General features: G+C 40.9%; 85 protein-coding genes and 3 pseudogenes. 58 read left to right on the top strand and 30 right to left on the bottom strand.

All coding sequences use genetic code 11. The features are described 5' to 3' along the window. Positions 1–12: 12 nt before the first annotated feature. Together FNW02_RS15750 and FNW02_RS15745 are read right to left on the bottom strand one after the other, a co-directional pair. Positions 13–426: a hypothetical protein gene (locus FNW02_RS15750; protein WP_225225673.1), complete on the bottom strand. Its 414-nt coding sequence runs from the start codon at positions 424–426 to the stop codon at positions 13–15. Positions 427–1,282: 856 nt separating this feature from the next. Further along, positions 1,283–1,723: a hypothetical protein gene (locus FNW02_RS15745; protein WP_191758461.1), complete on the bottom strand. Its 441-nt coding sequence runs from the start codon at positions 1,721–1,723 to the stop codon at positions 1,283–1,285. Between the two features lie 491 nt (positions 1,724–2,214). Here FNW02_RS15745 and FNW02_RS15740 point away from each other — a divergent pair, with 491 nt between their 5' ends. The 3 genes from FNW02_RS15740 (at position 2,215) to FNW02_RS15730 (ending at position 3,466) form a co-directional block, all read left to right on the top strand. Beyond that, entirely contained in the window at positions 2,215–2,619 is a 405-nt protein-coding gene (locus FNW02_RS15740; RefSeq protein ID WP_191758460.1) for a hypothetical protein, read from the top strand. A gap of 24 nt (positions 2,620–2,643) precedes the next feature. Then, complete coding sequence (locus FNW02_RS15735) at positions 2,644–3,012, top strand: hypothetical protein (RefSeq protein WP_191758459.1); 369 nt, start codon at positions 2,644–2,646, stop codon at positions 3,010–3,012. A 133-nt stretch (positions 3,013–3,145) separates the two neighbouring features. Next, complete coding sequence (locus FNW02_RS15730; RefSeq protein ID WP_191758458.1) at positions 3,146–3,466, top strand: hypothetical protein; 321 nt, start codon at positions 3,146–3,148, stop codon at positions 3,464–3,466. A gap of 75 nt (positions 3,467–3,541) precedes the next feature. Here FNW02_RS15730 and FNW02_RS15725 read toward each other — a convergent pair whose 3' ends face one another. The 3 genes from FNW02_RS15725 to FNW02_RS15715 form a co-directional block, all read right to left on the bottom strand. Continuing rightward, on the bottom strand, positions 3,542–3,865 hold the full coding sequence (locus tag FNW02_RS15725; protein ID WP_162395007.1) for a DUF2103 domain-containing protein: 324 nt from the start codon (positions 3,863–3,865) through the stop codon (positions 3,542–3,544). Between the two features lie 5 nt (positions 3,866–3,870). Next, the gene (gene clpS, locus FNW02_RS15720; RefSeq protein WP_191758457.1) at positions 3,871–4,197 is read right to left on the bottom strand and encodes an ATP-dependent Clp protease adapter ClpS; all 327 of its coding nucleotides are present in this window, start codon (positions 4,195–4,197) and stop codon (positions 3,871–3,873) included. Positions 4,198–4,528: 331 nt separating this feature from the next. Next, positions 4,529–6,577: an FAD-dependent oxidoreductase gene (locus tag FNW02_RS15715; protein WP_191758456.1), complete on the bottom strand. Its 2,049-nt coding sequence runs from the start codon at positions 6,575–6,577 to the stop codon at positions 4,529–4,531. A 605-nt stretch (positions 6,578–7,182) separates the two neighbouring features. Between FNW02_RS15715 and FNW02_RS39580 the strand changes: the two genes are divergently transcribed. From FNW02_RS39580 to FNW02_RS39915, 4 genes and pseudogenes are all read left to right on the top strand, one after another. Beyond that, complete coding sequence (locus tag FNW02_RS39580) at positions 7,183–7,314, top strand: restriction endonuclease subunit S domain-containing protein (protein WP_263627773.1); 132 nt, start codon at positions 7,183–7,185, stop codon at positions 7,312–7,314. A 502-nt stretch (positions 7,315–7,816) separates the two neighbouring features. Further along, positions 7,817–7,933, top strand: a complete 117-nt coding sequence (locus FNW02_RS38680; protein WP_225225672.1) for a helix-turn-helix transcriptional regulator — start codon at positions 7,817–7,819, stop codon at positions 7,931–7,933. 85 nt (positions 7,934–8,018) lie between these two features. Continuing rightward, entirely contained in the window at positions 8,019–8,831 is an 813-nt protein-coding gene (locus tag FNW02_RS15700) for an RNA-guided endonuclease InsQ/TnpB family protein (protein WP_225225671.1), read from the top strand. A gap of 177 nt (positions 8,832–9,008) precedes the next feature. Next, a pseudogene (locus FNW02_RS39915) lies at positions 9,009–9,092 on the top strand (RNA-guided endonuclease TnpB family protein); the annotation flags it as partial. Between the two features lie 12 nt (positions 9,093–9,104). Here the strand turns inward: FNW02_RS39915 and FNW02_RS15695 are convergent. Continuing rightward, the gene (locus FNW02_RS15695; RefSeq protein ID WP_191758474.1) at positions 9,105–9,323 is read right to left on the bottom strand and encodes a hypothetical protein; all 219 of its coding nucleotides are present in this window, start codon (positions 9,321–9,323) and stop codon (positions 9,105–9,107) included. A 27-nt stretch (positions 9,324–9,350) separates the two neighbouring features. Between FNW02_RS15695 and FNW02_RS15690 the strand changes: the two genes are divergently transcribed. Next, complete coding sequence (locus FNW02_RS15690) at positions 9,351–9,629, top strand: hypothetical protein (protein WP_191758455.1); 279 nt, start codon at positions 9,351–9,353, stop codon at positions 9,627–9,629. Between the two features lie 268 nt (positions 9,630–9,897). Then, positions 9,898–12,147: a tetratricopeptide repeat protein gene (locus FNW02_RS15685; RefSeq protein WP_191758454.1), complete on the top strand. Its 2,250-nt coding sequence runs from the start codon at positions 9,898–9,900 to the stop codon at positions 12,145–12,147. A 249-nt stretch (positions 12,148–12,396) separates the two neighbouring features. Here the strand turns inward: FNW02_RS15685 and FNW02_RS15680 are convergent. Continuing rightward, a pseudogene (locus tag FNW02_RS15680) lies at positions 12,397–12,516 on the bottom strand (hypothetical protein); the annotation flags it as partial. A gap of 55 nt (positions 12,517–12,571) precedes the next feature. Between FNW02_RS15680 and FNW02_RS15675 the strand changes: the two are divergent. The 4 genes from FNW02_RS15675 (at position 12,572) to FNW02_RS15660 (ending at position 15,350) form a co-directional block, all read left to right on the top strand. Beyond that, the gene (locus FNW02_RS15675; protein WP_191758453.1) at positions 12,572–14,290 is read left to right on the top strand and encodes a ShlB/FhaC/HecB family hemolysin secretion/activation protein; all 1,719 of its coding nucleotides are present in this window, start codon (positions 12,572–12,574) and stop codon (positions 14,288–14,290) included. A 78-nt stretch (positions 14,291–14,368) separates the two neighbouring features. Beyond that, positions 14,369–14,644 (top strand): hypothetical protein, encoded by a 276-nt coding sequence (locus FNW02_RS15670; protein WP_191758452.1) that lies wholly within the window; start codon positions 14,369–14,371, stop codon positions 14,642–14,644. Between the two features lie 71 nt (positions 14,645–14,715). Further along, entirely contained in the window at positions 14,716–14,988 is a 273-nt protein-coding gene (locus FNW02_RS15665; protein WP_191758451.1) for a hypothetical protein, read from the top strand. Beyond that, positions 14,985–15,350 (top strand): clan AA aspartic protease, encoded by a 366-nt coding sequence (locus tag FNW02_RS15660; protein WP_191758450.1) that lies wholly within the window; start codon positions 14,985–14,987, stop codon positions 15,348–15,350. Before FNW02_RS15665 ends, FNW02_RS15660 begins: the two co-directional genes overlap by 4 nt. Before the next feature lie 42 nt (positions 15,351–15,392). Here FNW02_RS15660 and FNW02_RS15655 read toward each other — a convergent pair whose 3' ends face one another. Next, positions 15,393–18,593, bottom strand: a complete 3,201-nt coding sequence (locus FNW02_RS15655; RefSeq protein ID WP_191758449.1) for a beta strand repeat-containing protein — start codon at positions 18,591–18,593, stop codon at positions 15,393–15,395. Between the two features lie 274 nt (positions 18,594–18,867). Here FNW02_RS15655 and FNW02_RS15650 point away from each other — a divergent pair, with 274 nt between their 5' ends. The 4 genes from FNW02_RS15650 (at position 18,868) to FNW02_RS15635 (ending at position 23,681) form a co-directional block, all read left to right on the top strand. After that, positions 18,868–19,242: a hypothetical protein gene (locus tag FNW02_RS15650; RefSeq protein WP_191758448.1), complete on the top strand. Its 375-nt coding sequence runs from the start codon at positions 18,868–18,870 to the stop codon at positions 19,240–19,242. Positions 19,243–19,327: 85 nt separating this feature from the next. Then, a complete protein-coding gene (locus FNW02_RS15645) occupies positions 19,328–19,627 on the top strand; it encodes a hypothetical protein (RefSeq protein WP_191758447.1) in 300 nt (99 codons plus the stop codon). 509 nt (positions 19,628–20,136) lie between these two features. Further along, the gene (locus FNW02_RS15640; protein WP_191758446.1) at positions 20,137–20,442 is read left to right on the top strand and encodes a hypothetical protein; all 306 of its coding nucleotides are present in this window, start codon (positions 20,137–20,139) and stop codon (positions 20,440–20,442) included. 530 nt (positions 20,443–20,972) lie between these two features. Beyond that, positions 20,973–23,681: a CHAT domain-containing protein gene (locus FNW02_RS15635; RefSeq protein WP_191758445.1), complete on the top strand. Its 2,709-nt coding sequence runs from the start codon at positions 20,973–20,975 to the stop codon at positions 23,679–23,681. A gap of 37 nt (positions 23,682–23,718) precedes the next feature. Here the strand turns inward: FNW02_RS15635 and FNW02_RS15630 are convergent, their stop codons facing one another. From FNW02_RS15630 to FNW02_RS15615, 4 genes are all read right to left on the bottom strand, one after another. Continuing rightward, positions 23,719–24,480 carry a DUF928 domain-containing protein gene (locus FNW02_RS15630; RefSeq protein WP_191758444.1) on the bottom strand — a complete coding sequence of 254 codons (762 nt, stop codon included), beginning with the start codon at positions 24,478–24,480 and terminating at the stop codon, positions 23,719–23,721. Between the two features lie 39 nt (positions 24,481–24,519). After that, positions 24,520–26,484, bottom strand: coding sequence for a sensor histidine kinase (locus FNW02_RS15625; RefSeq protein WP_191758443.1), 1,965 nt, complete (start codon positions 26,482–26,484; stop codon positions 24,520–24,522). 13 nt (positions 26,485–26,497) lie between these two features. Next, entirely contained in the window at positions 26,498–27,253 is a 756-nt protein-coding gene (locus FNW02_RS15620; RefSeq protein ID WP_431356814.1) for a DNA-binding response regulator, read from the bottom strand. An 846-nt stretch (positions 27,254–28,099) separates the two neighbouring features. Next, positions 28,100–29,719 (bottom strand): 2-isopropylmalate synthase, encoded by a 1,620-nt coding sequence (locus FNW02_RS15615; RefSeq protein ID WP_191758442.1) that lies wholly within the window; start codon positions 29,717–29,719, stop codon positions 28,100–28,102. Between the two features lie 80 nt (positions 29,720–29,799). On the opposite strand from FNW02_RS15615, the gene FNW02_RS15610 reads away from it, so the two are divergent. Together FNW02_RS15610 and FNW02_RS15605 are read left to right on the top strand one after the other, a co-directional pair. Next, on the top strand, positions 29,800–30,480 hold the full coding sequence (locus FNW02_RS15610) for a GntR family transcriptional regulator (protein WP_191758441.1): 681 nt from the start codon (positions 29,800–29,802) through the stop codon (positions 30,478–30,480). 89 nt (positions 30,481–30,569) lie between these two features. Then, complete coding sequence (locus FNW02_RS15605) at positions 30,570–31,007, top strand: (2Fe-2S) ferredoxin domain-containing protein (RefSeq protein ID WP_191758440.1); 438 nt, start codon at positions 30,570–30,572, stop codon at positions 31,005–31,007. Between the two features lie 340 nt (positions 31,008–31,347). Here FNW02_RS15605 and FNW02_RS40140 read toward each other — a convergent pair. The 3 genes and pseudogenes from FNW02_RS40140 to FNW02_RS15595 form a co-directional block, all read right to left on the bottom strand. Beyond that, positions 31,348–31,578: pseudogene (locus FNW02_RS40140) on the bottom strand (serine/threonine-protein kinase PknK); the annotation flags it as partial. 47 nt (positions 31,579–31,625) lie between these two features. Next, a complete protein-coding gene (locus tag FNW02_RS15600; protein ID WP_225225670.1) occupies positions 31,626–31,841 on the bottom strand; it encodes a hypothetical protein in 216 nt (71 codons plus the stop codon). Between the two features lie 170 nt (positions 31,842–32,011). Then, entirely contained in the window at positions 32,012–32,548 is a 537-nt protein-coding gene (locus FNW02_RS15595; protein ID WP_191758439.1) for a nucleotidyltransferase family protein, read from the bottom strand. 186 nt (positions 32,549–32,734) lie between these two features. Between FNW02_RS15595 and FNW02_RS15590 the strand changes: the two genes are divergently transcribed. Both FNW02_RS15590 and cobO read left to right on the top strand, forming a co-directional pair. Further along, positions 32,735–34,003 carry a plasmid pRiA4b ORF-3 family protein gene (locus tag FNW02_RS15590; protein ID WP_191758438.1) on the top strand — a complete coding sequence of 423 codons (1,269 nt, stop codon included), beginning with the start codon at positions 32,735–32,737 and terminating at the stop codon, positions 34,001–34,003. Positions 34,004–34,309: 306 nt separating this feature from the next. Then, complete coding sequence (gene cobO, locus FNW02_RS15585) at positions 34,310–34,996, top strand: cob(I)yrinic acid a,c-diamide adenosyltransferase (RefSeq protein WP_191758437.1); 687 nt, start codon at positions 34,310–34,312, stop codon at positions 34,994–34,996. An 85-nt stretch (positions 34,997–35,081) separates the two neighbouring features. Here cobO and FNW02_RS15580 read toward each other — a convergent pair whose 3' ends face one another. From FNW02_RS15580 to FNW02_RS15565, 4 genes are all read right to left on the bottom strand, one after another. Continuing rightward, positions 35,082–35,915, bottom strand: a complete 834-nt coding sequence (locus tag FNW02_RS15580; protein ID WP_191758436.1) for a hypothetical protein — start codon at positions 35,913–35,915, stop codon at positions 35,082–35,084. A gap of 591 nt (positions 35,916–36,506) precedes the next feature. Further along, positions 36,507–37,490: an RNA polymerase sigma factor, RpoD/SigA family gene (locus tag FNW02_RS15575; protein ID WP_191758435.1), complete on the bottom strand. Its 984-nt coding sequence runs from the start codon at positions 37,488–37,490 to the stop codon at positions 36,507–36,509. Between the two features lie 647 nt (positions 37,491–38,137). Next, entirely contained in the window at positions 38,138–39,868 is a 1,731-nt protein-coding gene (locus FNW02_RS15570) for a helicase HerA domain-containing protein (protein ID WP_191758472.1), read from the bottom strand. A gap of 80 nt (positions 39,869–39,948) precedes the next feature. Beyond that, complete coding sequence (locus FNW02_RS15565; protein ID WP_191758434.1) at positions 39,949–40,743, bottom strand: glutathione S-transferase family protein; 795 nt, start codon at positions 40,741–40,743, stop codon at positions 39,949–39,951. Positions 40,744–41,945: 1,202 nt separating this feature from the next. Between FNW02_RS15565 and FNW02_RS15560 the strand changes: the two genes are divergently transcribed. The 9 genes from FNW02_RS15560 (at position 41,946) to FNW02_RS15520 (ending at position 58,427) form a co-directional block, all read left to right on the top strand. After that, a complete protein-coding gene (locus tag FNW02_RS15560) occupies positions 41,946–42,785 on the top strand; it encodes a fasciclin domain-containing protein (protein ID WP_191758433.1) in 840 nt (279 codons plus the stop codon). A gap of 784 nt (positions 42,786–43,569) precedes the next feature. Next, positions 43,570–43,998, top strand: coding sequence for a hypothetical protein (locus tag FNW02_RS15555; RefSeq protein WP_191758432.1), 429 nt, complete (start codon positions 43,570–43,572; stop codon positions 43,996–43,998). Positions 43,999–44,151: 153 nt separating this feature from the next. Beyond that, positions 44,152–44,385: a DUF3134 domain-containing protein gene (locus FNW02_RS15550; protein WP_191758431.1), complete on the top strand. Its 234-nt coding sequence runs from the start codon at positions 44,152–44,154 to the stop codon at positions 44,383–44,385. A 396-nt stretch (positions 44,386–44,781) separates the two neighbouring features. Further along, the gene (locus FNW02_RS15545) at positions 44,782–45,957 is read left to right on the top strand and encodes a homospermidine biosynthesis protein (protein ID WP_191758430.1); all 1,176 of its coding nucleotides are present in this window, start codon (positions 44,782–44,784) and stop codon (positions 45,955–45,957) included. An 862-nt stretch (positions 45,958–46,819) separates the two neighbouring features. Next, a complete protein-coding gene (locus tag FNW02_RS15540) occupies positions 46,820–49,366 on the top strand; it encodes a beta strand repeat-containing protein (RefSeq protein WP_191758429.1) in 2,547 nt (848 codons plus the stop codon). A 57-nt stretch (positions 49,367–49,423) separates the two neighbouring features. Next, entirely contained in the window at positions 49,424–49,987 is a 564-nt protein-coding gene (locus FNW02_RS15535) for a DUF11 domain-containing protein (RefSeq protein WP_191758428.1), read from the top strand. A gap of 116 nt (positions 49,988–50,103) precedes the next feature. After that, positions 50,104–51,654, top strand: a complete 1,551-nt coding sequence (locus FNW02_RS15530) for a hypothetical protein (RefSeq protein WP_431356813.1) — start codon at positions 50,104–50,106, stop codon at positions 51,652–51,654. Between the two features lie 218 nt (positions 51,655–51,872). After that, positions 51,873–55,562 (top strand): TonB-dependent receptor, encoded by a 3,690-nt coding sequence (locus FNW02_RS15525; RefSeq protein WP_191758470.1) that lies wholly within the window; start codon positions 51,873–51,875, stop codon positions 55,560–55,562. 75 nt (positions 55,563–55,637) lie between these two features. Then, a complete protein-coding gene (locus FNW02_RS15520; RefSeq protein ID WP_191758427.1) occupies positions 55,638–58,427 on the top strand; it encodes an isopeptide-forming domain-containing fimbrial protein in 2,790 nt (929 codons plus the stop codon). Between the two features lie 2 nt (positions 58,428–58,429). Here FNW02_RS15520 and FNW02_RS15515 read toward each other — a convergent pair whose 3' ends face one another. Then, entirely contained in the window at positions 58,430–58,690 is a 261-nt protein-coding gene (locus tag FNW02_RS15515) for a MoaD/ThiS family protein (protein WP_191758426.1), read from the bottom strand. 384 nt (positions 58,691–59,074) lie between these two features. On the opposite strand from FNW02_RS15515, the gene FNW02_RS15510 reads away from it, so the two are divergent. Further along, entirely contained in the window at positions 59,075–61,474 is a 2,400-nt protein-coding gene (locus tag FNW02_RS15510) for a bifunctional serine/threonine-protein kinase/ABC transporter substrate-binding protein (RefSeq protein ID WP_191758425.1), read from the top strand. Here the strand turns inward: FNW02_RS15510 and FNW02_RS15505 are convergent. Next, on the bottom strand, positions 61,439–63,358 hold the full coding sequence (locus FNW02_RS15505) for a heavy metal translocating P-type ATPase (protein WP_191758424.1): 1,920 nt from the start codon (positions 63,356–63,358) through the stop codon (positions 61,439–61,441). The two genes, FNW02_RS15510 and FNW02_RS15505, sit on opposite strands and share 36 nt — an antisense overlap. 388 nt (positions 63,359–63,746) lie before the next feature. Between FNW02_RS15505 and FNW02_RS15500 the strand changes: the two genes are divergently transcribed. The 4 genes from FNW02_RS15500 (at position 63,747) to FNW02_RS15485 (ending at position 70,671) form a co-directional block, all read left to right on the top strand. Further along, the gene (locus FNW02_RS15500) at positions 63,747–64,862 is read left to right on the top strand and encodes an AAA family ATPase (RefSeq protein WP_191758423.1); all 1,116 of its coding nucleotides are present in this window, start codon (positions 63,747–63,749) and stop codon (positions 64,860–64,862) included. After that, entirely contained in the window at positions 64,849–65,394 is a 546-nt protein-coding gene (locus FNW02_RS15495) for a hypothetical protein (RefSeq protein WP_191758422.1), read from the top strand. The genes FNW02_RS15500 and FNW02_RS15495 overlap by 14 nt, the downstream gene beginning before the upstream one ends. Before the next feature lie 3 nt (positions 65,395–65,397). Beyond that, on the top strand, positions 65,398–66,525 hold the full coding sequence (locus tag FNW02_RS15490) for a precorrin-8X methylmutase (protein WP_191758421.1): 1,128 nt from the start codon (positions 65,398–65,400) through the stop codon (positions 66,523–66,525). A gap of 771 nt (positions 66,526–67,296) precedes the next feature. Next, positions 67,297–70,671, top strand: coding sequence for a DUF4912 domain-containing protein (locus tag FNW02_RS15485; RefSeq protein ID WP_191758420.1), 3,375 nt, complete (start codon positions 67,297–67,299; stop codon positions 70,669–70,671). Between the two features lie 78 nt (positions 70,672–70,749). Here the strand turns inward: FNW02_RS15485 and FNW02_RS15480 are convergent, their stop codons facing one another. Next, complete coding sequence (locus FNW02_RS15480) at positions 70,750–70,932, bottom strand: hypothetical protein (protein WP_191758419.1); 183 nt, start codon at positions 70,930–70,932, stop codon at positions 70,750–70,752. A 163-nt stretch (positions 70,933–71,095) separates the two neighbouring features. Between FNW02_RS15480 and FNW02_RS15475 the strand changes: the two genes are divergently transcribed. The 5 genes from FNW02_RS15475 (at position 71,096) to FNW02_RS15455 (ending at position 82,418) form a co-directional block, all read left to right on the top strand. Then, on the top strand, positions 71,096–71,320 hold the full coding sequence (locus FNW02_RS15475; RefSeq protein ID WP_191758418.1) for a hypothetical protein: 225 nt from the start codon (positions 71,096–71,098) through the stop codon (positions 71,318–71,320). A 337-nt stretch (positions 71,321–71,657) separates the two neighbouring features. Next, positions 71,658–72,875, top strand: a complete 1,218-nt coding sequence (locus FNW02_RS15470; RefSeq protein WP_225225669.1) for an acetoacetate decarboxylase family protein — start codon at positions 71,658–71,660, stop codon at positions 72,873–72,875. A 210-nt stretch (positions 72,876–73,085) separates the two neighbouring features. Beyond that, positions 73,086–75,407 (top strand): NAD(P)-binding protein, encoded by a 2,322-nt coding sequence (locus tag FNW02_RS15465; protein ID WP_191758416.1) that lies wholly within the window; start codon positions 73,086–73,088, stop codon positions 75,405–75,407. A gap of 196 nt (positions 75,408–75,603) precedes the next feature. Further along, a complete protein-coding gene (locus tag FNW02_RS15460; RefSeq protein WP_191758415.1) occupies positions 75,604–80,955 on the top strand; it encodes a trifunctional serine/threonine-protein kinase/ATP-binding protein/sensor histidine kinase in 5,352 nt (1,783 codons plus the stop codon). 449 nt (positions 80,956–81,404) lie between these two features. Beyond that, entirely contained in the window at positions 81,405–82,418 is a 1,014-nt protein-coding gene (locus FNW02_RS15455; protein WP_191758414.1) for a sensor domain-containing diguanylate cyclase, read from the top strand. Positions 82,419–82,443: 25 nt separating this feature from the next. Here the strand turns inward: FNW02_RS15455 and FNW02_RS15450 are convergent, their stop codons facing one another. Beyond that, the gene (locus tag FNW02_RS15450; RefSeq protein ID WP_191758413.1) at positions 82,444–83,025 is read right to left on the bottom strand and encodes a TetR/AcrR family transcriptional regulator; all 582 of its coding nucleotides are present in this window, start codon (positions 83,023–83,025) and stop codon (positions 82,444–82,446) included. 102 nt (positions 83,026–83,127) lie between these two features. Between FNW02_RS15450 and FNW02_RS15445 the strand changes: the two genes are divergently transcribed. From FNW02_RS15445 to FNW02_RS15410, 8 genes are all read left to right on the top strand, one after another. Next, entirely contained in the window at positions 83,128–84,492 is a 1,365-nt protein-coding gene (locus FNW02_RS15445; RefSeq protein WP_191758412.1) for a cytochrome P450, read from the top strand. Between the two features lie 116 nt (positions 84,493–84,608). Continuing rightward, a complete protein-coding gene (locus FNW02_RS15440; RefSeq protein ID WP_191758469.1) occupies positions 84,609–85,340 on the top strand; it encodes a hypothetical protein in 732 nt (243 codons plus the stop codon). 147 nt (positions 85,341–85,487) lie between these two features. Continuing rightward, positions 85,488–85,820, top strand: coding sequence for an ArsR/SmtB family transcription factor (locus FNW02_RS15435; RefSeq protein ID WP_191758411.1), 333 nt, complete (start codon positions 85,488–85,490; stop codon positions 85,818–85,820). Next, on the top strand, positions 85,808–86,392 hold the full coding sequence (locus FNW02_RS15430) for an SRPBCC family protein (RefSeq protein WP_191758410.1): 585 nt from the start codon (positions 85,808–85,810) through the stop codon (positions 86,390–86,392). The genes FNW02_RS15435 and FNW02_RS15430 overlap by 13 nt, the downstream gene beginning before the upstream one ends. Next, positions 86,379–87,236, top strand: coding sequence for a nucleotidyltransferase domain-containing protein (locus FNW02_RS15425; RefSeq protein WP_191758409.1), 858 nt, complete (start codon positions 86,379–86,381; stop codon positions 87,234–87,236). The genes FNW02_RS15430 and FNW02_RS15425 overlap by 14 nt, the downstream gene beginning before the upstream one ends. Positions 87,237–87,273: 37 nt before the next feature. After that, positions 87,274–87,615: a cupin domain-containing protein gene (locus FNW02_RS15420; RefSeq protein ID WP_191758408.1), complete on the top strand. Its 342-nt coding sequence runs from the start codon at positions 87,274–87,276 to the stop codon at positions 87,613–87,615. A gap of 169 nt (positions 87,616–87,784) precedes the next feature. Then, positions 87,785–88,420, top strand: a complete 636-nt coding sequence (clpP, locus tag FNW02_RS15415) for an ATP-dependent Clp endopeptidase proteolytic subunit ClpP (RefSeq protein WP_191758407.1) — start codon at positions 87,785–87,787, stop codon at positions 88,418–88,420. A gap of 58 nt (positions 88,421–88,478) precedes the next feature. Further along, on the top strand, positions 88,479–89,504 hold the full coding sequence (locus FNW02_RS15410) for an NAD-dependent epimerase/dehydratase family protein (protein WP_191758406.1): 1,026 nt from the start codon (positions 88,479–88,481) through the stop codon (positions 89,502–89,504). 540 nt (positions 89,505–90,044) lie between these two features. Here FNW02_RS15410 and FNW02_RS15405 read toward each other — a convergent pair. After that, a complete protein-coding gene (locus tag FNW02_RS15405; RefSeq protein WP_225225679.1) occupies positions 90,045–91,067 on the bottom strand; it encodes a spore photoproduct lyase family protein in 1,023 nt (340 codons plus the stop codon). Positions 91,068–91,755: 688 nt separating this feature from the next. On the opposite strand from FNW02_RS15405, the gene FNW02_RS15400 reads away from it, so the two are divergent. Beyond that, positions 91,756–91,965, top strand: coding sequence for a hypothetical protein (locus FNW02_RS15400; protein WP_191758404.1), 210 nt, complete (start codon positions 91,756–91,758; stop codon positions 91,963–91,965). 268 nt (positions 91,966–92,233) lie between these two features. After that, positions 92,234–92,425: a hypothetical protein gene (locus FNW02_RS15395; protein WP_191758403.1), complete on the top strand. Its 192-nt coding sequence runs from the start codon at positions 92,234–92,236 to the stop codon at positions 92,423–92,425. A gap of 497 nt (positions 92,426–92,922) precedes the next feature. Here FNW02_RS15395 and FNW02_RS15390 read toward each other — a convergent pair whose 3' ends face one another. From FNW02_RS15390 to FNW02_RS15370, 5 genes are all read right to left on the bottom strand, one after another. Beyond that, positions 92,923–94,230, bottom strand: a complete 1,308-nt coding sequence (locus FNW02_RS15390; protein ID WP_191758402.1) for a CO2 hydration protein — start codon at positions 94,228–94,230, stop codon at positions 92,923–92,925. Positions 94,231–94,382: 152 nt separating this feature from the next. After that, a complete protein-coding gene (locus tag FNW02_RS15385) occupies positions 94,383–95,879 on the bottom strand; it encodes an NADH-quinone oxidoreductase subunit M (RefSeq protein ID WP_191758401.1) in 1,497 nt (498 codons plus the stop codon). A 190-nt stretch (positions 95,880–96,069) separates the two neighbouring features. Further along, complete coding sequence (locus FNW02_RS15380; protein WP_191758400.1) at positions 96,070–96,783, bottom strand: carbonic anhydrase; 714 nt, start codon at positions 96,781–96,783, stop codon at positions 96,070–96,072. A gap of 69 nt (positions 96,784–96,852) precedes the next feature. Further along, positions 96,853–98,712: an NAD(P)H-quinone oxidoreductase subunit F gene (locus tag FNW02_RS15375; protein WP_191758399.1), complete on the bottom strand. Its 1,860-nt coding sequence runs from the start codon at positions 98,710–98,712 to the stop codon at positions 96,853–96,855. Between the two features lie 348 nt (positions 98,713–99,060). Then, positions 99,061–99,246 carry a hypothetical protein gene (locus FNW02_RS15370; RefSeq protein ID WP_191758398.1) on the bottom strand — a complete coding sequence of 62 codons (186 nt, stop codon included), beginning with the start codon at positions 99,244–99,246 and terminating at the stop codon, positions 99,061–99,063. A 443-nt stretch (positions 99,247–99,689) separates the two neighbouring features. Between FNW02_RS15370 and FNW02_RS15365 the strand changes: the two genes are divergently transcribed. After that, entirely contained in the window at positions 99,690–99,866 is a 177-nt protein-coding gene (locus tag FNW02_RS15365; RefSeq protein ID WP_191758397.1) for an antitoxin family protein, read from the top strand. A gap of 127 nt (positions 99,867–99,993) precedes the next feature. Here the strand turns inward: FNW02_RS15365 and FNW02_RS15360 are convergent, their stop codons facing one another. Beyond that, positions 99,994–100,221 carry a hypothetical protein gene (locus tag FNW02_RS15360; RefSeq protein ID WP_191758396.1) on the bottom strand — a complete coding sequence of 76 codons (228 nt, stop codon included), beginning with the start codon at positions 100,219–100,221 and terminating at the stop codon, positions 99,994–99,996. A 78-nt stretch (positions 100,222–100,299) separates the two neighbouring features. Between FNW02_RS15360 and FNW02_RS15355 the strand changes: the two genes are divergently transcribed. The 7 genes from FNW02_RS15355 to rpsU all read left to right on the top strand — a co-directional run bounded on the left by FNW02_RS15355 (position 100,300) and on the right by rpsU (position 106,803). Further along, positions 100,300–102,390: a pentapeptide repeat-containing protein gene (locus FNW02_RS15355; RefSeq protein WP_191758395.1), complete on the top strand. Its 2,091-nt coding sequence runs from the start codon at positions 100,300–100,302 to the stop codon at positions 102,388–102,390. A gap of 41 nt (positions 102,391–102,431) precedes the next feature. After that, positions 102,432–103,512 (top strand): PCRF domain-containing protein gene (locus FNW02_RS15350; RefSeq protein WP_191758468.1). Its coding sequence is split into 2 segments (ribosomal slippage): positions 102,432–102,503 and positions 102,505–103,512, totalling 1,080 coding nucleotides; the frame shifts between segments, so codons are not numbered across the junction. 302 nt (positions 103,513–103,814) lie between these two features. Further along, positions 103,815–104,937 (top strand): peptide chain release factor 2 gene (gene prfB / locus FNW02_RS15345; protein WP_191758394.1). Its coding sequence is split into 2 segments (ribosomal slippage): positions 103,815–103,886 and positions 103,888–104,937, totalling 1,122 coding nucleotides; the frame shifts between segments, so codons are not numbered across the junction. A gap of 146 nt (positions 104,938–105,083) precedes the next feature. Further along, positions 105,084–105,239 carry a DUF3285 domain-containing protein gene (locus FNW02_RS15340; RefSeq protein ID WP_191758467.1) on the top strand — a complete coding sequence of 52 codons (156 nt, stop codon included), beginning with the start codon at positions 105,084–105,086 and terminating at the stop codon, positions 105,237–105,239. Positions 105,240–105,277: 38 nt separating this feature from the next. After that, positions 105,278–105,805 carry an rRNA maturation RNase YbeY gene (gene ybeY / locus FNW02_RS15335; RefSeq protein ID WP_191758466.1) on the top strand — a complete coding sequence of 176 codons (528 nt, stop codon included), beginning with the start codon at positions 105,278–105,280 and terminating at the stop codon, positions 105,803–105,805. Positions 105,806–105,957: 152 nt separating this feature from the next. Next, entirely contained in the window at positions 105,958–106,413 is a 456-nt protein-coding gene (locus FNW02_RS15330) for a diacylglycerol kinase family protein (protein ID WP_191758393.1), read from the top strand. 201 nt (positions 106,414–106,614) lie between these two features. Further along, entirely contained in the window at positions 106,615–106,803 is a 189-nt protein-coding gene (gene rpsU, locus FNW02_RS15325) for a 30S ribosomal protein S21 (RefSeq protein WP_162398579.1), read from the top strand. Positions 106,804–107,080: the final 277 nt, after the last annotated feature.

Here is a 107,080-nt window from a genome sequence, read left to right as displayed (position 1 = left end):
CCCCAGCCCCCCCTACCCCTCCTCTCCCCCTGCTCTCTTCAGCAATGCCCCATTTACAGAAGCAGCCTGGGCAGAGCGTCTTAAATTGCCCGTCGCGCGTCGGCTATTCTTACGGCGTCGCACACCACCTGCCATCTCGTATTCCTGACTGGTTTTACCATATCGGCTGCCAACTCCCATTAACATCTTTTCTGACATTGCTAGCACAACCTGTTCTGCGTTTCTTACGTCATCTGTGAGTCTGTCGATGGAGGATAAAGCAGTATTGTAGGCAGCAAGCTTAGACCGCAAATCGTTAATATTGGCGGTGTAGGCTTCTACATTTACTCCTTGGCCAAAGTCGAGTTCTACGTTAAGGGATTGCAAGCTTTCAATACGCCGCTCAGCTCGTTCTAAAACGCTGGAATTTCTTTTACGACGCGCCATGATACATTCCTGTTACTAGGTTGCTAATACTGTTTTATACAGGAATATCTTTGATTGACCTGAGAAAAATCTAGCAAATAAGTTGCGATCGCATCTCAAAAAGATTAGTTAATTTTACTTAGATAATTTTTCAATTATCCTATTCAATGCATACATAATCTCAATGCAACGATTGCTGCAATGATTTAAGCGATACTTATAAATGAAATAGCATTTGTTGCAAAGTATGAAGCGTTTGCTGCAATTAATTATACCTAAGTTGCCAACGCTTAAGCATTACTTATACATGAAATAGCATTTGTTGCAAAGTATGAAGCATTTGCTGTAATTAATTATAGCTGAATTGCAAACGCTTAAGCATTACTTATACATAATGCAGCATTAGCTGCAAACGTTTAAATTTTGACAACTAGCGTTTGAATTTGAGCAGTCACTATTTAGTTGCTAGTTGGTGATGATTAGTTTGATAAAATTCAATGTGAAACGATTTTGTAGAGTATTCTGGTAAACATGACACTGCGATCGCTATTACCATTCAAGGTCAGAATCTCATAAGCGATCGCACTGTATTGTAGATGGCGAGCTTAGACCGCAGGTTATTAATTGTGTTAGCTTAGGCTTCGGCTGAAATTGTTAAAAAATAGGTGAATTGCGTTATGCAATTGCCCAGGAACATACGCCAGAAGCAAAGATCTTAATTACTAAAATGTATCAAAATAACTAATTGCTTATCTCGGAATTTTGTCTACTATAGTGTGCTAGTGTTCTATAAAAGAAGGTTTGCTTCTGGGTAATCCAAGATAGGACAGTTAAATTGAGCGTTGCTCACAGTTTAAAATTTGTCATGATGTCACACTCAATTGCTCTTGCAGCCTTCAAATAACACAGTCAAAATTTTCTCAAGATCCTGCTTCAGTAGAGGTTCTTGATTGTATTGCGAATTCGTAATCTTTGTCATTTTTCCGTCGATGTAAGTCTTCTCCACTTTTGTTAATTTTATATCTTTATCCCAACTTGCAATCTGATAATAGATAGCTGCTTTAGTTTGACCAGTATTTTTCTTATCAAAAATGCTCAAATGAAGGTATTCAATTCCATCAGGAACGGTTAAATTGATATGTGCTGTTCCATCTGTGCCAAGATCTAATCCTTCCAAAATTATCCCACTCCTTGCGTCAGCAATTTTTAAATCATCAATTTTAATTATTTTTAGGTTGTTTAGATTTTCATCCATGTACTCCTTTGTCCATCTAATTTTCTCAACCTTTTGATAAGCAGAAATATTAACCTTTGGCATACTTTTCTCCTAAAAAACACTTTTCTTGATAGTGAACGTATCGTTGTCACGGTGGGTAAATAAAAACGCATAGGGGAAAAGGTTAAAGGGAAAAGGGGTAAACAAGTCGTCCACAATTCCACGCTTGTTTTACCTCCCACATAATAGAAGGATTATTTCGGCAAAAAAGCAGGCGTTAGCGCGTAGCGGGACGTTCGCCCAAGCGTCTGGTAGAGAAGTTCGGTTTTTACCTTTTCCCCCGCCCCTTATCCCCAGAGGGGGCCCCACCTTCCCCTTTCCCCCTGAGCCTTCTTGATGAATAGATTGCAATTGAATTGCAATTGAATAGTCTGTTGTACAGTATTTGACCTCAATCTGAATTTAACTACGAAAGTTCAGAAAGATCAAACAAATATTTACAGTTTTTTAATATCAATTCCCCAAAGCTTTTGCTAGGTAGGATTTCAAGAGATTATTTAAGACAAAAGTTTTCGTATTTTGCCTCCAGCCAAATGTATCTACCCAAGCATTCACGTAAAAGAGGTGTGGTCTTAAGTTCCTACGGTTTACAAAAGCTTAAGACTGCAAAATCTCAGGCAGAAATTCGAGAAAACGCAAGTAAACGTTATACCCTAGCAGCCTTAAACTTCCGCACTGAACTAACTCCAAATACGTTGATGAAAGTATTGGCTGGTGATGTGGGAGTGGATAAACACACCCTTAGTCGCTGCTTTAAGGCATTTAATCTGGTGCTGGAGCGGGAAGACTATGAACAGCAAGCAGAGAATCAGACAGCCGTCATTACGAGCAACTTGTTACCTATTTCTGTTTCTCCAAGCCAAAATTCTCTAGCAGCAGGTGCAGGACAATTCAAAAAGCAAAATTATGTTGACTGGAGTAAAGCCCCCGATGTCTAGGCTTTTTATGGGCACTCTTCAGAATTGCTGAAGCTGAGGCAATGGATTCTGGAAAACTGCTGCCGCTTGGTTGCACTCTGCGGCATGGGTGGAATTGGTAAAACTTGGCTTTCTGTTAAGCTGGCAGAGCAGATTAAGGATGAGTTTAAGTTTGTGATTTGGCGTAGTCTCCGCTACGCTCCCCCAATTCATCTTTTCTTGGCACAACTGATTCAATTCCTATCACAACAATCAGGCTTAAGTTTGGCAGAAACTTTCAGCGAGCAGCACAACTTATCGAGCTTTTGCGAGCATCCTGCTGTCTGTTGTCGTTGGATAACTAGTTACGAAAAGCCAATGAGTGCCATCAGATGTTACAGTCATTTGTTCTTAGTTTTCACTAATGACAAATGACAAGTCTATATCTTTGTTGCAATTGTTTACATAGGTTGCACTGTTCTATTGCAGTTTGTAAATAGTTTTTGGATCTGTAAGGAATATTCCTTTAGACTGAATTTCAATATAAAAAATCTTGGGATCAACACAAATGCATTCGGTAAACTTATTTTGTCACGAAGTTGCTGTTGCTGTTTCTTTTGTAGCTTGTATTGTTGGGTTAATGTTACTGTGTAACAACAAGCAGCAAAAAGATGATGTAGAAGAAACAGAGCTAATTTTGTTTAGAATGAGCTTTGCTTACTGGCTAGTTTACTGTGTTGCTTTTGGCGTTGAAAAGCTAGTTTTACCTGACTGGGAAACTGTAATCACGACTTTAAAAATAACTACTGCTTTGTCCTATTTTTTAACTTTTTCTTGCATCCTCAGTCTGCCACTACACAAATTCGCAGTACATCGTGTTGAGGAATAGTAATTAGTTATTGGTTGACTGTTGACTGTTGACTGTTGACTGTCAACGGTGTGGGTATGCCTTTTTATAAGATAACTAAATTTTCATGGCGATCGCGATCGCGGTTTCGAGTTGATCCTGAGCCAGGGGTGTAAGAATAAACACTTCTTGCACGGTTTTACCTTGTCGGGCGATAGCTTTATAGCCTCCGCGAATCGGTACAGATACGCGGAGTTGCATTTTAGGACAATGACCTCTTACCCGTCCAATGACTCCTGGCGTGACGGTTTGAATGCCATCTTGTTGACACAGACGTTCTAAAATTGGGATCAGACCTGAAATGTGAGTCGAGTGATTCCAAACTAGTCTGCCAACTTTTTGAGAAGCCGCTCGGAGGGATTTAGCAGTAGGTTTGCCCATGATAATTAAGCTGCTTCCAAAGGTGCCATTGTTAGACCAGCTCGACGTAACTGTTGGTGGTACAGTTCCGCAGCTTCTTGAGGCCCAACCCAGACGATTGCCTGACCTTCAAAGTGTACCTGATTAGTTAGATCCCAGGCGCGATCGCCACTCATCCCTGGAATATACTTCATCAAACATTCAGACACGTGTTGAAATGTATTAAAGTCATCGTTTAATACAATCACCTTGTAATTCGGATAAGTTTTACGGGTAACTTGATTAGACCGTTCAGGAGCTACAGTTGGTGCTGTGGCCATCCCGTAAAAAGCTGCTGAAAGTGTCGTAACCATAGAACAATATAGTCAATAGGGTTTTACAAAACTACACTATAAGTAACTAGTTTAGTTCATTGTCTGGGGACTGGGGACTGGGGACTGGGGACTGGGGATTGGGGATTGGGGAACTCGGGGCCCCCTCTGGGGATAAGGGGCAATGGGGATTGGGGACTGGGGATTGGGGATTGGGGATTAGGGATTGGGGATTAGGGACTGGGGATTAGGATTAAAAATTAGGAAAGAGTTTTCTCTACACCCAGTCATCAGTCATCAGTTATCAGTCATCAGTCATCAGTCATCAGTCATCAATCCCCAATCCCCAGTCCCCAGTCCCCAGTCCCAGCGCCTACCGCCAATTATCCCAGTTTTCGTTAAAAATAGACGTATCGGGGAAAGCAGTGGGATTGCCATTTTGCTTCAACAGCCGTTTGAGGGCTTCTAGTTGTGGTTCTGATTTGGGTAAATCATCCACTAGTTGGTAAGGTGCAACGGCATTTTTGATAGCAAAAGCTGCAACAGTTCCCGCAGCTGCGCCAGCAGACCATTCAAAGGAGTGTACACGATAAGCAGCAGCGGCGATGTGGCTGGTAGCAATGCTTTTACCTCCGACGAGCAAATTATCAATTTTTTGGGGAATCATCGCCCTTAAAGCAATTTGGAAGGGATAAGCTTGTCCAGCACCGCGTCGTTCACCTGGACGTTCTATGTTACCAGGTGCTTCTGGTGGGCTGTTCACCATGCAAGGATGGAAATCTATGGCGTAATGACCAATACCTACAGAATCGGGGAAGATAGTAGAACGAGTCCGCCGCATTGCTTTATCTGGTGAAACTCTACCCTCAATTACTGATACTGCTTCCAAACCGGAAAGTGCTGCTCTTAATCTGCGATACATATCTGCTGGTAGAGTCTTACGGTAATACTCGTCATTGTAGTCACGGCGAGAAATATCAATTTCCCAGATACCAAAGCCGCCTGGTTGTCCCCAGCTAGGGCGTCCAATAACGCGGCGTCCTTCTCGCATGTAGGGATATTTCGATAAACCATGCGCTGTCCCCATTGGGGAATTTATACCTGTTAACAGTTTATTATTCGTTCGTGGCTGCTTGACTCCATTGCCTAGTTGGGAATCTGTTGTTCCAGCGTAGAGCCAATAAAAGAATGAAAGAGCGTTTTCCTCAGCTTTGCGGAGGCTTTCTGTCCGCAGTCCCCCCATCCATCCCCCTGGCTTTAACTGTCCAGTGCCTTGCAACTGTTGGCGAGTGTAAACTAGGTTATCTCTGGCGGTTCCTGGGCGGTAGTCGTTACCCCAAGTCCAGTTTTGCATGGAGATGTCTCCCGGCGTCGGAGCAGTAAACTTGACACCACCGAATGTTGCGGGTTTTCCTTTCCTAGGACTCCAAATCCGACGGTAGGTAAAAACTAAATCAAAGTTTGCCAGTCGTGTTAATTCATAGCTGAAATATGGTGAATATTGTAAATAGAATGGGGGCATTTTCTGCTGTTGCGGTTCCTTGGTTGCCTCCATTGCAAAGGTGTAGGTAAAACCCTGAGTACAATAAGGATCGTTTGTGGTGCTGGAAGAGGAAGGTTCTAGGTAGGAACGAGCATCAATACCTAATCGGTAGGGGACATCAGCCAGGGCGATAATTTCCCCGGTTTCGCTGGCGTCTACGACATACCATTTAGGGGCATTGGTTTTTGATTGCTGGGGAATGAAGCTGATAATAGTTTTGTTAAACCGAGACGAGTTTTGGTAACGATATGCATCTCCAATGCTTTGAGATAAAGTAAGGGTGTTGAGAGGTGGTGAACCTTTTACTGGTTGATGTTGGATTGCGATCGCACTATTAATTATTTTGCCATTAGTACTAATATCCAGATCCTTTATTACCGTATTTGGAAACCATTGCAACTTACCTCTGCCCCGCTTTTCAGCATCTTTGAGCATCTGATTGAGAATATTGTGAGCATCGCGGGGAAGAAAGCAAGAGTCACTTACCCAACAGTCGCCGGGGTTAAGTTCTCCGTATTTGCGCTCAATCCGGTTTCGCAATTCCAGATAGCCGCGAGAATAGAATTGGCGAGCTCGCTGGGTTGGCCGTTCGTCTAATGCAGATGTCCCTTGAGCAGAAATTTGTCCACCTAGCCAGTCGGTAATTTCCGTTAGGCAAACCGTTCGTCCCGCTAGTAACCCTTCGTAAGCCGTCGCCACGCCAGATAGTCCACCACCCACAACTAAAATCTCACAATTAACGCTTTTGTCTGGGGTTCTGGGTGCAGCGTTTGCACGAGCAGCAAAGATAAAAGCAAAATAAGGTGCAATTAAAGTAGATATTAAGCTGAGACTAATCAGCGATGTCTGATGATAAGCTACTTTGTGTCTACGCTTCATGGTTAGAGAAATTCCTCAAATCCTGTGTCACCTTGTAGACGGTAGCATTCGCTAAATGTTCATCTCAAGGTTATTTTGGGCAATTGCGGCTGAATATACGTCATATACGCGAAAAATTAGCAACTGTCAAGCTGAAGTGGATGAGGCTAGAAACGCACACTAGAGGGACTGGTGTGCCAACTTTAAATCGTAACTTATAGGACTTACGCACTGAAGGCTGAAACCTAGACCCCCCCTAGCCCACGCCAGTCGCTCATGGAGAGCCACCCCAAGGCGGAGGTTGCCGACGCTCGTTCGCGTAGCGTGTCGCAAACAAGACTCGCTCTCAGCGTTGGCGAAGCCTCTCGAAGAGAAGCCATGCCGCAGGCTTTACGGCATGGCTTCGCTTAAGGCGAAGCCTCTCGTTCACGAAGTGTCTCCGATAGGAGAAGAAAAGGCTTTACGCTGCGCTATCCGTTGTGGGGAGTGGCGGGGAAACCCCCTTGGCGCAGCCTCAAAGTAGAGAAGACCGCGCTGGCTCCCCTTCAAAAGGGGGGAATTCATAAAGCCCCCTTTTGAAGGGGGTTGGGGGATCTAAGTGCGTAAGTTCTGACTTAGTTCATGTTGTGCCTGTTCTAGTGCCTCCATTGGAAGCACAACGCCGCATGGCTGCGATTCTTGATAAGGCTGATGGTGTTTGCCAAAAGCGCAAAGAAGCGATCATACTCACAGAAGAATTACTGCGATCATCTTGGTAAAATTATCATCTTCGCCCGGACTCAAAAACACGCTGAGTTTATTGTCTAACGCTTCGATACAAACTATCCCCACTATAAAGGTAAGTTTGCCCAGGTCATCCACAGCGAAATCTCTCACAACCAAAGCCTATTAGATGAATTTTCCCCAGTCAACAAGGAAGGAACTATTGTTGTTTCTGTAGATATGCTGGACACAGGAGTAGATGTTCTTGAAGTGGTGAACTTGGTATTTTTCAAACCTGTGTTGCTATAATCTGGGGCGCTTGCCAAATACCTGAAGCGATCGTAATTTTTATTGATTTCTAATAAAATGAATTCCAAATACAAAACCCGGCTCTCCGTGGAAAGTTAGCCGAGTTCTGTTTTAACCAATACCAAGTTTTGGATAGAGAAGCGGTTAGTTTTCGAGGCAAGCCGCTTTCTCTATTACTATTAAATCAAGTTGGCTTGTAGTAATAACTTGTAGTAGTATTTTGTGTAGATGACTTCAGGTGAAAACTTTATGACGCTAAGAGAGTCTCTAGGACTCACTCAAAGACAAGTAGCAGAGGCAGTAGGCGTTACTGATCAAACTGTTTCCAATTGGAGCGCTGAGTTCATGCTCCGCGACTTACCTTAAGACAAACTATCAGGCTTTGCAAAATCACAAGATCCACAGTTGAAGATTTGGCTGATTTATTTGAACCAGAAAAAGATTAATAAAAATGCGTCTAGCCTACCAGTACCGTTTACGCCCTACATCGCAACAGATAGCCAGGTTTGAAAACTGGCTAGATTTGTGTCGCCGTCAATATAACTACAGACTGGCAGAACGGTTTAACTGGTGGGAGAAAAACCGTTGTGATGTTGACAGATTTTCTATTATTTCTTGCAGTATTGCACCGCTAAAAAATCGGCCAGATTATTACAGTCAAAAGCGAGATTTAACCAACACTAAAACCTTATTTCTTGAATATAAAGAACTGCCTTCCCACACCCTACAAGATGTAATTGCAAGGGTTGAAAAGACGTTTGACAGATGGCTAAAGGGAGATATCAAGGGTTTTAAATCAGGTTGTCCACGATTCAAAGGCGCATTTCGTTACCGTTCATTGGCATTTCCTGACCCAATCAAACCGGAACACGTTCAGGGTAAGTTTATTCAGTTGCTCAAAATTGGCAAGGTGAAAATGATTTTGCACCGTCCCATCCCTGACGGATTCAAAATTAAAACAGCGACGATTACCTGTAAGGCTGACGGTTGGTATATCAGCCTTAGCCTGGAAGATGTAACTGTGCCTAGTCTCACGTCCGACATTATCCCCGTGCCTGATAACACTGTGGGCATTGACATGGGGTTAAAATCATTCTTGGTAACGAGTGACAACCAAGAAGTAGAAATCCCGCAACATTACCGTCAAGCCGAGAAGCAATTGAAGCGGTTGCAGCGTCAGTTATCCCGCAAGAAGAAGGGATCAAATCGTCGTCAAAAATCTATTAAACGTGTTGCAAAAACTCATTTAAAAGTTGCCAATTAACGTAAAGATTTTCACTAGAAAACTGCCTTATGGTTACTAACTAAAGCCAAGGTTATTGCTCATGAAAACTTAAATATCAAGGGACTTGCTAAGTCTATGCTTGCCAAGTCCATAACCGATGCTGGATGAGGTCAATTTCTACAAATTCTGAACACCAAGGCTGCAAGTGCTGGGTGTTTGGTCGTAGCAGTAAATCCCAACGGCACAAGCCAAGAGTGTTCTAATTGTGGCGCGACAGTTCCAAAAACACTGGCTGATAGGTGGCACAACTGCTTATGTGGTGCAAGCTACTGCTGTGACCACAACGCGGCGCGAAATATAAAATACAGGGTAAGTCCAGTGCTGCGAGAGGGTTTCCCTCCGTAGGCAACTGGCGCACCCGAAGGGCGGCGGGGCATCCCGTCCTTCAAAGCTCAGGAAATGTCCGACGGATTGCCAGGAGTCACTGAGAAGCCCTCGCCGTCCCAGAGGGCGGCGCGGAGAGTATGTCACGCTAAATACAAAGCCTCAGGATAACCATTGCCCTTGTTTATTCGCAGCTTGTTGCGAGGAGAATCCCCGCAAATAGTCACTCAAGCATTCCACAAAGCACAACAGGAGTTTGATGCCTACATTCAACAACAAGGTGAACAAGTCGGCAAGGTGGAGTGGATGGTAGCCGAAATTCAGCGATTTGATAGGTTAATTACTGAGTATCAAGATTCTCAAAACCCATCAGAGCGAATGGTGGCGCGAGTGGCTCAAGAAGACAAAATCCACATCCAGCAACAGCTAATGCAGATTCAAGTGGCGGCGTGAAAACTTTTTGCTATCTTCATAAGACACTGGTTTACGTAGCGTGCCGGAGGCATACCGCCTTCTGGTGCGTCGGCTTTGCCAACGCCTTGGCCTCGTAGAGTGTACGTAAGTCCGATGAATTTACAAAACCAACACCTGTGAGGGCTGGGTAGCTAAGTTTTTGATTAGTGAATCGATACCCCTAGCAATATCTCACAACTTAATTTTGTTATAGATTGTAGAGAGGCAAGCCGCTTCCAAAGCTGACCAACAGATGGGGATGGTTGTTATGAAGAATAAAAATCAAACTGTTTTCGCTTTAGTGTTGAAAGGCGCTATTGTCTTTTCGCCTTTGCTACTGTCCGCTGGTATTGTCAGTGGACAACCTGCACCCACCCCCTCCCCAGCACTGACGCCTGCTCCAGTTCTATCAAATCAAGAGCGGGAAGAATTGGCACGGCTGCGAGCCGAAAAGCGACTACAACAGCAAGTCCAATCTGATTTTAATCGCGCTTTTAGCCGTACAACCATCCTGCTCAATGTGTGGCTAGTTATATTAAGTTTATTTCCAGTTGCAGCAATTGCTTTATTTTGGTTGTTACGACGGGTGGCAATCCGTGAAATTGCTGATAGAGCAATGAAACAGCTACAGGGAATGGAAAAATTACAAACTCAACTCATTACTGTTAAGCAAGACGCTGAAAATATTATTCAAGAAGCTAAAAATATAACTCACGAATTAGAGCAGGAAGCCGGGGTTTTACAACAAAAAATAAAAAGCGAAGAAGGTAATTTATATTCACTTACCTCTGAGCTAGACCAAGCTAAAGTACAGTTGTTAGCTAAATTAGAAACGGAAATCAAACAATCTCAACAAAATATCCAAACTTTAGAATCAGAATTTGCTTCTGGTTTATCTAAATTAGAGTTAAATGCTCAACAAAATAGAGATATAGCCCTGGATAATCTAGGTAAATTAGCATCTACTCTGGCTGAAGAATTGTCTAATTTAAAGTTGGGGGTACAACAACAGCAAGAATTAGTTGTTGCTGATTTAGAAGAATCAAGGTCTGAGTTTAAATCTCAACTTTCTATATGGCAGTTTGATGCTCAGATGCAAAAGGATCAGACCATTGAAGGTTTAGCAAAATTGCAGTCAGAGTATGCATATCAGCTATCTGAATTACAGGTAGATGCTCAGCAAAAGAAGGATATCACGCTTGATAATCTGGGCCAAGTTGATAGTCAGTTGAAATCTGAATTATCGAAATTACAGGTAGATGCTCAGGAGCAAAAGAATAAAATGATTGATAACTTAGTAAAACTGCAATCAGAATTTGCATCTCAACTATCCGAATTACAGATAGATGCTCAGCAACAAAAAGATATCACGCTTGAGAATCTGGGTAAAGTAGATAATCAATTTAAATCTGAATTATCGGAATTACAATTAGATGCTCAGGAGCAAAAGGATAAAATTATTGATAACTTAGTAAAATTGCAATCAGAATTTGCCTTTGAAGTATCTGAATTACAAGCAGATATTCAAAAACGTAAAGAATTAATTATTGATGATTTAGAAAAATCTGGTTCGGAATTTACTTCGCAATTTTCAGAATTGCAATTGAATGCTCAACATCAAAAGATTCTCATTTTAGAAAAACTAGAAAAATTAGAAACAGAGTTTGTTTCACAATTGTCTGAGCTACAAATGGATGCTCAACAAAGAAAGGATTTAATCCTTCAAGAACTAGTTGATATCACATCTATATCCATCCCAGAAGTTGTAAATCAGGAAGTTGAAGAAGAAATACAGGAACAGTTAGAAAAACTAGAAGTCGCTGTTGAGGATTATATAAAAGAAGGCGATCTTCTATTTTCTGAAAGACAATATGATGATGCGATCGCAGCTTACAATCAAGCAGTTCAAATCCAGCCAGATGATGCTGCTATTTGGTTTAAACGCGGTATAACTCTTGCAAGATTAAAACGCTACAAAGATGCGATCGCTTCTTATGATAAAGCTATTAACATTAATCCTAATGACCATCAAGCTTGGTGCGATCGCGGTGTAGCTTTTGGCTATTTACGACAGCATCAACAAGCTTTTGCTTCTTTTGACCAAGCTACACAAGTCAAGCCTGATGATGTAATTGCTTGGATGAATCGCGGTCTAGCTCTGATAGAATTGGAAGAATACGAAGAGGCGATCGCTTCTTTTGATCAAGCGCTACAATTTCAAGCTAATTCTCCAAAAGCTTGGGATAAACGCGGTTATAGTTTGGTAAGATTGGGACGCGATGATGAAGCGATCGCTAGTTTTAATAAAGCCTTGGAAATTAAGCCAGACTATGCTAGTGCTTATTACAATAAAGCAGCTTGTTATGCACTGCAAAGACAAGTTGAATTAGCTTTAGAAACTCTGCGACAAGCAATTGAACTTAATCCCAGATACAAAGAAGACGCAGCAGTTGACTTAGATTTTGATGAAATAGCAGAGGATAAGCGTTTCCAGCAGTTGATTCAACAAAACAATTAACAGCAATGATCATCTGCATAATCTAGGCGATCGCACTCATATCTACCTTTAATAAGCTAATACGCTTACATATTGCACTACTTTTTTTGAAGACTGTCATTTGTCCTTTGTAAACACCAATGACAAATGACTAATGACAACCACCAGTAAATGTGCAATGTTTATTTGCGTAACAGCTTATCATTTAGGACTTACGCACTGAAGGCTGAAACCTAGATCCCCCCTAGCCCCCCTTCAAAAGGGGGGAATTTATAAAGCCCCCTTAAAAAGGGGGTTGGGGGATCTAAGTGCGTAAGTTCTGTCATTATTGAAAAACCTACCAATTGAGTCTGTTGAATGTAAATCTTCCCAAGTTTCTGGCTCTACTCCCGAATACTGATATCATTATTATTTATAAATTAAAAAAACGATTCAAAAAATTAGAATGAATTTATCTCTGCGAGTTAAAACTATTGTTTTAACATTTTTTTCATGTACTAGTAATCCCTATCCATTATTTGCCCAATCTACACCTCCATCGGGTGTAACTATTCCTCCAAATACTCCCGGTAAAGTCGAACAAACAATTCCCCAGCCGATACCATCCCCAACTTATTCCACTCCTTCATCTCCCAGTAGTCCCATTCTGTCTCCAAATCCAACTGAAAATCTATTGGATACAATTCCCACAGGTGAGAGCTTTTTTGTAAAAGAAATTCAAATTATAGGCAATACTGTTTTAAAAAAAGAAATTGCCAAATTAAAACAAATACTAGAAAACAAAGACATTAGTTTCGAGCAGCTATTAGAATTGCGATCGCAAATCACCCAACTCTACATCAAAGAAGGTTACATCACTAGTGGTGCATTTCTCCTCAACAACCAAAATCTTAATAGTGGTATAGTTCAAATCCAAATAGTTGAAGGAGAATTAGAAGCTGTAGAATTAAGCGGATTGCAAAGGCTTCAAGAAGAATATGTGCGTTCTCGAATTGCTCGTGCTACGCAGATACCCCTCAACCAAAAACGACTCGAACAAGCATTGCAATTATTACAAGTTGACCCCTTAATTGCGCGGGTTAACGCCGAACTTACAGCCGGAAGTACTCCCGGAAGCAACATTTTACGCTTGCAAATCAAGGAAGCGCCTGCATTTCACGCTGGAATAGAAATTGCTAATAGCCAATCTCCCAGCATCGGTTCTGAACAAGGAAGTGTATTCATCGAACATGAAAACTTAATGGGTTTTGGTGATAAATTCTATGCTAAATATGGAATTACCGAAGGGTTAAACCTCTACGATTTTAGCTACAACGTTCCTTTTAACGCTTTAGATGGAACAATTGGTATCCGCTATAACAACAGCGATAGTAAAATTATTGAAGACGACTTCCGTGATTTAGATATTCGCAGCGAAAGCCGTACCCTTTCATTTAACGTTCGTCAACCATTACAGCGCACTCCAGAGAGCGAATTTGCTCTTGGTTTAGCATTCGATTTACGTCGCGCTCAAACATTCTTACTCAATGATATCCCCTTCTCATTTTCTAAAGGCCCCGAAGCAGGAGAATCAAAAGTTACAGCCATTCGATTTTCTCAAGATTGGTTGCAGCGAGACACAGATAAGGTTTTAGCCGCGCGATCGCAATTTAGTATAGGTATAGGTGGATTCGACGCTACAGTAAATGATACAGGCATAGACGGGCGATTTTTCACCTGGTTGGGGCAATTTCAATGGGTGCAAAGATTATCTGCTCGTGCGATTATATTAGCAAAAATTGACGTGCAATTAACTGGTGACTCTCTACTTTCTATAGAAAAATTTAGCATTGGTGGAGTTGAAACAGTTCGTGGATATAACCAGAATCAAGTCGTTACCGACAATGGGATAATTGCCTCTGTTGAAGCTCGTATTCCCCTGACATCTAATACTAATACCCTACAGTTAGTACCATTTTTCGATTTTGGTACGGGGTGGAATAATCCCGTTAGTAATTCCAGTTACCAAACTCTTACTAGCCTGGGTTTAGGCTTACGATGGCAACCATTTCAAGGATTAAATTTACGCGCAGATTACGCAATTCCACTGTTTGGAATCGATAATAAAAGTGACTCACTGCAAGATAATGGATTTAATTTCTCGTTGCGCTATCAACCTTTTTAAGTGTTTGAAATTTTAAAGAAATTGCCAGACTATTTATGATTATCAAATATTGATGTGCATAAAATTGCAGTCCAAACAATGGAAAATTTAACCGATTTCGTTAATGCGTCCCTACCCTGGCTAATCGGTGCGTTGGAAAGTATATTGAGTTGGAGTATTATTTGTGTACAGACGATCGCTTCTGTAGTGTACTTCTTATACATTGCTGTAGTGAGAGTGGCGATCGCAGCATCTCAGTGGTTAGTTACTTCCTTACAGTGGCTATTCAATATCATTGCTACATTCTGTGACTGGCTCATCACATCCTTGGGAATTGCGGAGAATGGGATTCCATACATTTTTTGTCTGATATAGGTAGCGCTGATAAGAATATCGCAATGTAAATACTACAATCATTGAAGAAAGTAAAAGTAGGTGTAATTGTTATGCAATCTATTTTCTGGAGTGTAGAAGAAGTAGCTCAAAGAGCTAAACAGTTTTACGAAAACGGTATTCGTCAAAATGTCGAGTATAGTGACAATATTGGTAAGATGATTGTGATTGATGCACAAACTGGTGAATATGGGATCGATCCAACTGGTGTAGAGACAGCGTTAAAGTTAAAACAGAAAAACCCTAATGCTAGATTGTTTACTATACGGATTGGTTATGATGTTGCTGTAAGTTTTGGTGGTGCAATGGAGCGTACTGCTGAATGATTGATGGAAAAGTAATCGATGGTAGGGTAATAATTCCAGTGATTTTTCGTTTACCTTTGCAACCAAATTTCTCTTTGGATTTTATCATTGATACTGGATTTAATGACCATCTTACTTTACCATCACAGGCAGTCAGTGTGATGAATCTTCCCTTATATTCTAGTACATCTGCAAGGTTAGCCGATGGTAGTGAAGCTTTATTATCTATACATTTGGCAACAATTGTATGGGACGGTATAGAAAAATTAGTTCCAGTTTTAGCTGCTGGTTATAGACCTTTGCTTGGAACTTCACTCATGACAGGATATCATATAGAAATAGATTTTCAAGATAATGGTTTAGTTTCCTTAGAAAAACTCTAATCGATTATAGGACTTACGCAAAACATAACGAAAGATACTTTATCAATTATTTTGACATTCTCGACTCATTATTAATTGACCATTTGGGAGTCGATATACACCATTTGGTTCAACGATTGGATCGCCTTTTTTCCAAGGATGCGATGTATTTTCATTATTGACACTACGCACTCTATCTATGGAATAGTTGGACATTGATACATCACCGGGACGGTTGGGTAAAGCACCTCCACCTGTGATGATGAAGCTACTTTCTTGTTTTTTATTTCCACGGGCTATGCAGCTATTAGCAATGAGTGCGTTGGTGTCGATCGCATTTGTGGGGAGTTCGGTAAGGCTATTTTGAATTGCGCTGTTGTCAGGGGAGTTAACATTAACAGTACCCGATAAACCAACTCCCGACGTGGCTGTGATGTATTTTGACAAATCACTGGGTTGAGTACCAACAAATACACCTTGGGCGTTGATTCTCACTCGACCACCGCGAGAATTATCTGAGTTGGCGCTAATACGGCTATTTTCGAGGGCGATTAATAAATTAGTGTCGATGTTGATGTTACCACCGATGACGTTTTCGCCTGTGGCATCGGTGGTAATGCTGCTGTTGCGACGGAGGGTTAAATTTTGGGTGTTAATATTGATGGTTGCTTGTTCGCGGTTAGGGTCTTTATTTGGGCTACGGGTGTTAGCATTGATGGAGGCTTTGTTATCTAAACGGATGCGCGAGGCGCTGATGGTCATGATACCTGCGTTACCTATTCCTCTGGCATTAGCTAATACTTCCGCACCATCCCGTACAAGCAGCTGAGGAGTGTTAACTTTCATATCCCCAGCATTTCCAGTGGAGTTTGGTGCAGCAGATGTATTCAAGCTGCTTACAAAACCATTTACAGATATTCCAATAACTTCTACACCAGTAGTTGCATTGACTGTCAAATTACCTCCTCTACCTTTACCAAAAGTAGAAGTAGTAACTTGTCCTCCATCACGGATGCTGAAACTACCAGTGTTAATCTTCATGTTTCCTGCATCGCCAACAAAAGCAGTGGTAGAGATAATGCTGCGATTGTTAGGGAAGTTAGATGAACCACCAATAACCTCCACTGAGTCTTTTGCATCTATGGTTAACTCTCCCCCTTTCCCCGTACCAGGTGTCAAAGTTGTGACTGTCGCTCCATCGCGGATACTTAATCGACTAGTATTAATGTTGAGGCTCCCAGAATCTCCAAAGTCAAGTGTACTGGTAGAAACACGGCTCGCAAGATTGGGTGAGCGTCCCACAACTTCCATAAAGTCCTTGGCATTTATGGTCAAATTTCCTCCACGACCAGATTGACTACTTGTAGTGGTAATATATCCGCCATCGTTAATACTCAATCTTTGTGTATTCATAGTCAATTGCCCACCATTTCCAGCACCGAAAGCACTGGTTGTTAATCCACTTCCTATGAAGTCTAATTTTCCTGTTAGTGGGTTAGTAAACGTTGTGATACCGCTCAAATTAACAAAGTCTGAAGCATTAACTAATAAATTGCCACTATTACCAAGTCCTGACGATTGTGTACCGATGTTTCCACCGTTAGTAAGGGTAAGCGATCGCGTGTCTAACTGAATTATTCCACTATCACCTTTACCAGTACTGGAAGATGAAATTGACGCAAGATCATTCAATAAAATTGAGTCATCAGCGACAACACGAATGTTACCACCCTTTCCTTCATCAAAATTTGCAGAACTTATAATAGTATTGTTACCATCAAGCGCGAGAGTTTTGGTTTTAATTTCAATATCACCACTAGGCAAATTATTAACCCCACCAAACACAGATGCAGCAGAACTACTTGAAATCCGACTTTCATTATTCAGGGAAATAGCCTCTTGAGCTTTTAGAGTGATTTTTCCACCTTCTCCTTGTCCAAAATTAGCAGAATTAATTCCTGATTGGTTATTTAAATTAATGTTGGGTGATGTAATCGTAATATCACCCGATTTACCTATGGCATTTAAGACTCCACCAGTACTAATAAAACTATTGCGATCAAGACTGACATCATCCTGAGCATTTAAAATAATATTTCCCTGACTTCTCTGACTATTACTACCAATTTGGCTCTGGTTTATCAGGCGAATTGATCGGGCATTAATAATAACATTTCCAGTATTGCCCAAGGAATTTTCCAAACCTCGACTGATAATATTACTAAGATTATCCAGGATTACATCGCCACTCGCATTAACTACCACGTCTGCCGCAGCAACACCAATTTGACCTTCCCCAGCTTGAAATACCGAACTAATAAAACTATTATTAGAAAGGCTGAGATTACCAGTGTTAACAGTAATTGCACTCCCTTTATTGGTCACAACAAAAGCATTGTTTTTCATCACAATATCCGCTTTTGATATACCTTCAGGGAAGACTAACTGCATTTGATTACCGCTACCAATCAAACCAACAGTTCCGATTCCTGCAACTGCACCCAATTCCAAGCGATTTTCCAAGGAACCTGCAACACCGTTATCAAATGTAATATCTCCACCAACCAGGTAAAAACTTCCCGGTATGCCAATTTGACGACTACGGTTGACAATTTCGCTGCGGTTAATTTGGTTAAAAAATAATGCACTGGGATTTACTGTCAATAAACCAGGAGCTTGAGGATTCGTTGTACTAAAATTTCCCTTTTCTCCAAACTGAATTGCATTCGCTGTCGTTCCTACAAAAGAACCCTGTAAATCCAAACTCGCATTATTACCAAAAATAATTCCATTGGGATTCATCAAGAATAAATTGGGTTGTGACTCACCAGAAATACCCAATCTACCCAAAATCTCAGAACGATTACTTCCCGTCACCCTCGCCAAAATATTCTGAATATCTGCACTAGGGCTCAAAAAATAAGCTCCCCGTCCCTCGCTGACGTTAAATTCTTGGAAACTATGAAACAGGTTAATTCCGCGAGTCGCACCACCAGTAATTAATTCAACTGGCAAACCATTAAGATTAAAATTAGTTACAACGTTGGAATTTTCAGCCCCTAATGTGTTGTCAGGCGCGATCACACTTTGGGCAAAAACAGGAGTTTGAACAAATGCGACTATTCCAAATAAACTCCACGCACTTGCTATTTTCAAATACAGATTGAAGAATTTTTTGTCGCTTGCAGCAGTTTTCTTAAAAGATTGTGTCGTTGAGGATAGTTGCACAATAATAGCTTGACGCTGTGGCAATCGCAGAATCATAAGTTGTGATGAAAATAATTAATTTTATTATTTGTAGTATATAGCTATTTAGAGACGAGATTTGTGATTGCAGTTTTATGCAACTTGCTCGGCTGAAATCTGCAATTACATGAGCAACAAGCTGAAGGATTTATTTTTTAAATCAGTTTAATCTAAAAACTATCAGGAACGATGAATAAACAAAAACACCAAATTAAATATTGATTGTTAATCAATTTCATCGTTTCTAAATTACTCTATTACCCCTAAAACAACTTTTCTTGAGGTTTTTCAAATGATAAATCGCAAGTGTATTGCTTTTGGTCTTGTTTCCATGATTACTACTGCTTTGACGATGGGCATGAGCGGTGTATCTGCTTCATTTGATGAGAAAGTGCATAACAACAGCATAATGCTGGCGCAGATTGGACTGACTGAGACACAGGTGACGATTTCCCCTGACGGCTTTGATCCTAATTGTGGAGCTTTCCGGGCAACCGTCAGCACAAATTGGGGGACATACACTGCCTGTTATTATAATCGGTCAAACAAGCAAATATCAGGTAGTTACACGCTCTACCATTACAACCAACCAGGTGGGGTGTGGTACTCCTTCGATAATGGAAATGAGCCGTCGTATGTCAAATGGGATACAGTAGCGCCTCTGTAAAGAATATTAATGCCTGTTGGCGCAGCGAACCTCGTGAGAGGCTCGACCTACTCTTTTTAAATCATTTTAGTCAAGGAGAAAAATTATGTCGGCAAACGACGAAGCTGGAAAAGTAATCGTACAGTCTGGAGCAACAATTGGTGGTGCTGTTGGTGGTGCTGTAGCGGGTGCTGCAATTAATAATGTTGCAGCTGCATCTGCTGCAACAGTTTCTTGGGCTGCGGGAGCAACTGGGCCGTTTGCTGCATTTGGTAATGTTGTTTTTCATCCAGCGGCTTGGGCTGTAGTGCTTGCAAATCCTGTCGGTGCAACTGTTATTCTTTGTGGACTAACAGGAGTTGGCGCTTTCGGAGCGTACAAACTGACTAAGGCGATACTCAAATGAAACTATTAGGCAATGTGCAACTGAAGGTCTGTAAACCTAAATTTTCTGTGCTGAATTACTCGGTAGTTTAGATTTTGGTGGCTCATTTTTAAAGCATAATTATTGGCTAAGTCAGTTAGGTATTGAGTTAGGTCGAGGGGGAAATATACTCCCCCTCGCATTTAGAAACGGACGTGCGTCTTTAGGTGCAGTTAGAGTTGATGGGGATGTTGCCACTCTGTACCTCTTTTTCAGAACCGGACGTACGGCAAGGTAGGTAGCCAGCTACCACCTGTAATATCAAGTTCGGATGATTACTTATTCCAAGATACAAGGTTAGGCTGAACGCGAGTGAAACCCAACAATAATCTAGATCAAGTGTTGGGTTTCGTTCCTCAACCCAACCTACAGATATTATAAGTTTTTAACCGAACTTGATATAACTTGAATTTCGATATATGTTGATTCACCCAGAATTGTATCTAGTTATTACCAAAAGTTTAAATCTATAAAAATGAGATAGATTTCCTATGAATTCGCATTTCAATCATTTCAAAAAGTTGCTAGTTTCTTTGGCGATTGTCGGGATGTCTTTTAATCTGCAAATGCCCGTAAATGCACAAAATGTAACGCGCGAACAACTTGATAGACTATCATTGCATGAATTAATCATTTTGAGAAATGAACAGTTACGACAAGCACGTATTGTAATAGCAAATTGCTACAACAGTCCTTACATTCCTAACTCTACTTGCTATGCTATGAGGTTACAGTATAGAAACTACTTTGCAAATCTAAATAATTACATTGCTCAAAGACGAGTGATTGGGCAATAGTAAAGATTCTAAAGCAGCGTATGCTTCGCACTCATTCTCAAAGTGAGGAAGATTTACTATGAATTCGCATTTCAATCATTGTATTACTAAATGTGATCGCATCTTCTCAAAACGCTCACTTACTGAATTTCTGAATGGTGCGACCACGCTCAAGAATTAGAAGACAGTCATTTGCATAACGCGATCGCTATTCCCTAACAAGTGAACGGTTTAGAAAAAACAACCCCTGTTCATCAAATAATGAGGCAATTTTCTATGAATAAAATATACATACCTCTTGCCATCTTTGCAGTACTCTTTGTGTGGTTCTTCTTCTACAATAGACAATCAGAATTGTGCAAGACTTTTGGTTCAAACTCAGCAACTTGCGAATTGGACAAACAACGCAATGAATGGAAGTTTCAGAAGTATTAGTAACTTTACCATAATCGCAACAATTTATCTTTAACTTTAGTACTCTGTAAACAATAAGATTCCCGACTTCTTAAACAAGCCGGGAGTCTGAGGTAAGATTTTACAGGAGTTAGGCTGTGTCAAATTGCGATCGCCAATTGAATAAGCGTCGATTTCTCGGATTTCTCTTCCTGTGCAGCTTTATACTCTTTACTTGGTTGAGTCACGTACCTTTGAGAGGAAATATTGCAACTGCACAAACTGCTGATATTAGCCAACAGGTGCAACAAGGTGTTAAAAGTTATGAAGCAGGAGATATTCGAGGTGCTATAGAAACTTGGCAGAAAGCTTTAGATACTTATAAAAAAGCTAACAATCCCAAGAATGCAGCAGTTGTCAGTGAAAATCTTGCTAGAGCATATCAGAAATTAGGTGATACAAAAGAGGCGATCGCATTTTTTAATGAAGCAATAACCCACTATAGTGCAGCAAAGGATTTGCGTCAGGTAGGACGAATGCTGACGGAACTAGCGCAGATATTCAACAACCAAGGACAAGCAAGAAAAGCAATTTCTTTATTGTGCAATAATAAATTTGATACTAAGTTAAATAAAAAACAACCCTGTGAAGCTAATAGTGCATTACAAATTGCTCTGACAAACAAAGATAGTCATACAGAAATTGCAGCTTTGGGTATTTTGGGTGAAGCACTGCGTTTATTAGGGAATTATAATTTAGCGATTCAATATTTAGTAGACGCAGCAAAAGTTAAAGATTCAGGATACGAAACTCTCATTAATAATAGTTTAGGAAATGTTTATATCAATTTGGGACAACTTTGGTATATACGGGCAAAATCCGCAGAACAAACTAATGGCAACAAAGCAGGAGAGTTTAAACAAAATGCCATAGAAGATTTTAACAAATCTAGCCAATATTTTAGTAGTAGTTTAGAATTGGCACGCAGGCAAAATAGTTCTCTTGGTCAACTACAAGCTTTACTTAATACAATTCAAGTTGGTTATAAAAGCCATGATTTAAATATTATCCCCAACGCAACAATAGATAGTAAAATTCGAGAAGCTGTAAGTTTAATTGATCAAGTTCTTGATTCCTCGACAAAAGCCTACGCGGCAATTGATTTAGCTCTATTACCAAGTGATTTCAAAATTACTTCTCCCATCACCCAATGCTCGAAAACAGGTGAATTAGGTAGGCTATCAAATACAGAATCGATTGATATTTTAAAGAAAGCAATTACTGTCAGTAAAAAAATCCAAAATTCTCGCGTTGAATCCTATGCTTATGGTGCATTAGGACATTTCTGGGAATGTCGAGGTGATGAAGTGCAAGCACTCAAGTATACTAAGCAAGCGCTGATAGCAGCAGACCAAAAATTAACAGCAAAAGATGGCTTGTATTTGTGGGAATGGCAATTAGGAAGAATATTGAAAAAGCATAAAAAAGAAAAAGAGTCACTAGAAGCATACCAAAGAGCATTTAAAACTTTAGAAGCAATTCGCAGCGATATTGTTACAGGTACACGCGATGTTCAATTTGACTTTCGTGATGTTGTTCAACCTTTGTACCGCGAACTGGCAGAATTTCAGCTTCAGCAAACATTGCAAGCATCGGTAAAGTCAGATATATCAAAATCTAGTGTATCAGATGCTTTAGAAACAATTGATTCGTTAAAATTAGCAGAATTACAAAACTATTTTGGTGGTGATTGTATTGTTAATGTACTCAATTCTCAGAAGATAGATGAGATAGTAGATCAGAACACCGCAGTTTTGAGTTCAATTATTTTTGATGCTAAAATAGCAATATTACTCACCTTACCATCAAGGAAAACTCAACCGGGACAAACGGTATTTCGTTGGGTGCAAGCAAGTAATAAAATCCTTCAAAAAGAAGAATTCCAAAAGCAAATTCAAGCATTTCAAAAGTCGCTAATCTTGGGTCAAGGTCGTCCTGATGGCTATGATCGCACTTTAGCAAGTCAACTCTATGATTCGATAATTCGTCCTTTTGTAAAAGATTTAAAAGCAGCAGATATTAAAACATTAGTGTTTGTTCAAGATGGCTTTCTACGTAGCATTCCAATGGCTGCACTTTACGATACTAAAAAACAAAAATATTTAATAGAACAATACGCAGTTGGAACGACTCCCAGTATCCGCTTGACTGCACCAAAATCGAGCGATCGCCACCTAGGAAAAGCTCTAATTTTGGGTTTAACGAAAGCAGCAATTATAGATCGACAAGAGTTTCAAGCATTAGACTATGCTGAGAAGGAAATCGAAGCCGTTAAACAAGTTTTTCCCAATAGCAGATTTTTTCTTGATACAAAATTTGCTCCAGAAACTCTGAAAACAGAACTAGGTAACAAAAACATTTTCCCTGTCGTTCATATAGTCAGCCACGCGCAATTTGGCACAATTCCTGAAGATACATTTATTGTCACGGGGAATAACAGCAAGCTCACAATTAGCGAACTTGAAGCTGCTTTAAGTAACCTTCGCAGTCAAGCAAATGCATTAGAGTTGTTAGTACTCACAGCCTGTCAAACAGCACTCGGAGACGATCGCGCTACATTGGGTTTAGCTGGAGTTGCATTACAAGTTGGTGTTAAAAGTGCAGTAGCTTCATTATGGTCAGTCCAGGATAAGTCAACAGCGCTTTTAGTTGAAGAATTTTATCGTAATTTAAAAAAGCCAGGGATGACGAAAGTTGAGGCTTTACGTCAAGCACAAATTAAGATGATCGAGTTAACTGGAGAGCAATCTGAGTTTGCAAGTCCAGCATTTTGGTCGCCGTTTATTTTAATTGGTAATTGGGTTTAATTATGTATAGATGTTGCAATGCAACATCTATACGCAATCAAATTTCTTGCTGAGAAATCAGTTGCAAATTTTTAATACGCCGATTAATTGTTTCACTGACATTAAGTTTACTTTCCACGTTTTCATGCTCAATTAGTTCTTGGATTAAATTAGAACCTAATTCTCCTAATTTACCTTGATTGGAATATTTGAGTGCTTCTGCAAACGCATCATACCAAAGTCCCTGCTCTGCCAGATAGGTAACTTTTTGAGTCGAATTACTAGCAGATTTAATACTTCCTTTAAGTGCCAAAGGTATGTTCACAACTTGAAACTCTGCACGTACAAAAGCTAAACCACTGGGACAAAGCATCGAAATTTGCCAGAAATATTCTTTTCCTACCGTAAGTTCCGGTTGCGTGGAAGGAAATGCAAATTTATTCACTCCTGGCGAGGAATTTAATTCCTCTGCTTTCATTACTATCTGCGGTAGTTGCTTTGGCTTCACCTCAAACAACATGAAATCAACGGTACGTGCTGTTGACATAAACCACGCAAATGTAGGACGCTTGGATGCAGTTTCACCCACATAAGTCTGTGGTGCTAGTAAAGTTAGAGGAATTCCTCCATCACCAGGACATCCTCGTGAACCACCAGCACGGGAGTGTTCGCTAGGAGTTTTGCGAGTGCGGGGTTTAAATTTTGCGTTTGCTTCTGGTATAACCAACAGAAACAAGCTCAGGGTAAAAATACTTACCAGTCGGCGTTGGTTGGCTTTTGAAGACAACGATTGAAACGACGAAAAATTACGAAGTTTCATAGATATTGTTGTTTTTGTTTAATGATGTTGGTTAATTATCTAGCTAGGAATATGAAAACTTTTTAAAAGCCGAGATTTAAAATCAGGTTTTTGAAAATTTATTTGCTGGATATTTGTAGTTAATTTCCAAATCAATTCACACACTGTACCTCGTGGTATTACAGTCTCGCGTTTAAAGCTACCATTTAATTTTCTGGCAAGGTTTTGAGACTGTTTTGTACCCTTGTTTTCGCTGAGTGTAGTTAACCCAGAACCATCATCTTTGATACAGAGTGAGTATTCACCGTCTACACAAATCCCAGATGCTTCTATACATTTTACTCCTCGTGCATGTTTACCTACATTACATAAACTTTCTTCTAAAAATAAGCATAGTTCCCTCTTGAGTTCCATACTTAAGTATTTATCATTAATTGGCTCAAATGTGCGTGTTTTTACTTTAAGAGTTTTTAAATATTCTAGGTCATTGCGTTCGAGAGTGCTGGAATATACTTCGTAAAATAAATCGTGTATCTGACGATTTAAATCTATTTTTAATCCACTTCCTAACCTTAAACTTTCATGATTTGTCAGTGCTTCCACTCTTAAATACTCACCAATCTCACGAATCTCAGAATTGAGCTTTTCAAACTGGTAAATTAATTGCTCGTTGGGTAAATTCTGCTTTCTTAATTGTTGTAATCCATTGGCGAGGGTTTGCAATGGCCCATTGTGAATCAGATTAAATGTATATTCAATTGTGCGCTTTTGTTGATCGTTTTTTTCACGCAACAGTTTATCATGCTGAAAAAATGCAAATGCACTTAATCCCACACCATTTATTGCTAAAGTTAGTAAACTAGGAACTACGGGAATCCAAACTCCCCACAATAGCAAACTGATGTAACCACTACCAGCAACGCCCAAACCCACTAATGTCACACCCAACAGATTTTTCATAATAGATTGGGTAAAGCGTCCAATTGCGATCGGAGTAATTCCCCAAATTATTATCCATATATATTCCCAAGTTTCTGCCCAAGACTTCAACATCGGGCGATTGTTTAAAACAGCATTAACAATTTGGCTAGTTGCGTGTGCGTGGTATTCAACTCCATATATTTGACCAGTTATTTTCCTTCCAGGAATTGCTAATGTATACAAATTATCTCCTACACTAGGAGATAAATTACCAACAATAATAATCTTGTCACGCAACCAACTAGGGTCAATCTTACCTTCTTTAGTCTGACCTGTTTTAATATTATTTAGTGAAAGGATACGAAATGGCTGATTTCTGTGCCTAAAGTTGATTAATATTTGTAATTCACCTGTATTTTCTTTATCAACATATCCACCAAAGTTTGGTATGACACGGGGTAATTCAGTATTGCCAAACCTTATTGTATCTCGGTCTTTTTCACCATCCTCATCATTAATTCCTCTTGATGCCAGGTAAAATTGAGCAAGTTTAAACCCTAGAGAAAAACGGTCTTCTTGAAGATTGTTGGAATTTGGTGTCCATAAAATATAACGTCTATTTTTCCCATCATTATCGCTGTGAATATCTACTATTCCAGTCCTTTCTTGAGGAATAAAATTAGGTGCTGGAATTTTAGGTTTCTGATTTTTTTCGATACCAAATATATTTGGATTATCTTGAAAAGTTTTCACGAGTCTATTATGACCGGGTTCAACTGGGACATTCTTGAAAAGGTCAAGTCCGATCGCACGAGGTTTGTAAGTTTCTAGCTTGTTTAGTAAATCTGCAATTTCACCATCGGGTATAGGATATCCTCCGGCTTTAGCAATATCATCTTCATCAATACCAATGATTACTAAATGTTCATCGATTGGTTCTGTTGGACGCAGACGTAAAAATGTATCGAATAACATCCATTCTAGAACTTGTAGCGAACCAGATACACGAGCGAGGATAACCAGTATCAACACGATAATTCCTGGCAGTGCTGCATAGCGCCATATCTTTAATTCTGTAGTAAATTTATCCCAACTTCTACGCATTTGCTCCCATCTCCTAATCAATTAATCCTTCTTCACGCGCCCGGATTTCTGTTTGGATTCTCAGACTTTTTCCACCTTCCTTACAGTCTTCCGGGTACACACCAAGTACATCCTGAATTTTCGTCCAGTAATTGCGAATAGCACGTTCCGATTTATACATTCGGTCAGCGATCGGTTTATCCATCAATCCTTCATCAAATGCCAAACGCAAAACTTGTAACCATTCGGGTTTGAGTTCAATTGCTGTTTTAATATCTTTAGTATGGGTTCCACCTTGGAGTGCTAAACTCGTGCGGATTAACATTTCCGATTCAGGCAAATTTTTATCTGCGATCGCAAATCCCCCCTGATGGTTGTCGATTTCATGTTTTATTCGCACCAAAGCTTTGACATAACTGCTTTGTACCACAAAGTTCTGCTCTGGATATTGTTTGAGTAGCTGCTTGATCAGTTCAATTCCAGTATCAGTAGTCGCAGTCACTCCCTCGCTAACAGGAATCGATAAATCTACCACAATCAAATTTAAAGGTGCTTTTTCCTGCTCTCTATCTTCCTGTTTTGCTTGAATCTGAGCTATTACTTCTAAAGCATCTTGTGCAGTTTTAACCTGAAGAAATTCCGTATCTGGATATTGTCGCTTCAATACATCGAGGGTTCCAGTTAAAATCATTTGGTGATCATCAATAACCAATATTTTTTTAGGTTTTAAGTGTTGAAGCTCTAATTGTATTTGGTTCTTTGCTAACTTATTCAGATCAACTTCAAGCATAATTTCTATGTTCCTACGTTATAAATTGCTGATCAAATACTTCCGATGAGATAAGTGCAGACTGGAGTAGTTGATATTTGGATATCTTTGTTAACTAAGTGTTAAATAAAGATGTTTGTGTAAATCCTATAACTAAATAATTTCATTTTGGGATTAAAATGCAGCAAATAATACAAAAAATGTTATATTTTTGATTTCTGCTTAATCTTCCTCTTGCGATCGCTAGTTTGTAAAATACTTGTTCGTATTTATCTCAATAGCTTATCGGAGATAAACTTAACAACGTATGCATAAAAGTGCAGTTTTTATTAGGGATTATTGAAATTGTTTTTGACAAGCGATCGCCCACGATTTAATCGCCAAAGACTTGATCTGCCGCGTTCCTCAGTTTGGTGACAATGTGGAGACGGTGGAAAACGGCTTGGGTAAACACAATCCCAAGTTTTGGAGGAGTAATCGCTCTGCGGCTCTACTAATACCAATTTCAAAAAAGAATGTCAAAAGAGGTAGGGGAGCAGAGGGCAGGGGGCAGGGGGAGAGACTGAGACGGAGCTTGTACTCGCGGCTTGCGTCCAAGCGTCCTTCCAAGACGGGGCTTCATACCCATGTTCCGCAATGTTTGTCGCAGAGGAAAAGGGCTTGCTCTCCCCGCTAAGAGCTCCCTTCCCCTCTGCCTCTTCGGTGACAGATAGACCATGTAGAGACGTTGCAATGCAACGTCTCTACCAAAGGATTTGTTGCAATCATTAATTGAATCGGTATAAAGTACAGTTCCTCAGCATCGGTGAAACGTTAAGACAATCTTACTTTCGGCTTATCTGAACTGTACTGTCGTTTATCCAGAACCTATCCAGAAATGACTGCATCCGTCACCTGCGAATGCAGTCTTTGGGTTTGCAAGTATCGATAGAGGCGATTCAAAGCATTGACATAAGCATAAGCTGCGGCTACTACGATATCAGTATCAGATGCTTGCCCAGAGAATATCCGCTCTTGATGCCTCAAGCGAACTGTGACGGTTCCTAACGCATCAATTCCTTCAGTCACAGATTGGACAGAAAACTCAATCAGTTGATTGGGAATTTGCACCAGTTTACTGATTGCTTGATACACTGCATCTACTGGCCCTGTGCCGATAGTTGCATCAGTGAGAATTTTGCCGTCGGGGGTGACAATTGTGATGGTTGCAGTGGGACAGGTACAGTCACCGCAGATTACCTGGACATGTTCAATTTGAAAGCCACTTTCTACTTGAATCTGCATTTCATCTCTAGCGATCGCTTCTAAATCCCAATCTGATATTTCCTTTTTCTTATCGGCGACTTCTTTAAACCGATTGAAGGCTTTGTTCAAGTCTGCTTCATTCAGATCAAACCCCAATTCCTTAAGCCTAGTACGAAAAGCATTCCTTCCAGAGTGCTTACCCAAAACAATACGATTTTCCGGTAAACCGATCGCAGCAGCTTCCATAATTTCGTAGGTTTCACGGTGCTTGATGATACCATCTTGGTGAATCCCAGACTCATGAGCAAAAGCGTTTGCCCCCACGATCGCTTTATTCGGCTGAATTAACATTCCTGTTAACTGAGAAACTAAAGATGAGGTTTTGTAAATCTCCTGGGTTTTGATGTTAGTCAAAGGTGTTTCCGAATCGACCGAACGACCAAAGTAAGGATTAAAAAAGGGTTTGCGAACCTGCAACGCCATGACAATCTCTTCTAATGCCGCATTGCCTGCTCGTTCACCAATGCCATTAATTGTACATTCCACCTGACGTACACCATATTCAATTGCTGCTAGAGCGTTAGCTGTCGCTAAACCCAAATCATTTTGGGTGTGAACGGAAAGAATCACCTGCTCAATATTGGGAACGTTTTCTCGAATTCCCTGGATGAGATTTCCCATTTCTTTGGGTGTGCAGTAGCCAACGGTATCGGGAATGTTAATCGTGGTTGCACCTGCGGCGATCGCTACCTTTAACACCTGATAGAGAAACTCTCTTTCAGTGCGACTGGCATCCATTGGTGAGAATTCTACATCATCTACAAATGATTTGGCATAGGCAATCATTTCTTCGGCGATCGCCAATACTTCGCTACGAGATTTTTTCAACTGATATTTGAGGTGAATATCAGAAGTAGAAATCATCGTATGGATTCTGGAGTGAGCCGCAGGTTTTAAAGCTTCGGCGGCTGCTTGAATATCTTGGCGAATCGCTCGCGCCAAACTGCAAATGATTGGGCCACCCGATATCCCGACTTGTTCAGCAATACTTTTAACAGCTTGAAAATCTCCCGGACTGGCTACAGCAAATCCGGCTTCAATCACATCAACACCGAGTAGAGCCAGTTGATGAGCGATGGCAAGTTTTTCTTCTACGTTTAATGTTGCGCCTGGTGACTGTTCACCATCCCGTAGTGTGGTATCGAAGATGATAACTCGCTCTGTTTGAGATGCAATGCTCATAACTGTCTCCCGTAATTTTTAGGGGATTGTTGTTTGTAACTTTGGATATTGTATACGATTTTTTGTATACAATATAAATTATGAACTTAAATGACTTAGTAGCCAACGTGCTACAACAGCAACGTAGTACCCCAGATTTAATTGCCGACGCTTTACGGGAAGCGATTTTGCAGGGTATTTTCCAAGAAGGACAATCCCTAAGACAAGATGAAATCGCCACTCAGTTTGGAGTCAGCCGCATTCCCGTGCGCGAAGCACTCAAGCAACTCGAAGCAGAAGGATTAGTCACCTTACATCTAAATCGCGGCGCAATGGTATCAGTGCTAACAGCCACGGAGGCGCAAGAAATCTGCGAAATTCGCAGCGCCTTGGAGGTCAAAGCGATACAAATAGCAATACCCAAATTAGGCAAAACAGATATAGAAAAAGCTGCTGTGATTCTAGAAGCAACCGACCAAGCCACCGATGCAGGTATGTTGGCAAAACTCAACTGGGAATTTCATGCGACGTTGTACGCAGCTGCGGAACGTCCTCGGCTGTTGATGATGATTCAAAACTTGCATGTTAATTGCGATCGCTATGTCCGCGTGCAAATGACGCAAATGGATTATCATGAGCGATCGCAAAAGGAACACTATCAACTCTTGGATGCTTGTCGTCAGCGAGATCCAAAAGCTGCTGTCCGGTTATTGAAGCGACATATTGACAGCGCAGGAGAGCAGCTAGTTGTATACTTGCAGCAAAAAACTCAGAAACACTAATTCATCCAGAAACTCAATACATGTGATCTATTAGAACAGACTAAACAGGAAATTTACACTATCCTGTCAGACAAATAGGTAGGTCATTTATGAAGAAACTGATTCGGCGTATCAAAGCATTGCTGCAACGTATCCTTAAAAAGGTTTCATCCAATTCTCAAGAACGTTCACCCCTCAATTCTCGTCCGTTAGACACTTCCATTCCTGCTGTTTCTCCCCAATGGAAGTCTGTGGTGTTTGTGTGTTCACAATGTGCCAACGAGCAGTCAAATAGCTCCCATCGAACTAGCAGCAGATCAACAGCTTCCGAAGATTTACAGAATTGGTTAAAGTCTCGTCTGAAATTTGAGGGATTATGGGGTAAATTTCGGGTAGTTAGCACCAGTTGTTTGGGAGTTTGTCCCCGGACTGGGGTTGCTGTAGTTCTTGTAAGTGAGGTAGGTGATGGCAATGGTCAATGCTTAATTGTAAATCCTCAAAGCGATCGCGAAGTTCTCTACTCACGCATCAAGCAGAATAATGGGTGACTTAACACGTTTGCCAACGCTAAGATACTTTTTCACCAAATTCTGGAACGCCGAACTAGGTTTCGTACTTTACCACGGTTCGGCTAAAGGTGAAACAGAAAAGGGGTGAATATTTGAATTCACCCCCTTACTCTTTTCTATTTACTTTCTTCTCAGACAACAAAGAAGGTCTTATCCAAACTGTGTTGCTACTATTCTATGTGTAAGTGATTCATTGGAGCATGAGTAGCCTAAAGTTCCATTTTTTGCTGATTAGCTTCTACTTTTTACTATTAAAATGTTTGATTTCTAATTCATGGAAAGTAGCTAAAAAACCATTTTAAATAAATGGAATTTATTGTAAAGTTTCAGCAATAAACTGAGTTACATTCTCTAAATTCAAAGGTTGTAATACACTGTAGCAGCATTCTTAATTTCTTCTATTTTTTGGATTAAAGGATGTGTAGGACTAACTTCATTATCCCTATATGCTCCAATGAACAATATCAGTATCAGTTATTATTAGCTGAATTAAGTTGAATGTGGCTGAATCTGCCCATTGTAAATCATCTAAATAAATGACTAGAGGATGTTATTTTTGGGTGAAAACTTGGATATCCCCACACGATTTTCAAAGGTTTATAAACTAATAGCTTTGACTATATTGGGATGGTCTAAACTCTGCTGAATTTGGTACTCATTTTTCAGACGTGTAAAGGCTTCGAGGGTAAGATATTCATTCTTAAGAAGTTTGAGGATAACTCGCTGTTGCGTTGGCGTTTGTGCTTGATAGATAATGGTTTGAATTCCTTCGTGGAGAGTGGAATTGATTTGGTATCCAGTACAATTTGGCATTGATCTTTGACTATAAAAGTTACAAAAATTAGCATCATTCCCTATCTGATTATGAAAGGGGTTCTGATTTAATTATTCTCAGTGGTAGGAGATTATTATCATTGCGATGCCCTACCCCAGAATTGTATAACTTTAACTCAAACCAGTAGCTAAAATTCCGACTGTAACTTTTATGCCAACCGCAGATAAGGACATTTTTGTAAAAATCCAGATGCCTTATTATGAGCATCTAAGTTATGAGTATGTGCTGGTGTCGGTCGAATAATACCACCAAAAAGATCGTCCAACCCATATGGTGTAAAAAATTGCCATTGCCCTTGTGTATTTAGCCGAACTCCTACAGCAGTAGCGGTGTGCAGCCAATCTGTGATGCCATCCTCTGCACTAGTGTAGACTCTGTGACCAAGACGCCAACGCGCAAAACTAGCTTGATTTTTTACATCAAACTGTTCATGAGAAAATTGTTCTGTTAAAGTTGCCTTCGCGGCTAGTTCTTGGGAACGGTTTCCCTCAATATCAAAGAATGCAATATCAAAATCTTTAATACCTAATCCACATTCATTGCCAAAGATTGAATGCCAAACCGTATTTCGGACTGCACCTCCTGCTAACCACCAGTTCGGCAAGTTGAGTTGAGCGATCGCAGGTAATACTGTAGCAATAACTGTATCAGCTAAAATCGTCTGTAGGCGAGTGTTACTATTCATATCAAATTCCTGGGATTGTCAAGTAAAAGGTGAAAATATTATCATTTACATTTCACAAAGCTGACATTGTTTGTAGTCCTACTGTGACACCAATGTTTATCAGGAAAACTTCTCTAGTCATAATACAAAGAGAACAGGGTTACACGGAAGGGAAAGTTGTGAATTTAAAATTTAAAATTCTTATTTATGGAAGACTTATTTGCGCGACTTGAACGCACACTAAATCCTGAACTACCTTCCCTAACAGAGTCACAACAACAACTGTTGCAAGAACTCAGTATTAATGAAAATCAACCTGGTACAATTGGGCGTGACTTTCAAACAATGATAGATTTCTTGCAATCAAATGGGGTAGAAGTTAGTAGTGTTAATAATCTTTTACCATTAAAAGTACTATCAGAAATTAATTCTCGGTTGAGTCATCCAATTGAACATCAACTCAAACGCCCTGTACAGAAATCATACCCTTACATAAATGGACTCTATCTGTTATTACGCAGTTCTGGGATAGCTAAAATTAGCTCTCAAGGAAAAAAGCAGATTTTAGTATTAGACGAAGCTACTTTGAAATCATGGTCAAATCTCAACTCCACAGAACGCTATTTCAACTTACTAGAAGCGTGGCTGATTTGGGGAAATAACGAAATTTTGGGTGAGCATCAAGACCCTTTCGGTAATTTATTTAGGTGTATACAGTTTTGGCCCCGCATCCCAGAGAAAGGTTTAAAATTTGCCAAATATGAAGATCAGCAAAGTATTAGTTATTACCCTGGTCTTCATAATGTTGCCCTATTAGAGTTATTTGGATTACTATCTATCAAACAGGGAAAACCACAAGCAGGTAAAGGATGGCGTATTGCCAGTTTACAACGCTTGCCTTTCGGTGATGCTTTATTACGGTTATTGTTTCCGATTGGAATACGAGGAGAGTTACAGGATGATGTAAATGTGGCTTTTGGAAAATGGCAGTCACATCTGCAATCATTTTTTCCAGAATGGAAGCAGAATTTATTTGTGCCAACACAAGGCTTTACTGATGGTATTTATATTTTTAAAGTATCCGTCTCTCGGTCATGGCGACGCATTGCAATACCAGCAAAAAAACCGTTAAGCTGGTTAGCCGAGATAATTCTTGATGCTTTTGACTTTGACTATGACCATCTGTATGAGTTTAGTTATAAAGACCGTTTTGGTCGCACAATCAAGATTTGTCATCCATATATTGAAACACCACCATTTGCAGATCAGGTACAAATTGGTGATTTGCCTTTAGAACCCGGTTCTAAAATAACCTATCTTTATGATTTTGGTGATAATTGGGAATTTGACGTGCAATTAGAAGCAATTAATCCACCTGATAATAAAATTAAAAAGGCAAAGATTTTGGAAATTCATGGAAATGCACCTCAACAGTATTGGAGTGAAGATGATGAATTGGATGGGGACGAGGAGTAAAAACTTTTAACAGTTATTAGTAAACGGTAAACAATTATCAGTCAAGATAATTGGCTTAAGGAGAACCACTATATCAGTGATCATTTCCACTGAAAACTAATAACCCAAAGTCGATTAATAGCAAGCGCTATCTTGCGGATTTAAATCCCCCACCATAACCCTTGATAACTGTTTACTGTTTACTGTTTACTGTTTACTGTTTACTGTTTACTGTTTACTGTCCAATTAGGTGATTTAGCTACAATCGAATAAACAACATAATTTTGGTTTATTCTCAAAAGTTATAATAGTTATTTGCAAAGGTTGATGGAAAACGACACACCAAAAGAATTGAATCCAGATCAAGAGATTGAGCGCTTGATTGATGCGGTAATGTCTTCATCACTAACTGAGCTAACTGATGAACAGTACCGCAAAAAGATGCAGCGGCGCAAAGAAGTGCAGGATCGGCGGATAGCACAAGCTGTACCAGAAAAAGGATTAATTATTGTAAATACTGGTAACGGTAAAGGTAAAACCACTGCGGCTTTGGGGATGGTGTTACGATCGCTTGGTCATGGTTACAAAGTGGCGATCGTTCAATTCATCAAAGGTAGCTGGGAACCTTCAGAAAAAAGGGTTTTTAGTCATTGGGAAGATCAATTAGAATTTCACGCGATGGGTGAAGGCTTCACCTGGGAAACTCAAGATCGCGATCGCGATCTCGATAAAGCTAGCGCCGCTTGGCAGAAATCATTAGAATATATCCGCAACCCAGATTTTCATCTAGTGTTATTAGATGAAATCAATATCGCCCTCAAAATGGCTTATTTGCAAGTTGAGGAAGTTTTAGCAGGTTTAGCGCAAAAACCAGATGATAAACACGTTATTCTAACAGGTAGAGGCGCACCGGCTGCTTTAATTGAACGAGCTGACCTCGTAACTGAAATGACCTTAGTTAAGCATCCTTTCCGCGATCAAGGCGTTAAAGCGCAACCAGGAATTGAGTATTAATTCATCGACTCATAAGGGCCGTTCTTTGTCATTAGTCATTTGTCCTTTATAAATACAAATGACTAATGACCAATAACGGTATTGATCATCTGACGAACCTAGTGTAAGAACCTGCTGAAGATTGATTGCACATTTGCAATATGCGTCTGTCGCTAGCGCTAATCTGATTTAACTGATGATAATCTTGCAGTGCTACCGAGTAGGCGTAGGTGGTTGACTCATCATCAGCAACTCTAGGTAGTCTATTGGTTGTAGCTACCTGACTCGAACTGGCTTCATCGGGTGAACCCTTCACCGTCATTGCCAACTCTCCTGAGCGATCAAGTGTACCCTGGAAACAACTAAACTCTGATTGGGGCATATATAATGCACCCCTGACTCTGCCCTGCTGCTTCTGAAATATGATGTACCCTTGTCCAAGCTGGCTTGGTTTTGGGGATTGACCATAAAGATAAATCCCATTTTTAGCGGGAAAGTTTGCTCTAGGTAGAATTCCTGCTTCTTTTACAGATGCTCTAGGTTCTGTAGCTAGCGCTACGGTTTGCTTATTTCTCGATAATCTTGTAGAAGCTATGTACTTAGACCGCTGTTGAGAGCGTCTAGATGCTTTGCTGCGAACGGGAGTCGATTTTGTAAGTTTTCTTTGCTCAAACTCTGAATCCCTAAATCTAGAAGCCATCTTCCGTTGACTTCTTTGCTCTCGAACTTCTCTTAGCCTCGATAACAAGGGAGTTTCGGAGCTTTTCTGAATTCGAGCAGATGATACTTGAGAATCTGTAACAAGTATGGATGCTTTTTCTATTTGGCTACTCAGCACTGGTTGAGTTTGCTTAGCCACAAAGCCAAGGGTGAGAAGTAAGCCCACAAGGGGAATTCCCAACTTAAGAGGGGGTAAGAACTGACGAATGTTGTTAAGCACCCTACTTCTCCTGTTAAAAAAATAACTAAGTTCTCTAGAACTTACCTGAACCGTAACCAAGTCTTGACCATTCAAGGCTCTGTCAATGGTTTGATTTCTATTGTCCGAAAAACAAAACTCTCGAAAAATAAAGTCTTTTTATAACTTAGGTCTATAATCTAAATCTACCATTGGTTAGATTCTTCAAACTTCCTCCAATGGATTCACCCGCTTGGGTGAGTTTAATCACAAATTAAACACTCCAAGGAGTATCTTATATTTTTTTTGGGGATTTTTAAGTTAAAAACACTACATTCCAGGTAACTGATTGCGATCGCTCAGAACCTAATACAAAAAAATCACCTCCTGAATCAGGAGGCGCACATTAGTAAACTAAAGAATTTCCAAAAAATAATTATCCAATTTTGTGGGGAGAAGTTTGAGATGAGAAAATCTCGGCTCAGAACTTTGAAGCATCCTGTCCGCCTTTGATTACGGGCGGGTAAAATGACCACCCCACAATAAATAGTTGGATATTTTTTATTTGGAAGTTACTAAAGAAAAGCTCAAGGGTCGAAAGCCAACCCTTAAAATTATCGGAAGCGATCGCTTTTAGCTAGCAACATATTCTTTGACATTAGCGCGACGGCGACGCAGATGAGCAAGAGCTTGATGCTCTAATTGGCGGACGCGCTCACGGCTAAGACTTAACCGCTCACCGACTTTTGCCAAAGACAATTCGTTACCATCTTCCAAACCAAAGCGTAGAGCTAAAACTTCTCGCTGTTGGGGGGTTAGTTCCGCTAGCAGGTTGTTCAAATCTTGGCGTAAGAATTCCTGGTTGGTATAATACTCTGGTGATGGCCCGTCATCTTCGAGCATTTCTTGCAACTCGGTATCTTGGTTATCGCCAACTTTAACATCTAAAGAAACTGGTTGACGCGCCATATTCAAGTACTCGCGGATCTGGGCGGGTTCTAATTCCAATTCTTTGGCAATTTCCGCCGGGGTAGGCGATCGCCCTAAAGTTTGCGCCAGTTCCCGTTGTACTTTTTTGATTTTGTTCAGCTTTTCAGTAATATGAATCGGTAAGCGAATAGTCCGACCTTGTTGGGCGATCGCACGGGTAATTGCTTGGCGAATCCACCAATAAGCGTATGTCGAGAACTTGTAACCCCTTGTGGGATCAAACTTCTCTACGCCCCGCTCTAATCCTAGAGTTCCTTCTTGGATTAAATCCAGAAACTCCATGTTCCGCTTTTGGTACTTCTTGGCAATAGCAACGACTAAGCGCAAGTTCGCTTCGATCATTTTTTGCTTTGCCCGCTTTCCCTGCGCCACCGTTTGTTTGACATCAATTTCAGTTTGGTGAACGTTGTCAGCCCATTCTGACATACTTGGTTCACGGTGCAGTTTCTTCGCCAAAGCCTCCTTGGCGTCGATTAGCGTCATCATTTGTTGCACCTGCTTCCCATACACAATCTCTTGTTCACGGGTGAGCAGTGGTACACGACCAATTTCCCGCAGATAGGTTCTCACCATATCAGCTGTGAATTTGGTGTTTAGGTTTTCGGTTTGGGTGTTAACAGTAGGCATTGGTGCGTTGTCCTCTACTCCGTAAACACAATGAATATTTTCTTACTAAGGTTTTCTTGCTAATTGGATTGGAAAGGTAGTACTTATATCACGGAACATAGGGAGCTACCAAAAGCAATCAGTTAATACAGCCGTTGTCGAGACGGTATGCCCCTGCGATAGGTTCCCCCTACCTTCCCTAAATTTTTTAGTTTTTTAGAAGCACGGTGGTTTGTTTTTGAGAATTCTTCACTTGGACAGTCACTAGCGGCGACTGAGAAATACGAAGTCAGTATGAGTTCTACTTAACTTTATATTACGACAAATTAGAGGAATAGTAAAGTAGCTTAAATAAAGCTTTCAATTATAATCCGAAATTGTGCGGTTGCCAAAAAATTAAAATTCCTTGAGTACGCTTGTATATCTATAGTGACGCCAAAAACCCCTCTTCTGTTGCCAGTAATTAGCCGGATAACCGAACTTTATTGGCTGTGCTAATGGGGGGATGTTACGAATGTGTCAATTGTCATTAGTCATTGGTCATTAGCACATGGGTTATGACGTAGATGATACGTCAGCAGCTTCCCACAGCTTAGAACAAAGAACAAAGCACGAAGTCTGTAGCAAGATTAGAACTTTGTAAGAAAGGACAAAGAACAAATGACTATTTAAAAACCAAGATCAGCTTTGGCTAGTTCCGCAGCGGCAAATACTTCTGTATCCGGCTTTTCTTCCCAAGCTGTATCACCAATTTCGGCATAAAAAGTTGCATCGTAAGGACGCGTACGTACCACTACTGGCATAGGAACAGCGTGACCCAGAATTAAGGCTTGTTGCTTAGAGTCTAACTTTGCTAACACCGATCGCAGAGCGCCACCACCAGACACACCTGTAAAAATCGCTTCAATGTCTTTTTCATCGTTGAGCAAAGCGGTGATGCGAGTACCAATCTGGGACATAACTTCATTATCTATCCCCGATGGGCGTTGATCAACCACTAATAGTGTTACGAAATATTTCCGCAGTTCGCGGGCTATAGTACCAAAGATTGTACTTTGTACTATTGCTGGGTCAAGGAAACGGTGCGCCTCCTCAATAGTAATCATTAGTGGCGTTGGGCGATCGCAGGGATTTTTGCTTTGCAAGAACTTATCTGCTTTTTTAACGTAATGCTCATGAATCCGTCGGGTGATCATATTAGTCACCAACATATAAGAGAGCATATTAGACTGGGAACCGAATTCTACCACAACATTCTTCCCAGCTTCCAAGGATTGTACAATTTTACTAATATAATTTTGGGGGCAAACAGCACGCATGTACTTCAAGCTGTCCATCCGTAAGAGTTTGCGCTGCAATGCCATAATCGAGCCTTTGTGTCCTCGCTTCTCGTCACAAAACATCTCGATTTCTTCATTAGTCATATTTAGCAGCTGGACAATCCAAGACTTGCCAAACTCGCTATACAGGATATTAGCGTTATCCAGGGCTGCATCCGAGAGTCCTAAATCTCGACTACATAACTTAATATCTTCAACTTCAATTTGCTCGTAACTAAGATAGAGTTCTTGAGCATCGCGCACACCCCGGCGCTTTGTTGATTCCGGGTCGAGGGTGTAGACTTCGACTTTACCAGGAAAAAGTTGCTTTAAACCTTTAACAGTATTAACGTTCTTACCTTCTGCAACTGCTTCCCAGCCATACTCGGAATGCATATCAAAAATCAAGTTAACCGCTGCACTTTTGCGGATGACGCCAGCTAAAAGTAAGCGTGTCAAAAAGGATTTACCAGTACCAGATTTACCAAAAACCCCGTTACTACGTTCAACAAAACGGTTTAAATCGATGCATATCGGTACATCCATATCTAAAGGTTTACCGATGGAAAAGTTGCGCCTTTGGGGGTCATCTTCCCAACCAAATACTCGGCGAAAATCATCTTCACTTGCTTCGTAAACTTGACTAAAGTGACTAGGAATAGTTTTTACAGGCAACAACTCCATCGTAGTACTACTTTGTGGCACAAATGAAGCCAATCCCGTCGTCGATGGAACGAAGGGATTTGCAGATTTGCCATTTGTAGGGGAGAAAGATTCTTCAGCTTCGGGAGTAAACATCAACATCGGTGCGAGGTTGACTGTACCGTAAGTACCACTTCCGGCTAAAACATCTCGTAAAAAAGTGTCTTCCCAACTGGGGGGATTAGCAATAATTCGCGCATTAGCAGCTCCCAGTGCCACATCTGTCAGCATACAAAAAAAACGCGATCGCATCCCTTGTACTACGAGAAATTTACCCACCCGCATATCTTCAACAGAAATATCAGGGTGTAATCGTACTTCTAACCCTCCCGTGAGCGAACCTTGTGTTACCGAACCTAATGGCTGTCCCGAATTCATTTTGGTCATTTGTCATTTGTCATTTGTCATTAGTCATCTGTCATCTGTCATTAATTATTCTCTCCTCTGCCCCCCATTACCTAGTCAATCTGAATCGAAGTCGGCGCACTCCCCGATGGCGGGGTAGTCATGATTAATGGTTTGCGGAATTGGGCATAGAGGCGATCGCGCCAAGCAAAGAATGGTTCATAATCAGGATTCTCCGCAAATATTGGCACTCCCTTTCCTCTAATAGATGCTGGTAAATCTAGGTAAGGGCCACTGGGGAACTTTAATAATATCGATAAACCTGCTACAGTCAAGTCAGCCAAAGTAGGCTCATCTCCTGTTAAATAAGGACTATCTGCTAGCAGTAACGTCAAGGCGTCTAAGTCTTGCTTCAAATCCGCGATCGCTGACTTGATCACATCTGGGCTATAACCTACCCCAAAACCCAAAACTGTTAAAAAGTCAGTGGGTACTCCTTCAACTAGACTTTTGAGTACGTCTGGTACAGAGGTGGGTAATAAAGACTTACGGAAATTTTGATCTTGGCTAATAGCGGAAAACAGGGCTTTGCGACCTTTGAGTCCTATCGATTCATCTGCCCATTCTTCGAGCAATAAGGTTACACCTCGTTTTTTGGGGTCTTGCGGTAACAGTGGGCGCTCAGGATATTCTAAGTCTAAATATTTAGCGATCGCTGTTGAGTCAGCAATATATTTATTTCTATCCTTCAACACTGGCACTTGTCTTTGACCAGTCAATCGGAACAGTTCTACCTGTCCAATTCCAGGTGTAACCTCGATTTTGCGGTAATCTAGTCCTTTATAATCTAAAATCAAGCGTACTTTTTCTGAGTATTGAGATAGTTCCCATTGGTATAATTCCAGCATGTTGTATACCTTGTAACTCGTTAGTTTATTGACTTTATAATTCTACATAATTCTATCTTCAGTTAAGGTGATTTTCATTGGTCTGAATAGCTCAATTTCCCATTTGAGCAACATTAGAACTAAATTTTTGCTGGAGTTATGACCAATTACTGATTTACAAAAATCCTATTTTCTGGTTAATTAAAGCATCAAATAATTAAATGATTTAATTCAGTATACATAAATAAATCTAACCTCGAATTCTTGAACTTCTTTAGTAATTATTTTAGGTTGCTAGACTACTTAATATATGTTGACTGTTAACTGTTAACCGTCAACTGTCAACGGACTAAAAAGGCGTTTTTCATCCCATCCCTAGAAGGAATAGGTTTTCACACGCCTTTTTATAAAGAATTCAAGCTTTTGAAGTTAACTATGTACACGCAATCTGCTGTATATTAAATCACTTTCTATTAAACAGTTTTTTTGAGATTATTGTAAACTCTGACTTTTATAGATGTTATGGATGTAAAATTTTTGCACTTTCTGAAAATTTACATTCCGCTTAGTGAAACTTGGGAACTTATTCTTAGTGCGATCGCTAAATAAACGAAGGGAGAAAATTTGTTTTATATAAGAGGATGTTTGAAAAGTCTTCTTATTGGTAGCAAAACGTTCTAGATTCCCCTAAATCCCTTTAAAAAGGGGGACTTTAATTCCGGTTTCCCCCCTTAAAAAGGGGAGCCAGCGCAGTCTTCTCCCAAAAGGAGAGGCTGCGCCAAGGGGGTTTCCACGCCACTCCCCACAACGGATAGCGCAGCGTAAAGCCTTCTGTTCGAGAGGCTTCGCCTTAAGCGAAGCCATGCCGCAGGCTTTACGGCATGGCTTCTCTACTTTGAGGCTGCGCCAACGCTGAGAGCGAGTCTTGTCTGCGACACGCTGCGCGAACGAGCGTCGGGAACCTCTACAAGGGGGTGGCTCCCCATGAGCGACTGGCGTGGGTTAGGGGGGAGCAACAAGTGCAAAGATACAGGTAACTACTTTTCAAACAACCTCTAAATGATACATATCAGCATTAGCCGATTTTGATGTTAAGTTTTACCTGTACAAGTGATTTTTGTGAAAAAATTTTACTTCCCTCTAAGGTTAGATTTTATGCATAGCAAAATGTTATAAATCTTTATGTAACCTGTGAACAAATAAAGTAAAGACAAACAAAATTTATGAAGGCAAATTACAGCAAATTACTGACCACTTTGGCAAGCATAGCCGGATTAACTAGTGCCAGTCTTCTTCTTACTTTACCATCTGGAGCAAAAGAGGTACTAAATCCTCAGCCCGGTGTTGTCAACGAGACTCCTTATAACCGTGGTCAAGACGTACAAGTAAATGCTCAATACACAGCTGTTGAAGTTCCTTCAGAAATAGAAAAAGATAATGCCAAACCCAAGAAAAAGAAACAAGTGGCACAGGGCGGGGGTGTACTAAATCCAAGACCAAGTATTTTCGATGAGCCTCCCTATAGACGTAGCACAACTACCACGCCTAGTGAACCTGTACCCTTAACTCCACCTACTACCCCCGGAGCTACACCCACCACACCACCTACTACAACTCCACCAGCCCCAGGGACAAGTAATACTCAAGGCAAAACTTTGCTAGCACTAGCAGAGTCGAATAGTTCTTTTACAACCTTAACCAAAGCTTTAAAAGCAGCTGGATTGACAGAAGCTTTGCAAGGCAAAGATAACCTAACTATTTTCGCACCTACTGACACAGCCTTTGCAAAATTGCCACAAGATGCTGTACGAGATTTGTTGAAGCCAGAGAATAAAGAAGTCTTGCTTAAACTCTTAACTTACCATGTAGTTCCTGGTAAGGTGCTATCCACCGATTTAAAATCTGGCGAAGTCAAAAGCCTTGAAGGTGGCGCAATCAACGTCAAGGTTGATCCTGCTGCTGGTGTAACTGTCAATGATGCTAGAGTAACTCAAGCAGATATCACAGGTAGTAACGGCGTGATCCATGCAATTGATCAGGTGATTCTGCCTCCTGACTTGTAGTTTTATACAGGTAAAATTTGTAACACAAACAAGTTAAGATTAAGTGTTCACAAGAAATAACCCCGTTGAGATATTAATTTGAGACGGGGTTTTTCTGTAATGGTTATTGGTCATTTGTCATTTGTCAAGAGTGCTGAAGCGCGGATAGCCATGGTTTAACCCGTCAAGAGTCAGTATTTATTCTCTCCCTGCTCCCCCTGCTCCCCTATATTTACTTTGATGTAGTAATAATTACTAAGTAAAAGTGTTGAAGAAAGTTCAACAGTCAACTATGCTATGATGAGATTGTCGAGAAATATTTTCGGTCATGTGACTGAATTATATAGACGCCTCTCCGAATCTAAATCTCTACACTCTTTGATTCTAGAGGTTTGCTATGTCAATTTATATTGGTAATTTATCTAATGAAGTCATAATCTTTAACTTCATACATGTCTTTTCCGAGTTGAGACTTTTGCAAAAGACTCCATAAGCCATGTTCACTAGGAAGCATGAAAGTAGACTTTCAAGGCAGGTTAAATTTATCTCCTAATTCATCAACAGAGCAATCATAGTAAAATATCGCCCAACCAGATTCGGATTAATCCAATTGTTGAAAATAACATCAATAATTGAGCTTAAAAGCTAACTTCTGAGCTTGCAAAAAATTCAAATTTTCAGTTCACTGAATCGTGTTGGAATATTACCTACAAACTGATACGTCTTACTGTCATTAATATGTCGGAAAAACTGACAGTAAAATAATGTCGCAAATGCAGATAGCATACACATACTGCTTGAAAATATGCCCAACACTATAATTACCCGTCCTGAGTCACTTTCGGAAGATTGCTTCTTTACTTACGCAATTGGCACTGAATTACATGATAGTAATTCTACCGCCCAATATTTACGCAGAATCAGGAAAGAAGATAAACCGTATATCGATATAGCAGTTTCTACTAGACCTGGCTATCGGTTTGAAGTTTGCCTTATCCCAGTGGAAGGGTTCGCTCAAGAAAGAGTATTGACAAAAGATGGATTTGCCAAAGCTTTAGGGGTTATTTGTGCCGTATCTAACAAAGCTAGAAAGCGATTTCCTTCAGGGAACGGACAGGATATTGTCCGATGCCAATTTAGTAACTTAGCTGATGCGGTAGCTGTAGCAAATAGGTTGTCCGCGTTACCCTCCGATATGTATGAAACTATCTCCAAAGTTCCATCTGTCTTGTGAAAAAATCAATGATTCGTATACCATCTGAGCCAAGTAGCGACCTTCGCTGATACTTATCAAAAAGTGTGCGTTTTAGCTACTAAGGATTTTAGCCAAGTGTGGATAATTATCCTGTTTTGACATGATTACCCTTAATTCAAAGTGAGTTTTTTTATGACTAACGGCCCTTTGCGTGAAGAACCCCGTAACCAGCGAGCTACTGTAATTCGTACAAGTAATGAATTTATTCTCTTGGAATGGCTAAAATCAAGTGGTCGTTTAATAGAGCGAGAACCTCAAGAATCTGAGTATCTAAATGAAGTAGAAGAAATTTCAGAGATGATCGATCTGGATGATATTCCATACGATCATGATGATGATGATGTTGAAATGGATTTAGAAGCTTAGCAGATTAGATGTTCGTAATTCGTGGGGTTATGCTCCGTTGCCCTCTAAGCGTAGCTATGCCACAGGCTTTACGTAATGGGCTACGCTAATGCCTCAGGAAAGAGTCTCGTTCCTATGTTTTGCTCTGCTCAACATGGCATTTCAAGCATTTATGAAAAAGACTCCATGAGTAGCACTCACAAAAAACAATGTAAGTGGACTTTCAAAGTAGGTCTATTTAAACACAGATAGGTGAGGCGTATTGTCTCCTTTGTTACCGTATTGTTGTAACGCTTAGGTATATCTGCAATACTAAAAGAGCGATCGCCCACCTCTTTTGTTTCAAAGCTGATGCAAGAATTTGCTAAAAGCTCGTTAACATTAGATTCGGCGTGTTTACTGTTTGGGAGTGCAAAAATGTCTAAACATCTGGGTCAAAAAATCGCACCTACACCGATATCAACCGATCTTGGGGTGGTGGATTTAATTGATAATTATTTCACTGCTTACAACTCAGCGCGTTTGCGGGAAATTTGTCAATTACTGAGTCGTGATGTACTGACGCAAGGTGTCACGGTGGGAGTTAGTCTTTCCGGTGCGATGACACCAGCAGGATTTGGGGTTTCAGCACTTGCACCTTTAATTCGCAATGGCTTTATTGACTGGATGATTAGCACTGGTGCAAACCTTTACCACGATATGCACTACGGTTTGGGTTTTGAACTTTTTGCTGGTAATCCGTTTTTAGATGATGTGAAACTGCGCCAGGAAGGCACAATTCGGATTTACGACATTATTTTTGGGTATGACGTACTGCTGGAAACCGATGCATTCATTCGCAAGATTCTGCAAGCAGAACCGTTTCAAAAGCGAATGGGAACCGCTGAGTTTCACCATTTATTGGGTAAGTATGTCCGGGAAGTAGAAAAGCAACTGGGAGTGCAGCATTCCTGCTTACTAGCAACCGCTTATGAATATGGCGTACCTATTTATACGTCTTCCCCAGGAGATAGTTCAATTGGGATGAACGTGGCAGCTTTGGCATTGGAAGGTTCAAAGTTGGTATTAGATCCTTCAATTGACGTGAATGAGACAGCCGCGATCGCCTACAGTGCCCGTGAATCAGAAGGCAAAAGTGCGGCTATAATTCTCGGTGGTGGTAGCCCTAAAAACTTTTTGCTACAAACTCAACCGCAAATTCACGAAGTCCTCGGACTAGAAGAAAGAGGACATGATTACTTTGTGCAGTTTACCGATGCTCGTCCAGATACAGGCGGTTTGTCAGGAGCAACCCCTTCAGAAGCCGTCAGTTGGGGTAAAATTGACCCGGAAGAGTTGCCTAATACGATTGTTTGTTACACAGATAGTACAATTGCAATCCCTCTGGTAACAGCGTACGTTTTGAACAAGTGCCAACCTCGTTCCCTGAAGCGTCTGTATGATAGACGAGAAGCCATGTTTAACAAACTTCAAACAGACTATCTAGCAGCTAAAACCCAATCATCAGAGCAAATCCCAGCAGCCGTTACTGATAGTGCTTCACAGCAGGTAGCAACTTATCCTTGCGGTAGGTTGATACCTAACGCTCGCTAGAGCATCGATTCAGTAATTGCAAAAACCCGATTTTTTTCGATAAAACGACCAATTTTCGTTGACTGTAGAGATGTTGCAATGCAACGTCTCTACGAAATAATCGGTTTTTTTGCCGACAGTTAAATCCAAAGCGCCACAGTCTCAAAAATAATGATTTCTATAAAATTTTGATATGAGCAACCCTATAGCCAGTGTTTTTGCCTAAACTATTCTCTGTCCAAATTAAAAAAGTAGTTCAAGTCTCTAGGTCTTAATACTGTTAACTACTACGGTAAAATTACATTGTAAATATGATGAATTTGCATTTTTTGAATTAATATCACTTTATTAATGATTTAGCTTACTTACTGCTTTCTCTTTATCTTTGATTTAAATAATTTTTTAGGCTAGTTTCGATATCTAATAGCGAATCCCTAAAAGCATTTCCATATATGAGTTTTAGTAATTTTCCCATCAGAATCAATTACTAAATTTGGTATATATCCTTCAAGATAAAAGTTGAATTTCATACTTAAGATATACGGATTAGCTCATAGAGAAGTTACTTATTTATACGGAAGACTTTTTTTGCAGCGAAAGTTACATTCTTAGTCACATAAGTAATTAGGCAGTACGTAAGAATAATTTGCCCATATTCATAGCTACAAGCCTTGATAAACAAGGAATAGCACGAATAAAAGAGCAATTAATTTATGCACGCCACCTCAGTATATTTCTTGAGTAAATTAAATAATTTAACTCATTAAATATGCGTTCCCGAAACACTAAAGTTTTGGGCTGATATCACTGGTAATTCTTTAGGGAACTGCCAAATTTTCTGCTGTCTAAAAACCCAGGATACAAGTCTACTCAATGAATTAATATGACAAAACGCAATAAATGTGTTTATAATCAGCACTATCAATTTTTAGCAATAACAGCATTATTAACTGGTAGCTTTTTTCAATTTATTGCTCCTGTATTAGCTGACGGAACTACTGCGGGTCAATCCATTAGTAACACCGCAACTGCAACCTATGAAGATCCTAATAATCCAGGAACAACCATAAATGCGACTTCTAACACGGTAACTGTGACTGTAGCAGAAGTTGCTGGTATTACCGTGACGGCTGCTGGTGTCACAGATGCCACTTCTAGCCCTACTAATACGACAGTTCAGGTTGGCGATTTACTAATCTATACCTACACTCTGACGAACGTTGGTAATGACCCAACCCGATTTCACATTCCTAACCAAGCCACAACAACTGGGCCAGGTATAGTTTCCGGCACATTACCAAATGGTGGTACGGCTAATAACCTGCAATATAGCACTGACGGCGGCACAACTTGGATAAACGTATCTCCAGGTGGTGTGGATACACCTTCGGTTCCGGTTGGTGGTACTGTGTTGGTGCGTGTGCCAATTACTGTACAGAATGGTGCTAACCCCAACGACGTAATTACTGTCACTCTTGGTAATACCCCTGGTGATGCTCAAAACCAACTGCGGAGTCCTGATGGGGGTGACGTATTCACGGTAGATAACCCCGATGGTAGCCCTAGTGAGGTAGCTGGCGCACCAGTCAACGGGACACGGGAAGCTAGCGCCACTGGGCAAATTAAGGTGGGTTCAACGCTCAAGACCTACGCTTTAGCAACCATTCTCAAAATTCGCAGTGGCTATAATAATGCTGGCACGACCGCAATTACAGATGATAAGCTGACTTACGATTTGAGTTTGCGAGTTGAGTCCAACGATCCCACAGGACAGGGAATTACACCAGCAGCTTTGACGGGTACAAGCATCAATGTGAATGGTGTTGCTGGCAACTATATTTTGGTTTCTGATGCAATTCCTACGGGTACAGATTTGGCAGTAGCACCAACTGCACCTCCTGGTTGGCAAACTGTTTATACCACTAGCCCAGTTACAACTGATGCTAATACAGCTAGTTGGACTACGACAGCACCCTCTTTGGCCTCAGTTACTCGCGTTGGTTTTATCAATAATCCATCGACTATTACTTCTATCGCTCCTGGTACAACAGTAAATGGCTTCTCGATTCAGCTAGCCGTTGAATCAACTGCAACTTCACCATTGACTGTGGCCAACATTGCCCAATTATTTGGTCAAACTCCTACCAATAATTTCCCAGTATACGACGAATCAGGTGATCAAAATCCCAGCAATTACGACGGGCCTCTAGGCAACATGACACCTCCTGCGGGTACAGATACTCCTGTTGCTGTTGGTCAGCCTGGTGATGGTATTCCCGATACTCTACCACCTACTAGTGTTGATGACGGTTTTATTAATACCCCAACAACTCCAGAAACAGGAGTTGACATCAGCAATAACAATAGCGGTGATGGCACAATAGGCGGTGAAGCAAACATCTTTACACTACAAACACCCGTAGCCTCAGCTATCCTCAACGGGCCGCAGGGTGCACCAGATGCTACTGGGCCATCGGGTCAAACCAACGATGATTTCACTAACAAATCTTCGCTCGTTCCGACTGGTACTGCACCTGGTACTAAACTTGACCCGCAGTCTGTTGGCTTCACAAACACAGTTAAAAATAATGGAACTAGCCCCGGTAATATCACGATCGCACCAATAGTACCACCAATAGCGAATCCTAAAGATTTGCCTGATGGGACTAAGGTGACAGTTACTTATAATAGTCAGTCTGCTGTCTATACCTACAATCAAGCAACAGGAACCTTTACAACCATCGGTACACCTATTGTGATTTCCAACGTTGCCGCAGGTGCAACCATCAACTACGGTGTAGAAGTTGATTTACCAAGTAACACGTCCCTGTCAACCGATACTATCCCCGACTACACGGGCGATCAAGAATTTGGCTTCCCAGTTTATATGGTTAGCTCCATTGATACCAATAACGATAACGTACCTGATAGTCAAAACATCACTATTGATCGCGTATACACTGGCTTCCTGAAACTGTTAAAAGTATCACGAGTCTTACAAGGAATTGGGCCAGTAGTCCAGGGGAATGATGGTACTTTCAGTACCACTCTGAAAAAACCTGCACCAGGAAACATTATTGAGTATCAAATTCAGTACACAAATATTTCTAATGCTCAAGCTGGAACAGGTAATGTGATTTTGAATGCTGACAAGCTTGTGATTACTGAAGATGGTACGCAATCTCCCAATAATTGGGCGCTAGATAACGATAACAACACTCAAATTGATACCAGTAATATTGTTGGCTCAGCTCAAGATTCTGGGGCTGCAACCATCCAATTCTACAGTGGTAATCCAGCTAGCACCTCTGGCATTGACCAGACCGGAACTACGGTAAACACTGATGTCACCAAATATGTGAATACCGTTACTGGCGCGATCGCACCAGGTATTCAAAGAACATTTACCTTCAGACGCAAGGTGAATTAGATAGTTTCACTTCTTAACAAGCAATCAGCATTTTGGAAATTTTTTGAGGCTATTAATATGAACCGTGTTTCCATTGCAGGTATAGGTGCGTTCGCGCTGATCACAACAGTTCCATTTGTTAGTCAAATACCGGGGGCGGCTTCTTTCTGGCAATCTGGAAGTGCCATTGCTCAGAATCTCAAAATTCAGCCACAATTGCAGTTGCGTTTAGAGGCTCAAAAGCAAGTAGTGGCGAAGGATCAGCAGGGTCAGCAAAAGGTCAGTTGGCAATCACTGTCAGGTCAAGCCGTAGTGCAGCCAGGAGATGTATTGCGTTATACCTTGATTGGTGAAAATAAAAGCGATCGCCAAGTTAAAAACTTAACTCTCAATCAACCCATTCCTCAAGGAATGCTGTACGTGTTGAAGTCTGCCAATATTACCAACAATGCCAAAATTACCTACAGCATTGATGGCGGACGCAGTTTTGTGGAAAATCCCACCATTAAAGTCACTCTCCCCAACGGCAAAGTGGAAACGAAACCAGCACCAGCGAGTATTTACACCCACATTCGTTTACTCGTTCCATCAGTGGCAGCAAAGACGACAGTCAAAGCAACTTATCAAACCCAGGTGCGCTGATGGGCTATTAGATCCCCGACTTCTTTAAGAAGTCGGGGATCTGAGAAGTCGGGGATCTGACCACCGCAAGTGCCTTGATGAACAGAAAATGTAGCGACCCAGAGGAGATATGTTAAGTGATTCTTCCTAACAAAAAAAAGCAAACTAGTTCTAGTAGGGGCTGTTACCGACGGTTAACAGCAACTATTCTTTTAGGAAGCGTTTTGCAAACTACCGTACCTATACCAGCAATAGCGCAACAAACTAATAATCAGGTTGGTCTTCAGTCTGTAATCCAATTAATAAATCAAGCTACTTATACTTATACAGATTCTACCAGTAATTATAATTATCAAGGATTTTCTAGTCAGATAAACCTGAGTCCTAATCCATTAATTGACCCAATAGGGCGGATTTTAGGTTGCGCTGGCGCACTAATACCTGACTATAAAGGTTTTTCAGTCGGTTTATACGAACTGAATGTAGGCGACCCAACAGAGACAGAATTAGGAAAATTGGCTTCTTTGACTCGGACAGAGTTACCCGATATTTCTAACAACAATATTCCTGGTGGAAAAGCACCGAACACTGAGAATAGTAACCCTTACTTCATTACAAATAATCCCGCAGGCATCTATAATTTTCTACTCGATCCTAGTAAAGGTCAGACAGATGCAGGTAAAACCTACATTTTTGTAGTTAATCCACCATCAAATTCAATCTACAAGCAGCGGCGGCTCAAAATTCAAATTGTTGGTAGTACTGGCAGTGTTAATAACAGTGTGATTCGGTATCTTGCCACCTCCCTGGACGGTCAACCAATCAGTCTTACAGGCGACACCAAAATAGAGGGCACAGTTGTCTTTGTTCCGAATGCAGAAGTAGTGGGACTGGACTTATTAGCATTTGAACTTACCACAAATATGTGTCAAGCAAATCAGGTACAGGTGATCAAAACAGGCGATCGCGCTACTGCTGAACCTGGAGATACGGTAATTTATCGTCTGTCGGTGAAAAATCTGGCTGATACTGATTTGAATAATGTGGTTGTCACCGACAACTTACCTTTAGGATTTAACTTCTCGCCTAAATCTGTGCGAGGAGAACTTGATGGCAAACCAGTTACCATCACCTCAGAACGTAACGGCAACACTGTTACCTTCCGCACAGAGGTACTAATTCCCAGAGAGAAAGTCCTAAATATTGCCTATGCAGCTCAACTAACCAGTGATTCCTTACGTGGTAATGGTCGCAACAGTGCGATCGTCAATGCACAACGTGCTGATAACGGTTTTAGTACCAAAGATGGCCCAGTAACGCACCAGTTGAAAATTCGACCGGGGATTGTCTCAGATTGCGGGACAATCATTGGCCGCGTATTTGTTGATAAAAACTTTGACGGTGAACAACAACCTGGTGAACCAGGGATACCCAATGCAGTGATTTTTCTAGAGGATGGCAACCGCATCACCACAGATCCTAACGGTTTGTTCTCCTTAGCTAATGTCTTGCCTGGAAGCCACACGGGTGTACTAGACCTCGGCAGTATCTCCGGTTATACCCTAGCGCCAAACCGGAAATTTCGGGAACGCAATAGCCAATCTCGCTTGGTGCGCTTAGAGCCTGGGGGTTTGGTACGCATGAACTTCGCAGTTACTCCCACCTTCCAGGAGCAAGTCAAGAAATGAAACCGAGACTGCACCATACAACTATTTTCAAATTGAGGTTCATGGAAAGCGGGGGGAAAACCTTGTTTGTGGCTTTGTTATCAAGCCGCCCAGCTGCTTGGGGCATAAGACATAAGGCATTGGGCATTCAAAAGAGGCAGAGGAGCGACGAGGTGCACAGCGTAGAGGGGAATCTTCTCTGTGCTTCCTATGTCCAGAAATCATCCTCGTCGTTGTGGATGTGGTTTTTTATAGGAGCTATCAGCCTCGTTTTGTATCCCACCATAGTCAAAGCCGAAGCCATTGAGGACATGCAAATACAAACTAGCGAAAACCTTTTTTCGACAACATCTTTACCAGTTGAAAGTGGTATCGAAAACCAAGAATTATCTAAGGAATACAACATATCCAGCCAAACTATAACTCTAAATGTTAAGCCAACTAATACCGAAATACAACCATTTCAACCAGCAAATAATATCCAACTGCCCAAAGGCTTAAGGGAAATTGCAGCAAGAGCCAAAAATAAGCAAAAAATCCCAAGAGAAATACAACCATTTCAACCAGCAAATAATACCCAATTGCCTAAAGGCTTAAAAGAAATTACAGTAGCAGCTGAGGACAAAGAAAAAATTCCCCCTTCTCCAAACTCAACAACGGTAAAAATCCTAACGCCCACGGTTGACAGTGTTGTAGATGTAGCAGCTACCACAGTGATTGTGCAATTTCCCGTTGGCAGTCAGGTGGAATTGCGAGTGAATGGCGAGTTGGTAGACCCTTCTTTGGTGGGACGGACACAGAACGACGCTAGTACTAACTTGGTAACGCAGACATGGTACGGTGTCTCACTACAAGAAGGTGATAACACTATCTCTGCACAAGTAGTGGGAAGAACAGAACTCCCTGTGACAGTGCGGATAGCGGTACGAGGAGCGCCACAGCAACTAACAGTAGAAACGGTTGAGTCCCGCATCCCAGCTGATGGACGTTCCACGGCTACAATTCGGGGTCAACTTGTGGATGCAAGTGGTAATCGCTCTAATCGAGATGCTGTTGTCACCTTGATCCCTTCGGCTGGAGAGTTGATAGGAGCGGACTTAAAACCCGATCAACCCGGATTTCAGGTAGAGGCAAAAGCAGGACAATTCGCGGCTACTTTGCGATCGCATCTCAAGGCGCAAATTGTCCGAATTCGGGCAATCGCTAATGACTTAGAAGCTTTCACTCAACTGCAATTTGAAACAGCACTGCGTCCTAGCTTGGTGACAGGGGTAGTGGATTTACGTTTGGGTGCTAGAGGGACTAATTATTATGGAAGTTTTCGTGATTTCCTACGTCCTGACAAAGACAATAGAACGCAATTGGATTTTCACTCAGCAGTATTTGCGACTGGTGCGATCGGTGAGTGGCTGTTTACGGGTGCATACAATAGTTCTCGTAGTCTCAACGAAGATTGCAACTGTGATAATCGCCTATTTAGAACTTACCAATTTAGCGAGCAAAACTATCCTGTCTATGGCGATAGCTCCAAAGTTGATGTTTTAGCTCCTTCGATTGACAGCGTATTTCTGCGTATTGAGCGTTCAACTCGTATCCCCGGATCTGCTCCTGATTACGCCATGTGGGGTGACTACAATACTGAAGAATTTGCTCGTCTATCACAGCAATTTACTTCTATCACTCGCCAACTCCACGGCTTTAAAGCTAATTACAACCTGGGAAACCTACAAATTACAGGTTTTTATGGCAATCACTTAGAAGGATTTCAACGAGATACTATTGCTCCTGATGGCACTAGTGGTTATTACTTCCTGTCTCGCAGACTACTACAACCAGGCAGCGAAAATGTCTTTATCGAGTTAGAAGAACTCAATCGTCCCGGTACTGTACTAGAACGCAAACAGCTGAACCGAGGGCCAGACTACGAGATAGATTACGATCGCGGTACTTTATTATTCCGTGAACCCCTGCTTCGCACCGATATTGATCAGACTGGACAAGTACTAGTACGTCGGCTGGTTGTTAGCTACCAATATGACAGCCAAGACTCTGATAGCAATATCTATGCTGGTCGCTTGCAATATAACCTCTCTCGTAACCTCAACTCAGAAAGTTGGTTAGGAGCAACTTATATCCAAGAGAATCAGGGGGTGCGTGATTTTCAACTCTATGGCGCAGATGCACTCATCGCTTTAGGTGACAAGGGCAAGTTAATCGCAGAATATGCCCACTCTACTAATGATTCTGAATTCATGGGAAAGGTCAGCGGTGACGCCTACCGTTTAGAAGCTGAGGGACAGATTGCTAATGGTATTCAAGGTCGTGCCTATTATCGCTTTGCTGATACAGGCTTTGCCAATAATGCCACTATCAGCTTTGTACCAGGACAAACTCGCTATGGAGCGCAGGTAACAGGAAAATTGACCTCAAGCACTAACGTCAGAGTGCAATATGACCACGAAGATAATTTCGGTATTGCACCTCAACCGCTAGATACTTTTGAAGAACTGTTTGCACCACGTTCTGAGGCAATCCCTGGTAGTAAAGTTGATAATTCCTTAACAACAATTACCGCCGGTATTCAACAACGCTTAGGTAGCGCCACCGTTGATGTGGATTGGATTCATCGTCATCGGGAAGACCGCATCTCTAGCAATGCTCTAAATAGTAATTCTGATCAGTTGCGTTCGCGCTTTACAGTTCCCATCGTCAAGAATCTGACTTTTCAAGCGCAAAATGAACTCACCTTATCTTCTGATGCTGATAGTGTTTATCCAGACCGTACAGTTTTGGGGTTAAATTGGGCGGTAATTCCTGGTGTCAGTGTTAGTCTTGCTCAACAGTTTTACACTCGTGGTCAATTTTCGGGTAATTCTATCACCAGTTTAAGTGTCAACGGCGAACACAAACTTGGTTCAGATACTACCTTGACTGGTCGTTATTCTATTTTGGGTGGTGCGAATGAAATGACTACCCAAGGGGCAATTGGTCTGAATAACCGTTGGTCTATTGCTCCTGGATTGCGGTTGAACCTAGCTTATGAACACGTATTTGGCAGCTTCTTCGGACGGACTGCGACGGGTCAGCAATTTGCTCAACCTTACGCATTTGGTCAAGCAGCATCGGCGATCGCATTTAATGGAGGCGATAGCTACAGCGTCGGACTAGAATACAGTGATAATCCACAGTTTCAAGCCAGCGCTCGTTACGAGCATCGTACCTCGTCTGGTGGTTCCAACACTGTTATTTCTGCTGCTGCTACGGGTAAGATTTCTCCGGCTCTCACAGCCTTAGTGCGCTATCAACAAGCCAACTCTTCCAATCAAAAGCTGACGGGGCTACTGGCAGATACAGTTAACCTAAAGGTGGGTTTAGCCTACCGCGACCCCAACAACGATCAGTTTAATGCTTTGTTGCGGTATGAATATCGCCAAAATCCGGCTGTGATTCCTGACACCATTCTTTTAGGTACTGGTACGGGTTCTGAAGACCATACCTTTGCTTTAGAAGCTATCTATGCACCCAATTGGCAATGGGAATTTTATGGCAAGTATGCTCTGCGTAACAGCACTTCTTACATAGCCAGTGATTTAGCTGGCACTAGTATGGTAAATCTAGCGCAAATCCGAGCTACATATCGCTTAGGATACAGCATGGATTTAGTGGGTGAAGCTCGCTGGATTGGTCAAGATAACTACACTGAAACAGGCTTTGTTATAGAAACAGGCTACTATCTTACTCCTAACTTGCGCCTTTCTACTGGATATGTTTTTGGTCAAGTTGATGACCGAGATTTTTCCGGGACACGTTCCGCAGGTGGCTTCTATTTAGGTTTAACGGTTAAACTCAACGAATTATTTGACGGTTTTGGACAACAAAAAATTACACCGCCCCAGCAACAGGAACCTAAGAGAACAGAATCAATTTAAACGTTGTTTAGAGACGTTGCAATGCAACGTCTCTACTCTTTTTATTACTAGTAGTTGCCAGATGCCAAAAAGATTATGAATATTAGGATCAAACATCCATTTTTAAGCAGCTACCAAGGACAATTACTAGGTAGCTTAACCTTTTTTTTATGTATCTTGGGACAGGGAATACAGCCTAGCTGGGCTGAGGGCAGTAAAGATTTAGTCTCCGATGGTGGATATAGACCTTATCTAGAATGGTCAAACTCGAACATTGCCGGTATTATCAGGAAACCGAAATTCCAAGTCTACGTTCAACAAGGAGAAACTGTTAATCTTGGGTCTAGTGTTGCAAGTAGTTTCTCTAACCCACAAGATATTGTTTATACAAGTCCCTTTGGTGGTCAAAATGGTTCTTGTGATGTTAATGCCACTACTGGCGTGGGTTTCATTAACACCATTGCCAAAGAAACAGCAGGCCCTTTACCAAATACAGGTGGGTATGACCCCTGTAAATTCACTGCTACAGAAACGGGTATTTATACAGTTGAGTTTCATTCGCCCAACCCTGCTGCTACTAATCAACCTCCTCCTGTAAGAGTAACTGACCCTTTCCCGATAAATAGCGACCAAAATTATGCGGTAGCTGCTTGGGATATCACAGTCAGAGATAGTAGCAACACCACAACCAAACCAGGGCGGGTATTTACTAACTTCATTGCTATGAGTATGGGGGCAAATGCTGGTTTAGGCGCTCCTAGTGATCTGGGACTCAACTCTAAGCTTTATATTCAAACTAAAGATGGGTATCGGTACGAAACCGATATGAATGGAGTTGATCCTTTTGGCTTCGTCTTTTTTGCTAATAGCCGTGGGTATATTGACAGTAACGGTTCTACACTTTATCGTTCTGCCAGTTCTAGTAGCAATGCTCTCAGCTTTTTTGGTGGTGTACAAGTTCAAAATCCGAATGCTGCTGATACAACAACAAACGTTACTCACCTAGTTTTTTTTGAGCGCAACAACACTACAACGCTTATCGCTTTGGGCATTCCGACAACACCGCCTGTTCCCGCAAAACCGACAAATTTCCAATTTACAGGGGGGACTGGTGGAAGCGGGAACCAAACTTCTGTTGGGGTTGGAGGCTATTTTAGTTTTGATTCTACTACTAGTGGTAGTTATCAAATAATTATTGACACTAATAATGATGGTATATATGACCCTAGTAGCGATCGCGTGCTACAGAACCCACTGTCTTCTGGCTTTAATGTGGTGCAGTGGGATGGCAAGGATGCTAATGGAACCAATCTCCAACCCCTAGCTAATAATTCACCTTACAAAGCTCAAATCACCACTAGGGCGGGCGAATATCACTTCCCCATGTTGGATGCTGAGAATAATCCTCTGGGGTTTAAAATCACAATGGAAAACCCTCCTGCTGCGTTTCCCAACATTTTGGATCGAAATGGTCAGCAGATTGGGCCGACCACAGTTTATTACAATGACAGCAATTACACCACTGCTAATGGAACAATAACAGTTAATTTAGATGGTACAGGAGCTACTAACCCGCGAAATGCTGCTAGAGGAGTCAATAGTGCGACAGGAGAGCATGAGTTTAGTAGCGGCTATGGAGACTTTAAAGGAATAGATACGTGGACATATTTCCCCAGTGAAGCAACAATTACTCCTTTAGTAATTACCGCAAACCAGCAAGCAAATGTCAGAGGAATCAAATCCATTCGCTTCTTAACAGACAATGATAGTAGTGCTACAGTTACCGTGGGTGACGTTGTCCAGTATCAGATAACTTATTCCAACTTGAATCCTGGCAATAGTGACGCCATCAACTTTGTCATTAACGATTTTTTGCCTGCACAATTAACCTTCGTAAGTAAGGCAATTACTGCTAGTACTCCGGGGAATAATATCACGCTCAATTCCAGTTACAACGGCTCTGGTGCTGTTACTAATTCTGGTACTTTACGTGTAGGCGACACGATCACACTCACCATCACTGCCACAATTAATAATGCCAATGGCGGCAATCCAATTAGTAACCAGGCAAGTGCTAACTTTAACACACCCGATAATCCCTCTGGAACAGTTGGCACAGCGCTCACAGATGCAGACTCGGCTGGCGCTACTACTAACCCACCTACCCTCGGCAATTCTTTTTTCCAAACTGCTAACGATAATGTGAATACTGGTAATAATCCCAACGACACCGCAGACGATGATCCGACTTTGTTCACAGCATTAAATATTGTTACTGCTACTCCTAAGCTTTTGTTAATTAAACGCATTACCCGCATTAATAGTCAGGACTTAAATGATATTGTGGATGGTCGCAGCGATGTTGCTGTTAGTGCTACCAACTATGTACCAGCACCCCATGCTGCTGACGATAATGATAGTAAATGGCCTGCTAGCTACTTGCGAGGATTAATTAATGCTGGCACTGTCAAGCCAGGGGATGAGTTAGAATACACTATTTACTTCCTCTCTAAGGGCCCTAGCAACTCTACTAATGTTAAATTCTGTGATTTAGTTCCTGTTAATACTGCTTTTATTCCTACTGCTTTTAATGGTAAAACTCCTAATGATGGCGGTTTAACAACAGCAAATCAAGGTATTGCCTTTGCTATTGGTTCTAATACGCCTACAGTTTACTTTAGCAATATAGAAGACTCAGGCGATCGCGGACGTTTTTATGCTGCTAACGATCCAGCCACACCATCATACTGCGGCACTAATACTAACGGGGCTGTGGTGGTTAATATTACCCGGAATCCAGATTTGCCTGATTTACCCGCAGCATCTCAATCTGGTACGCCAGCTAACTCTTACGGCTTTATTCGCTTCCGCGCCAAAGTGAAATAGGCTTAACCGCCGCTGACGGGTGGAATTAAAACTACTTCATCGCCATCTTGCAACTCGGTATCTGGTTCGGAAAATATTAAATTAATCCCAAAGCGGGTTACGTCTCGCCATTGGGTAAGTTCAGGGTGTTCAGCTATGAGGCGATCGCATACTGCACTTACCGGTGTACCAGATGGAATTCTCAGTATCAGTTCTGAAACCCCAAAGGCTTCTTGATAAGCAGCAAATAATTTGACGGTAATGGTGATTGCAGATTTAGACATACAACATACCTTAGCAGCACTTGCAAGCAATTTAAGACTTGACAAGGGCCCGGAACTCTCGAAATTTATTATACATTACTAAGCATGTAGCTACAAATAAACAAAGAAGATCTTATGATTGTTATTAATCAGTCGTACTCGTTGTTGGCTGTTCTCTACTCTATAATAACCCTGATGAATTAAGCTGATTATTTTATAAACTAAGATATTTGAATTCTATTAAAAAATAATAAATTTAACTCTAATTTAATTGTTATGTGCAAGGTAAATTTAGTTGCAAACAAATTTACGCCTTGAGAGTGCGGGTATCTTGTCCGTTGATGTTGCCTGCGCTAGATGAATTAATCAGATTGCCCCACTAAAATACTCATCTGGCTGATAGATATGAGCTATTGCCTAAATCCCAATTGTACAAACCCTGCTGATCCAATGAATGACAACGGCAAAGTTTTCTGCCGTAATTGTGGGGCAAATCTATTAATAGAAAATCGATATCGAGTTATTAAACTTTTGAGTATTGGAGGCTTCGCCAGAACTTTTGAGTTAGAAGATAACGGGATTAAAAAAGTTCTCAAACTGTTGAGTCTATCTCGGTTTAGTGATTTAGGAAAAAAACACAAAGTCATCAATTTATTTAAGCGAGAAGCCGAGGTATTGAGCCGCTTAAACAATTCAGGAATTCCTCAAGTTGATCCAGATGGATACTTTGAATTAAATTTTCCAGATTATCCAGAGCCATTACACTGCTTAGTGATGGAAAAAATTGAGGGTTTAAATTTGCAACAATGGTTAGAGAATCAGAATCATAAACCTGTAACACCAGAGCAAGCGATCGCCTACTTCAAGCAACTAGTAGAAATTTTAGCTCAAGTTCACGCTCAAGGATATTTTCACCGCGATATTAAACCGACAAATATCATGCTCAGACCAGATGGGCAACTGGTGTTAATTGACTTTGGAGCAGTCAGGGATTTAGCACAAACTTATTTGCAGCAACATCAAGATAATACAATAATTGGTACACCAGGTTACTCCCCACCAGAGCAGATGAAAGGTAACGCAGTAGCACAATCAGATTTCTTTGCTTTGGGACGAACTTTTGTCCATTTACTAACTGGAAAACCTCCTTTTAATATTGAAGAAGACCACCAAACAGGTAAGTTAATTTGGCGAGACAAAGTACCATATAACTCAAATTCCTGGATGGATTGGTTAGATAAATTTAGATGGCGATTGCTTTTCGATTTACTCGACCAAATGATGGAGCCGTACTGGAAAAATCGTCCTGAAAATACGCAGGTAATTTTGCAACGCCTCAATAATCCGATCACTTTGCCGCGTATCCCAAGTTGGGTAGTTGGTGCTGCTATTTTATTTGGACTCGGATTACCTAGCGGCTACTGGTATTTAAATGGAGTTGATGGGTGTTCAAAAATTTGGCTCAGGAGTTTCCCACTAGATGACTATATGAGTTGTGGTGAAGAGATTCTTTTGCCAAATATTAATACTAAATTACCAGAGAAAGAAAAAGGTGTAAAGGCGATCGCGCGGGAAAATTACCAAGAAGCAATTATTTGGTTCGAGCAGGCATGGCAAAAATCTCATGACCCTGAAACCTTAATTTACCTCAATAATGCCCGCCTCGCAGTTGAAAAAATTAAAACTTATACTATTGCTGTTGTCGCTCCTATCAGCAATAACAATAATGACAGTATCAACTCAAGTAAACAGATTTTGCGTGGTGTTGCTCAAGCACAAGATGAATTTAATCAAGACTATAAAACTAAAAAAATTGGCTTAAAAATCTTAGTTGTTAGTGACAATAATAAAATTGAAGATTCCCAAAAAATAGCTGAAAACTTAGTAAAGAAACGTGATGTTTTAGCTGTGATAGGTCATTTCAGAAGTGATACAACTATAGAAGCTGTCAATGTTTATCAAGAACAAAACTTGTTATTAGTTTCTGCTACAGCGACATCTGAAGATTTGTCAACGGTATGTAAATCAAATTATCCTAATTGCTTTTTTCGTGTTGTTCCTAGTAATCGTGTCATTGCCAAAACTTTAGCTGACTATCTCAAACAAGAAAATAAACGTAAAGCAGCGATATTTTTTAATCCTGGTAGTAACTATAGTAAATCTCTACAAGCACAAATGAAAGCTAGATTTTCGGAATTAGGTGGACAAGTAGTAGCAGAGATACCTTTGTCTGATAATTTAGAATCCACTATCGATCAGGTAAGAGAACAGAAAGCAGATGCTATAGTTTTATTTCCTACAAGTGACGGTTTGACCTCAGATCCAGCAGTTCAAGTAATCGAATATGCCAAAAAGTATAAATATTTGATAGTTGGCGGCGATAGTTTGGATAGTAACAAGCTAATCAAGGCAATAGCAGAAAACGAAGCAGGCTCAGTAGTAGCTATACCTTGGCATTCTAAAAGTTTTTTCAATCAAGAATTACCTAAACAAATTAATAAATTGTGGGGAAAAGCAGAGAACTGGCATACTGCATTATCTTACGATGCAACTCGTGCATTGCTAGCAGCTTTGGAAAAAACATCATCACCCAGTCGTGTAAATGTGCAGCGGGCAATGGCTGATACTAATTTTAAAGCAACTGGAATTACAGGAGTAATTTCTTTTAAACCAAGTGGCGATCGCTCCGAAGAAAATATTCATTTAGTCAAAGTTGTGCGAAATAGCAGTACAGGACAAATTGAATTTATACCTTTGCCAAAGAGTCCCTTATTTGAGCAATCTGAGTCCACTAAGAGTAACTAACACTGTAGAACCTTCATGCCCAATTACGCCGATCGGTAAGTTGATATTTCCCAAGAAGTTGCCCACCAAAAGCAACATAATAAAACCCAACGCTACGACTATATTCTGTTTCACTATGGCTTGCGATCGCCTACCCAAATGTATTGCCACGGCAATTTTCTCTAACCTGTCTGCCATCAGTACTATATCTGCGGTTTCCAATGCAACATCGCTACCAGCTTTTCCCATCGCTATACCTACAGATGCTTGAGCAAGAGCTGGTGCATCATTGATCCCATCTCCTACCATAGCGACAGTTTGATACTGTTGCTGTAAACGACGGATGATATCCAGCTTGTCTTCTGGCAGGAGTTGGGCATATACCTGATCAACACCAACTTCTTGGGCGACGCTATGAGCAGTTTCCTCATTATCCCCCGTTAGCATGACAATTTGCTCAACTCCCAGTTTCTTTAAGCGGGTAATAGTTGCAGCTGCTTGCTTTCTCACCTCATCTGCAATGGCGATCGCACCCATCACCAGATACCCATCCCCTTGTCCATGTGCTACCCAAACGACAGTTTTCCCCTCTTGCTCCAGAGATTGAGCCATTTCCCGCAATTCTTTAGGTAAATCAATCACATACTGCTGCACAAAAGCAGCATTACCCACAATCATTTTTTGTTCTTTGACGATTCCGACAATTCCCTGTCCAGGTATCGCTTGCACTTCAACTGCACCAACCCAATCCAAATCCCTAGCCGCCTGCACAATTGCTTTACCAATGGGATGTTCTGAGCCAGATTCCACCGCTGCTGCTGCTTGCAATACATCTGTGTGCGTGTATTCACTAGCTGGAATTACCTGGAATACCTGCACCTCTCCTGTTGTTAGAGTACCAGTTTTATCAAAAGCGATCGCCCGGACTTTGCCAATCTTTTCCAACTGAGCGCCATTTTTGAATAAAATTCCCTGTCTTGCACCGTTGGCAATTCCTGAAAGCAAAGTTGGCATAATTGCAGCCATCAGCGCACAAGGAGAAGCTACCACCAAAAAAGTCAAAGCGCGATAAATCGTAGTTTCCCAACTCCAACCCCAAAGAAATGGCGGTAAAACTGCTAGCAATATCCCAGCTACCACAATTACTTTTGCATATCCCCGTTCAAAGCGATCAATAAACTGTTGCGAAGGGGGTTCTTCAGTCTGCGCCTGTTCTACCAAGCGAATCACCCGCTGAATCAAACTACTTTCCGCTGGTTTGTGTACCTTAATTTGTAACGCACCATAGCCGTTGAGTGTGCCTGCAAATACTTCCTCACCTACAGTTTTCTCTACAGGTAAGGACTCGCCTGTAATCGCAGCTTGATTAATGGTGCTGTAACCAGACACAATGATTCCATCGGTAGGAATTAACTCTCCGGGTTTAACAACAATTTCATCACCAACCTTGAGCTGATTGATAGAAACCTCCTCTTCCCTTTCCTGACGCAAAACCCTTGCTGTATCTGGTGTGAGACTCATCAAACTGCGAATACTCCGCTCAGTTCGGCGCATGGCATAGCCTTCTAGTGCACCACTAATGGCAAAGATGAGAATCAAAATCGCCCCATCAATAATTAAATAGTATTCTCTTCGCCATAAGCCCAAGCTAGCAGCACCAACAGCCGCCACAATCATCAGCAAATCTACATCTAGTTCTTTTTCTTTAAATAAAGTAGTCAGTCCCTCACGCGCACTTTCGTAACCACCAATCACATAAGCAGCAGGTAACAGCAGCAGTGCCAATCCCAAAGCGCCAAGATGTAAGGCGAACCATCCGAGAAATAGCAGCAACCCGCAAAGCATAGCCGCTAAAGTGTCTGCATGTTCTTTGGTGAATTGGGTGAAACGCTGGGGATAGAGCATGAGAGTTGAATTAACAGGGACTCTCTCACCCTAAACCTTGACATTAATGTTAATGTCAAGGTTTATAATGATTTTGAAATGTATAGGGGTGCTGAGGGAAGCGCAAAGATAGGCAAACTTAAATCTTTCTCTGCGTTCTTGGAGCGTTTTTCAAAAATTACGTTAGTGGCAAATATATTTAGTAAATTCCTCGCTGCGTTGTTCTTCTGCCTAACAATTCATTCTGAGGCTAATAGCTAAAGTTTACTGAAGTAAACTAAATTAAAGCTTTCAGTCCACTTAAGTGGACTTACGCTATCAGCCCTAAGCTTCAGTTCTGGGCACGAAAGATATGGGTAAATGCGATTTAACTGTTACGTTTAAAATTGCACTAGGAGGATGAAAATCTATGCTAAAGCGAATATATATTGATAACTTTCGCGGTTTGGTAAATTTTGAACTTAACGTTGACTCGATTAACCTCTTTCTTGGTGGTAACGGGACAGGTAAATCAACTGTATTTGAAGTCTTACGGAAAATTCAAATCTTTGTGAGTGGCGACAAGAAAGTAGAGGAAATTTTTGAATCGATTGACTGCACCCGCTGGCAGACTCTATCAATTCAACGTTTTGAACTAGAAATTAATGGAAATGATGGCAATTATAAATATGAACTTGCCATTGAGCATAAAAAAAATAAGTGTCGTATCTTGTATGAGAACTTGTTATTTAATCACCAATATTTACTAAAATTTGAAGAAGGTAAAGTTCAAGTTTTTCAAGACGATTATTCAGAAGGACAAAAGTTTGAAACCGTAGCATCGGAATCAATAATATCTTTTATTCCATTTAAGGAACATACAAAGTTAATCTGGTTTAAAAATAGAATTGAGCGATTTATTATTGTACAAATTATTCCTAGTCTGATGGTTGATGGCAGCAAACAAGAAGAAACACTACTAACTTATAGAATGGAAAATTTTATTTCTTGGTATCGATATATTTCGCAAGATCAAGGAAAAGTAGCTGAATTAATGAATGTTCTCAAAGGTGTATTAGATGGTTTTGTAAGTTTTAAATTTGATCAATATAGTGAAAAATATCGAACTCTGAAATTAAGGTTTTCTTCTGATGAAGATAGGACAAATATTATTGATTATCGCTTTAGTGAACTATCTGATGGACAAAAAGTATTAATTGCTTTGTACACGCTGCTGTGTTGTACTCAGTCTGAAGATTATACTTTGTGTATAGATGAACCAGAGAATTTTTTAGCACTGCCGGAAATTCAGCCTTGGCTAGTCCAGCTTTATGACCTTTGCAGTGAGCAAAAAATCCAAGCTTTGCTCATCTCTCATCATCCTGAATTAATTAATTATCTTTTAGCATCACCTATAGGTTATTGGTTTGAGCGTCAGAGTAACGCTCCTGTGCGGGTGAAAAAAATTAGTAATGAAGTGACCGAGAACACTGGATTACCCATTTCAGAATTGATTGCACGGGGATGGCTATATGAGCCAGCGTAGAGTGCAGATTGTGGTCTTGTGTGAGGATAGACAACAAGAGGTTTTTGCTCGTCATTTTTTGAAAAAACGAGGTTTTATTTTGGATAGAAATTTCAGAATTGAAATTTGTCCAAAAGGTGCAGGAGAGCAGTTTGTCAGAAAGCGTTATCCCGCAGAGGTGAAAGCATATCGCAGCAAGAACTATCTTTCAGGAATGCTTGTAGTATTGATTGATGCAGATAACAAAACGGTAGAGGAAAGGCTAAATCAATTAGATGAAGCACTGAGCGAAAATTCTCAACTAGTTCGTCAGCCGAGAGAAGCTATAGCAATATTTATCCCTAAAAAAAATATTGAAACTTGGATACATTATTTACAGGGTGAAATTGTTGATGAAGAAACGGAATATTCAAAATTAAACAGTGAGTCAGCTTGTAAGCCCTACGTTGAAAACTTGGTAAAGCAATGTTACGAAGGTTTGCATAAAAATGCGCCACTATCTCTTCAAACAGCTTGTGGAGAATTACAGAGAATTCTGTCGTTGTTGGAGTGAATTATGAACGCTGGTTGCTTAACCATTAAAGAACTGACCGATGCAGTGGGAGGCGGTATTACTCCGCGGATGGTGCGGCATTACCATCAATTGGGGCTGATACCGCAACCAGTACGATCGCCTAGCAATTACCGCCTCTACACCAAGAAAGATGTCCTGAGATTGCAACGAATTGTGGCACTCAAACAACAAGGGTTCCAGCTAAACCATATCCGCCACATTTTGGAAGTGGAACCAGAGACAGACACAACTACTAACATGATCGGGCAACTTCAACAGCAATATCGAGCAGTCATCCAACAAATTTCCCAATTGCGGCAAACTGCATCAGCACTAGAAGGATTACTAGGACGCGATCGCCATTGTCAAATTATGCAAGCTGAAGTTTTGGCACAACTCAAGTTACTCGATGTCGAAACCCAAGCCGGACTAGGGGGATTAGAACAACTCTGGAGTGGGTTGGATGCTGAAGTTCATACGCACTCAGAAGCTTTTCCCGAATCGCTACAACGCTTATTACCTGATTTGTCTAACCGTTCGGAAATTGAACAACATTTAATTTCTCAGTTGGTTTTGGCTTGTGGTGATGTCAGCTTGGTGTCGTTTGTAAAGTTGAGTCGAGATGCGATCGCTGCTAGTCGCAAAGCCCTAAAATCAGGCTGTCAGGTTGTTGTAGATGTCCCCACGGTTGCTGCTGCTTTGGATCAAACGCGATTAGTTCACTTGGGATGCCAAATTGAAACATTGATTGATAATCCCCATGTCACGACTGTCACAGAGGCAGAACTGGCTTTTTGGCAACATCAGGAATGGCGAGAAAAATTGCAGCAAGTAACTAACGGTTGTGTGCTAGTGATTGGTTATGCTCCCTCGGTGCTACTCGAAGCATCTCAAGCCATTGCCAATCAGAAAATTCAGCCTGCGCTAGTAATTGGAATGCCCATCGGCTTTAGCCATGCTCCCGCCGCTAAGCGGCAACTAACTCAAAACGAAGTGCCTTTTGTTACCATTGAAGGAACTTTAGGAGGTGGCGCTTTAGCTGCTACTGCCCTGAATGCCCTAGTTGAGTCGCTGATTGAGAAGCCAGATTGTCATTGTTACACAAAAGATGCAGCAATACCTTTGGGCTAAGGTTAATGGCACAAAGATAAGCTGGGGGAGGAAAGAGAATTTTTAGTAAGTTTGAATACCATAAACTAAGTTAATTCACTTATTTTTGTCTCCCCCAGTTCCCCTGCTTGCCTCAACAAATAACTAAACTTAGTGCCATTCGGGTTAAGGGGGAAAGGGAAAAGGGAAAAGCAAAATTCCATCCTTTTCACCTTTTCCCGACTTTGGCAATAAGTCTCATATCTAAATCTGAAGCAGCTTTCACAATTATCGCTGCCATTGACTAAATTGTTAAATTATGTTTAATTTGTTAAACTTAGCCACTTTATAGTAATTCAATAATCCATAATTGCGGCGACACGCTAATAACGTGGTATAAGTTGCACTAGAAATCCTTCAGGATTTTAAGTAAATAAACTCTGCAATCAAGGTATAAATTATCATAATATGAATGCTCTGATGATTTTAATTAATGTGAATAAGGCCGATAACTAACACTAGAATCAAATTGGAAAAACTGGATTCTAAAATAGACACCAAAATGAGCCAAACTCTCTTTAGTTCTGGATTTAAGCGCTGATTTGAAATATGGAAAAAAACAATAAACAGTCGCTAAATCTAACTTTGAGACAAACCAAAGTAGACTTAAAGTATAGTTTTACACTAGTATCTACCAAAACTGAGAAGAAAGATAACAGGGATGTATAATTAGCGCGTCTCCTCCATCATCTATAAAAAGATAATGATTAGGGCTGGCAGGCTTTCTAATTCCTTTACTTTGATAAGGGGCATATGTGGCAACAAGAAAAAAAAGATAATTCGATAGTCAGTTTGGCATTATGGCTGGCCTTAGCAACGACTCCTGTGGCAGCAACTATGTTGGTGTCAGCACCAATGCTGGCACAATCTGCACCTGATACTCCCTCTTTTTCACTGCCGCAAACAGTGGATAATGGGACGACAGTGCGGATTGATGGGTCAAATAGCTTGGCTACAATCAACCAAAGCCTGAAAGAAAATTTTGAAAAACAATTTTCTGGTACAAAAGTTGAAATTGCGGCTAACGGTACAGATGCAGCACTAAAAGCTTTGCAAGATGGCAACATCGACATAGCAGCAATCGGTCGTGGCTTGACGCCAAAAGAAAAAGCGCAAGGTCTGGAGCAAATCCGCTTGCGCCGAGAGAAAGTTGCGATCATAGTTGGTGCGGAAAATCCTTTTAAACAGAGTTTGACCAGTCGGCAGTTCGCGCGGATTTTTCGGGGTAGAATTACAGACTGGTCGGAACTAGGCAGATCAGCGGGTAAGATTCGGGTAATTGATCGCCCAGAAACGAGTGATACTCGCGAGAATTTTCGTGATTATCCAGCCTTCAAAACCGCTAAATTTGCCACAGGCTCCAATGCTACCCAACTAGCTGAAGATAATACCGCCGAAATCATCAAACAACTGGGCAAAGACGGCATTAGCTATGTGCTAGCTAATCAGGTGTCAAAGTTGGAAGGCGTGCGAGTTCTCAAACTGCATCAAACCTTGCCAGATGATCCTAAATATCCTTTCTCGCAACCTTTAGTTTACGTTTACAAGAAAAACCCTAGCCCAGGCGTAGCAAGCTTTCTCGGCTTTACACTTGCACCGCCAGGACAGCAAGCCATAGAACAAGCTAGAACAACCGAAGCAGAAGCGATCGCCTCAAGCATATCGCAAGTAGTCACTCAGGCTACACCTTCTACAACAGATTCCCCCAATGCACAGGCTACACCTGCTGCAACGGTTTCACCTAACGCAAATACTCCTGCTAGCGAGCCGTTTGTGACTCCTGCGGCTACTCCTGCTGGCGAAGCGTTTGTGACTCCTACTAACAATCCAGCTGTCAACAGGGAAACACCATTTTGGTTACTGTTGCCTTTGTTTGTTACTGCTACGGGTGGATTGTTACTCTGGTGGTTCCTAGGAAGACGTTTATCGTCAACTAGGGAAGACAACCTACCAGAATCACCTCCTAATCAGGCTGGCGAAGAAAATATACCAACAACGACACTGAACGCCAGTGTTGCTCCTTCCGTTAACGGAGCAACATCTGTTGACTCAACACACCCGAACTTTCAATCAGATAGCGCCGATTCACCAAGTCCGCGAACGTCGGAAGCTCCTGAGCGCACTTCTTTCAGCATTTATAATCAAACACCATCTGAACTAGCAGAGAAACAAACTCAAGTAACATCCAATCTGGCACAATCAAATAATGTTTCCAACCACAGTGAGAGCACAGCCTCAGTTGCATCCAATGGCTCAGAGAAAAACATCAGCAATGGAGGAGCAGCCTTAATCGGTGGTGTTTCCTTAGCAGCAGGAGCAGGAGCCGCTTTGTGGTCTGCAATTTCCGGCAAAGAAACTGATGAGACAAAAGTAGTAAATGGTTATACCGAGGTAACTCCTCCTAAGTCTAGTGAAGCATGGGATATAGAAGCACCTGCGGCTGTCGTTAATAACTTATATCCCCAATTGCCTAATGTTCCAGAAGAAGGAACCGACGATGTAGAATTACCTGCGGCTGAAATCCCTGCCTCAATTCTGGAGCCTGATTCTTCAAAAGTGTCTGAGGTAACATCTTCGCTGCCTGACTTGCCAGATGTATCAGAATTGACATTTGAATTAGAAGATTATTGGGATACAGAAGTCACTCAAGACCCAACAGAAGACGAACTTCAGGCAGAATTTGACTGGTTAGAAAGTATCACTCAAGATACTAGTTTCGCAGCAGATACCGAAGCAAACATCTTATCTAACATTACCATCACTGGCAAAGACTCAGAAACACAAGCAAATAATAAGACTGTTGAAAACAGTACTTCTGCTGAATTAGCCTCGTTAGACTCTGGCGAAGGAGAAACATCTTCGGCGGAAGTTACAACCTCAATTCCCGAATTGCCAGATCTGCCAGAAGAAATATTAAATGTGGTGGCAGATGCAGCTGAACCCACTGCCGTGCCAGAAGAAGTATCTCAGGCAGAGCCTAGCACAAACAAAGATATCACTCAAACAGCTACAACAAACTTTGCTGGCGATGCTATTTTGGCAGCAGGCGCAGGAATGGGAGCATGGGCTAGCGTTTATGGCGTTGAAGAGACTCCTGAATTAAATATACAAGCACCAAGTAATACTACGGTTGACAATGCACCAGTAGAAGAAGCTTTTGGCTTAGTAGATGCAGAGCAAGAGAGCAATATTGTCCTCACACCTCGTACTTCCAAGTGGGCTTATGTCTCTTGGTACGTTTCCGACACAAAAAAGGAAGAACTGCGACAACAGGGCGGTTCCCAGTTGGTAGTGCGGCTCTATGATGTCACTGATATTGACTTGAGTTATCAAAGTCCTCAGCTTGTACAGCAGTATGAATCTGAAGAAGCAACAAGCGATGGCCTTGTGGCGATTCCAGTGAGCGATCGCGACTACATAACTGAAATTGGTTATATTACTGATGATGATCGCTGGTTGCTCATAGCCCGTTCAGGTATTGTTCGTATCTTTAGTCCTCTGCATACTGATACCACAGATGAAAATGCACCTTTAATCAGCGCATCAGCCTCTAGCCTGGTAAATGCAGATGAGGAAAGCAGTATTATCCTCACACCCCGTACTCCCAAGTGGGCTTATGTCTCTTGGTACGTTTCCGACACAAAAAAGGAAGAACTGCGACAACAGGGCAGCTCTCAATTGATCGTACGACTATACGATGTCACTGATATTGACTTAAGTTATCAGAGTCCTCAGCTTGTACAGCAGTATGAATGTGAAGAAGTAACACGCGATCGCTTTGTGGCAATTCCAGTGAGCGATCGCGACTACATGGCTGAAATTGGCTATGCTACTGATGATCATCGCTGGTTATTCATAGCCCGTTCAGGTATTGTTCGTATCTTCAGTCGTCCCCACGGAGATTCCTGGTTTGTGGCAGATGCGGAGTTAATTATCCACGGAGCAACAGAACCAAATACAACCGTAACCCTTGGTGGTCATAACATCAAAATTAAACCAGATGGTACTTTCCACTTACGTGTTCCTTTTTCTGATGGCTTAATTGACTATCTAATGACAGTAGCTTCTGATGGCGAACCCACTAGAACTATCCATAAGAAGTTTTCTCAAGAAACTTCAAATAGTTAGGAAATAGAGTTACTAACTAAAACTCAAGAAGAGAGAAGAAAAATTTGCTTCTCTCATTTTTTTTGACTTTCAGTTATGTTATTCAATAGACTTCTTAAACTCTAAGTAATTAATTTCATCAAAATATCTGGGCAACTCTAAAGTTCTACGCTCATAGCTGTATTCAAATTCAGCCACAATTTCTGCTGTTGGGTTAGGTAGCTGGAAATACTGGTTAAAAGTATATCTTTGGTCAGGTTTTAAGATTTTATATTTACTCATAGTTAAATTTGTATATAGTCAAGTGATTTTCAGAAATAGCCTAATTTAGCTCTGAAAAACTATGACTAACTTATCACAACTAGGACTTACGCACTGAAGGCTGAAACCTAGATCCCCCCTAGCCCACGCCAGTCGCTCATGGGGAGCCACCCCAAGGCGGAGGTTGCCGACGCTCGTTCGCTTAGAGCGTGTCGCAGACAAGACTCGCTCTCAGCGTTGGCGAAGCCTCAAAGTAGAGAAGCCATGCCGTAAAGCCTGCGGCATGGCTTCGCTTAAGGCGAAGCCTCTCGTTCACGAAGTGTCTCCGATAGGAGAAGAGAAGGCTTTACGCTGCGCTATCCGTTGTGGGGAGTGGCGTGGAAACCCCCTTGGCGCAGCCTCAAAGTAGAGAAGACCGCGCTGGCTCCCCTTCAAAAGGGGGGAATTTATAAAGCCCCCTTTTTAAGGGGGTTGGGGGATCTAAGTGCGTAAGTTCTGACAACAATATTTTTTATTTTGCGTATGATTTGTAATAAAGTGTTATTTACTACACAAAACATACCAACAGCACTAGTGTGATAATTAATGCTGAGAACACTTTGCGCTTTGAAGGGCAAGACAGCGAAGCGATCGCCTGCATCTTCACTTAAAGATTTAGTCTTTTTTATATGTAGATTGTTACTTGGGATAACTTTTTGGGAATTCTATAGATCATACCTTTGAATCCCAATAACCGATCTCAGCTAATGCAGACTATTCATACAGCGCTAGGTGCTATGAGTGCATTTAGTACACTACTTCAAGAACCGCAAAATTTAACCAATTACCTCACCCAGATCCAGCAAAAACCAGATCAACTACTTCAAGATCTGGCGGTTAAAGGCAAAAACATGGAGCAAGACATTGCTAGCTTTGTCAAAACCTACTTTTGCGGAGGTGCTCGCTCATCATATCCTCAATATATCGAACGAGCAGATGGCCAGGCTTTTAATCAACCCTATGAAATCAAAGGGACAAAAATGTATGGCTTTGTCATCGAAGGTTCAATGACAAAGTTGCAAGAGGTGTGCGATAAATATCTCAACAATCCAAGCAACGGAGAGATCGAATATCGCCCAGCCATGAACTATGTCGTCCTTACTTTTAACAATGTAGACTTCTTAAGTTCCATTGAGCCACCGGATTATAACAAAGGAACTAGCGCTGAGGAAGAAGCAATTTTTTGGATGTTGACAGTGGTCGGAAAAAGAATTGGGCCTTTCTTTGTTGCAGAGCGTCTTGCTTGGTTTATGCCCTACATTTATGTGAATAATTCACCGGCTTTAGTTTCAGGACGAGAAGTGTATGGCATCTTTAAACAACTTGGAGAGTTTCAGATTCCAAGCATTAATCAAAAACCAGATTTATTTACTGTAGATACATTGTTATTTAAAGAATTTAGTCCAGAAACAAAGGCTAAAAATGCTCGCTTATTAGAAGTCAATCGAATCGGTCAAGGAGATAAACATCAAGCAATTAAAACATGGGACAATTTTGAAGAAGTAATCAGAGCGATCGCCAGCTTACTTTTTGACAAAAACGGTGAGATTGTTATCCCTAGTTTGGGATTACCATTCAATTTGCTTGACTACCTCATTGAAAGAGTTGTACCTCTTGTTACACTTAAACAATTCCGCGATGTGGAAAACAGCAAAAAAGCGTGCTACCAATCACTGGTTGAGTCCCCAATGCAACTACAAACTTTTCATAGTGGGCAGCTTTTTGGCTTTGATAATTTCGGTGATCAATTTGAGTTAACAATAAATAATTTCGCTAGCCAACCCATTGTCCAAGATTTGGGTTTACACAAAGGATATTCTCCAGCAAGCGAATCAGTACACATCCCTATCAAGCTAGCTTTTTTGCTCAATTTCGATTTCACTTTCAAGAATGGCATCACAGTTTGGCAAGCACCACAGAAATAAGCAAACTTGCATTAGATGACGCGCATCTAAGTTGTACACATTTTTGTTAAAACCGTAATTTGTCTTTTGTCATTTGTTTATTTTTTATTGACTAATGACTAATGACAAAGGACGAACCTGACAAGTAAATATGCAAGTTTAAAGCCAGTACAGCAAATTAGTCTGCTGATTGTTTGCCTATTCACAGTTATCACATAAGGACAAATAGCCATGTCTGAAAAATTTAAGCTACAAAAAATCGCTATTTTGGGCGGAGGAATAGCATCTTTAACCACAGCCTATGAATTAACAAGCCAGCCAGGGTGGGAAAGTCTTTACGAGATTACTATTTATCAAATGGGTTGGCGCTTAGGAGGAAAGTGTGCAAGCGGACGTAATATTAAACCCCATGAACATTATCATGAGCCTGATTACCGCATTGAAGAACATGGGTTGCACATTTTTTTTGGATTCTATGAGAATGCCTTTCGTTTGCTCAAGCAATGCTATGACGAGTTGGGAGGCAATGGGCCTTTTAGCACCATAGAAGATGCATTCAAACCCCACAGCCTGATTGTTTTAGAAGAATACATCAATCAGCATTGGATAAACTTACCCTTCGACTTTCCGACAAATTCCTTAGTTCCCTGGCAAGGCGGTCGTACTTGTTCAATGTGGAAGCACATCTGTACAAATATTAGATTCGTTCTGCAAATTTATACAGAATGTAAGCAGTTCCAGCCTATGAGTAGCTATTCTCAGAATCCAGGCTGCTTAGAAGCTTTCACTCAACAGATGGCATTTGGCAAAGAGGTGCTCGAATTTCTCTGTGATGGCGGCATCTTGCAACTTTCTGACCAGTTCATTCAGTTATTACTTAAAGAACCTAGCCACTGGGGAGCATGGCTTGGGAACATCAACCAAGATATTAGAACAATCTTAGAGAGACTTGACTTTAGTTCCGAAGAAGTGTTTTTGAATCTTGCTTATAACCTAGCTCAATTACTTCCCAATAATCCTAAAACTCACAGACGTGAACATCGCCAGCTAATTTTGAGGCTTATAGAGCGATTTACAGAACACTTGCACCGCCAACTAGAAGCCAACATTGAGCTAAATGCTCATACTATGTGGCGCTTAACACTGATTGACCTTGCACTAGCAAACATCCGGGGTCTATTTGTAGATGAGGTAATTTATTATCGCTCCCTAGATAGTTTAGATGAGTATGACTATAAGGAGTGGCTACGAAAACACGGAGCGCGGGAAGCAAGTGTCAATTCTGCGTTTGTTCGAGTTTTATACGATCTCGTTTATGGGTTTCCAGAAGGTAATGTTGCTAAGCCACAATTAGCAGCAGGAACAGCCATTCGTATCCTGACAACGATCATTTTCCAGTACAACGGTGCGATCATGTGGAAAATGCAAGCAGGGATGGGTGATACTGTTATTGCTCCACTCTATAAAGTGTTAGAGCGTCGAGGTGTGAAATTTAAATTCTTCCATATCGCCAAGCAGTTACACTTAGACGAAGAACAAAAGTCCATAGCCAGTATTACAATGGCTCGCCAGATTAACTTAAAAAATTCAGAGCAGGAATATCAACCGCTCATTAAGGTTAAAGACCTCCTTTGTTGGCCCAGTGAGCCTCTCTACGATCAGATTGTAGATGAAGAAGCTAAAAAGCTCCAAGACAAAGACATTAACTTGGAGTCATATTGGACACCATGGCAGCCTGTAGAAGAATTTACCCTCAGTGCCAAAAATGGCGACTTTGATATTGTACTTCTTGGCATTTCCATAGCCGCTTTACCCTCTTTGTGTGATGAACTAATTCATGCTCAGAAAAATCCGGCTCATCAAAAATGGTGCGATATGGTGACTCAGGTCAAAACTGTTACCACTCAAGGCGGACAGCTATGGCTCAAGCCTACCTTGCCACAATTAGGATGGAAATTGTCCAGTCCCGTACTAGGTGCTTATGTTGAACCTCTCGATGTCTATGCAGATATGAGCGAGTTACTTCAACGAGAGAACTGGCCTTCTGAGCACTATCCTTATAACGTTGCTTATTTCACCGGCGTAATTGCAGACCCAGGACTTCCTCCCAACACTGAATATGGTTTTCCAGCACAAGAACAGAAAAAAATCGAGAAACAAGCGATTAATTTCCTCAAAAATCATATTGGACATCTTTGGCCTGATGCAACTCTCCCAGAAAACCCTCAAGGTTTGAATTGGGATTTGCTTGTAGATTTTCAAAATCGTCAAGGGGTCGAACGGTTTGATGCTCAATACTGGCGAATTAACATCAATCCTACAGAGCGCTATGTGCTTTCTGTGCCTGGAAGTACTAAATATCGTCTCAAAACTGATGAATCTGGGTTTGAAAATCTTTACTTAGCAGGTGACTGGATCAATAACGGTTATAATTCTGGGTGCGTTGAGGCTACGGTGATGTCAGCAATGCAAGCGACGCGATCGATTTTACAGCAACGGTTTCAGATTAAGTATACAAAGGAAATCATTCGTGAGTGGGATTCTTGGCTATAAGGATACGTTGAATGTCAATTATGTAATTTTGATAATCTGAACAGAATTAATAACTAATTGGATCGCCAAAACCTAGACTAGCTGTACAATCGATACACTTACAAAGTCAGCCTTAAAACTAACCTTGTGAATGTATCGATTATGCTAGGGCTTTTCTTATTAGCCTCAAAATCCATCTCGAATACTACTATTAGCCATGATTAACTTATCTAACTATCAAATTCTAGAACTAATTTATGATGAAATAAAGACCGCCGTTTATCGAGCACGAAGAAATGTAGACAAGAAATTAGTAGTTATTAAATTATTAAAAATAGAGTATCCTGACTTGAAAGATCTTGCAGGATTGAGACATGAATATGAGCTAATTAAAAATTTAAATATCAAAGGGGTTATTAAAGCTTACAAGTTAGAAAAATATAATAATAGCTTAGCTTTAATCTTGGAAAACTTTGATGGTCTACCTCTTTACAATGTTATTAAAAATAAAAATTTTGAAGTAATAGACTTCCTCAAAACAGGAATTAATATTACTCAAGCTATAGGTGAATTACATCAAAATTACATTATTCATAAAGATATTAAACCGCAAAATATTCTTGTTAATAAGGAAGTACATCAAGTTAAAGTTATTGATTTTTCTATTTCATCTCTTCTATCCAAAGAAAAGCCTAAACTTAGTAATCCTGATTTGCTCGAAGGAACTCTGGCATATATGTCTCCAGAGCAAACAGGACGAATGAATCGGTCAGTTGATTATCGCACAGACTTCTATTCTTTGGGAGTCACTTTTTATGAAATGCTTACAGGTAGACTACCCTTTAATGTCACTGATCCAATGGAATTAGTACACTGTCATATTGCAAGACAGGCAGTACCAGTAAATCAGTTAATGCCTGAGATTCCCCAGGTGATTTCTGCAATTGTAATGAAGTTACTCAGCAAAACTGCTGAAGATAGATACCAAAGTGCTTTTGGTATTAAAACTGACCTGGAAAATTGTCTCAATCAACTGGAGACAACTACTCAAATATCTAATTTTGAAGTTGGTAAACAGGATCAATCAAGCCAACTGCAAATTCCAGAGAAACTATATGGTAGAGAAGCAGAAATAGATACTTTATTGTCTGCCTTTGAACAAGTAAACCAAGGTAAAAAAGAGTTGTTACTAGTTGCTGGTTATTCAGGAATTGGTAAGTCTGCATTGGTGAGTGAAATTCATAAATCTGTTATACAAAAAAGAGGCTACTTTATCACAGGTAAATTTGAGCAGTTTAAGCGGAATATTCCTTATGCCTCTCTAATTCAAGCTCTGCAAGAATTGACACGACAATTGTTGACAGAAAGCGAGGCACAGCTAGCTGCTTGGAGACAAAAGCTACTAATGGCTTTGGCTCCTAATGCTCAAATTATTATTGATGTCATTCCTGAAGTGGAATTGATTATTGGCAAACAGCCAGAAGTGCCACAATTAGGGGCTACAGAATCTCAAAATCGCTTTAATTTAGTTTTTCAAAAGTTTATAAGTGTGTTTACTCAAAAAGAACATCCGTTAGTTCTTTTCTTGGATGATCTACAATGGGCAGATTTAGCTTCACTTAAACTAATTCAGTTATTAACTACAGATTCCGATAGTCAATATTTATTAATGATTGGAGCTTATCGAGATAATGAAGTCGATACTACCCATCCATTAATATTGATGTTGCAAGAGATTGAAAAGACTGATATCATTATCAAAAAAATTATTTGTCAGCCTTTAAAAATCACTGATGTATATCAATTGATTACTGACACCCTCAAATGTGATTTGGAAAGAGTTAAACCATTGGCAGAGTTAATATTTAATAAAACTGGTGGTAATCCCTTCTTTTTAACTCAGTTATTCAATTTTATTTATCAAGAAAATCTACTTTTATTTGACTTTAATATAGGTCGTTGGCAGTGGGAAGTTAGTCAAATACAAGAGATAGGAATTACTGATAATGTTGTGGAATTAATGATCGGCAAAATTAAAAAGTTGCATAATACTACACAAAAAACTTTAAAATTAGCTGCCTGTATTGGTAGTCAGTTCAATTTAGATGTATTATCCGTTATTAATGAGAAATCTCGAAAAGCTACAGCAATTGACCTTTGGGAAGCACTTCAAGATGGTCTAATTTTGCCTCTAGATGATGGTTACAAACTACCACAGCTTTTAGATCAAGTTGATGATTTTGTAATTGATTATCAATTTCTGCATGATCGTGTACAGCAAGCAGCTTATGCTTTGATTCCCGATGCTCAAAAAAATGAAGTTCACCTAAAAATTGGTCGATTACTTTTAAGGAATATAGACCAAACTTTACTAGAAGAAAAAATATTTGATATTGTTAACCACTTAAATATCGGTGCTGAATTAGTAGTCTTACAAGAAGAAAGATATAATTTAGCTCAATTGAATCTCATAGCTGGATGCAAAGCCAAGGATTCAGCTGCTTATGAATCTGCTCTCAATTTTTTTAAGATAGGTTTAGAAATGCTCGCAGATGATAGTTGGAATAAACATTATAAATTAACTCTTTTTCTGCACACAGAGACAATAGAAACAGCATACTTAAACACGAATTTTGAGCAAGCAGAAGCACTTTTTGAAAGTGTTATACAGCATAGTAAAAATATTTTAGATAGAGTCAAAGTGTATGAGAAAAAAATTCAGTATTATATTTCTCAAACTAGGATGCGAGAAGCATTAAATATAAATTTAGCAGTTATCAATATGCTCGGAGTGTCTTTATCAACAGCTCCACCAGATGATCTAATTATTGAAGATTTAGCTCATCTGCCAGAAATGACCGATGCTAATAAACTTGCTGCGATGAGGATGCTTAGGACAGCACTACCTCCTGCTTATTTTGTTGAACCTACGCTTGTACCGTTGATTTCTTTTACATTAGTAAATCTTTGTTTTCAATATGGAAATTCATCTTTGGCATCCCATGCTTATGCTTCTTATGGATTAGTTTTATGTGGTTATCTTCAGGATATTGAATCAGGTTATCAATTTGGTAAGTTGTCTTTAAAAGTATTAGCTCACTTTGATGCTAAAGAGCTAAAATGTAAAGTTTACGGACTATTTAATATTTTTATTTGCCATTGGAAAGAGCACATTCAAGAAACAATAGAACCTCTCCAAGATGGGCTTAAAGTTGCTTTAGAAGTTGGGGATATGGAATATGCAGGTTATAATGGTATACTAGCTTGTTGGCATTCTTTTTTTACTGGAGAAAATTTAGGAATTCTTGATAGGAGAATCCACCCATATATAACTTTGGCACATAAAATAAAACAAGACCATTTTATCTTCAGTGTGCGAATTTTGAAGCAAATGATTTTTGACTTGACTTCAGAATTGAAAAATAATTTTTATCTAGAAGGCGAAAGTTTCAATGAATTAATGATGCAGAAACTTGCCGGAAATAACACAGCAACTTTTTTTGCATATTTAGCTAAAACTATTGTTTACTATTATTTTAAGATTTATACTCAATCTGTTGAGAATGCTAAGTTAGCTCAAAAATACGAAGCCGCAGTCGCCGGAACTGTGCATTTAGCTCAATATACTTTTTATCAATCACTGGCCCTTCTTGCTCTCTATCCATATCAGTTTTCTGAGTCAACTTTAAATAACGAGATTGAATTTAGAGAAGCACTAGAAAAAGTAGAAGTGAATCAGAGACAATTGGAGAAATGGGCTTTTCATGCTCCGGTTAATAATCAGCATAAATATGACTTTGTTGAGGCAGAAAAGGCACGAGTTTTAGGACAAACTCTAGTAGCAATGGAATATTATGACCGTGCTATTCGGGGCGCAAATAGTTCTGGATATACTCAAGAAGAGGCACTAGCTTATGAACGAGCAGCAGAGTTTTATCTAACTCTAGGGAGAAATGAGTTTGCCTCATTATACATGACAAAGGCTTACTACGGTTATGTGCGCTGGGGTGCGATCGCTAAAGTTAAAGATTTAGATTTGAGACACCCAGATTTAATTGCCAAGGTATCAAAAATAGACCAGGTAGGACTAATCAATACTAATATTACTGCATCTACTGCCAATACCAAAGCTAGTGGACTTGATTTGATCACTGTTGTTAAAGCATCACAAGCTTTATCAGAAGAAATATTACTGGATAATTTGCTAGAAAAATTAATGAAAATTGTGATTGAGAATGCTGGTGCTCAAACTGGTTTTCTGATTCTAGAAAAAGAAGGCAAGTTGTTCATTGAAGCGAAAGCAGTTGTAGATAAAGATGAATTGGTAGTAGGTCAATCAATACTAGTTAAAACTAGTCAGCAGTTACCTATATCTGTGATCAATTATGTAGAAAGAACTAAAGAAGATGTAGTTCTAACAGACGCAAGTTCTGATGGAAGGTTTGCAATAGACCCTTATATTGCCAAAAATAAACTTAAATCTATATTGTGTACATCTATCATTCATCAAGGCAAACTTATCGGTCTAGTTTACTTGGAAAATAATTTGACTGCTGGAGCTTTTACTCCTGACAGATTGCAAATATTAAAGCTTTTGTCTTCGCAAGCAGCTATTTCTCTAGAAAACGCTCAATTATATACGAACTTAGAAGAAAAAATAGCAGAAAGAACTAAAGAATTAAACGAAAATAATCTACGATTAAAACAAACATTACATGAATTAAAACTTACACAAGCACAACTTATTCAAACAGAAAAAATGTCCAGTTTGGGGCAGATGGTTGCTGGCGTTGCTCACGAAATAAATAATCCTGTTACCTTTATTCATGGGAACCTTGCCCATATTGATGAGTACATGAATAATCTACTTACCTTAATTGATCTTTACCAGGAAATCTACCCCAACACCGCACCAGGAATTGATGAATTTTTACTAAACATTGACTTCGATTTTATGAAAGAAGACATACCTAAAACGCTGTCTTCTATGAAAATCGGTACGCAACGCATTCGTGAAATTGTGCTGACATTACGTAACTTCTCCCGCCTAGACGAGGCTGATATGAAACCTGTCAATATTCATGAAGGGATTGACAGTACTTTGCTAATTTTGCAGAGTCATCTTCAAACCAAGTCTGGACATCCTGCTATTCAAATTATTAAAGATTATGGAGACTTACCACAAGTTGAATGTTATGCAGGGCTATTAAATCAGGTGTTTATGAATGTCCTAGTTAATGGTATTGATGCTTTGGGTAAATTCAACCAAGAACGAACAGCGGCAGAAATTAGCAAAAATATCAGTACTATTAAAATCCGTACCCAAGTAGTAAACTCTGATTGGGTAGCTATCTCTATTAAGGATAATGGTACAGGGATGAGTGCCGATGTTAAACAAAGACTTTTTGATCCTTTCTTTACTACTAAACCAGTGGGACAAGGTACTGGTTTAGGATTATCAATCAGCTATCAAATTGTTGTGGATAAACATCATGGCAAAATTGAGTGCATTTCCGAACCTGGAAAGGGTGCAGAGTTTGTGATTGAGATTCCTGTTCGACAGAAGTAATCGGTAGCTTCAGTGATGCATGGTCTATCTTCTCAGGTTCGGATAACGTCAAAGTAAAACGGTATTAGACTTATCTTTGTATCTACGCAAATTAGCGGTATCCAAAAATATTAAGTTCTTGTGAAGTATTTTGCTAACTTGATAAGTTTTGATAATTTTCAGCCCATTTTGATAAGTTTTAGCCTGGTTGCGGGCACAAGACCTTGTAAGCATCCATATACTCAGGGAATTTGCACAGCAATAGTCAGAGCGAAATGGACAACAGAGTAAACCAAAGGCATGAAGAACATAAAGTAATACAATATTTCTGCACGGTCAAAAAACTGTTAATCCTGGCACAGATGTTTTTATCTCAGAGTCTAGATGCTAGGAAGATAATTCTACAGTTGCAGCAATATCTTCTGTCACCCAAACTCTCTAGCCCAAGGTTCAGACACTCATCTGTGAAAATGCAGCCTGCTCCTCTACCTAAAAATGAAGCAGAAAGACTCAAAGCTTTAGAAGATTACAATATTTTGGATACTCTGCCCGAACAAGCATTTGACGACCTGACTGCTCTTGCTGCCTACATTTGTAAGACTCCGATCGCTTTAATCAGCTTAATTGACACTAATCGGCAATGGTTTAAATCTAAAGTAGGGATAGAAGCCATTGAAACACCCAGAGAGTGGGCTTTTTGCTCTCACGCCATTCTTCAACCAAATAATATATTAGTAGTTCCCAACGCGATCCAAGACGATCGCTTCGTTGACAATCCCCTAGTTAAAGGTAATCCCAAGATTCGTTTTTATGCAGGTACGCCACTCGTTACGCCTAATGGCTTTCCTATAGGGACATTGTGTGTCATCGATACAATTCCTCGTTACCTAACTGACAAGCAGTTGGATGGACTACACCGCTTGAGCCGTCAAGCGATCGCTCACATGGAGCTGATTAAGGAAGTCCGCAAACGCAAACAAGCAGAAATGGAAGTAAGACAGTTATCGCTCACCGATGAACTAACAGGTTTGCATAACCGACGTGGTTTCTTCCTACTGGCTGAGCAACAGCTGAAACTCGCTCACCGCATGAATGTATCTTGTTGGGTAATCTTCATCGACTTGGACGGGTTGAAACAGATTAATGATACCCTTGGTCACGATATGGGGGATGCGATGATTGTTGATGCTGCTCAAGTCCTTAAGCAAAGTTTTCGTAACTCAGATTTTGTTGCTCGCCTAGGTGGAGATGAGTTCATTGTTTTCGTAGCCAGCTCCTTCAAAGACGCTGATAGTATTCAGGCGCGTCTGCAAGCAAATATCGCCAGTTTCAATCAACAGCAAAACCACAGCTATCAACTTTCCATGAGTATGGGAATAGAGCGTTACGCTCCAGAAAGCAATATGTCAATAGAACAACTGGTTACTAGAGCCGACGAGTTAATGTACGCTCACAAGCGTCTTAAGCGACAATCTCTCGGCTAAATCTCCAAAATTCACATAGCAGCTTTTATCTTCTCAGGAAAAGCTCCAGGGCACGGCGAATGTATGCCTCCCACGGTTCAGAAGTGGGATGGAAGATTTGAGCATAAAGACTAATCCCACTAATCAGATCGAAGATTAAATCGCTGTCTGTGTCAGCGTGAACTTCATTTCTCGTTTTTGCACGCTCAATCACCACGCGGAAAGCTTGGCGTCGCGGCTGTAGGTATTTTGTCCAGTAAATCTGGGCAAATTGTGGGCTACTTGAGGCGGTGCTGATAATTAATGCTTTTAACTGACGATTTAAGGGCGTGAGGGTTGTTCTAGCTGCACTCTCAATGATTAGATCTAGATCGCTCCAGAAACTACCAGTGTCCGGTATCGATATCTCTTCCCTTAAACTTTCAATCGCGTCTGCTACTAGTTCTTCTTTGGAAGCATAACGCCGATAAATGGTGGGTTTGCCTACCTCGGCGCGGGTGGCGATCGCTTCAATACTCATGCGTTCATATCCAACTTCCCCTAATAAATCCAAAGTTGCTTTCAGGATGGCCTGATGGGAGCGTCCACTCCGCGGCCGTCCAGGTGAGCTTTTGATAGGTTCACTCATGAAATTTTCATCCTTAAGCTAATTTGAGTTTTTTTACCAATTGACATGCTATTTTATATTTACGATACCGTTTCGTAAATAAATTACTGCCTGATAAAAATAATGACAACTCTATCTAAAGAGCGGCTACCTTTACCACCTGGTAGCTTGGGTTTACCCATCGTTGGCGAAATGATTAGCTATTTGCGCGATCCAGGTCGTTTTATTGAGCAGCGACAGCAGCGATATGGAACGATTTTCAAAACCCATTTATTCGGTCAGAAGACAGTTGTCCTAATTGGGGCAGAAGCGAGCCGTTTTTTGTTTGCCAATGAGGGTAAGGTCTTATCGATGACCAACCCTTTAAGTTTCGAGGTTTTATTGGGAGCAGGTTCTATTGGGATGAAGACGGGCATTTCCCACCAAAATCTGCGTAAGCAGTTGGCACAAGCTTTCCAGCCTAGAGCTATAGCAGGATATGTCTGCACAATGGCGGAAATTACTCGTAGTTATCTGCACAAATGGGAAAGCTTAGGCACATTGACTTGGTATCCTGAACTGAAAAAATACACCCTTGATGTTGCCAGTAAATTATTAGTGGGAGTTGATGCAGGTTCGGATGAGAACTTAGAAAAAGTCTATGAAACTTGGGCACAGGGGTTGTTATCAATTCCGATTCGATTTCCTAGAAGTAAGTTTGATCGCGCCGTACACGCTCGTGAGCAACTTCTTACCAAGATTGATCAGGTGATTCACCAACGTCAGCAAAATCCTTCTTCACAGCAAGATGTCTTAGGAATTCTGTTGCAAGCGCGAGATGAGCAAGGAAATCATCTAAGTCTAGAGGAAGTCAAAGATAACGTGTTGGGATTGCTGGTTGCAGGACATGAAACCTTAACTTCAGCACTAACTTCCTTGTGTTTGCTACTAGCTCAGCATCCAGAGGTGTTACAAGCTGCTCGTGCAGAACAAGAGCAACTAGGATTCATAGAACCACTCACACAAGAACATTTAAAGCAAATGACTTACCTGGATCAAGTTCTTAAAGAAGTTTTACGGCTGACACCTCCAGTTGTTCGCAGTGGAGATCGGAAGGTGCTTGAGTCATGTGAGTTGAGTGGATACTTAATTCCCAAAGGCTGGAATGTGTTTTACCAAATTCAGGAAACTCATCAAGATAGTAATGTTTATATTAAACCTGAACGTTTTGACCCACAACGCTTTGCTCCCGAACGGGCTGAAGATAAAAAATTCAGTTATATTCCGTTTGGTGGTGGTATTCGAGAATGTTTAGGCAAGGAGTTTGCCAGATTGGAAATGAAGTTGTTTGCAGCATTGTTAATTCGTGAATATGAGTGGAAACTGCTGCCTGGACAAAATATCGAGAGAGTTTTGCTACCGTTTTCTCGCCCTCATGATGGCTTAAAAGTAAAATTTTGGCGGCGATGTCCAAGGACAAGCCGCTGCACGTCTACGCAAGGTAATTAACTTGATAGTTGGGGTTTAAAACAATGATACCTTGATACAGTATTTGGCTATTTTCAAACGAAAAAATTCGTTTTATGGTATGGTAATTTTTTACAGAAATTAGCCACTTGAATTCAATGATTTATCACCGCAAATTGTCGAAGTCTCTGGGATTTTTGTGCTTATCAGTAGTATTAGGATCTGATTTAGCGATCGCTCAAAATGGCGTACAGTCATCTATTGGTAAAAGTGTGACATTTAGCTGTGATAATAGTGAAGCCACTATCAAAGCTAAAAATGGGCCCAAGGTAGTTATCGGGCAAACAACTATCTATATTGGTTATCAGCAAGTCTCATCTCGGAACAAAGACCCTCGCATTATCCGTTTCGATAATGGTGTTAAGAAATGGTGTCGCAGTGACTACGAAACAACGAATGACGATGGCACAGGCTACGGATTACTTTGGGATGGAGGAAATGTTTTGTATGGTGTTTTCTCCTCCACTGGTAGCCAACCTGGTAATGATTTTCGACGCTTTGCCAATGGTCGTTGGCTATCTAGTTATGGTAGCGGCGGCGGTGCGAAAGTATCAGTTCTGAGTCGTATCAATCCAGTCAATGGCAATGTTGACTATGCTACATTTCTTTCCGCCAGAAAAGCAAATGATGGTAAAACTAACTCTTTAGTTGTTACAAAATTATCATTGAATGGTACAAATTTGACTGTAGAAGCAGATTCATGGTGGACTCCCCGTCGCGCTGATAGAAATTCCATGACATGCATTGATTCATCACCTTATAAATATACAGCTATATTTACTGGTGACTTAACAAAGGTAATTTCGGCTTCGGCAGTTAAATGTAGTTAAAAGGCTTGATTGCTTGCATAGAAGGGTGAACATTGCGTTAAGCCAGCTTGATTAATACATCAGATAGACAAGAGGTTGACATTTAAGCATTTGCTTATGTATCATGTAAATAGTTAAGCAAATGCTTAAATATATGTTTAATCTGCAATGAGTAGACCTGTTGCCAGTGCCGATGTTTTTGTGGCGATCGCAGATCCCACACGCAGGGCACTATTGGATCTGTTACGTATTGGTGAGCAACCAGTCAAACAACTGGCTGAACCATTTGCCATGAGTTTGCCAGCTATTTCTCAGCACCTACAGATTCTCTGTGAAGCGGACTTAGTACAAGTGCGGAAAGCGGGGCGACAGCGCTTATATCGACTCAACCCAGAGCCACTCAAGCAGATATCTAACTGGATTGCTGATTATGAGCAGTTCTGGCAAGAAAAACTAGATGCTCTTGGCAATTATTTGGAGGAAAATTCATGCTCCGATTGAATATGGAAGTGTTCTATCCCTATCCCCCGCAACAGGTTTGGCAAGTACTTACTAACCGTCAGGCATTAGCGGCGTGGTTAATGGAAAATGACTTTGAGCCGCGTTTAGGACACAAATTCCAATTTCAGCATTCGACATTGCCAGGACTGGAAGGAAATATAGACTGTGAAGTGATTGAACTTGAGGAGCCAAAACGGCTTGCCTTCACTTGGTGTGACAGGATGATGTGTGAGTTTTCAATTGTTACCTGGATACTCAAACCTGTAGATGGAGGTACTAAACTTCATCTAGAACATAAAGGGTTGAGCCAGAAAGCAATTAAGCTAAATGAACCAATGCACCTTTCTCAAACGTGGCACGGTCAATTTATGCATGAGTCCAAGGCGGCAATGCAGACATTAGTGCCGAATAATCGCGGCTCCGCATTTTCATCAACACCTATCGGTAGATATGAGACTTTAGATAGTGTTATTTTTAGTTCTTTTCTCAATGGTGGGTGGAACCACAGGTTGAATGAAAAGCTGCCGCAAATCTTAGTTAGCATTAATTCCATTGCAAATGAACGATTTTAGTAAACAACTGCTTGCTTTGGCGCAAAACAACGCAGCGACATATTTAGCTAATCCAAAGGTGAAAGCAATTGGAGTCGCTGGATCTGTTGCTCGCGGACAAGCCGATGCTTACTCAGACATCGATATGAGCATTTATTACGGCGAACTACCATCTGACGAAGAACTCAAAGCAGCATATGAAAAAAATCAAGGGTTAGACTATAGAATCCATGCTAGCGATCGCAATGCTGGATATATAGTCGAGCAATATTTTGTCCAGGGTATTAAATGCGATTTTGGTCATACCACTATCCAATGTTTGGAACGTGATATAGAACATTTACTTCAGCAAGATGACCCAGATAATCCTTTACTAAATGTGCTAGCTGGCATTGTTGATATGCTGCCATTACATGGTGCTGAACTTATTAAAAAATGGCAGATTAAATTAGCAAATTATCCTGAGCAATTAGCCCAAGCAATGGTAAAAAAACATTTGCATTTTCGCGGTTTATGGATTGTAGAAAATTATGGAATTAAAAGAGATGATGTGCTCTTTTTAACAGATGAATTATTGCAAGCAGTGAAGAACATTATAGGAGTGCTACTGGGTTTAAATCGCTTCTACCATCCTGTAAATTCTGTGCCATTTAAGGGCATGGATAAATTCATCAATAAAATGACAATTGCCCCACCAAACCTTTCATTTCGTCTCAAGCAGATTTTTTGCGAGTCTCCCGAAATTGCTATTAGTCAATTAAGTCAACTGATTGAAGAAACATTTGCTTTGGTAGAAAAGTATATGCCAGAGATGGATACGACAGAAGCTTGGCAACATTACAAGCTATGGTCAGACAAGTATTAGTAAAGCCAAATTTAACTAAGTTTTTGGAAAATTCAATATGAATAAACAGACTTTTGTTGATACTGAAACTGAAACATGGTTTGACTTTGAGCCTGTTCCAGGAACAAAATTATTATCACTAGCTGAACCAGTGCCAGAAGGTTCAATTCATAGATTGCGAATGGTTGCTGGCACAGTCATTCCAGTTCATTACCATCCTTGTGATGAGTATGTCTATGTCCTTGATGGAACTATCGAAACTGCTGAATGTGAATGCAAAGCAGGAACATTCTGGTTTACACCAGCTAATACCAAAAATGGCCCCCATAAAGCAATTACATCTGTTGAGATTATTACAATTCGTCTTGGACAAATGGGAGCGTTTGAGGAGTTCAGTTAAGAATTTCTTCCTTATCTTTGCGTCTTTGGCGTCCTTCTCTGCGAGACGCTGCGCGTTCACGTAGTGTCTCGCAGAGAAGGCGGTTCGTTAAAAAAATTAACTTTCACAAAGAACTTTAGCCTTAAGTGAACCGTATTGCAGTTAAAGCTAAATTTTGGAGTCACCAGATATGAATCCTACTCAACCTAGCATTCCATTTATTATACAAGAATCAGCCAAAGGTGAGCGAGTATTAGATATTTATTCGCGCTTACTTGCAGAACGAATTATCTTTTTGCGTAACGAAGTAACAGATGAAATAGCTAATCTCATCGTTGCACAAATGCTATTTTTAGACGCTGAAGAACCAGAACGGGATATTACCCTATATATCAATAGTCCTGGAGGTTCAGTAACAGCAGGAATGGCTATTTACGATGCTATGAACCAAGTTCGTTCAGAAGTGTGTACTGTATGCATGGGTACTGCCGCTTCAATGGGAGCATTCTTGTTAGCTTCAGGAACTCAAGGCAAAAGATATGCTTTACCAAACGCTCGAATTATGATTCATCAACCATCAGGAGGTGTTCAGGGAAAAGCATCTGATATTGAAGTTGCAGCCAAAGAAATTTTATATTTCCGCCAATTAATTAACAAGATACTTGCTGCCAATACTGGTAAATCGCCAGAGCAAATTGAACTTGACTCTGAACGCGACTTTTTCATGAGTGCTCAAGAAGCCAAAGCTTATGGATTAATTGACAGTATCATCATCAAAACATCTGCGTCTATTCAATCTACAACTAGCTCTGACATCGATAAATAGAGTGGAATAAAAGGTAACAATATCAGTCAACAACTGATTTGTAAAAAGGATAAGAAAAATGAAAATCCTGATTATTGGTGGCACAAATTTCATTGGCCCCCCTTTAGTCCATCAATTGGTTGCAATCGGTCATGAAGTGAGTATATTTCATCGCGGAACGACCACAACTAATCTACCACTAAACGTGCATAAAATTTTGGGCGATCGCTCGCATCTTTGGGAGATGAGAAGCCAGTTTCAGCAGCTTGCGCCTCAAGTTGTAGTGGATATGGTTGCTTACACTGAGCAAGACGCGCTAACCCTGATGAACACATTTAAAGGTATTGCTCGGCGTATCGTTGTCATCAGCAGTATAGATGTGTATCGTGCATACGATGTACTTTGGGGCAAGGAATCTGATGTTATACCTGTACCACTTACCGAAGATTCGCCCCTGCGCCAACAACTATGTCCATACCGGGAAATGTCCTCTAGACCTCTCAATGTGCCAGTTGAGTATGAAAAAATTCTAGTGGAACGCGTAGTAATGGCAGGTGACTTACCAGGAACGATTTTACGCCTGCCAATGGTCTATGGCTCCAGAGATATTCTGCATCGTCTGTATGCCTATATTCAGCGAATGGATGATAACCGTCCTGCTATTGTTTTGTCAGAAAGTATTGCTAGATGGCGTGGTTCTTATGGTTATGTAGAGAATATAGCGTATGCGATCGCATTAGCAGTTATAAATCAAAATGCAACTGGTCGCATCTATCATGTTGCTGATGTAGCAGCACTTACCGAAGCTGAACGTATTACTAGAGTTGGGGAAATAGTCGGCTGGCAGGGTAAAGTTGTTGTTGTACCCAACAGCCAGCTACCACAAGACAGGAAGTTATCGCTCAACTTAGAGCAACATTGGGTTGTAAACTCAACTCGTATCCGTCAGGAGTTAGGATATCAGGAAATTGTGCCTTTAGATGAAGCACTGGCGCGAACTATTGCTTGGCAGAAAACTCATCCGCCCCAAGAACCGCAACAGTTTGCAATGCCGTGGTTGCTAGATTATTCAACAGAAGACGTTATTCTGGGAGGTATTTTATGATTACTCCTTTCCGACTAGGAAAATATCTAATTCTTTTTCCTCCTTAGCGTCCTTGGCGGTATGCCTCCTGCACGCTACGCGAACGTAAAAAGAAGTAATTTTGGCGTTGCATAATTACGGGATGATTGCTCTCACGCAGCGGAAAGTTTGTAGCAATATCCCGCAGGGTGCGCCGGCTTCCGGCGAACAGAACTTTCCAAGACAGAGGCGCAGTGAAAAGTATGAGCGCCAGTTTCCGGCGATAGTCTGTTCACTGCCGAGAGGCGCAAAGCCTTGCGCCTCTCCCTTGTATCCAGAGGACACAAGGCAACCGTTCTTTTAGAACGGTTGGGCAGTAAGACCCGCATAGCGTTGATAACTTTTCAAGGCACAGACGCAGCGAAAAGTTCTGTTCGCCTCCGGTCTCCGTCAGGAGAAGGAGGGTTAGCCCGACCTAGGAAACTTTTCAAGACAGAGAGGATAAGGAGTCTGAGATTTTAATACATCAAATTTCATCCCATGATTCAGCAACGCCGTAATTTTATAGTGGTAAGAGAGTATTTAAGTCCAGTATAAAATCTCAGCATCAGGATAGCGCCGTTGAATCTCATCCTCAAAAAAGCGCTTCATAGCCTTCATTGTGCCAGTATCGTAAACGTACTTAACGCCACCAAACTTGTTACGTTTGACACTGCGTTTTGCTTCGTCCATGTCTAACTTCGATTGGGGATACCAAGTTTGCAACACCTCTTTCGACCCTGGCGTAAAACGGTGGGAAATTAGCTCAAAAGTGAGGTCACAATCCATATCGAGCGCTTCACTAATCGAGTCAAACAATCGACTATAGTGCATTTGCCAATCATCTATAGGCATAATTGGTGCAATAACTAATCCTACTGGATACCCACCACCACCGCGCTCCCGTGGTAGCGCCAACTGCCGTAATGCCGCAAGCCGTGATGCTACCGACGCTGTACCACCTTCAAACTTACCAGAAATAGGTGCTGCATTAACGCTCATCCGGCAGCGAGTACGACCGTTGTGAGGTAAATCGAGTAAGCCATCCACCGCAGAGAATTTTGATACCCAGCGTAGATGTGCATCAGTCCGAGTACCAAAGTAACGGATACATTCAGTCAGACTACCAGTCAGATGCTCAATACCCAATGGGTCAGTGTAACAGCTGACCTCATAAGTTGTTACTTGGCCTGGTCGTTCATAGACTGCTAAATTCTCTAAGATTTGCGGTAAGTTCGCATAGGTGCGGATAACAGGCGGCCCCGATAAACTACCTGCAAGATAACAGTATTGGCAATGTCCAGGACAACCCTCAGCGATATGAAATTGCCAATCAGCAGATGGTGGGATAGGACTAAGCTTGAAATGGCTAGGTGGTGCAGTCACAACTGCCAAAGTACGCTTGGCAATATTGTAAGTCTCACGCTCGTCTTCACCGCGTAAACCTGTAAGGCGGTTGCGTGGTAGTTCTTCTATTGGTAAGTTTAGTGACTGGACACGTGCTAAAATGTGCTGTCCCCAAGGCTCGTCTAAAGCAGCAGGTGTAAACATTACCCGTTCAGGCATCCATAACCTTGCCGGTCGTGTTTGTGTGTCTGCTCCTGAAACATTGTCTGTAATTGTATTCAGCAACATTGTTCTCCGTTATTTGTCTTGCTGATATCTGCAAAAATTCTCTAGGATTTGTTGAATTCGTCGCTTTAGTAAAACTTCTGTTGAGGTAAAAGCGCTTTTTGTAGCTTAACTTTATTTTACAATCTTGACTGAGAACTCTCAAACTATAAATGAAACGGATTTTACTCATTTGAGAGTAGTAGTTTCCGGTTGCAATTGTTGTCTAGCTTGTCTGTTTTTAATGGTGGACTCCCAGTATTAATAACACGCTCCACAACCAATTTTTTGTAGTCTAGAGTCGGTGCTTGTTGTAAACTGTTGAGACATTGCAATACTGACAAGGTGATCAAGAGGTGTTACAACAATAAATCTACAAGTAATCAGTGGTACAGGTACAAGAGCGTAGACGCATTAGCGAAGCGGTAGCGACGTTCGCGTAAGCGTCTCCCGTTGGGAGAAGGAGCGTCAGCGGCTTGTCGCCAGACATCGCTAGTCAGTTGAGTTCATAAGAAGTGAGGGATATAATAACATGTTTGTACTAATACTATTCATACTACTTAATTAAGTTTGATACAAATGCTGGATAACATATAAACAGCCGATCTAATGTCATTTTTGAACTTTTAATAAATGTAAAGCTATGATTTCTCACGATTACGATGCAATTAATGTTGAAGAAAACCTGCTTCGACAAATCGAAATTAAAGAAAATCAGCTAAAAATTGCCCAAGAGTCTAATATGTTCTATGTGGCGGAAGCATTAGAAATTGAATTGCTAAAATTACGCTCACAATTACCAGAACCACAAGAGCAAGAATTGCAAGCATTGATGAGTTTGTTAGATGATTGAAGTTTGTAGTTAAAAAATGCGATCGCAGAACCCAAAAATACGATAATTTCTGATGTTAACGCTTGATTTTGATAAGAAATAATCAATAAAATAATTGCTCGTCAGCTTTAACATCAACCAAAAGGCAGAACTTTAGCTTATTACTTTCTAACTTTAGATAGTTTAATCTGTATAAAATAAATTTAGAACTAAAAGTAGGGGTATTAAATACTTTTGTTTTCTGTACATCTGTATGTAATACCTAAGTGCTAAATGGAGGTAGTCAATTATGGCAGCTCAAACAAACACTTCTGATTTACTGGTAGAGTTACCCGAAGAAGAACAGGAACTTCAAAGTGGAGGTTACTGGGGTCACTATGGAAGACCTTGGGGCTACTATGGCAAGCCTTGGGGTTGGGGTGGTAAACCTTGGGGTTGGGGTGGCAAACCTTGGGGTTGGGGTGGCGGTTGGCGATACTAAATTGACAAAGCCTTATTTAAACAAGCTTGTCATTACCTAACATTTTTGTAACAGTAAAATTGTCGCTAAACCATAGTCCGCCTGCGATTCAAACCGCAGGCTAATAGCCCAACTCCACGCTTGCGTAGATTCAAATCCTTTCTTAATCTTCTTTAGAAGACTTTAGCTATTAGCTTGGGAATTTATTCCCAAGCTAATAGCAATCATGCAATAAATTGATAAAGATGTGGATTAAGACAAGGACTTATAGTCCTAGGCGATTCTTTAGCTATTAGCATAAGGAATCATGAAAATTTAACCACAGATGAACACAGCGAAAAGTTCTGTAGGCAAAGAGAAGTCTGAGCGTCGGCTTCCGGCGAGCAGAACTTTTTCCAAGAGAAGACGCAATCATGCGAACGGGGTTTCCCAACCTAGGAAACTTTTTCAGATAGATAAACACCGATGTATCTGTGTTTATCTGTGTTTACTGTGGCTCTAAATAAAAGCAAAATATTTCATCTATAATCCTGCTTTTGAATACTCCCCAAACGAGCTGCATCACGAATGTTATATTCAGGACGAGTAAAGCGATTTATCTGCATTTCAAAGAAATCTCGATTAGCTTGTAAATGCCTGGGATTGGGGTCATCTAAAGGATATAAAAGTGCTGTCCGCAATGCCTGAATTACCGCAGAAGTAACACAATACATTGACCGTTGGAAACTAACCCCCAACTGAATCAACATATCTTCTTCACCACGGCAATGTTTGCTGTAGTAATCAACAAGATATGGAGGCAAAAAATGCAACATATCTTGCATTAGCAATGTAGGTGGAATACCAGCAGTACCAACTGGAAACACATCAGCGTACAGAATGCCATAGTGGAAGTCTTTTTGATCTTCTGGTACTTGACGTGCTTGAGCATTATAAGATTTTGTACCCCGGAAAGGAGCAGTACGATAGAAAACTGCTTCTACATAAGGTAATGCGGCTTCATATAGCCACATAAAGCCTTTAGATTTGGGGATAATTTCGTAACATTCGCCACGAATATAAACGTGATGATAAATTGGACGGCCTGCGATCGCAAATATACCATTGACTAAGAAACTCATCGCCTCTGGGACACTGGTAATTGTGCCTTCGTCATAGCGGTCTGACATTTCAAAGAACACTGGGGCCATGATTTCCCAAAACAAGCCCAGATTAGCATAGTAAGACATTTGGCGGCACTGTTCCAAAAACATATCTGGGAACAGCTTATAGAGTCCCAGCATCACTGGGTTGCCTTGGAAGTAAGCTTTAATTGCCCTATCAGCGTTGGCTTTGTATTCTTCTGAGTCTAGGTAAGGGTCAAATTGCCCACCCATTCCTCTATGCCACAGCATTGCTCGCATACAGGCTTCTGCAAATTCCATGTTAATGCGATCGTGGAATAAGTGATGCAACAACTTCGGCATTTTGAAGGTTTCACCTTTCTCGATAAATGCCAACAGTTCTGGATGGGCAGTAGCTTCACCTCGCCAAATTCGTAAATCAGCATCATCGCCAGCGTAATGATTATGCAATTCTAAATACTCTTTGGGCAAGAAGTATTTAAAAAAGGGCAACGGGTTTAAGAATTCGCGTTCAGCAATATAAAGCAGGTCACGCCAATAAAAGTCCATCGGCACGGCATAAGCTTTATATAAACCGATGATTTGCATCAGGTTTTCTGGCGTATCTGGCAACATCGCACCGCCAGCTTCTAGGCGATGAATTACTTCGGAAAATTCATGCGTGGAAGGAGGTAACTTAGTCGCTATCTTAATTGCTGTCATGGTAATTGGTGTTTACTAAATTGCGTAAATTTATAGCGAATCAAATTCCCAAACTCTGCGCTCCTTTGCGCTTAGCCCTGCGTTCCTACCCTGCGGGAAGGCGTTCGCGTAGCGTCTCGTAGAGAAGCGCCTATGCGTTAAAATTCCAACCCTCAATTATTTACCACTTGAGAGATTACGGTTTTTTCCAAAGAAGGAATTGCAGCTACCATTGCTGTTGTTGTAGGTTCACTCCAACGCACTAACCAAGTGGGTTGTACTCCTAAAAAGATAATCAGCGCTGCCAAAATTAGAGCTGGCATTTTCTCAGACCATAAAACTTTGGGATAGTAGGCTATGTTATCGAGTTTGCCAAAACAGGTGCGATTGAGGAGGATGACAAAATAAACTGCGGTTAATCCACTAGCCACTACACACAACAATGTGGGGATGGGAAAGACCGAGAAACTGCCTTGAAAAACGATAAATTCAGCGATGAATCCTGTTAAACCAGGAATACCAGCACTAGCCATCCCGCTTAAAACTAGCAAGGCACTAATTAGAGGTAAACCGCGTATGGGACTCATTAAGCCATTGAGTTTATCTAACTCACGAGTGCCAACTTTAGCTTCTACGACTCCCACCAGATGGAAGAGAATGGCGAGGATAATGCCGTGGCTAAACATTTGAGCGACAGCGCCAACAAGTGCTAGAGGAGTACCGGCGGCGCTAGCTAGCAATATATAGCCCATGTGACCGACGGAGCTGTATGCTACCATGCGCTTGATATCTTTTTGAGCGATCGCAATTACTGCTCCATAGATAGCGCTGATTGCTCCCCAAATTGCCAAAGTCGGTGCGATAATACTCCAAGTTTCAGGAAACATACCCAACCCAAACCGCAACAGTCCATAAGTTCCCAGTTTTGCCAACACGCCACCGAGAAGAATGGCAATAGGTGCTGAAGCTTCAACATAAGCATCTGGCAACCAAGTATGAAAGGGAATCAGGGGAATTTTGATGCCAAAACCTAGTACTATGCCTGCTAGTAGAAGGATTTGCTTTGCTGTTGATAGATTTTCTGTAGAGATTCCATCAACAGCAAAACTAGTAGAACCAGTTAACCATACCATACCCAAGAAGGTCGCCAGAATAAAAGCACCTGAAACAGCGGTATAAATCAGGAATTTGATCCCAGCATAAGCTCGCTTTTCTCCTCCCCAAATAGAAATTAGCAAATAGAAAGGGATTAGCTCAAGCTCATAGAACAAGAAAAATAGCAGCAAATTTTCTGCTAAGAAAGCACCGGCAACCCCACCACTAACTAATAAAACCATCGAGTAGAAAAGCCGGGGACGTTCAGTTTGTTGATTACTGCTGTAAATAGCAATCCAAGTGAGCAGGCTATTTAACACCAACATCAAAATCGATAGTCCGTCAACTCCTAATTGATAGCTTAAGCCGAGAGTTTCATTCCAGGGTAGGTACTCTTGAAATTGCATCTCTGGATTGCTGATATCAAATTTCACCAGGATAAAAATATTCCAGAGCAGAACTATTCCCGAAAAGAATAATGCTCCTAAACGAATCCGATTAGCGGAGAAACTTCCAGGTAATAATACTATGACAACTGCGGCTAAAATCGGAAGCCAAATTAATACACTTAACATGGTAATTTTAAATGGGAAAAAGCTGGTAATAAGTAGTGCTTCAAAATCTTTTTGTTGAAAAATTTAAAACTCAAACAAAAGATTTATCTTTTATTTTGAATGGAGCGATCGCATAGTATCTTACTAAGAGAAATCATAGTCATTAATCCTCATACAAATGACAAAAGACTAATGACTAATGACAAAAAACCTAACTAACTACATTGATTTTGCCAGTGTCCAAATCGTAATAACCACCGACTATTTTCAGCTTTTCTGTCTTGATTAACTCAGATAAAACTGCCGATGATTTTAACTTTTCAACTTGCGCTAAGATATTTGCTTTACAGGCATTTTCTAACTTATCTCCTGATTGTTTTTTTGAGCTTTCTACACTGGGTTTAATTGCCTCAAGCAAACTTCCAATTTGTCCTGGTACTTGAGCACCTTTAATCGCGGCATCTACTGCACCACATCTTTCATGTCCCACGACCATAATGACTTTAGAGCCTAATACTAAACTGCCAAATTCTAGGCTACCAATTTCTTCTTTTGTAGCAATATTACCAGCTATGCGGCAGACAAATAAATCTCCCAGTCCTTGGTCGAAGACAATTTCCGAAGGTACTCGTGAATCTGCACAACCTAAAATAGAAGCAAAGGGTTTTTGAACTTTAGCAACTTCTAACAAACGTGTATAGCCTTGGTTAGGATTTCGACGTTTTCTTTTCACAAACCTGTCATTACCGTCTAGCAATTCTTGCAGTGCTTTATCGGGGGTTATGTCATCTTTTGCTGTGGCTTGTTCGGGTGCAATCAAGTTTGAACCTATTCCTGCTGCCACTACTCCTGTACCGATCGCACCTGCACTAAACTTGAGTAAACCTCTTCTGGAAATATTTACTTGGGACTGTTTTTTGCTCACTTGCTTCTCCTCACAATATTAAAATGTTAGCCTGAATTTAAATGGTCACTACTACAAAAATGTAGACATTTAAAACATCAAATCTAAAAACTGTACTCCCCAGAATGGCCAAGTTACCCACATTCCTAAAGCGCTTACCCCTAAAAGAACTGTGAATGCATAAAACTGGGTTTGTCCAGAAGTACTGTACTTAAGACTTTCGCCACCTAATAGTGAAAACAAACCAACCATATTAACGATGCCATCGACTACAAAACGGTCAATCATATCGGCTAATTTGGAAATTTGAGCAACGCCGAAGATGACGGTCATCCGATAGAGTTTTGGTGTGTAAAAATCGTATGCCAGTAAGTCTTGTAAACCTTTCCAAGGCAGACGAATCGGTTTAGGAATATTGCCTAAATAAATCACACCACCAATGCTGCAACCGAAAATACTTGACCAAATTAAAAGTAGTGCAACATCCTTATTTATGATTGTCCAATCGGGTAGGAGTGATAAGCTTTGTAATATCAACGGAAGATGCAAAGTAAAGCCAAGTAAAATCACCATTGGCAGAACCATCGGCCAGTGAGCTTCAGGCGATCGCTCACTCATCTGCGTCGGTTTACCACCAAAAAGTAGACCGAATTCTCTGGTTAAACTAAAGGCTGTTAAAGCGTTGACGGCTATCACCACTCCTACTAACCAAGGTTGCGTTCCCCACAGCCCATCTGCTAACTTCATCAACGCCCAAAAGCTACCCAGAGGCGGAAAACCAATTAACCCCAAAGTCCCGAAAATAAAGGCTAATCCTGAGATAGGGCGGCGTGACCACAATCCACCTAATTGGGTGACGTCTTGGGTGATGCTATTCCAAATAATTCCCCCAGTACTCATCACCAACAAGGCTGCTGATATCGCATGGGTAAGTACCAACAATAGTGCTGCTTCGTCTTGCTGTACTCCCACGGCGATGAACACTAAGCCCATGTAAGCACTGACAGAATAAGATAAACAGCGTTTAAGGTCAACTTGAGCGATCGCAATTAAAGAAGCACCCACCGCTGTCACCGCCCCAACCCCTACTATGACTGAGGAAACTACGGGCGACAGAGTTAACACAGGTTGCAATTTAATCAGCACCCATGCACCACTAGCAACTACTACCGAGTTCCGCAAAATTGTACTCGGAACAGGGCCTTCCATCGCTTCATCTAACCACAAATGCAGGGGAAACTGAGCGCATTTGCCCATCGGCCCAGCAATTAAGGCTAAACCTACCAGCGCCATTGTCGTAGGATTGACATTCGCAGTCGCCGCCCATTGTGCTAGTTCTGGATAACTCCAAGTCCCAGCTAGGGGCCATAATGCTAACACTCCCATTAGCAAGAATAAGTCTCCCACCCGCTTTGTTAAAAAAGCATCTCTCGCACCTGAAACTACTAACGGCTGACTAAACCATAAACCGACTAATAAGTATGTTCCTAGTGTGAGAACTTCCAATATCACATAACTAAAGAACAAGTTATTACACAGAACAAGGGCGCATAATCCCGCTTCAAATAATCCCAACAAAGAATAGAAGCGTCCCCAACCCCAGTCCATTTCCATGTAGCCAATTGCAAATATCTGCGCTAACAAATTCAAGCCACAAATGACAACTAACGCGCCGACACTTACAGAGGAAATTTCTAAAGCAATTGTCAGGTCTAAACCAGCCGTAGATAACCAAGGAATAAATACTTCTTGGGGTGGATGATTCCAAGTTGCTTGTAATGCGATCGCACTATGAACGAACGCCAAAAATGTCATCACCAAATTGACATAACCAGCCGGTCTTGGCCCGGTGTGACGAATGATCCCCGGCGACCACGGCACAGCCAACAGCCCACCCATTAATGCATAGCACGGAACTAGCCAAACAGTCTCAAGTAGAAACTGAGCCATCAAAGCACCTCTAGATTTGCAGTCAAACTTCAGGGTTTTTAAATCAACAAACGTTGATCCCCTTAAACCCAGCTATCGCAGATAAGGTCAATTTATCTTTTTTTAATCTTCTTAAAAATAGCTTACATTATATATTTGCTCAAATGGAATAACTTAACTAAATAAATTAGCGATATTTAATCTAATTAATTCTTATATAATTGGGCATTTGATTTTACAATAATCACTATTATCTCTAATCTATGAATAAATAAAAGTTTACTCAATAGTTACGATTGATTTTTATTAATTGACATAAATGACAAGAGACGCTATTCATTGCGTCTCTGCAAGTCGGTTAAATATAAGCTACACTTTGACGATTTTGTCAACCTGGCAAGTATAAGCAACGAGCGCAGGTATTTGATCAACTTGGCTGATGGGGGCGGGTTTCATGTCCCGGTAGTCCAGCAGTTGGACTAAGATGAGGTAGGCGATCGCCAACAGAATAGAAATCGCGCCTGTAATAACGGCAACTATCTTCGAGCGGTTCATTAGTATTTCCTGTAATGTTTATTGTGCTGTGCCTATCTCTACATTAATACTTGAGAAACACACCACACACTTACTGATATATATCGCTCCGATTTCCGGGGCAAACTCTGAACTGGGGCAAAGAGCTTTTTATTGATACATAGGGCTGGCTCACAGTTATAAGCTTTGAGCTAGTTCCCTAGTTCTAACTTTAGGGGTTGAACAGCACTTTCAAGAATACGATGCGATCGCTAAAATAACAAAAATCGCACCTGTAACCCAATACGGTTCGGTTAAGATCCCCCCGCCTGTGGCGACCCCCTTAAAAAGGGAGTTAAAGAGGGTTATAAGCCCCCTTTTTAAGGGGGGTTGGGGGGATCTTCAAAATATTAAAACGTTAACCAAACCATGTTGACCTGTAAACCGTTATAGAATTTTGAGTAGGAATTAGATTGCAAAACTGTATGCCAGAGTCTCAGACTATTGAAGCAATATATGAAGATAGGGTTTTGCGTCCACTGCAAACACTAACAGGTGTGGCAGAACATAGCAAAGTTAAGATCACAATTGAGTACCAAGAGACTCTAACCCATCCACTGTTGCAGTTTGCAGGTATTATAAGCGACGAAGAAGCTGCATAATTGCAGTCTGTGATTCATCAGGAATTTGAGCAATGTAGATAATCTGACAGTAGAACAGTGGTAAATCATTAATAATATTTATGATTTTGTACTTTTAACAGACACTTCAACCTAAAAAGTTCAAAAATCAGTCTCTAATACTCATGAATGAATCTTTGAGGTTGACGCGAGATGCTTTGAGGTTCGCACGAGATGTTTTGAGATTAACGCGAGATGCTTTGAGATTAACGCGAGATGCTCTGAGATTAACGCGAGATGCTTTGAGATTAACGCGAGATGCTCTGAGATTAACGCGAGATGCTTTGACATTAACGCGAGATGCTTTGAGGTTCACGCGAGATGTTTTGAGGTTCAAAAGTCAAAAATATCTAACCTTCCTGAATTTACAGGGGTGAGGGTGTAGTAAAATTTACTCACCTCTGTACAGTTGAACATGGCTTTAGACTTCTCCGGTCAAAATCTCCGAGGACGCAACTTCAAAGGTAGACAAGACCTTGCGGGTGCAAACTTTAGCTATGCCGACATCCGAGGGGCAAACTTCACCGTCGCTAACCTTAGAAGTGCAAACTTCAGCCATGCAAAAGCTGGAGTGCAACACCATTGGGTAATTTTCCTAGTCCTTGTTTCGTGGTTTTTGTCGGGACTATCAGAGTTTTTATGGTTTATCAATGGTTTCTTGGTGTCGCGAATATTTAACACCTCTAACACGTCCGGCTTAGCGCTCATGGGTTGGACTGCTTTTATCGTATTGATTGCCTTCTTTTTTGTCGCGATTCGCCAAGGAGTAGGAGCCTTCGTCATAACCCTAGCTATAACCACAGCTTTCACTATAGCTTTCACCATAACCGCAGTTGTAGCCGAAAACATCGGAGTCATAGCCGGAGTCATAACTATAGTTGGAGCCATAGCTGTAGGCATAGTCATAGCCGGAGTCATAGCCGTAGCCGCAACCATAGTCGGAGCCATAGCCACAGCCATAGCCATAGCCGCAGCCGGAGTCATAACCGCAGCTGTAGCAGTAATCGGAACTGTAGCCGTAACTGTAGCCGGGGTCATAACCACAGCCGAAGTTGTAACCGCAGCTGCAGCAGTAATCGGAACTGTAGCCGTAACTGTAACCGGAGCATTACTTAGCTTTTATATAGGTTGGCAAGCTGTGGAAGGCGACGAACAATATTCCTTTGTTCGTAATTTCGCTGTCAACTTTGCTGCAACAGGAGGTACTAGTTTTCGTGGTGCTAATTTGACCAGTGCTGATTTTACTCAAGCTACGCTCAAAAGTACAAATTTCCGAAACGCTATTCTTATTCTTACCCTTTGGTATCAAGCGAAAATGCTTGATCTTATTCGTCCTGGTTTAACTTATCTTCAAAATTCACAAGTACGTCAACTACTAACTACAGGACAGGGACAGGATAATAACTTTGACCGTCAAAATCTGCGAGGTCTGAACTTACAAAAAGCTAACTTAGCAGATACCAGCTTTATCGGCGCTGACCTCAGTGAAGCTAATTTGCAAGATGCCGATTTGTCAAGAGCAAAACTCAAACAAACGCAGCTATATGCAACCGATTTAACAGGTGCAACTCTCACTGGAGCTTACATTGAAGATTGGGGCATTACGAGGGAAACTAAGTTGCATGGGGTGAGGTGTGAGTATGTCTTCATGCGCTTACCCACCAAAGAAAACCCCGACCCTCTCCGCAAACCTGATAATAAACAAGAGGTATTTGCAGACGGGGATTTTGCCGACTTCATCCAGCCAATTTTTGATACCCTCGACCTTTACCACAATCAAGGCGTTGACCCCCGCGCTATGGCGATCGCCTTCAAAAACCTCGCCGAAAACCATCCCGAAGCTCAGTTAGAAATCGTAGCGATGGAGAAACGCGGCGAAGATAAAATCTTGCTCAGAGCCAAAACCGCAGCAGGTAGCGATAAATCTCAACTGAGTGCAGAATATTTTGATGACTATAATCAACTCAAAGTTTTATCCCAGAGTCAGCAATTATTACTTGTAGAAAAAAGCGATCGCATTCGTAATTTAGAAAATATGATCACAACTGCACTCCAGCAGCCTAAATTTTATACACAAGGAGATACCAAAGTGTCTGATATCAGCGGCATCAATATTCAAGGCAGCAGTAACGTCAGCGGTATCGCTGGAAGTGGTTCTGTTGCTAATCTAGGAACCATCAGCGGTAATGTAAATATTGCGCTCAATCAGTTACCTGATTCACCAGAAGCAGATGAACCAGGAATTAAAGAACTATTAACGCAGTTGCAAGAGGCTATTTCCCAGTCTTCAGATTTGCCAGAAACAGACAAAGCTGATGCATTGTTACAGGTAAAAGCTTTAGCAGAAGCAGGTACAAATCCTCAAGAATCTACTAATCAGAAGACTGCAAAAAATGCAATCACCATGTTGAAAGGGATATTTTCTGGTTTACCTGCTGTTGCCACATTAGTTGAATCGACTAATAATTTATTGCCTGCGATCGCCAAACTATTCGGTTTAGGATAATATACGTCCAGTTAAAAATCTCTCACAAATGTAAAACTATGCTGGAACTATTAAATATCAAACGTGAAGTAGAAAGGTTGTCGAATATCCTAGGCAAAGCTGAGGACTGTCTTTGACCTCAGAGAACTGAGTACAAAAATTCAAGATCTAGATCAATCAATTGCTCAACCTACTTTTTGGGACAATTCTCTTACTGCCTATCAGACACTTCAAGAGATTAAATTCCTCATCTCCAATCAGAAAAAATATCAGCAATGGCGCTCCATCCTAGAAGATATCAAAGTTGCTTTAGAACTATTGGAATTATCAGCTGATGAGCAATTGTTACAAGAGGCGCAAAGTAACCTCACGCAACTCCAGCAAGAACTCAACACACTTGAAATACAACAGTTACTATCTAATACCTACGACCAAAACGGAGCATTCTTAACCATTACTGCTAGTTCTAATAGTGTGGATGCTCAAGATTGGGGGTCTATCCTACTGCGGATGTACCACCGTTGGAGTATCAAGCAAAATTACTTAGTACATGTAGGAGAAGGTTTTGATGCGGATTTAACTAGTATTAAATATATCACCTTGGAAATTATCGGGCGTTATGCTTATGGCTACCTCAAATCAGAACAAGGAACCCATGCAAAAATAATGCGGCTTTCTCATTTGAAGGGTGATGGTAAACGACATACTTGCTTTGCCAATGTAGTAGTCAGCCCTATCTTGGATGAGTCTGTTGAGTTTGAAATTCCAGACAAGGATTTGAAAATTACTTTGCCACGTTGTCAGAGGAATGTTAACCGCCTAGAAACATGGGTGCAGTTGTTTCATCTTCCTACTGGTATTACTGTGTTTTGTAACCTGGAGCGCAATCAACTACAAAACAAAGAAAAAGCATTAGCTATTCTTAAGAGTAGGCTGGTTGCGATCGCACTAACTCAAGGTGTCCAACTTTCCCAAATTCAACCTCAGCAGATAAAATCTTTATCCTACAAGCTAATCCGTGAATATGTATTACATCCCCACAAAAACGTGAAAGATCTGCGTACCAAAGTGCAAACAACTGCTGTAGCAGAGGTTTTAGATGGTGAAATTGATTTATTTATCAAAGCCTATCTGCAACAGTAAAATCAAAACACTGGAGTAAGCAAAGACACTCTCGCCGTTTGCCCTCAGATATTGGCAAATAATTCCAAGTAATTTATGTAACTTATACAAGTCGTGTAGAAAAAATTTGCCAAACTCCAGCTAAAATCAAAAAGATACAGCAGTTGGCATTTTCATGAATCATACGTAGAGACGTTACATGTAACGTCTCTACAGGGTTTCAGGTTTTATTTATGTACTTTATTTACCTGAAATCTGCTGTAAATAGAATCAAGAGCAATCTCCCAATCTAAAACGCTCTATCTATACGTTTAGCAACCACTATGGAAGTCTTAGAACTAAAACGCGAAATCGAAACGTTGTCTGGTCGCCTGGGTAAAACCCAGCACTATCTTTGACGTACCTGCATTGACAGCCAAAATTCAAGACCTGGAACAAATATCAGCTCAGCCAGAATTTTGGAATGACCAAACCCAAGCTCAACAAACGCTACAAGAACTCAACGACCTGAAAGCCCACCTTCAGCAATATGATCAGTGGCAAGCCAGTCTGGAAGATACTAAAGCAGTAGTTGAGTTATTAGAGTTAGAAACCGACGAAGCACTATTGCAAGAAGCCGAATCCACGATTACCAAGCTCAATCGTGACCTTGACCAGTGGGAGTTACAACAGTTACTTTCGGGCCCCTATGATGCGGAAGGTGCTGTACTAACGATTAATGCTGGTGCTGGTGGTACAGATGCCCAAGATTGGGCGTTTATGTTACTGCGGATGTACACTCGTTGGGCAGAAGCTCACGGCTATAAGGTAAGTTTAGCTGAAGAGTCTGAGGGTGATGAAGCCGGAATTAAATCAGCAACCCTAGAAATTACTGGTCGTTATGCTTATGGTTATTTGCGGTCTGAAACAGGCACACATCGCTTAGTGCGAATTTCACCCTTTAACGCTAATGGCAAACGACAAACCAGTTTCGCCGGGGTGGAAGTAATGCCACAAATAGATAACTCTGTACAGTTGGACATTCCAGAGAAAGATTTGGAAATCACCACAACTCGCTCTGGCGGTAAAGGCGGACAGAACGTCAACAAAGTAGAAACAGCAGTGAGGGTTGTTCACCTCCCCACGGGGCTAGCCGTGCGTTGTACAGAAGAACGTTCTCAACTGCAAAACAAAGAGAAGGCCCTTGCTCGCCTCAAAGCCAAGCTGCTGATTATCGCCCAAGAGCAACGTGCCCAAGAAATTGCTGAAATTCGTGGTGATATGGTGGAAGCCTCTTGGGGCAATCAAATCCGTAACTATGTATTTCATCCTTATCAAATGGTGAAGGATTTACGTACAAACACGGAAACAACTGCGATTGCAGATGTGATGAATGGCGAACTGGATACATTCATTCAAGCTTATCTACGGCAAGAAAACCAACTCGTAGAAAGCACCCCTGCATAATTTAAAGATTAGTTATGGGTACTAAGTATTTTTTTACTATATACTTAGTACCTATTATTTATTTTTTTAGTATTGATATTGGTGCGATCGCAACTCTACACCAAACCAACTGTTACATTTATAAAAGAGTCTGTGATCAAACAATTATGAGCAACTCCCCTTCAACAGAACCTCAACCCAGTTACGTGAAACTCGCCATGCGGAATATGGTGCGAAAGGGTGGCACGTCCTTAAAACATTTTGCACTGACCGCCGTAGGACTTTTAGCTGTCCTCGTTGGTCTTGCTTATCTAACACACTAACGATAAATACTTACCTCAGCCTAGGAGACTACGTGCCCCTGAGAGTTGAATTGTATGTAGAGGATTATGATTACGAATTGTCCCCAATAGCATCTGGAAAGATTGGGGACACACATCCTCGAATCACTTCTGAAGCTTGGGAAAACTGGTTTAATCTCTGGTTAGAAATACTTAATCCTCATCTTCCAGCCGCGCCAAGTTACGAAATCGGTCTGCGCTTGACCGATGACTTGCAAATTCAAGTACTCAATGCCCAGTATCGACAACAAAATAAGCCAACAGATGTTTTAGCTTTTGCTGCTTTAGAGGTAGACTTTCCTCAAAGTGCAGAAATGCTTGCCTCTGTACCTTTATATTTAGGTGATATTATTGTGTCTGTAGATACAGCCCAACGTCAAGCTCAACAGCAAGAACATAGTTTGCCAACTGAGCTAGCTTGGTTGGCTGCTCACGGCTTATTACATCTGTTGGGCTGGGATCATCCTGACGAAGAAAGTTTGAGGCGAATGTTAGAACAGCAAGTAATATTGCTACATGCAATAAGTATTTCTATTGACATAGAATAGCAGTGATTTGCGTGTCTGTAAGTGTTAATCTTGGGTAATAATTTTATAATATTTCTGGAGAAAATTCCCTAAAACTGCCTCAAAGTTTATTAAGCCATGATAAATGGCAAAGATTCCCACTGTAGCTCCTATTTTTTTGTATTTTTAAGCCTATGTCCCAAAAAGTTTCCCCACCACCAACGTCCAACACCTTACAAACACTGGTGACAAATGAACGGGAATTCTCCTGGCAGGTTGCCTCTAGTTTATTAGTTAGTTTTAAGTATGCTTGGGCAGGAATCAGCTATAGTTTTCAAACTCAACGTAATTTTCGTATCCATGTGAGTGTTTGCGCTTTAGCGATCGCTTTAAGCGTTTTTTTACATCTGCAAGCCGTGGAAATATCAGTTATTGGTATAACTAGTGGCTTGGTTTTAGCATTGGAGTTACTGAATACAGCGATCGAGTCCCTTGTAGACTTGACTGTTAAGCAGACTTACCATGATTTAGCAAAAGTTGCTAAAGACTGTGCTGCTGGTGCTGTACTAGTTTCTTCTTTAGTAGCAGTGTTGGTAGCTGCTACACTCTTGCTCCCTCCTCTAGTATCCTTAATTATGTCGGCTTTCTAGATGTAGTTTGTGATCCTGCCCTGTCCGATTCCATTTAAAATTTAGATGCTATAAAAGCGTCTGAAGGGAGATAGTCCGTCCGCACAGCTTTGCTTTTGTGGAAATGGAATTGAAGTTGAGGAAGCAGCTTTTTGTACTCTGGTTAACTGAATTCCGTACCACTATTTAGCCATCAATTAATTCAATTTAGTAGGAAAGATAATGACCCAAGTAATCGTAGGTGAAAATGAACACATTGAGTCAGCCTTACGTCGATTTAAGCGAGAAGTTTCCAAAGCCGGAATTTTTCCAGACATGAGAAAGCATCGCCACTTTGAAACGCCACTGGAAAAACGCAAACGCAAAGAAATTGCTAAGCACAGGCAGAGTAAAAGAAGTTTCCGTAATTAACAACTGACATAGAGATAAACTAATGCCCTCATCGTATTTATGAGGGCTTTACTTATGAAAAACTCCATCCCCTTGTGGGTGGAGTTTTTGGGCATAGAGAAGAGTAAGCAGATGCTCAGTATCCTGATTCGGTGGGTGGTGAGTTAGCGCTAAGTTGTTTATTGAGGCCAAGTTTGACAAGCGCAGAAGTTTCTACACGATTGCTAGCAAAACGACATAAACGTTATTTTGATTAGAGTTGCAAAATTAAAATAGTTGCAACCAGTCAGAGAATTAC

This window comes from Komarekiella delphini-convector SJRDD-AB1 (assembly GCF_014831675.1).
GTDB lineage: Bacteria > Cyanobacteriota > Cyanobacteriia > Cyanobacteriales > Nostocaceae > Komarekiella.
Note: the sequence above shows the minus strand (reverse complement) of the source record. Positions and strands in the feature narration are given on the sequence as shown.

Coding starts and splice junctions, on each gene's coding strand:
- FNW02_RS15355 (WP_191758395.1), top strand. CDS start 100,300: ATGGCTTTAGACTTCTCCGGTCAAAATCTCCGAGGACGCAACTTCAAA.
- FNW02_RS15600 (WP_225225670.1), bottom strand. CDS start 31,841: ATGCCAAATTGTACTGGATACCAAATCAATTCCACTCTCCACGAAGGA.
- FNW02_RS15675 (WP_191758453.1), top strand. CDS start 12,572: ATGAATTTATCTCTGCGAGTTAAAACTATTGTTTTAACATTTTTTTCA.
- FNW02_RS15395 (WP_191758403.1), top strand. CDS start 92,234: ATGGCAGCTCAAACAAACACTTCTGATTTACTGGTAGAGTTACCCGAA.
- FNW02_RS15525 (WP_191758470.1), top strand. CDS start 51,873: ATGTGGTTTTTTATAGGAGCTATCAGCCTCGTTTTGTATCCCACCATA.
- FNW02_RS15365 (WP_191758397.1), top strand. CDS start 99,690: ATGCCAGAGTCTCAGACTATTGAAGCAATATATGAAGATAGGGTTTTG.
- FNW02_RS15465 (WP_191758416.1), top strand. CDS start 73,086: ATGTCTGAAAAATTTAAGCTACAAAAAATCGCTATTTTGGGCGGAGGA.
- FNW02_RS15685 (WP_191758454.1), top strand. CDS start 9,898: ATGAAGAATAAAAATCAAACTGTTTTCGCTTTAGTGTTGAAAGGCGCT.
- FNW02_RS15740 (WP_191758460.1), top strand. CDS start 2,215: ATGTATCTACCCAAGCATTCACGTAAAAGAGGTGTGGTCTTAAGTTCC.
- clpS (WP_191758457.1), bottom strand. CDS start 4,197: ATGGTTACGACACTTTCAGCAGCTTTTTACGGGATGGCCACAGCACCA.
- FNW02_RS15440 (WP_191758469.1), top strand. CDS start 84,609: ATGATTTATCACCGCAAATTGTCGAAGTCTCTGGGATTTTTGTGCTTA.
- FNW02_RS15730 (WP_191758458.1), top strand. CDS start 3,146: ATGCATTCGGTAAACTTATTTTGTCACGAAGTTGCTGTTGCTGTTTCT.
- FNW02_RS15405 (WP_225225679.1), bottom strand. CDS start 91,067: ATGCCTGAACGGGTAATGTTTACACCTGCTGCTTTAGACGAGCCTTGG.
- FNW02_RS15750 (WP_225225673.1), bottom strand. CDS start 426: ATGGCGCGTCGTAAAAGAAATTCCAGCGTTTTAGAACGAGCTGAGCGG.
- FNW02_RS15520 (WP_191758427.1), top strand. CDS start 55,638: ATGAATATTAGGATCAAACATCCATTTTTAAGCAGCTACCAAGGACAA.
- FNW02_RS15430 (WP_191758410.1), top strand. CDS start 85,808: ATGCTCCGATTGAATATGGAAGTGTTCTATCCCTATCCCCCGCAACAG.
- FNW02_RS15555 (WP_191758432.1), top strand. CDS start 43,570: ATGCCCAACACTATAATTACCCGTCCTGAGTCACTTTCGGAAGATTGC.
- FNW02_RS15400 (WP_191758404.1), top strand. CDS start 91,756: ATGATTTCTCACGATTACGATGCAATTAATGTTGAAGAAAACCTGCTT.
- FNW02_RS15340 (WP_191758467.1), top strand. CDS start 105,084: ATGAGCAACTCCCCTTCAACAGAACCTCAACCCAGTTACGTGAAACTC.
- FNW02_RS38680 (WP_225225672.1), top strand. CDS start 7,817: ATGACGCTAAGAGAGTCTCTAGGACTCACTCAAAGACAAGTAGCAGAG.
- FNW02_RS15660 (WP_191758450.1), top strand. CDS start 14,985: ATGATTGATGGAAAAGTAATCGATGGTAGGGTAATAATTCCAGTGATT.
- FNW02_RS15410 (WP_191758406.1), top strand. CDS start 88,479: ATGAAAATCCTGATTATTGGTGGCACAAATTTCATTGGCCCCCCTTTA.
- FNW02_RS15640 (WP_191758446.1), top strand. CDS start 20,137: ATGAATTCGCATTTCAATCATTTCAAAAAGTTGCTAGTTTCTTTGGCG.
- FNW02_RS15575 (WP_191758435.1), bottom strand. CDS start 37,490: ATGCCTACTGTTAACACCCAAACCGAAAACCTAAACACCAAATTCACA.
- cobO (WP_191758437.1), top strand. CDS start 34,310: ATGGAAAACGACACACCAAAAGAATTGAATCCAGATCAAGAGATTGAG.
- FNW02_RS15655 (WP_191758449.1), bottom strand. CDS start 18,593: ATGATTCTGCGATTGCCACAGCGTCAAGCTATTATTGTGCAACTATCC.
- FNW02_RS15650 (WP_191758448.1), top strand. CDS start 18,868: ATGATAAATCGCAAGTGTATTGCTTTTGGTCTTGTTTCCATGATTACT.
- rpsU (WP_162398579.1), top strand. CDS start 106,615: ATGACCCAAGTAATCGTAGGTGAAAATGAACACATTGAGTCAGCCTTA.
- FNW02_RS15480 (WP_191758419.1), bottom strand. CDS start 70,932: ATGAGTAAATATAAAATCTTAAAACCTGACCAAAGATATACTTTTAAC.
- FNW02_RS15495 (WP_191758422.1), top strand. CDS start 64,849: ATGAGCCAGCGTAGAGTGCAGATTGTGGTCTTGTGTGAGGATAGACAA.
- FNW02_RS15550 (WP_191758431.1), top strand. CDS start 44,152: ATGACTAACGGCCCTTTGCGTGAAGAACCCCGTAACCAGCGAGCTACT.
- FNW02_RS15630 (WP_191758444.1), bottom strand. CDS start 24,480: ATGAAACTTCGTAATTTTTCGTCGTTTCAATCGTTGTCTTCAAAAGCC.
- FNW02_RS15725 (WP_162395007.1), bottom strand. CDS start 3,865: ATGGGCAAACCTACTGCTAAATCCCTCCGAGCGGCTTCTCAAAAAGTT.
- FNW02_RS15485 (WP_191758420.1), top strand. CDS start 67,297: ATGTGGCAACAAGAAAAAAAAGATAATTCGATAGTCAGTTTGGCATTA.
- FNW02_RS15390 (WP_191758402.1), bottom strand. CDS start 94,230: ATGACAGCAATTAAGATAGCGACTAAGTTACCTCCTTCCACGCATGAA.
- FNW02_RS15565 (WP_191758434.1), bottom strand. CDS start 40,743: ATGCTGGAATTATACCAATGGGAACTATCTCAATACTCAGAAAAAGTA.
- FNW02_RS15455 (WP_191758414.1), top strand. CDS start 81,405: ATGCAGCCTGCTCCTCTACCTAAAAATGAAGCAGAAAGACTCAAAGCT.
- FNW02_RS15540 (WP_191758429.1), top strand. CDS start 46,820: ATGACAAAACGCAATAAATGTGTTTATAATCAGCACTATCAATTTTTA.
- FNW02_RS15500 (WP_191758423.1), top strand. CDS start 63,747: ATGCTAAAGCGAATATATATTGATAACTTTCGCGGTTTGGTAAATTTT.
- FNW02_RS15595 (WP_191758439.1), bottom strand. CDS start 32,548: ATGAATAGTAACACTCGCCTACAGACGATTTTAGCTGATACAGTTATT.
- FNW02_RS15590 (WP_191758438.1), top strand. CDS start 32,735: ATGGAAGACTTATTTGCGCGACTTGAACGCACACTAAATCCTGAACTA.
- FNW02_RS15615 (WP_191758442.1), bottom strand. CDS start 29,719: ATGAGCATTGCATCTCAAACAGAGCGAGTTATCATCTTCGATACCACA.
- FNW02_RS15620 (WP_431356814.1), bottom strand. CDS start 27,253: ATGCTTGAAGTTGATCTGAATAAGTTAGCAAAGAACCAAATACAATTA.
- FNW02_RS15605 (WP_191758440.1), top strand. CDS start 30,570: ATGAAGAAACTGATTCGGCGTATCAAAGCATTGCTGCAACGTATCCTT.
- FNW02_RS15385 (WP_191758401.1), bottom strand. CDS start 95,879: ATGTTAAGTGTATTAATTTGGCTTCCGATTTTAGCCGCAGTTGTCATA.
- FNW02_RS15545 (WP_191758430.1), top strand. CDS start 44,782: ATGTCTAAACATCTGGGTCAAAAAATCGCACCTACACCGATATCAACC.
- FNW02_RS15450 (WP_191758413.1), bottom strand. CDS start 83,025: ATGAGTGAACCTATCAAAAGCTCACCTGGACGGCCGCGGAGTGGACGC.
- FNW02_RS15470 (WP_225225669.1), top strand. CDS start 71,658: ATGCAGACTATTCATACAGCGCTAGGTGCTATGAGTGCATTTAGTACA.
- FNW02_RS15445 (WP_191758412.1), top strand. CDS start 83,128: ATGACAACTCTATCTAAAGAGCGGCTACCTTTACCACCTGGTAGCTTG.
- FNW02_RS15670 (WP_191758452.1), top strand. CDS start 14,369: ATGGAAAATTTAACCGATTTCGTTAATGCGTCCCTACCCTGGCTAATC.
- FNW02_RS15505 (WP_191758424.1), bottom strand. CDS start 63,358: ATGCTCTATCCCCAGCGTTTCACCCAATTCACCAAAGAACATGCAGAC.
- FNW02_RS15375 (WP_191758399.1), bottom strand. CDS start 98,712: ATGGCTCAGTTTCTACTTGAGACTGTTTGGCTAGTTCCGTGCTATGCA.
- FNW02_RS15515 (WP_191758426.1), bottom strand. CDS start 58,690: ATGTCTAAATCTGCAATCACCATTACCGTCAAATTATTTGCTGCTTAT.
- FNW02_RS15645 (WP_191758447.1), top strand. CDS start 19,328: ATGTCGGCAAACGACGAAGCTGGAAAAGTAATCGTACAGTCTGGAGCA.
- FNW02_RS15460 (WP_191758415.1), top strand. CDS start 75,604: ATGATTAACTTATCTAACTATCAAATTCTAGAACTAATTTATGATGAA.
- FNW02_RS15715 (WP_191758456.1), bottom strand. CDS start 6,577: ATGAAGCGTAGACACAAAGTAGCTTATCATCAGACATCGCTGATTAGT.
- FNW02_RS15510 (WP_191758425.1), top strand. CDS start 59,075: ATGAGCTATTGCCTAAATCCCAATTGTACAAACCCTGCTGATCCAATG.
- FNW02_RS15610 (WP_191758441.1), top strand. CDS start 29,800: ATGAACTTAAATGACTTAGTAGCCAACGTGCTACAACAGCAACGTAGT.
- FNW02_RS15665 (WP_191758451.1), top strand. CDS start 14,716: ATGCAATCTATTTTCTGGAGTGTAGAAGAAGTAGCTCAAAGAGCTAAA.
- FNW02_RS15570 (WP_191758472.1), bottom strand. CDS start 39,868: ATGAATTCGGGACAGCCATTAGGTTCGGTAACACAAGGTTCGCTCACG.
- FNW02_RS15370 (WP_191758398.1), bottom strand. CDS start 99,246: ATGAACCGCTCGAAGATAGTTGCCGTTATTACAGGCGCGATTTCTATT.
- FNW02_RS15330 (WP_191758393.1), top strand. CDS start 105,958: ATGTCCCAAAAAGTTTCCCCACCACCAACGTCCAACACCTTACAAACA.
- clpP (WP_191758407.1), top strand. CDS start 87,785: ATGAATCCTACTCAACCTAGCATTCCATTTATTATACAAGAATCAGCC.
- FNW02_RS15420 (WP_191758408.1), top strand. CDS start 87,274: ATGAATAAACAGACTTTTGTTGATACTGAAACTGAAACATGGTTTGAC.
- FNW02_RS15535 (WP_191758428.1), top strand. CDS start 49,424: ATGAACCGTGTTTCCATTGCAGGTATAGGTGCGTTCGCGCTGATCACA.
- FNW02_RS15625 (WP_191758443.1), bottom strand. CDS start 26,484: ATGCGTAGAAGTTGGGATAAATTTACTACAGAATTAAAGATATGGCGC.
- FNW02_RS15560 (WP_191758433.1), top strand. CDS start 41,946: ATGAAGGCAAATTACAGCAAATTACTGACCACTTTGGCAAGCATAGCC.
- FNW02_RS15745 (WP_191758461.1), bottom strand. CDS start 1,723: ATGCCAAAGGTTAATATTTCTGCTTATCAAAAGGTTGAGAAAATTAGA.
- FNW02_RS15435 (WP_191758411.1), top strand. CDS start 85,488: ATGAGTAGACCTGTTGCCAGTGCCGATGTTTTTGTGGCGATCGCAGAT.
- FNW02_RS15700 (WP_225225671.1), top strand. CDS start 8,019: ATGCGTCTAGCCTACCAGTACCGTTTACGCCCTACATCGCAACAGATA.
- FNW02_RS15490 (WP_191758421.1), top strand. CDS start 65,398: ATGAACGCTGGTTGCTTAACCATTAAAGAACTGACCGATGCAGTGGGA.
- FNW02_RS15425 (WP_191758409.1), top strand. CDS start 86,379: ATGAACGATTTTAGTAAACAACTGCTTGCTTTGGCGCAAAACAACGCA.